General features: G+C 70.5%; 98 protein-coding genes, 5 tRNA genes and 1 pseudogene (1 of these 104 only partly in view). 27 read left to right on the top strand and 77 right to left on the bottom strand.

Annotated features, from left to right (window positions below; genetic code table 11):
* Positions 1–25: the beginning of a signal recognition particle-docking protein FtsY gene (gene ftsY, locus OG446_RS27960; RefSeq protein WP_328896602.1), read on the bottom strand. It extends 1,172 nt beyond the left edge of the window; the window shows 25 of its 1,197 coding nt (coding positions 1–25); it begins with the start codon at positions 23–25; its stop codon lies off the left edge, out of view.
* A gap of 207 nt (positions 26–232) precedes the next feature.
* Here ftsY and OG446_RS27955 point away from each other — a divergent pair, with 207 nt between their 5' ends.
* Positions 233–1,624, top strand: coding sequence for a purine-cytosine permease family protein (locus OG446_RS27955; protein WP_328896601.1), 1,392 nt, complete (start codon positions 233–235; stop codon positions 1,622–1,624).
* A 63-nt stretch (positions 1,625–1,687) separates the two neighbouring features.
* Positions 1,688–2,653, top strand: coding sequence for an LLM class flavin-dependent oxidoreductase (locus tag OG446_RS27950; RefSeq protein WP_328896600.1), 966 nt, complete (start codon positions 1,688–1,690; stop codon positions 2,651–2,653).
* Positions 2,654–2,725: 72 nt separating this feature from the next.
* On the opposite strand, the gene OG446_RS27945 is transcribed toward OG446_RS27950, so the two are convergent.
* From OG446_RS27945 to OG446_RS27930, 4 genes are all read right to left on the bottom strand, one after another.
* Positions 2,726–4,144 (bottom strand): sugar porter family MFS transporter, encoded by a 1,419-nt coding sequence (locus OG446_RS27945; RefSeq protein ID WP_328896599.1) that lies wholly within the window; start codon positions 4,142–4,144, stop codon positions 2,726–2,728.
* 209 nt (positions 4,145–4,353) lie between these two features.
* A complete protein-coding gene (locus OG446_RS27940; protein ID WP_328896598.1) occupies positions 4,354–8,139 on the bottom strand; it encodes an AAA family ATPase in 3,786 nt (1,261 codons plus the stop codon).
* Between the two features lie 360 nt (positions 8,140–8,499).
* The gene (locus OG446_RS27935) at positions 8,500–8,712 is read right to left on the bottom strand and encodes a hypothetical protein (RefSeq protein WP_018551753.1); all 213 of its coding nucleotides are present in this window, start codon (positions 8,710–8,712) and stop codon (positions 8,500–8,502) included.
* A 439-nt stretch (positions 8,713–9,151) separates the two neighbouring features.
* Positions 9,152–9,433 carry an acylphosphatase gene (locus OG446_RS27930; RefSeq protein ID WP_026242487.1) on the bottom strand — a complete coding sequence of 94 codons (282 nt, stop codon included), beginning with the start codon at positions 9,431–9,433 and terminating at the stop codon, positions 9,152–9,154.
* A 144-nt stretch (positions 9,434–9,577) separates the two neighbouring features.
* On the opposite strand from OG446_RS27930, the gene OG446_RS27925 reads away from it, so the two are divergent.
* Positions 9,578–10,540 (top strand): CAP domain-containing protein, encoded by a 963-nt coding sequence (locus OG446_RS27925; RefSeq protein ID WP_328896597.1) that lies wholly within the window; start codon positions 9,578–9,580, stop codon positions 10,538–10,540.
* Positions 10,541–10,668: 128 nt separating this feature from the next.
* A complete protein-coding gene (locus OG446_RS27920; protein ID WP_328896596.1) occupies positions 10,669–11,094 on the top strand; it encodes a winged helix-turn-helix transcriptional regulator in 426 nt (141 codons plus the stop codon).
* A 5-nt stretch (positions 11,095–11,099) separates the two neighbouring features.
* Here OG446_RS27920 and mutM read toward each other — a convergent pair whose 3' ends face one another.
* The 9 genes from mutM to OG446_RS27875 form a co-directional block, all read right to left on the bottom strand.
* Entirely contained in the window at positions 11,100–11,954 is an 855-nt protein-coding gene (gene mutM / locus OG446_RS27915) for a bifunctional DNA-formamidopyrimidine glycosylase/DNA-(apurinic or apyrimidinic site) lyase (protein WP_328896595.1), read from the bottom strand.
* A gap of 83 nt (positions 11,955–12,037) precedes the next feature.
* Positions 12,038–12,859 carry a ribonuclease III gene (gene rnc / locus OG446_RS27910; RefSeq protein WP_148021055.1) on the bottom strand — a complete coding sequence of 274 codons (822 nt, stop codon included), beginning with the start codon at positions 12,857–12,859 and terminating at the stop codon, positions 12,038–12,040.
* Positions 12,860–12,878: 19 nt separating this feature from the next.
* Positions 12,879–13,052 (bottom strand): 50S ribosomal protein L32, encoded by a 174-nt coding sequence (gene rpmF / locus OG446_RS27905; protein ID WP_003965982.1) that lies wholly within the window; start codon positions 13,050–13,052, stop codon positions 12,879–12,881.
* 2 nt (positions 13,053–13,054) lie between these two features.
* Positions 13,055–13,663, bottom strand: coding sequence for a YceD family protein (locus OG446_RS27900; RefSeq protein WP_326666283.1), 609 nt, complete (start codon positions 13,661–13,663; stop codon positions 13,055–13,057).
* Between the two features lie 215 nt (positions 13,664–13,878).
* Positions 13,879–14,991: an ATP synthase F0 subunit B gene (locus OG446_RS27895; RefSeq protein ID WP_328896594.1), complete on the bottom strand. Its 1,113-nt coding sequence runs from the start codon at positions 14,989–14,991 to the stop codon at positions 13,879–13,881.
* Positions 14,992–15,089: 98 nt separating this feature from the next.
* Entirely contained in the window at positions 15,090–15,569 is a 480-nt protein-coding gene (coaD, locus tag OG446_RS27890; protein WP_328898434.1) for a pantetheine-phosphate adenylyltransferase, read from the bottom strand.
* A gap of 26 nt (positions 15,570–15,595) precedes the next feature.
* Positions 15,596–16,180 (bottom strand): 16S rRNA (guanine(966)-N(2))-methyltransferase RsmD, encoded by a 585-nt coding sequence (gene rsmD, locus OG446_RS27885; RefSeq protein ID WP_326657639.1) that lies wholly within the window; start codon positions 16,178–16,180, stop codon positions 15,596–15,598.
* 115 nt (positions 16,181–16,295) lie between these two features.
* Positions 16,296–18,536: an ATP-dependent DNA helicase RecG gene (recG, locus tag OG446_RS27880; RefSeq protein WP_328896593.1), complete on the bottom strand. Its 2,241-nt coding sequence runs from the start codon at positions 18,534–18,536 to the stop codon at positions 16,296–16,298.
* A gap of 110 nt (positions 18,537–18,646) precedes the next feature.
* Positions 18,647–20,281, bottom strand: a complete 1,635-nt coding sequence (locus OG446_RS27875) for a DAK2 domain-containing protein (protein ID WP_328896592.1) — start codon at positions 20,279–20,281, stop codon at positions 18,647–18,649.
* A 257-nt stretch (positions 20,282–20,538) separates the two neighbouring features.
* Between OG446_RS27875 and rpmB the strand changes: the two genes are divergently transcribed.
* Positions 20,539–20,724 (top strand): 50S ribosomal protein L28, encoded by a 186-nt coding sequence (gene rpmB / locus OG446_RS27870; RefSeq protein ID WP_003965989.1) that lies wholly within the window; start codon positions 20,539–20,541, stop codon positions 20,722–20,724.
* 92 nt (positions 20,725–20,816) lie between these two features.
* Here rpmB and thiD read toward each other — a convergent pair whose 3' ends face one another.
* Together thiD and OG446_RS27860 are read right to left on the bottom strand one after the other, a co-directional pair.
* On the bottom strand, positions 20,817–21,626 hold the full coding sequence (gene thiD / locus OG446_RS27865; protein ID WP_328896591.1) for a bifunctional hydroxymethylpyrimidine kinase/phosphomethylpyrimidine kinase: 810 nt from the start codon (positions 21,624–21,626) through the stop codon (positions 20,817–20,819).
* A gap of 10 nt (positions 21,627–21,636) precedes the next feature.
* Positions 21,637–22,608 (bottom strand): thiamine-phosphate kinase, encoded by a 972-nt coding sequence (locus OG446_RS27860; RefSeq protein WP_328896590.1) that lies wholly within the window; start codon positions 22,606–22,608, stop codon positions 21,637–21,639.
* 308 nt (positions 22,609–22,916) lie between these two features.
* On the opposite strand from OG446_RS27860, the gene OG446_RS27855 reads away from it, so the two are divergent.
* Together OG446_RS27855 and OG446_RS27850 are read left to right on the top strand one after the other, a co-directional pair.
* Positions 22,917–23,150: an Lrp/AsnC family transcriptional regulator gene (locus OG446_RS27855; protein WP_064070330.1), complete on the top strand. Its 234-nt coding sequence runs from the start codon at positions 22,917–22,919 to the stop codon at positions 23,148–23,150.
* A gap of 20 nt (positions 23,151–23,170) precedes the next feature.
* The gene (locus OG446_RS27850) at positions 23,171–23,662 is read left to right on the top strand and encodes a DUF3515 domain-containing protein (RefSeq protein WP_328896589.1); all 492 of its coding nucleotides are present in this window, start codon (positions 23,171–23,173) and stop codon (positions 23,660–23,662) included.
* Positions 23,663–23,720: 58 nt separating this feature from the next.
* On the opposite strand, the gene OG446_RS27845 is transcribed toward OG446_RS27850, so the two are convergent.
* From OG446_RS27845 to OG446_RS27835, 3 genes are all read right to left on the bottom strand, one after another.
* Positions 23,721–24,878 (bottom strand): D-alanine--D-alanine ligase family protein, encoded by a 1,158-nt coding sequence (locus OG446_RS27845; protein WP_328896588.1) that lies wholly within the window; start codon positions 24,876–24,878, stop codon positions 23,721–23,723.
* A gap of 69 nt (positions 24,879–24,947) precedes the next feature.
* Positions 24,948–25,958 (bottom strand): NAD(P)H-dependent glycerol-3-phosphate dehydrogenase, encoded by a 1,011-nt coding sequence (locus OG446_RS27840; protein WP_328896587.1) that lies wholly within the window; start codon positions 25,956–25,958, stop codon positions 24,948–24,950.
* The gene (locus OG446_RS27835) at positions 25,955–26,707 is read right to left on the bottom strand and encodes a lysophospholipid acyltransferase family protein (RefSeq protein ID WP_328896586.1); all 753 of its coding nucleotides are present in this window, start codon (positions 26,705–26,707) and stop codon (positions 25,955–25,957) included. Before OG446_RS27835 ends, OG446_RS27840 begins: the two co-directional genes overlap by 4 nt.
* A gap of 160 nt (positions 26,708–26,867) precedes the next feature.
* On the opposite strand from OG446_RS27835, the gene cofC reads away from it, so the two are divergent.
* A complete protein-coding gene (gene cofC / locus OG446_RS27830; RefSeq protein WP_328896585.1) occupies positions 26,868–27,551 on the top strand; it encodes a 2-phospho-L-lactate guanylyltransferase in 684 nt (227 codons plus the stop codon).
* Between the two features lie 10 nt (positions 27,552–27,561).
* On the top strand, positions 27,562–27,765 hold the full coding sequence (locus tag OG446_RS27825; protein WP_219571306.1) for a hypothetical protein: 204 nt from the start codon (positions 27,562–27,564) through the stop codon (positions 27,763–27,765).
* An 83-nt stretch (positions 27,766–27,848) separates the two neighbouring features.
* Here the strand turns inward: OG446_RS27825 and OG446_RS27820 are convergent, their stop codons facing one another.
* The 4 genes from OG446_RS27820 to leuC all read right to left on the bottom strand — a co-directional run bounded on the left by OG446_RS27820 (position 27,849) and on the right by leuC (position 31,019).
* The gene (locus OG446_RS27820) at positions 27,849–28,520 is read right to left on the bottom strand and encodes an HU family DNA-binding protein (protein ID WP_328896584.1); all 672 of its coding nucleotides are present in this window, start codon (positions 28,518–28,520) and stop codon (positions 27,849–27,851) included.
* A gap of 143 nt (positions 28,521–28,663) precedes the next feature.
* Positions 28,664–28,891: a hypothetical protein gene (locus OG446_RS27815; protein ID WP_136330716.1), complete on the bottom strand. Its 228-nt coding sequence runs from the start codon at positions 28,889–28,891 to the stop codon at positions 28,664–28,666.
* A 104-nt stretch (positions 28,892–28,995) separates the two neighbouring features.
* Positions 28,996–29,589, bottom strand: coding sequence for a 3-isopropylmalate dehydratase small subunit (gene leuD / locus OG446_RS27810; protein ID WP_328896583.1), 594 nt, complete (start codon positions 29,587–29,589; stop codon positions 28,996–28,998).
* Between the two features lie 5 nt (positions 29,590–29,594).
* Complete coding sequence (gene leuC / locus OG446_RS27805; RefSeq protein WP_328896582.1) at positions 29,595–31,019, bottom strand: 3-isopropylmalate dehydratase large subunit; 1,425 nt, start codon at positions 31,017–31,019, stop codon at positions 29,595–29,597.
* 174 nt (positions 31,020–31,193) lie between these two features.
* On the opposite strand from leuC, the gene ndgR reads away from it, so the two are divergent.
* Positions 31,194–31,910 (top strand): IclR family transcriptional regulator NdgR, encoded by a 717-nt coding sequence (gene ndgR, locus OG446_RS27800; protein WP_003966003.1) that lies wholly within the window; start codon positions 31,194–31,196, stop codon positions 31,908–31,910.
* Between the two features lie 62 nt (positions 31,911–31,972).
* Here the strand turns inward: ndgR and OG446_RS27795 are convergent.
* The 10 genes and pseudogenes from OG446_RS27795 to OG446_RS27750 form a co-directional block, all read right to left on the bottom strand.
* Positions 31,973–32,392: pseudogene (locus OG446_RS27795) on the bottom strand (DUF4188 domain-containing protein); the annotation flags it as partial.
* Between the two features lie 143 nt (positions 32,393–32,535).
* Positions 32,536–32,608 (bottom strand) — tRNA-Glu (locus OG446_RS27790).
* 28 nt (positions 32,609–32,636) lie between these two features.
* Positions 32,637–32,708, bottom strand: a tRNA-Gln gene (locus OG446_RS27785).
* A 12-nt stretch (positions 32,709–32,720) separates the two neighbouring features.
* Positions 32,721–32,793, bottom strand: a tRNA-Glu gene (locus OG446_RS27780).
* A 60-nt stretch (positions 32,794–32,853) separates the two neighbouring features.
* Positions 32,854–32,926 (bottom strand) — tRNA-Glu (locus OG446_RS27775).
* Between the two features lie 35 nt (positions 32,927–32,961).
* Positions 32,962–33,033: transfer RNA gene (locus OG446_RS27770), tRNA-Gln, on the bottom strand.
* An 85-nt stretch (positions 33,034–33,118) separates the two neighbouring features.
* Positions 33,119–33,838: an HAD family hydrolase gene (locus OG446_RS27765; RefSeq protein WP_328896580.1), complete on the bottom strand. Its 720-nt coding sequence runs from the start codon at positions 33,836–33,838 to the stop codon at positions 33,119–33,121.
* A 93-nt stretch (positions 33,839–33,931) separates the two neighbouring features.
* The gene (gene gltX, locus OG446_RS27760) at positions 33,932–35,404 is read right to left on the bottom strand and encodes a glutamate--tRNA ligase (protein ID WP_328896579.1); all 1,473 of its coding nucleotides are present in this window, start codon (positions 35,402–35,404) and stop codon (positions 33,932–33,934) included.
* Positions 35,397–36,173, bottom strand: coding sequence for a fumarylacetoacetate hydrolase family protein (locus tag OG446_RS27755; protein ID WP_328896578.1), 777 nt, complete (start codon positions 36,171–36,173; stop codon positions 35,397–35,399). Before OG446_RS27755 ends, gltX begins: the two co-directional genes overlap by 8 nt.
* An 84-nt stretch (positions 36,174–36,257) precedes the next feature.
* Positions 36,258–36,449: a hypothetical protein gene (locus OG446_RS27750; protein ID WP_328896577.1), complete on the bottom strand. Its 192-nt coding sequence runs from the start codon at positions 36,447–36,449 to the stop codon at positions 36,258–36,260.
* A gap of 578 nt (positions 36,450–37,027) precedes the next feature.
* Here OG446_RS27750 and OG446_RS27745 point away from each other — a divergent pair.
* The 8 genes from OG446_RS27745 to OG446_RS27710 all read left to right on the top strand — a co-directional run bounded on the left by OG446_RS27745 (position 37,028) and on the right by OG446_RS27710 (position 47,510).
* Entirely contained in the window at positions 37,028–40,711 is a 3,684-nt protein-coding gene (locus OG446_RS27745) for a nitrate- and nitrite sensing domain-containing protein (RefSeq protein WP_328896576.1), read from the top strand.
* A gap of 9 nt (positions 40,712–40,720) precedes the next feature.
* Positions 40,721–41,134, top strand: a complete 414-nt coding sequence (locus OG446_RS27740; RefSeq protein ID WP_006127850.1) for a roadblock/LC7 domain-containing protein — start codon at positions 40,721–40,723, stop codon at positions 41,132–41,134.
* A gap of 133 nt (positions 41,135–41,267) precedes the next feature.
* Positions 41,268–41,675: a DUF742 domain-containing protein gene (locus OG446_RS27735; RefSeq protein ID WP_148021032.1), complete on the top strand. Its 408-nt coding sequence runs from the start codon at positions 41,268–41,270 to the stop codon at positions 41,673–41,675.
* Positions 41,656–42,237 carry a GTP-binding protein gene (locus OG446_RS27730; RefSeq protein WP_073738725.1) on the top strand — a complete coding sequence of 194 codons (582 nt, stop codon included), beginning with the start codon at positions 41,656–41,658 and terminating at the stop codon, positions 42,235–42,237. The genes OG446_RS27735 and OG446_RS27730 overlap by 20 nt, the downstream gene beginning before the upstream one ends.
* Positions 42,238–42,583: 346 nt before the next feature.
* Positions 42,584–45,802 (top strand): nitrate- and nitrite sensing domain-containing protein, encoded by a 3,219-nt coding sequence (locus OG446_RS27725; RefSeq protein WP_328896575.1) that lies wholly within the window; start codon positions 42,584–42,586, stop codon positions 45,800–45,802.
* 10 nt (positions 45,803–45,812) lie between these two features.
* Positions 45,813–46,226 (top strand): roadblock/LC7 domain-containing protein, encoded by a 414-nt coding sequence (locus tag OG446_RS27720; protein WP_018551717.1) that lies wholly within the window; start codon positions 45,813–45,815, stop codon positions 46,224–46,226.
* Positions 46,227–46,315: 89 nt separating this feature from the next.
* Positions 46,316–46,948 (top strand): DUF742 domain-containing protein, encoded by a 633-nt coding sequence (locus OG446_RS27715; protein WP_328896574.1) that lies wholly within the window; start codon positions 46,316–46,318, stop codon positions 46,946–46,948.
* Positions 46,929–47,510, top strand: coding sequence for a GTP-binding protein (locus tag OG446_RS27710; RefSeq protein WP_014048542.1), 582 nt, complete (start codon positions 46,929–46,931; stop codon positions 47,508–47,510). Before OG446_RS27715 ends, OG446_RS27710 begins: the two co-directional genes overlap by 20 nt.
* A gap of 202 nt (positions 47,511–47,712) precedes the next feature.
* Here OG446_RS27710 and OG446_RS27705 read toward each other — a convergent pair whose 3' ends face one another.
* From OG446_RS27705 to OG446_RS27665, 9 genes are all read right to left on the bottom strand, one after another.
* The gene (locus OG446_RS27705) at positions 47,713–47,916 is read right to left on the bottom strand and encodes an acyl-CoA carboxylase subunit epsilon (protein WP_328896573.1); all 204 of its coding nucleotides are present in this window, start codon (positions 47,914–47,916) and stop codon (positions 47,713–47,715) included.
* Between the two features lie 66 nt (positions 47,917–47,982).
* Positions 47,983–49,566 carry an acyl-CoA carboxylase subunit beta gene (locus OG446_RS27700; RefSeq protein WP_328896572.1) on the bottom strand — a complete coding sequence of 528 codons (1,584 nt, stop codon included), beginning with the start codon at positions 49,564–49,566 and terminating at the stop codon, positions 47,983–47,985.
* A 153-nt stretch (positions 49,567–49,719) separates the two neighbouring features.
* A complete protein-coding gene (locus tag OG446_RS27695; protein WP_328896571.1) occupies positions 49,720–50,958 on the bottom strand; it encodes an ABC transporter substrate-binding protein in 1,239 nt (412 codons plus the stop codon).
* On the bottom strand, positions 50,955–51,974 hold the full coding sequence (locus tag OG446_RS27690; RefSeq protein WP_328896570.1) for a hypothetical protein: 1,020 nt from the start codon (positions 51,972–51,974) through the stop codon (positions 50,955–50,957). Before OG446_RS27690 ends, OG446_RS27695 begins: the two co-directional genes overlap by 4 nt.
* A complete protein-coding gene (locus OG446_RS27685; protein ID WP_328896569.1) occupies positions 51,974–53,398 on the bottom strand; it encodes a zinc ribbon domain-containing protein in 1,425 nt (474 codons plus the stop codon). Before OG446_RS27685 ends, OG446_RS27690 begins: the two co-directional genes overlap by 1 nt.
* Before the next feature lie 65 nt (positions 53,399–53,463).
* A complete protein-coding gene (locus OG446_RS27680) occupies positions 53,464–55,761 on the bottom strand; it encodes a tetratricopeptide repeat protein (RefSeq protein WP_328896568.1) in 2,298 nt (765 codons plus the stop codon).
* Complete coding sequence (locus OG446_RS27675; RefSeq protein WP_328896567.1) at positions 55,758–57,167, bottom strand: serine protease; 1,410 nt, start codon at positions 57,165–57,167, stop codon at positions 55,758–55,760. Before OG446_RS27675 ends, OG446_RS27680 begins: the two co-directional genes overlap by 4 nt.
* 67 nt (positions 57,168–57,234) lie before the next feature.
* Positions 57,235–59,559: a polysaccharide lyase 8 family protein gene (locus OG446_RS27670; protein ID WP_389258370.1), complete on the bottom strand. Its 2,325-nt coding sequence runs from the start codon at positions 59,557–59,559 to the stop codon at positions 57,235–57,237.
* A 128-nt stretch (positions 59,560–59,687) separates the two neighbouring features.
* Positions 59,688–63,560: an endo-alpha-N-acetylgalactosaminidase family protein gene (locus OG446_RS27665; RefSeq protein ID WP_328896566.1), complete on the bottom strand. Its 3,873-nt coding sequence runs from the start codon at positions 63,558–63,560 to the stop codon at positions 59,688–59,690.
* A 348-nt stretch (positions 63,561–63,908) separates the two neighbouring features.
* Between OG446_RS27665 and OG446_RS27660 the strand changes: the two genes are divergently transcribed.
* Positions 63,909–65,138 carry a glycoside hydrolase family 64 protein gene (locus OG446_RS27660; protein ID WP_328896565.1) on the top strand — a complete coding sequence of 410 codons (1,230 nt, stop codon included), beginning with the start codon at positions 63,909–63,911 and terminating at the stop codon, positions 65,136–65,138.
* 85 nt (positions 65,139–65,223) lie between these two features.
* Here OG446_RS27660 and OG446_RS27655 read toward each other — a convergent pair whose 3' ends face one another.
* Positions 65,224–66,210 (bottom strand): alpha/beta hydrolase, encoded by a 987-nt coding sequence (locus tag OG446_RS27655; RefSeq protein WP_328896564.1) that lies wholly within the window; start codon positions 66,208–66,210, stop codon positions 65,224–65,226.
* A 144-nt stretch (positions 66,211–66,354) separates the two neighbouring features.
* Between OG446_RS27655 and OG446_RS27650 the strand changes: the two genes are divergently transcribed.
* Complete coding sequence (locus OG446_RS27650) at positions 66,355–66,975, top strand: helix-turn-helix domain-containing protein (RefSeq protein ID WP_328896563.1); 621 nt, start codon at positions 66,355–66,357, stop codon at positions 66,973–66,975.
* Positions 66,976–67,017: 42 nt separating this feature from the next.
* On the opposite strand, the gene OG446_RS27645 is transcribed toward OG446_RS27650, so the two are convergent.
* Positions 67,018–67,539, bottom strand: a complete 522-nt coding sequence (locus OG446_RS27645) for a hypothetical protein (RefSeq protein ID WP_328896562.1) — start codon at positions 67,537–67,539, stop codon at positions 67,018–67,020.
* Between the two features lie 248 nt (positions 67,540–67,787).
* Here OG446_RS27645 and OG446_RS27640 point away from each other — a divergent pair, with 248 nt between their 5' ends.
* Positions 67,788–68,402 (top strand): YceI family protein, encoded by a 615-nt coding sequence (locus OG446_RS27640; RefSeq protein WP_328896561.1) that lies wholly within the window; start codon positions 67,788–67,790, stop codon positions 68,400–68,402.
* 550 nt (positions 68,403–68,952) lie between these two features.
* Here OG446_RS27640 and OG446_RS27635 read toward each other — a convergent pair.
* The 6 genes from OG446_RS27635 to OG446_RS27610 all read right to left on the bottom strand — a co-directional run bounded on the left by OG446_RS27635 (position 68,953) and on the right by OG446_RS27610 (position 74,136).
* Positions 68,953–69,450 carry a diadenosine tetraphosphate hydrolase gene (locus tag OG446_RS27635; RefSeq protein ID WP_328896560.1) on the bottom strand — a complete coding sequence of 166 codons (498 nt, stop codon included), beginning with the start codon at positions 69,448–69,450 and terminating at the stop codon, positions 68,953–68,955.
* Between the two features lie 323 nt (positions 69,451–69,773).
* Entirely contained in the window at positions 69,774–70,331 is a 558-nt protein-coding gene (locus OG446_RS27630) for a DinB family protein (protein ID WP_328896559.1), read from the bottom strand.
* A gap of 178 nt (positions 70,332–70,509) precedes the next feature.
* Positions 70,510–71,835 carry a M20 metallopeptidase family protein gene (locus OG446_RS27625; RefSeq protein WP_328896558.1) on the bottom strand — a complete coding sequence of 442 codons (1,326 nt, stop codon included), beginning with the start codon at positions 71,833–71,835 and terminating at the stop codon, positions 70,510–70,512.
* A 127-nt stretch (positions 71,836–71,962) separates the two neighbouring features.
* Positions 71,963–72,619 carry an SAM-dependent methyltransferase gene (locus OG446_RS27620; protein ID WP_328896557.1) on the bottom strand — a complete coding sequence of 219 codons (657 nt, stop codon included), beginning with the start codon at positions 72,617–72,619 and terminating at the stop codon, positions 71,963–71,965.
* Entirely contained in the window at positions 72,616–73,662 is a 1,047-nt protein-coding gene (locus tag OG446_RS27615) for an NAD(P)/FAD-dependent oxidoreductase (protein WP_328896556.1), read from the bottom strand. Before OG446_RS27615 ends, OG446_RS27620 begins: the two co-directional genes overlap by 4 nt.
* A gap of 15 nt (positions 73,663–73,677) precedes the next feature.
* The gene (locus OG446_RS27610) at positions 73,678–74,136 is read right to left on the bottom strand and encodes an ATP-binding protein (protein ID WP_328896555.1); all 459 of its coding nucleotides are present in this window, start codon (positions 74,134–74,136) and stop codon (positions 73,678–73,680) included.
* A gap of 111 nt (positions 74,137–74,247) precedes the next feature.
* Between OG446_RS27610 and OG446_RS27605 the strand changes: the two genes are divergently transcribed.
* From OG446_RS27605 to OG446_RS27595, 3 genes are all read left to right on the top strand, one after another.
* Positions 74,248–75,069, top strand: a complete 822-nt coding sequence (locus tag OG446_RS27605; protein ID WP_328896554.1) for a helix-turn-helix domain-containing protein — start codon at positions 74,248–74,250, stop codon at positions 75,067–75,069.
* Positions 75,066–75,317: a DUF397 domain-containing protein gene (locus OG446_RS27600; RefSeq protein ID WP_328896553.1), complete on the top strand. Its 252-nt coding sequence runs from the start codon at positions 75,066–75,068 to the stop codon at positions 75,315–75,317. The genes OG446_RS27605 and OG446_RS27600 overlap by 4 nt, the downstream gene beginning before the upstream one ends.
* A 118-nt stretch (positions 75,318–75,435) precedes the next feature.
* Positions 75,436–76,365, top strand: a complete 930-nt coding sequence (locus OG446_RS27595; RefSeq protein ID WP_328896552.1) for a hypothetical protein — start codon at positions 75,436–75,438, stop codon at positions 76,363–76,365.
* Between the two features lie 16 nt (positions 76,366–76,381).
* On the opposite strand, the gene OG446_RS27590 is transcribed toward OG446_RS27595, so the two are convergent.
* The 6 genes from OG446_RS27590 to OG446_RS27565 form a co-directional block, all read right to left on the bottom strand.
* On the bottom strand, positions 76,382–77,518 hold the full coding sequence (locus OG446_RS27590; RefSeq protein WP_328896551.1) for a glycoside hydrolase family 3 N-terminal domain-containing protein: 1,137 nt from the start codon (positions 77,516–77,518) through the stop codon (positions 76,382–76,384).
* A gap of 150 nt (positions 77,519–77,668) precedes the next feature.
* Complete coding sequence (locus tag OG446_RS27585; protein ID WP_328896550.1) at positions 77,669–78,550, bottom strand: GH25 family lysozyme; 882 nt, start codon at positions 78,548–78,550, stop codon at positions 77,669–77,671.
* Between the two features lie 216 nt (positions 78,551–78,766).
* Entirely contained in the window at positions 78,767–79,435 is a 669-nt protein-coding gene (locus tag OG446_RS27580) for a class I SAM-dependent methyltransferase (protein ID WP_328896549.1), read from the bottom strand.
* 104 nt (positions 79,436–79,539) lie between these two features.
* A complete protein-coding gene (locus OG446_RS27575; RefSeq protein ID WP_328896548.1) occupies positions 79,540–80,565 on the bottom strand; it encodes an ABC transporter permease in 1,026 nt (341 codons plus the stop codon).
* Entirely contained in the window at positions 80,562–81,449 is an 888-nt protein-coding gene (locus tag OG446_RS27570) for an ABC transporter ATP-binding protein (protein ID WP_328896547.1), read from the bottom strand. Before OG446_RS27570 ends, OG446_RS27575 begins: the two co-directional genes overlap by 4 nt.
* Positions 81,446–81,835 (bottom strand): GntR family transcriptional regulator, encoded by a 390-nt coding sequence (locus tag OG446_RS27565; protein ID WP_326657688.1) that lies wholly within the window; start codon positions 81,833–81,835, stop codon positions 81,446–81,448. Before OG446_RS27565 ends, OG446_RS27570 begins: the two co-directional genes overlap by 4 nt.
* A 175-nt stretch (positions 81,836–82,010) precedes the next feature.
* On the opposite strand from OG446_RS27565, the gene OG446_RS27560 reads away from it, so the two are divergent.
* The gene (locus tag OG446_RS27560; protein ID WP_328896546.1) at positions 82,011–83,624 is read left to right on the top strand and encodes an adenosine deaminase family protein; all 1,614 of its coding nucleotides are present in this window, start codon (positions 82,011–82,013) and stop codon (positions 83,622–83,624) included.
* Between the two features lie 51 nt (positions 83,625–83,675).
* On the opposite strand, the gene OG446_RS27555 is transcribed toward OG446_RS27560, so the two are convergent.
* The 11 genes from OG446_RS27555 to OG446_RS27505 all read right to left on the bottom strand — a co-directional run bounded on the left by OG446_RS27555 (position 83,676) and on the right by OG446_RS27505 (position 99,372).
* Positions 83,676–84,272, bottom strand: coding sequence for a dihydrofolate reductase family protein (locus OG446_RS27555; RefSeq protein WP_328896545.1), 597 nt, complete (start codon positions 84,270–84,272; stop codon positions 83,676–83,678).
* A 140-nt stretch (positions 84,273–84,412) separates the two neighbouring features.
* The gene (locus OG446_RS27550; protein ID WP_328896544.1) at positions 84,413–85,825 is read right to left on the bottom strand and encodes a hypothetical protein; all 1,413 of its coding nucleotides are present in this window, start codon (positions 85,823–85,825) and stop codon (positions 84,413–84,415) included.
* A gap of 69 nt (positions 85,826–85,894) precedes the next feature.
* Entirely contained in the window at positions 85,895–88,975 is a 3,081-nt protein-coding gene (locus OG446_RS27545) for a glycoside hydrolase family 3 protein (RefSeq protein ID WP_328896543.1), read from the bottom strand.
* A 112-nt stretch (positions 88,976–89,087) separates the two neighbouring features.
* Positions 89,088–90,962, bottom strand: a complete 1,875-nt coding sequence (locus OG446_RS27540) for a discoidin domain-containing protein (protein WP_328896542.1) — start codon at positions 90,960–90,962, stop codon at positions 89,088–89,090.
* Between the two features lie 55 nt (positions 90,963–91,017).
* Positions 91,018–92,436 carry a GH1 family beta-glucosidase gene (locus OG446_RS27535; protein ID WP_328896541.1) on the bottom strand — a complete coding sequence of 473 codons (1,419 nt, stop codon included), beginning with the start codon at positions 92,434–92,436 and terminating at the stop codon, positions 91,018–91,020.
* Positions 92,437–92,468: 32 nt separating this feature from the next.
* Positions 92,469–93,479: an ABC transporter ATP-binding protein gene (locus OG446_RS27530; RefSeq protein WP_328896540.1), complete on the bottom strand. Its 1,011-nt coding sequence runs from the start codon at positions 93,477–93,479 to the stop codon at positions 92,469–92,471.
* Positions 93,476–94,531 carry an ABC transporter permease gene (locus tag OG446_RS27525; RefSeq protein WP_328896539.1) on the bottom strand — a complete coding sequence of 352 codons (1,056 nt, stop codon included), beginning with the start codon at positions 94,529–94,531 and terminating at the stop codon, positions 93,476–93,478. The genes OG446_RS27530 and OG446_RS27525 overlap by 4 nt, the downstream gene beginning before the upstream one ends.
* Before the next feature lie 4 nt (positions 94,532–94,535).
* A complete protein-coding gene (locus OG446_RS27520; protein ID WP_328896538.1) occupies positions 94,536–95,516 on the bottom strand; it encodes an ABC transporter permease in 981 nt (326 codons plus the stop codon).
* Positions 95,513–96,559 (bottom strand): ABC transporter ATP-binding protein, encoded by a 1,047-nt coding sequence (locus OG446_RS27515; RefSeq protein ID WP_328896537.1) that lies wholly within the window; start codon positions 96,557–96,559, stop codon positions 95,513–95,515. Before OG446_RS27515 ends, OG446_RS27520 begins: the two co-directional genes overlap by 4 nt.
* A gap of 37 nt (positions 96,560–96,596) precedes the next feature.
* Entirely contained in the window at positions 96,597–98,273 is a 1,677-nt protein-coding gene (locus OG446_RS27510) for an ABC transporter substrate-binding protein (RefSeq protein WP_328896536.1), read from the bottom strand.
* Positions 98,274–98,397: 124 nt separating this feature from the next.
* The gene (locus tag OG446_RS27505) at positions 98,398–99,372 is read right to left on the bottom strand and encodes a LacI family DNA-binding transcriptional regulator (protein WP_326657700.1); all 975 of its coding nucleotides are present in this window, start codon (positions 99,370–99,372) and stop codon (positions 98,398–98,400) included.
* A gap of 290 nt (positions 99,373–99,662) precedes the next feature.
* Here OG446_RS27505 and OG446_RS27500 point away from each other — a divergent pair, with 290 nt between their 5' ends.
* Positions 99,663–101,534, top strand: coding sequence for a ricin-type beta-trefoil lectin domain protein (locus OG446_RS27500; protein WP_328896535.1), 1,872 nt, complete (start codon positions 99,663–99,665; stop codon positions 101,532–101,534).
* 58 nt (positions 101,535–101,592) lie between these two features.
* On the opposite strand, the gene cimA is transcribed toward OG446_RS27500, so the two are convergent.
* From cimA to OG446_RS27460, 8 genes are all read right to left on the bottom strand, one after another.
* Complete coding sequence (gene cimA / locus OG446_RS27495) at positions 101,593–103,200, bottom strand: citramalate synthase (RefSeq protein WP_326657702.1); 1,608 nt, start codon at positions 103,198–103,200, stop codon at positions 101,593–101,595.
* A 276-nt stretch (positions 103,201–103,476) separates the two neighbouring features.
* Complete coding sequence (locus OG446_RS27490) at positions 103,477–104,808, bottom strand: MFS transporter (protein ID WP_328896534.1); 1,332 nt, start codon at positions 104,806–104,808, stop codon at positions 103,477–103,479.
* 97 nt (positions 104,809–104,905) lie between these two features.
* A complete protein-coding gene (locus OG446_RS27485; protein ID WP_328896533.1) occupies positions 104,906–105,514 on the bottom strand; it encodes a TetR/AcrR family transcriptional regulator in 609 nt (202 codons plus the stop codon).
* A gap of 3 nt (positions 105,515–105,517) precedes the next feature.
* Complete coding sequence (locus OG446_RS27480; protein WP_328898432.1) at positions 105,518–106,519, bottom strand: agmatine deiminase family protein; 1,002 nt, start codon at positions 106,517–106,519, stop codon at positions 105,518–105,520.
* A 26-nt stretch (positions 106,520–106,545) separates the two neighbouring features.
* Positions 106,546–108,234 carry an urease subunit alpha gene (locus tag OG446_RS27475; protein WP_328896532.1) on the bottom strand — a complete coding sequence of 563 codons (1,689 nt, stop codon included), beginning with the start codon at positions 108,232–108,234 and terminating at the stop codon, positions 106,546–106,548.
* Positions 108,231–108,911, bottom strand: a complete 681-nt coding sequence (gene ureA / locus OG446_RS27470; protein ID WP_328896531.1) for an urease subunit gamma — start codon at positions 108,909–108,911, stop codon at positions 108,231–108,233. Before ureA ends, OG446_RS27475 begins: the two co-directional genes overlap by 4 nt.
* A gap of 165 nt (positions 108,912–109,076) precedes the next feature.
* Positions 109,077–110,165: a branched-chain amino acid aminotransferase gene (locus OG446_RS27465; RefSeq protein WP_328896530.1), complete on the bottom strand. Its 1,089-nt coding sequence runs from the start codon at positions 110,163–110,165 to the stop codon at positions 109,077–109,079.
* 242 nt (positions 110,166–110,407) lie between these two features.
* On the bottom strand, positions 110,408–111,448 hold the full coding sequence (locus tag OG446_RS27460) for a 3-isopropylmalate dehydrogenase (protein ID WP_328896529.1): 1,041 nt from the start codon (positions 111,446–111,448) through the stop codon (positions 110,408–110,410).
* A gap of 130 nt (positions 111,449–111,578) precedes the next feature.
* On the opposite strand from OG446_RS27460, the gene OG446_RS27455 reads away from it, so the two are divergent.
* On the top strand, positions 111,579–113,150 hold the full coding sequence (locus OG446_RS27455) for a purple acid phosphatase family protein (RefSeq protein WP_328896528.1): 1,572 nt from the start codon (positions 111,579–111,581) through the stop codon (positions 113,148–113,150).
* Between the two features lie 223 nt (positions 113,151–113,373).
* Here OG446_RS27455 and OG446_RS27450 read toward each other — a convergent pair whose 3' ends face one another.
* The gene (locus OG446_RS27450; RefSeq protein ID WP_261991728.1) at positions 113,374–113,505 is read right to left on the bottom strand and encodes a hypothetical protein; all 132 of its coding nucleotides are present in this window, start codon (positions 113,503–113,505) and stop codon (positions 113,374–113,376) included.
* Positions 113,506–113,764: 259 nt separating this feature from the next.
* Positions 113,765–114,649 (bottom strand): LysR family transcriptional regulator, encoded by an 885-nt coding sequence (locus tag OG446_RS27445; RefSeq protein WP_328896527.1) that lies wholly within the window; start codon positions 114,647–114,649, stop codon positions 113,765–113,767.
* Between the last annotated feature and the right edge of the window lie 97 nt (positions 114,650–114,746).

The raw sequence follows: 114,746 nt of genomic DNA, 5'->3' as shown, positions 1-114,746 counted from the left end.
CTACAGCAAGGATGACGAATTCCATAACCCACCCAGTATCGGTCACGTGCGACGGCATGCGAGGGATGCGGGGTCCGGCAGGCGGCCGCGTGCGTGTGACGACCCCCTGAGCAGCGACGCCGCCACACCCCGCCGGGCACGGCCTCTGCCGGGTACCGGGCCGAGCACCCGCGATACCCCCGCATGCGCGAGGCATGATGCACGGTATGCCGGAAAAGGTACGATCCTGGCCGTGGAGACCCGTGGGCTTGACCCCGTGCCCGACGGCGAGCGCACCGGCCGGGTCCGGTCCCTCTTCCCGACCTGGGTCGCGGCGAACATGACCGTGCTGCTGCTGACGATCGGCGCGGGGCTCGTCGTCTTCGACGGCCTGAGCCTCTGGCAGGTGCTGGTCGTCGCGGCCGTGGCACCGGCTGTCTCGTTCGGCCTGGTCGGACTGATCTCGGTCGCGGGACGCAGCGGCGGCGCCCCCGGCATGGCACTCTCCCGGGCCGTCTTCGGCCAGCGGGGCAACCTGGCGCCCGGCGCACTGATCTGGGTGGCCCGCTGGGGGTGGGAGACGCTGAACGCCGTCACCGGCGCGTACGCGCTGCTGGCCGTGCTCGGTCTGCTCTTCGGCATCCGGAGCACCTCGACGCTGATCATGGTGACGCTGATCGCCTTCGTCGCGAGCAGCTTCCTCCTGTCGGGGCTCGGCATGCGGGCGCTGCGACTGTGCTGCACCTGGTCCGCGTACCTCTTCGGAGGGTTCAGCGTGCTGGTCCTGGTGCACCTGGCCGGGGCGACGGCCTGGCCCGCGGTGCTCGACCGGCCGGCCGGTCCGACGTCGGCGATGATCGCGGGGATCGGCACCCTGGCGGCCGGCGGTATCAGCTGGGCTCCCACCGGGCCGGATTTCACCCGTTACCTTCCGCACACCGCGTCCGGGCGGGCGATGGTCGCGGCGACGGTGGGCGGTGCGGGAATCGTGTTTCTGCCGATGGTGCTGATGGGGGCGGTGATGGCGGTCGGTACGCCGGACCTCGCCGTCACCCGTGATCCGGTCGCGTTCATCGGAGTGCTGCTGCCCGACTGGATCTCTGTTCCGTATCTGGCCGTCGCCGTGCTCGGCATGGTGCTGATCAACGCCATGTCGATGTATTCAGCCGGATTCACCGCACAGACCCTGGGATTCATGATCCCGCGCGCCTGGGCCGTCGGTGTGAATGCCGCGATCAGCCTGTTCCTGGGGTCGCTGCTGATGCTCGTGGCGAGCAGTTTCGTCGATTCGTTCGTCTCCTTCCTGAATCTGCTCGCGGTGACGTTCTCGGCCTGGATCGGCGTCTTCGGCGTGGATCAACTGCGGGGGCGCACCTACGACCCGGAGGCGCTCATGGACACCACGTCCACCAGCGCCTACTGGTACACGGGCGGCTTCGCGTGGACCGCGGTGGCTGCCTGGGCGGTGGGCCTGGTGGTGGGGCTGCTGTTCACCGGCGTGGAGTGGTTCACCGGTCCGCTCGCGACGACCTGGACGGGGCGCAGCGGGCTCGGCTGGGCGGTCACGATCCTCGTCTCCGGCGGTCTGTACGCGGCACTGCCGCGGCCCGCCGCACGCCGGGCGGCCACCCCCCTACACTTCTGACGCTACGTCAGCTAAGGTCCGGCCTCGCCCAGCCCGCCCGGCAGGACCCAGGGGGACAGCGTCATGGCCTTCACCGTCGTCCGGTTCAACCTCGTCGATCCGGCAGCCACACCGGATTCCCTCTCGGCCCGCTACCGCGCGGCGCTGGACATGGCCGCGTACGCGGACGAGCACGGCGTCGACACCGTACAGACCGAGGAGCACCACGGCGCCGCCAACTCCTGGCTGCCGTCACCCTTCACCTTCGCCGGGGCCGTCTTCGGGACGACCCGCCGGATCGCGGTCACGGTCTCCGCGGTCATCGGTCCGCTGCACGATCCGTTGCGGCTCGCCGAGGACATCGCGGTGCTCGATCTGCTCAGCGCGGGCCGGCTGGTGACGGTCGCGGGGATCGGCTACCGGCCCGAGGAGTACGAACGGGCGGGCGTCGAATGGGGCAGGCGGGGCCGGCTCCAGGACGAGGTGCTGGAGACCCTGTTGAAGGCGTGGACGGGCGAGCCGTTCGAGTTCCGCGGCCGTACGGTCACGGTCACCCCGCGTCCGTACACCCGCCCGCATCCGCTGCTGCTGGTGGGCGGCAGCTCGCGGGCGGCGGCGCGGCGGGCGGCCCGGCTGGGGCTGCCGCTGTTCCCGAGCGCGCATCTGCCGGAGCTGGAGGCGTACTACCACGAGCAGCGCGCGGAGCACGGTACGGAGGGCTTCTGCATGATGCCCTCGGCCGAGACACCTCTGCTGCACGTGTCCGAGGACCCGGACCGGACCTGGGCCGCGTACGGGGAGCACTTCCTGCACGAGGCGCGCACGTACGCCTCCTGGCAGTCCAAGGACATCCGTTCGGCCGTCCGCTCGGCGGCGACGACCGTGGCGGAGCTCCGGGCCGAGGGCGTCTACCGGATCGTCACACCGGAGGCCTGCGCGGCTCTCGCCGGGGAGCTGGACAGCCTGGTGCTGCACCCGCTGTGCGGCGGCATGCCGGTCGAGGAGGGGTGGCGCAGCCTGCGGTTGTTCTGCGGGGCGATCGGAGGGTGAGGCGCGTACGGCCCCGGTTCGCGGATGCGAGCCGGGGCCGTACGTTTTTCGAGGAGAGAGGGGCAGCGGGGGTTAGCCCATCTCCTCCAGCGCCTTGCCCTTGGTCTCCTTCACGAACTTGATGACGAAGGGGATCGAGAGCGTGGCGAAGCAGGCGTAGATGATGTACGTGCCCGACAGGTTCCAGTCGGCGAGGCTCGGGAAGCTCGCGGTGATCGCCCAGTTGGCGATCCACTGCGCGGAGGCGGCGACGCCGAGTGCGGCGGCGCGGATCCGGTTCGGGAACATCTCGCCGAGGAAGACCCAGACCACGACGCCCCACGAAAGGGCGAAGAACAGCACGAAGACGTGGGCGGCGATCAGCGCCACCAGGCCCTGGGTGTCCGGCAGTTTGCCGTCGACGAGGTCGGCGGAGAAGGCCCAGGCCTCGAAGGCGAGGGCGATGGCCATGCCGCAGGAGCCGACGAGGGCCAGGGGGCGGCGGCCCACCCGGTCCACCAGGACCATCGCGATCACCGTACCGATGATGTTGATGATCGAGGTCGTGAACGAGTAGAAGAACGAGTCGGTCGGGTCGATGCCGACCGACTGCCACAGCGTCGCCGAGTAGTAGAACGCCACGTTGATGCCGACGAGCTGCTGGAACACCGACAGACCGATACCGACCCAGACGATGGGCAGGAAGCCGAAGCGGCTGCCGAGCAGGTCCCTGAAGCTCGACTTGTGCTCGCGGCGCATAGCCGTCTCGATCTCGGTGACCCGGGCGTCGAGGTCGATGTTCTTGCCCTCGACCTCTTCGAGGATCTTGCGGGCCCGGTCCTTCTTGCCGACGGAGATCAGGAAGCGGGGCGACTCCGGGATGGCGAACGACAGCAGCCCGTAGAGCACCGCGGGCACGACCATCACGCCGAGCATCCACTGCCAGGCTTCCAGGCCGCCGATCTTGCCGCGCTGGTCACCGTCGGCGATCTGCAGGATGCCGTAGTTGACCAGCTGGGAGATGGCGATGCCGATGACGATCGCCGCCTGCTGGAAGGAGCCGAGCCGGCCGCGGTAGGCGGGCGGCGAGACCTCGGCGATGTACGCCGGGCCGATCACCGACGCCATGCCGATGGCGAAGCCGCCGATGATGCGCCACATCGCCAGGTCCCAGAGCGCGAACGGGAGCGCGGAGCCCACGGCGCTGATGGTGAAGAGCACCGAGGCGATCTGCATACAGCGGATGCGCCCGATGCGGTCGGCGATCCGGCCCGCCGTGGCGGCGCCGATCGCACAGCCGATCAGGGCGATGGCGATGACCTGGGCGAGCGTGCCGGAGCCGATGTCGTACCGGTCCCGGATCGCCTCGACGGCGCCGTTGATGACGGAACTGTCGTAGCCGAAGAGGAAGCCACCCATCGCAGCGGCAGCCGTGATGAAGATGACATGGCCGATGTGTTCCGGATGGGCCGCCCGGGCTCCGGACTCTGGTCCCTGCGATGTGCTGGTCACGTGAACTCCTGGGGCCTGGCCGCAACGTCAGGCGTGGGGGGTGAGCTCTTCTTAGTGGCGCACAACTTCAGACCTGCCACCACTTGAAGGTAAAAACGACGTTGCAGAGACTATTCGTTCAAGTTTTGAAGTCAATCTCGCGGACTGACCAGACATCCACCCAGGAGCGCCCAAAAGGTACGTTGAAGTCTTGAAGATTAGGTAAAGACTCAGCGCAGCCGCTGACTGATCACCTTGGACACGCCGTCACCCTGCATCGAGACGCCGTACAGCGCGTCGGCGACCTCCATCGTCCGCTTCTGGTGCGTGATCACGATGAGCTGCGAGCTCTCCTGGAGCTCCTCCATGATCCGGATCAGCCGCTGGAGGTTGGTGTCGTCGAGCGCCGCCTCGACCTCGTCCATCACATAGAACGGGCTCGGCCTGGCCTTGAAGATCGAGACCAGCAACGCCACGGCCGTCAACGACCTTTCGCCGCCCGACAGCAGGGAGAGCCGCTTGACCTTCTTGCCCGGAGGCCTGGCCTCGACGTCCACGCCGGTCGCCAGCATGTTGTCCGGATCGGTCAGGACGAGCCGCCCCTCACCCCCCGGGAAGAGGCGCGAGAAGACGCCCTCGAACTCCCTGGCGGTGTCCTGGTACGCCTCGGTGAAGACCTGCTCGACCCGCTCGTCGACCTCCTTGATGACCTGCATCAGATCGGCCCGGGTCTTCTTCAGGTCCTCCAGCTGCTCGGAGAGGAACTTGTGCCGCTCCTCCAGCGCCGAGAACTCCTCCAGAGCGAGCGGATTCACCTTCCCGAGTTGCTGATACGCCCGTTCGGCCGACTTCAGCCGCTTCTCCTGCTCGGCCCGGACGAACGGCTTCGGCTGGTTCCGCGGGTGCTCCGGATCCTCCGGCAGCTCCTCGCCCTCGGCCGCCGGGGACGGCGGTACGAGCTGGTCCGGTCCGTACTCCGCCGCCAGACCGGCGGGCTCCACACCCAGCTCCTCCAGGGCCTTCGCCTCCAGCTGCTCTATCCGCAGCCGCTTCTCGGCGCCGAGCACCTCTCCCCGGTGGACCGAGTCCGTCAGCTTGTCGAGCTCGCCCTTGAGCTCGCGGCCCCGGTGGCGTTCGGCCGCCAGCTCCCGCTCCCGCTCGGCCTTCGACGCCTCTGCGGCGGCCCGCTCCTCCTGTGCTCGTACGACGGACACCTCGACGTGGGCGAGCAGCTGACGGGCGCCGGACGCGACGGCCGACGCCACCGCGGCCTCGTGGCGCAGCCGGGCCCGGCGCTGCTCGACGCGGGCGCGTGCCTCACGTTCGGCGCGGGCCCCCCGGTCGAGGGAGTCGGCGCGGCCTGCGAGGGCCTTGACCCGTTCCTCGTGGGTACGGACCTGGAGCCGGGCCTCCATCTCGGTCTGGCGGGCGTTCGCACCGTCGGCGGCGAGCCGGTCGCGCACGGCGGTGTCCGGTTCCTCGTCCGCACCGTCCTGCGCCGCCTCCTCGGCGACCAGCAGCCGCTCGGCCAGTTCCTCGGCCTCCTGGGTCGCCCGCTCCAGGGACTCCTGGGCGCGGGCGGCGGACGCGGTCATCCGCTCGGCCTCCCCGGCGGCGCCGCGAGCCTGTCCGGCCAGCCGGCCGAGCTGCTGGGCCACCCCGGACTTCTCCCGCTCCGCGGCCCTGCGGCGCTCCCCCAGCTCCTCGACGAGCGCCGCGCAGTCAGCGCGCCGCTGTGCCGCGTTCCGCTGCGTCCCGGCCAGCTCCGCGCACCGCACGGCGAGTTCGGCGAGCTCCGCCGCGGCCTCGTCCACGGACGCCCGGACCTCCAGGAGGCTGGGCGCCCCCGCCGAGCCGCCGTGCGCGAAGTGGGCGGAGAGCACGTCTCCCTCGCCGGTCACCGCCGTCAGTTCCGGGTGGGCGGCGACCAGGTCCTCGGCGTCCTCCAGCGTCCCGACGACCACCATGTCCCGCACCATCCTGCGGACCGCGGCCATCAGTTCGACGGGACCGCTGACGAGGTCGGCGACGGCGGGGGCGGACAGGCCGGTGAGGGCCACGGCGACCGGACGCCCGGCTCCCTCGGCCGTACGCCCGGCTTCCTCCGCCTCGGCCGAACGTCCTGCCCCCTCGGCTTCGACCGCTCCGCGAGGGGCGGGGGGCGCGGTGACCTCCGGGGGGCGCGGTGCGGGTTCCGCGCTCTGCCCGGGGACATGGGCGGCGCCGGGCCCCTGACCGGGCACCTGCCCCACGGCTTCGGAGCCGCCGCGGCCTGCGGCTGCCGGGCGCGCGTCGCCCCCGCTGCCGAGCAGAAGGGACGCGCGTCCCGCGTCCTGCTTGCGGAGCAGCCGGATCGCCTCCGCCGCCGTGGCCGCGTCCGTCACCGCGACCGCGTCCGCCGCCGCGCCCAGCGCCGCGGCCACCGCGACCTCGTGGCCCGGGGCCACGGTGAGCAGTTCCGCCGCCGGTCCGAGCAGCCCGGTGAGCCGGTCCCTGGCGCCGAGCAGCACCCCCGTGCCGTCCTTGCGGCGCAGCCCGAGGGCCAGGGCGTCATGGCGGGCCGCGACCGCCGCGCGCTCGCGTTCGGCGGTGGTGAGGTCGTCCCGAGCCGCGGAGAGAGCCCCCTCCGCCTCCTTCAGTTCGCGCCGGGCGGCCTCGTGTCGCTCGCCGAGCTCCGTGTCCCCTGCGTCCAGGCCGTCCACCTCGGCCTTCAGCTGCTCGTACTCCTCCTGGGCCCGGGCCGCCCGCTCCTGCGCCTCGTCGCGCGAGGCTGCCAGCCGGTCGATCTCCGACTGCGCCGAACCGGCGCGGCTGCGGGCCGCGTTGACCTGACCGTTCAGCCGGGCGAGCCCTTCGCGGCGATCGGCGAGCGCGCGGGCCGCGTCCTTGAGCCTGCGTTCCTCGGCCGCCAGTTCCCGTTCCAGTTCGGCCCGGTGGGACGCGGTGTCCTCCAGCGCGTGCTCCGCCGCCTCCAGCGCCGCGGTCAGCTCCGCCTCCTGCTCACGGATCCGGGCCGCCTCGCGCTCCATGTCCTCGGGGTCGCGTCCGCGTCGCTCCTCCTCGGGCGGCGCGGTGGCGCTCTTCACCCGGGCGTCGGCGAGCGAGACGGTGCCTCGTACGCGTTCGGCCAGCTGCGACAGCTCGTACCAGGTCTGCTGGGCCCGCTGGAGCCGGGGCGTCAGCCGCCGTACCTCGCCCTCCAGTTCGGCCTCACGTCCGAGAGCCGCCTTCAGTTCCGCCTCGGCCGCCTCGCGGCGCTGTTTCAGCGCCGCCTCGTCGGCGATCTCACTGCGCAGGGCGGTGTGCAGACGCACCAGGTCGTCGGCGAGGAGGCGCAGCCGGGCGTCGCGCAGATCGGCCTGGATGACGGCGGCCCGGCGAGCCACCGCGGCCTGCCGGCCGAGCGGTTTCAGCTGCCGCCGCAGTTCGTCGGTGAGGTCCTGCACGCGCGCCAGGTTCGCCCCCATCGCGTCCAGCTTCCGCAGCGCCTTCTCCTTGCGCTTGCGGTGCTTGAGGACACCGGCGGCCTCCTCGATGAAGGCGCGGCGCCCCATCGGGTCCGCGTGGAGCACGGAGTCCAGCTGCCCCTGGCCGACGATGACGTGCATCTCCCGGCCGATACCGGAGTCGGAGAGGAGTTCCTGGATGTCCAGCAGCCGGCAGGTGTCGCCATTGATCTGGTATTCGCTGCCGCCGTTGCGGAACATGATCCGAGTGATCGTCACTTCGGCGTACTCGATGGGCAGTGCGCCGTCGGAATTGTCAATGGTCAGCGATACTTCGGCCCGGCCGAGCGGCGGCCGCCCGGTGGTACCGGCGAAGATCACGTCTTCCATCTTGCCGCCGCGCAGGGATTTGGCGCCCTGCTCCCCCATGACCCAGGAGAGCGCGTCCACCACATTGGACTTGCCCGACCCGTTGGGGCCGACCACACAGGTGATCCCGGGTTCGAACCGCAGGGTTGTGGCGGAGGCGAACGATTTGAAACCACGCAGGGTCAGGGCCTTGAGATGCACGCCGCCGGACTCTACCTTTCGCTCTCGGTTTCGCTGATGAAGGTGCAGGGCACATCAGACGGTAAGGGAAGGGGTGTACGTCCGGGGCGGGACGGGCGCGGTTCGGAGGGGAAAAGAAAGAAGGGACGCCGAAGCGTCCCCTGCAAATCTTGTGCAATGCTACTGCTGGATCTCATGCAGTGTCGTATCGACGGATCCGCCGCCTCCATGAAGGTGCGGAAGGCGCGCGTGCCCGGATCAGTGACGAGGCCCATGAAGAAGCAGATCAAAAGCGATTGATCTTCAATGATCCGGTGACGATCCGGCGATGATCCCGTGCGGCTGACGCGTGCAGCCCGACCGGCCCCTGGGGGCCATCGGTCAGGTCAGCGCCGGCTCCGCCTGAGGTACGTCGATGTCGATGCTGTCGAGCAGCGACTCTTGGTGCTGGGCGGCGGCGTTGAGCGCGTCGTTCTCGTCCTGAATCCGTACGAGCTCGGACTCAAGATCCTGGACGCGCTGCTGAAGCCGTCGCATCTCGGCGAGGAGTCGCGGATCGGAACCGCCGACGTAACCGAGAAGCGCCTTTGCCATGATGGATGGTCCTCCACACTGAGTGACCGACCGATGCGGTGTGGGTCGTGAGGGAATCGCACCCGCGGTGCTCGGCAGTGCTCTGTGTTCACTGCTGTTCTGCTGCCAAACAGCTCTGCCGAACAGTTAAGGTGCGCGGGGATTTCAGCGTCTCACCAAAAAGTTTGACGGTCAACACGATCACACCCTGTAGAGGCGGGCGTCCCGGGGGCGCGCGGCTTGACGATCATGCGGCGCGACTCTCCAGCGGGGCCCTCAGGGGCACGGAGATCATCCTTACTGCCGCAGCCTGGCACGGCAACCGAATCTTGGCAACCACCGGGTCATTCCGCAGGTCATTTCATGTGTACGCATGACCGCACCCTTCACAGTCACCCCCCGCCGCGCCTCGAACACGGCCCGAACACGAGCCGTGTTCCTCCCCCGTCCGGAGACCGGATCAGCGGATCGCGAATCCCTCGTATCCACCCCGCGGCGTGTCCCAGATCTCAGTGACTCCGTCAACGCGGCCGGGTGTGTCGTCCGAGCGGAGCCAATCCAGCAGCCGGTGGCAATTCTCACGCCGCCCTTCGGCCACCACCTGCACTCTGCCGTCGTCGAGATTGAGCGCGAATCCGGTGAGGCCGCCGATCTCCAAAGCGTTTGCCCTGGTGAACCAGCGGAACCCTACTTGCTGTACTCGGCCGCGTACCCAGGCGGTGAGCCGTACATCTTCGTTCATGCCCGAACGCTAACCGGCCAATTGCTCTCGGAGCACTTCTCGCCGAAACGCGATGGCGTACAGTCCCCTCGCAATAGCTTCACTCGATCGGGTGAGCCAGGGTGCGCCGACAACGGCGTCCAGATCGTCAGAAGGGCACAGCAGATGGGACGTCATCGACGCTCCGCCGCAGCTCCCGCCGCCGAACAAGCCGCGGAGGGAACCGCAGGCCGGAACCGGGGGGCGCGCCGCAGGAAGCGGTCCGGCCTGCCGGTACGTACGGGACTGATCGGCGTCTCCGCGGCCATGGCCGTCGGAGCGGTGGCGGTGGCCTCCGGACTCGTGCCCGGCGGCGACACCTACAACGTGGGTGGCGGCCCGGCCGCCGACCAGGTGCGCTCCGAGGGGGCCCCGGACCTTCTGACACAGGGCGGCTCCACGACCGCTCCCGCCGACCGCGGTTCCGCCTCGACCCCGGCCAGCCGGGGCACCGAGCGCCCCGAGGCGCCCACGAAGTCGGCCTCCTCCAAGGCCGGCACGCCGTCCGCGTCCCCCTCGAAGACGTCCGAGCCGACGAAGACGAAGGAGGCGGCCACCGCCACGGAGCAGGCGCGGCGCTCCGCCTCGAAGACCACCTCCGCCGGAACCACGAAGAGTTCGGCGCCGGCTTCCGCGTCGAGTCCGGCCAAGCCGACGGCCAAGCCCTCGACCTCCGCGCCGGCCGCCCGTAAGACGACCGCACCGGCCGCCGCCACCTCGGCCCAGGCCGCCGTCCTCGCCCTGGTCAACCAGGAGCGTTCCAAGGTGGGCTGCAGCCCGGTGACCGCGAGTTCCTCGCTGGCCTCGCTCGCCCAGAGCTTCAGCGACGACATGGCCGCCCGCGGGTTCTTCGACCACACCGACCCGGACGGACAGTCCCCGTGGGACCGTGCCGCGAAGGCCGGCGTCACGGGTCTCGGAGGCGAGAACATCGCCCGCGGCCAGGCCGACGCCGAGGCCGTGATGGAGGCCTGGATGAACAGCGAAGGCCACCGCGCAAACATTCTCAACTGCGACTACAAGACGCTCGGCGTCGGTGTCCACTTCGGTTCCGGCGGCCCCTGGTGGACGCAGGACTTCGGCTTCTGAGGTTCCCGGGGCGGCCCCTGAGTGCCGCCCCTCCCGGGCCACCACCCACTCCGGCCCCGTACGCCCCACTGCTTTCCACGGGATTGCGCAATCCCGTGGAAAGCGCTGTGCGGGCGTACGCTGGTTTCATGGACGCGACAGACCTCGGCGGCAGCACCCCGGACGTGGACGGCCCGAACAGCAGCCTTCCGTTCGACGTCTTCTCCAAGCAGTGCCCTTCGCGCGGCACCCTGGAGCATGTCACCGGCCGCTGGGGCAGTCTGACGCTCGGCGCGCTGTACGAGAGCAGCCTCCGGTTCAACGCGCTGCGCCGCCGGATCGACGGGGTGAGCGAGAAGATGCTCTCCCAGACACTGCACGCGCTGGAGCGCGACGGTCTGGTGCACCGCGAGGCCCAGCCGACCAATCCGCCGCGCGTCGACTACGAGCTCACGCCCCTGGGCCGGCAGGTCGCCGAACAGCTTCGTGGACTGATCCAGCTCGTCCAGGGCCGGATGTCCGAGGTCCTGGTGGCCAGAGAGCGTTACGACGAGGCCCACGCAAGCCGGCCCTGAAGCCCCTACGCGCGCGGCGGGCGCTGGCAGCGCGGGCAGAAGTAGCTCGACCGGTTCATCCAGGCGCGGCGCCGGATCGGCGTACCGCAGCGGTGGCACGGCTCGTCCTCGCGGCCGTAGGCGTCGAGCGAGCGGTCGAAGTAGCCGGACTCGCCGTTCACGTTCACGTAGAGGCTGTCGAAGCTCGTGCCGCCCTGTGCCAGCGCCGCGTTCATCACGTCGCGGACGTGGCCGAGCAGCTCGGCCGACTTGGGGCGGGTCAGGGTGGCGGTCGGCCGGTCGTAGTGCAGCCTGGCGCGCCAGAGCGCCTCGTCCGCGTAGATGTTGCCGACCCCGCTGATCAGCGACTGGTCGAGCAGGGCGCGCTTGACCGTCGTACGGCGCAGACGCAGCGCGGTGTGGAACGCGTCGTCGTCGAAGGCCGGGTCCAGCGGGTCGCGGGCGATGTGCGCGATGGTGTCGGGCAGTCCCTCGGCGGTGTTCTCGTGGAGGGAGAGGCCGCCGAAGGTGCGCTGGTCGACGAAGCGCAGCTCGGTGCCGACGGCGTCGTCGAAGCAGATCCTGATCCGCAGATGCTTCTCGTCGGGTGCGCCCCCGGGCTGTACGAGCAGTTGGCCGCTCATGCCCAGGTGACCGAGGAGCGAGGTGGCCGCGTCGTCGAGCGGCACCCACAGATACTTGCCGCGGCGCATCGCCGTCCCGAGACGGACACCACCCAGCCTGGCCGCGAAATCCGCACCGCCCGCGAGATGCCGGCGGACCGCACGGGGATGCAGGACCTCGACCTCGGAGACCGTGCGCCCGGCGACCCATCGCTCAAGCCCTCGCCGGACGACTTCCACCTCGGGCAGCTCGGGCACGGTTTCGCTCCTGGATCAGTGGTCGAGTCGGGTGCGGACAGAGAGAACCCCCCGGTGCGCTGGGCATCGGGGGGTTCTCGGGATCAGGCAGGAGCAACGTCCGTGGACGCCGGGTCGGCAGGGGTGTCGGCGGCCCCTCCGTCGGCAGCGGACTTCTCCGCGGCCTCCCGTGCTTCCGCGGCGGCGCTGATCTCGCGCCAGGCGGATTCTGCCGCCTGCTGCTCCGCTTCCTTCTTGCTACGGCCGGTGCCGGTGCCGTACGAGACACCACCGACGCGAGCAGCAGCAGTAAAGGTCTTCTCGTGGTCCGGGCCGGTCTCCGTGACGAGGTACTCGGGGACTCCGAGGCTCTCGCTCGCGGTGAGCTCCTGGAGACTGGTCTTCCAGTCCAGGCCGGCACCGAGGTTCGAGGACCTGTCGATCAACGGGTCGAAGAGCCGGTGAACCAGCTCCGAGGCCACGTCGAGGCCCTGATCGAGATAGACCGCACCGATCACCGCTTCAAGGGTGTCGGCGAGGATGGACGCCTTGTCCCGGCCACCCGTGCCCTCTTCACCGCGGCCGAGCCGGATGAAGGAGCCGAGTTCGAGGCCGCGGCCCACTTCCGCAAGCGCACGCGAGTTGACCACCGCGGCCCGCAATTTGGCCAGCTGGCCTTCAGGCAGGTCGGGGTGAGTGCGGTACAGCGTGTCCGTGACCACCAGGCCGAGCACCGAATCCCCGAGGAATTCGAGCCGCTCGTTGGTGGGCAGACCGCCGTTCTCGTACGCGTACGAACGATGGGTCAGCGCACGCACCAGAAGGGCGGACTCGAGGTGGTACCCGAGCCGCCCTTCCAGAAGCGTGTGGGACGAGGCTGTGTTGACGTTGTCTGCCTGCTTCTTGGCGTGGGACAACTCAGACATCGGGCCTCTCACCAGCCGCTCAGACCTCGAGGACCTGGCGCTTGTTGTACGTGCCGCAGCTGGGGCACGCGATGTGCTGCAGCTTCGGCTCCTGGCAACGCTCGCACGAAACCAGGGTGGGGACCGCAGCCTTCCACTGCGACCGGCGGTGGCGCGTGTTGCTGCGCGACATCTTCCGCTTCGGAACAGCCACGGCTACTTCTCCTGCTTCTCGTCGACGCCGGGATCGGCGCCGCCCATGTTGTCCTTCTCGCCGTCCTGAACGGTCTCGGCGAGTCCTTGCAATGCCGCCCATCGAGCATCGACGACATCGTGGTGGTGGCCCGGATTCTCGTCCAGCCTGATTCCGCATTCGGAACACAGGCCGGCACAGGTCTCCGTGCACACCGGCTGCATCGGCAGTGCGAGCACCACCGCATCACGCAGCACTGACTCGAGGTCGAACAAGCCGTCCTCGAGGAAGAACCTGTCCTCGTCGTCCTCGGCGTCGTCGACCGGGTCCGCGGTCTTGCTGCGGTTCCGGTCATCGGCGTCAGGGTACGAGAACATTTCCTGGAAGTCCGCCTCCACCTGAAGGCTCAGCGGCTCCAGACACCTTACGCACTCCCCCTCGGCCGATGCACGGGCGGTGCCTGTGACAAGCACACCTTCCATGACCGATTCGAGGCGGACGTCCAGCTCCACCGGTGCGCCTTCCGGTACACCGATGACCCCGTCGATACCGAGATCCTTGGGGGCGTCCGCCGAGCGGGTCAGCCGCTTGAGGGCACCGGGACGCCGACCCAGCTCGTGCGTATCGAACACGAGAGGGTTTCGGTGGTCGAGGTGGCCGTTCAGGGCTTTTCCTGCTTTCGAATCATGCGCATCACGCGTGGTGGGGGTGGGCCGACCGGTTCGGAATCGAAGCGGGCAGCCGGGATCGCGGACATACGCGCGACCGAAGAGCCAGGATACTGGACACACCGCCCAGCTCCCAATCCGCCCCTGATCCGGAGCCGGGACCCGGGCCCCGGGAGCGCTCAGCGCTCCTGTTCGTACCGTCGGAGCTGTTCCAGGTCGATCATGCTGGTGTCGAACAGGCTGGTCTCGTCCAGTGCGCCCTCACCGTGCTGCTGGAGGGGCTGCTGCTGGGCCTGTACCGGCTGCTGCCAGGCGTCGTAGCCCTGCGCCGGCATGGGGACCTGGACCTGGTTCGGGTCGTAGCCCTGCAGCTGGTACCCCGCGTACGGGTCGGGCTGCTGCTGATATCCGGCGTACGGGTCGGGCTGCTGGGCCTGGCCCTGGTACGCGTCCTGCGGCTGCTCCTGGTACCCGTACGTCTGCGCGTACTGCGGCTCCGGCTGCGCCGGGTACTGCGGCTCACTGTGCTGCTGGGGCACCGGAAGCGGTTCCGGGGTGGCGATCTCGGCGAGACCGGCCCAGTGGTCCTCGTCGCTGGTGTGGCCCTGGGTGCCCGCGGCGTCCTGCGCGGCCATGTGGGCGCCGAGGTCGTCGGTGGCGACCCGGCCGTGCAGCTTCTGCCGGCCACGGCCGACGGCCTCCAGGGTCTTGGCGAGCACCGCCTCGAAGGCGCCGAGCTTGGTGTCCACGTACTCGTCGGCCCGGCGCTGGAGCGTGGCCGGGTCGGCGCTGCGCTCGGGGGCCTCGGCGAAGTCCGGGTCCTCGTAGCCCTGCTCGTCGAAGCCCTGGCCGCGGCCGAGGAGCTTCTCGCGGCCCCGGTCGACCGAGCCGATCGTCTTGGTGAGGACGACCTCGAAGTTGGCGAGCTTGCTGTCGACGTACTCGTCGGCCTCGGCCCGTACCTCCTCGGCGTCCTTGCGGGCCTCACCGAGGATCCGGTCGGCCTCGGCCTGGGACTGCCGGGCGATCTCCGTGCCGGAGATGAGCGATCCGCGCTCGGCGTGGGCGTTCTCGATGATCCGCCCCGCCTCCTGGCGGGCCTGCTCGACGAGCTGCTCGTGACCGCCGATGACCTGCGCGGCCTGTGCCAGCGAGCCGGGCAGGGCCTCGCGCACCTCTTCGAGCATCGAGAGCAGTTCGGCGCGGTTGACCACGCAGGACGCCGACATGGGCATGGACCGGGCGTTCCCGACCGCTTCGACGATCTCGTCGAGCTTCTTCTGCACGTCCACCGTGTGCTCGCCACTCTCTACTGCCGATTGGAGACGGACGGGACGACTGTACGGCCAGTCGGCCCCCGCCCGACACCTGGTGACGGACTGTCAGCGTCTCACTGCTGGGCGAGGCGCTCGGTGAGTGCCTCGTGGACCAGCGGAGGCAGCAGGTGCGAGACGTCTCCGCCCCACGTCGCCACCTCCTTGACCAGGGAGGACGACAGGAAACTGTAGGTCGGGTTGGTCGGCACGAAGAGCGTTTCGACGCCCGAGAGCCCGTTGTTCATCTGGGCCATCTGGAGTTCGTAGTCGAAGTCGCTGACGGCCCGCAGGCCCTTCACGATCGCCGGGATGTCGCGCTGCTTGCAGAAGTCGACCAGCAGCCCGTGGAAGGCCTCGACCTGGACGTTGCCGAAGTCCGAGGTGACCTGGCGGATCAGCTCGATCCGCTCGTCGACCGTGAACAGGCCCTTCTTGGACTGGTTGATCATCACCGCGACATGTACGACGTCGTACAGCTTCGAGGCGCGGCCGATGATGTCGAGATGTCCGTTGGTGATGGGGTCGAACGACCCCGGGCAGACGGCGCGGCGCAACTTGATTCCCTCGCTCTCCGGTCCGGTCATCGTGCGTCTTCGCACGTAGCGGCGGCGCGACCGTACCAAAGCGTTCCCTCGCCGTAGCGACGGGCCCGCAATGGCTCGAATCCCTTGGGCCAGCTGAATTCTCCGCCTCTGGTGCTGCGTTCTACCGTGACGAGCGCATCGCCTGTGAGCCACCCCTGGGCACGGAGTGTGAGCAGGATCTCGCCAAGATCGTCGTCGGTGACGGCGTAGGGCGGGTCGAGGAAGACCACGTCGTACGGGTCCGCGGGCGCCGGTCCTGTCACGATCTGTTCCGCTTTGCCGGCGCGGACCTCGGCGCCGGGCAGGCCCAGGGTGCGGACGTTGTCGCGGACGGTGCGGACGGCCTTGGCGTCGGCCTCGACGAGCAGGGCGTGGACCGCTCCGCGGGAGAGCGCTTCGAGGCCGACGGCTCCCGAGCCCGCGTAGAGGTCGGCGATCCGGATGCCGTCGAGGGTGCCGAGGAGTGCCTGCCAGGTGGAGAACAGGCCCTCGCGCGCCCGGTCCGAGGTGGGGCGGGTGCCGGTGCCGGGCGGGACGGCCAGGCGGCGTCCGCCGGCCACGCCTGCGATCACGCGGGTCATGGGTGTCTGTTCCTCGGGTCGGGGGCGGCGCGCAGGGTGCTGCGGGCGCCGTGCCACCCACGATATGGCGTCGGGCCGGACGGAGCTCCCCCGGGCGCCCGCCCTCCCTCGCACGTCACCCCTTGTCGAGGTACTCCTCACGGTCCTTGTCGAGCAGGGCGTCGAGCGCGATACGCAGTTCGGGCAGGTGCTCCAGGTCCGGGTCGGCGGCCACGACCGTGACGGCCTCCTGCCGGGCGGCGGCGATGACCTCCTCGTCGTCGATGACGCTCAGGACCCGGAGCGAGGAGCGGACCCCGGACTGGGCCTGGCCGAGGACGTCACCCTCGCGCCGCTGTTCGAGGTCGATCCGGGAGAGCTCGAAGCCGTCGAGGGTGGCAGCCACGGCGGAGAGACGGGCGCGGGCGGGGCTCGCCTCGTGGGCCTCGCTGACCAGCAGGCAGAGGCCGGGAGCCGATCCTCGGCCGACCCGGCCGCGCAGCTGGTGGAGCTGGGAGACGCCGAACCGGTCGGCGTCCATGATCACCATCGCGGTGGCGTTGGGGACGTTGACCCCGACCTCGATGACGGTGGTGGCCACCAGGACGTCCACCTGGGCCGCGGCGAAGCGCCGCATCACGTCGTCCTTGTCGTCGGGGTGCATCCTGCCGTGCAGCACCTCGATGCGCAGACCCGCCAGCGGGCCCTTGGCCAGCTGCTCGGCGATCTCCAGGACGGCGAGCGGAGGGCGCTTGTCCCCCTCCTGCCCTGCCTTCTCCTCGTCGGCCTTCTTCTTCCCCTTCTTCTTGGCGGCGTCGTCCTCGTCGTCGCCGATGCGGGGGCAGACCACGTAGGCCTGGTGGCCGTTCTCCACCTCTTCGCGGACCCGCTCCCAGGCCCTGCTGAGGAAGTGGGGTTTGTCCTTGGCGGGGACGACATGGCTGGCGATCGGCGAGCGGCCGGCGGGCAGCTGGTCCAGGACGGAGGTCTCCAGATCGCCGAACACGGTCATCGCGACGGTCCGGGGAATGGGGGTGGCGGTCATGACGAGCAGATGCGGCGACCTCCTTTCCCCCTGGGAGTGCGCCTTGGACCGAAGGGCGTCGCGCTGTTCCACCCCGAAGCGGTGCTGCTCGTCGACGACGACCAGTCCCAGGTCGTGGAACCGCACCTTGTCCTCGATCAGGGCATGCGTCCCGATGACGATCCCGGCCTCACCGGTGACCAGGTCGAGAAGCGCCTGCCGGCGGGCGGCCATCCCCATCGACCCGGTGAGCAGGACGACCTTGGTGCCCTGGTCGGACCCGCCCAGCATGCCGCCTTCGGCGAGCTCCCCCATCATCTCGGTGATCGACCGGTGGTGCTGCTGCGCGAGGACCTCCGTGGGCGCGAGCATGGCGGCCTGTCCGCCGGCGTCGACGGTGCCCAGCATGGCGCGCAGGGCGACCATCGTCTTGCCCGAGCCGACCTCGCCCTGGAGCAGCCGGTGCATCGGGTGCTCGGTCGCCAGCCCGTCGAAGATCTCCTTGGAGACCTTGACCTGGCCGTCGGTGAGGGTGAACGGCAGTTTGGCGTCGAAGGCGTCGAGGAGTCCCCCGGGGACCGGTTTGCGGGCGACGGCGGGCAGCTGGGTGTCCGCGTACCGGCGGCGGGCCAGGGCGACCTGGAGGACGAAGGCCTCGTCCCATTTCAGCCGGTCCCTGGCCGCGGCGACGTCGGCCTTGGTCTGCGGCCGGTGGATCTTCAGGAGGGCCTCGGGCAGCGGGGTGAAGCCGCGGCCCTCGCGCAGCGTGGCGGGGAGCGGGTCCACGGCCTCCTGGGCGCTGGGCAGTACGGCGTCGACCGCCTTGGCGATGCGCCAGGAGTCGAGCTGTTTGCAGGCGGGGTAGATCGGGAGCAGCTTGCCGGCGAAGGCGTCGACGGCCTCGGTCGCCCCGGCCTCGTCGGCCGGGTCCGCGTCGAGCAGCTGGTACGTGGGGTGGGCCAGCTGCATCTTGCGGTTGAAGACGGAGACCTTGCCGGCGAACATGGCGCGCCGGCCCGGGAGCAGCTCCTTGTGCGGCTTGTGGACGCCGTGGCCGAAGAAGACCAGCTGGAGCCGGCCGTGGCCGTCGGTGAGAGTGACTTCGAGGCGCTTGCCCCGGCCGCCGTTGAACATCATCACGCGGGCGTCCTGGACCTGGGCGACGACCGTCACGTGCTCCTCCAGCGGGAGGTCGGTGAGCGCCGTGAGCCGGCCGCGCTCCTCGTACCGCCGCGGGTAGTGATGCAGGAGATCACCGACCGTGTGCAGGTCGAGGTGCTCGGCCATCACCTTCGCGGTGGCGCCACCGAGCAGCTTCTTGAGGGGTTCGTCGAACGCAGACACGCGGTCCATTGCACACCAAGCCACTGACAGTTGTCCGTCGGGCAGCGCCGGAACCCCGGAATCCCGTGGGCGGCGGCGCTGCTCCGCGCCGGATCCCGCGGCCCTCGGCGGCGCCGGCGCTACTCCACGCCGATCAGCAGCGGAGCGCACTGGTGGCCGCCGCGGTAGACCACCGTGTCCACCGCCAGGTAGCCCTCGCGGACATGCTCCTCCAGCATGTCGGCCAGGGTGTCGGGGACGTCCTCCCCGAGGACCAGGGTGACGAGTTCGCCGCCCGCCGCCAGCATCCGGTCCAGCACCTTCCGGGCCGTCCCGGGGACGTCCTCGCCGATGACGGCCACATCGCCGTCGATCAGGCCCAGGATGTCGCCGGCCTGGCAGATGCCCGCCATGGTCCAGGACTGCCGTTCGGCGACGGCCAGTTCGGCGTAGCGGGTGGCGCCGGCCGCCGCGGTCATGGCGACGACGTCCTCGTCGAAGCTGCGGTCCGGTTCGTGGACGGCCAGGGCCGCGATGCCCTGGACCGCGGCCCGGGTGGGGATGAGGGCGACCCGGATGCCCTGGGCCCGGGCCTGCTCGGCGGCGGCCGCCGCGGTGTGGCGCAGGTCCCCGTCGTTGGGCAGGAGCACCACCTCGCGGGCGTGCGCGCGGCGGATGGCGTCCACGAGTTCGCCGCTGGCCGGGGGCTCCCCGGGCCGCGCGAGCACCGTCGTCGCCCCGGCCTCCGCGCACAGGCCGCCGAGGCCGTCGCCCGGGACGACCACGACGACGGCACGCTGGGCGGGCTCGGGGCGGGCGTGCAGCCGGTCCGCGGCGAAGTGGGTGATCCGGATGCGGTACGGCCGCCCGGCCTCGACACCGGCCTCCACCGCCGCTCCCGCGTCGTCGACGTGCACATGGACGTTCCACAGCCCGTCACCGCCGACCACCACGAGGGAGTCGCCCAGCGCATCGAGCCGGGCGCGCAGCCGCTCCACCGCCTGGTCCCCCGCCTCCAGCAGGTAGATGACCTCGAAGGCCGGGCCGTCCTGCGGACCGTCGCCCGCGGAGCAGTCCCCGGCGACCGCGGCGGCCGGAGCCGGAGCGGCGGGAGGCTGGTACGCCGGCTCCGGGGCCCGGCCCGAGACCGCCTCGACCAGTGCGCCGAGCACCGCCACCAGCCCTCGTCCGCCGGCGTCGACGACCCCGGCCCTGCCGAGGACGGCGAGCTGTCCCGGGGTCGCTTCCAGGGCCGTCCGCGCCCCTTCGTACGCCGCCCGTACCACCGCGGGCGCTCCGGCGCCGTCCGCCACCCGCTCCGCGGCGGCGGCTGCTGCGGCGGCCACGGTCAGGACGGTGCCTTCGACGGGGTGCGCGACCGCTTCGCGGGCCGAGGCGGCGGCTCCGGTCAGCGCGAGGCACAGCCGGCCGGCGCCCGCTCCCTCGGCCAGGACCTCGGCCATGCCGCGCAGCAGCTGCGCCAGGATCGTGCCGGAGTTCCCGCGGGCCCCGATCAGCGCCCCGTGCGCCATGGCGCGTACCGCGTCGGCGGTGGAGGGGACCGAGGTGCCGGTCTCGTGGGCGGCGAAGACGGCCTCGACGGCCGCCGCCGCGGATTCCACGGTCAGGTAGAGATTGGTGCCGGTGTCGCCGTCGGCGACGGGATACACGTTGATCGCGTCGATGGCCTCGCGTTCCCGGCCCAGTGCGTCCAGCGCCAGTGAGCACCAGGTACGCACCGCGACGGCGTCCAGGTCGTCGGCGGTCTGCGGCACCTGATGGTCCTCCTCGAAACGCGTACCGGGACGGCGGGCTGCACCGCAGACTAGTGCGCGGCGCCGGCTCCGGCCGACGGCCGGGGCGGGACGGGCGGCTGTGCACCCATGGTAGTTTCGTATCTCCGACGCAGCCGTTGTATGCTGCTTCGGTTGCCCGGCGAGAGTCGGGAACATCCCCCGGTACCGCCACTTCAGTCAATGAATCCGGCGTGCCGGAATTCACTGTAAGTGCATCTGAAGTTTTGGAGTGACCCGTGGCTGCCAACTGCGACGTTTGCGGCAAGGGGCCGAGCTTCGGCAACAGCATTTCGCACTCGCACCGCCGTACGTCCCGTCGCTGGAATCCCAACATCCAGCGCGTGCGTGCCGTGGTCGGGCGGACGCCGAAGCGGCTCAACGTCTGCACCTCGTGCATCAAGGCCGGCAAGGTCGCGCGCTGACGTTCCCGTCGTAGCGCAGCCCTACCGGTTGCCCAAAAAGCCGGTCCACCTCGGTGGACCGGCTTTTTGCTGTGCTGCCGCGCAGGAGCGGGTCAGCGGGCGTCCCGCAGCCGCCACCCGTGGTCGACCGGGCCGATCCCCGATCCCAGCGGGAAGCCGGCCATGATCGCGCCCGTGACATAGGTCTTCGCGGCCCGCACCGCCGTGGGCACGTCCTGGCCCAGGGCCAGTCCGCAGGCGATGGCGGAGGCGAGCGTGCAGCCCGTGCCGTGGGTGTGCCGGTTGTCGTGACGGGGGGCGCGCAGCCAGTGCTCCTCGGCGCCGTCGGTGAGCAGGTCGACGGGTTCGCCCGGCAGATGACCGCCCTTCACGACGACCCAGCGGGGCCCGTATCCGAGCAGGGCGGCCGCGGCCTGCCGCATTCCGGCCTCGTCGGTGACCGTGATGCCGGTGAGCTGTGCCACTTCGTCGAGGTTCGGGGTCGCCACGGTCGCGACGGGCAGCAGTTTCGTACGGACCGAGTCGAGCGCCTCGGCGGCCAGCAGCGGGTCCCCGTGCTTGGAGACACCGACCGGGTCGACGACCACGGGGGCGTCGGTACCGGCGAGGAGTGCGGCCACGGTCTCGACGAGCAGCGCCGACGCCAGCATGCCGGTCTTGACCGCGCTCACCCCTATGTCGTCCACGACGCTGCGGTACTGGGCGCGCACGGCTTCGGCGGGCAGTTCCCAGGCGCCCTGCACACCCTGCGAGTTCTGTGCGGTGACGGCGGTCAGCACGCTCATGCCGTGGGTCCCGAACGCCAGCATCGTCTTCAGATCGGCCTGGATGCCCGCACCGCCGCCGGAATCGGATCCGGCGACGGTGAGCACACGGGGCGGTACGGCGGAAGGTATCGGCATACGCGGCAATCTACTGGGCGTCCTCGATGTCACCGAAGTGGTCCCAGCCGTTCTTGCTCGTCCAGGGCGCCCCGTCGACCGTCACCTGCGGCAGTGCGGAGGGGTTGAGGACCTCTCCGATCACCTTCCAGCGGGCCGGCAGCTTCACGTCCGACGGGAACGTCGCGACGATCGCGTGGTCCTCTCCGCCGGTGAGCACCCACTGGAGCGGGTCCACGCCGACGGCCTGCCCGATGTCGGACATCTGGGACGGGATGTCGATCAGCCCGGAACGCAGGTCGATGCGGACCTTGCTGGCCTCGGCGATGTGGCCGAGGTCGGCGACGAGTCCGTCGCTGACATCCGTCATCGCGGTGGCACCGAGTCCGGCCGCCGCGGGACCCGCGTGGTACGGCGGTTCGGGGCGCCGGTGCGCCTCCACGAAGGCGCGGGGCGAGCGGAATCCGCGCGAGAGCACGGCGTACCCCGCGGCGGACCAGCCGAGCCAGCCCGTGACGGCGACGACGTCGCCGGGCTGGGCCCCCGCCCTGGTGACGGGTTCGTGGTTGCGCAGATCTCCGAGCGCGGTGATCGCGACGGTGATGGTGTCGCCGCGCACGACGTCGCCGCCGACCACGGCCGCCCCGGCGACCTGGCACTCGTCGCGGATGCCGTCCATCAGCTCCCCGGCCCAGGTGACCGGGAGTTCGGCGGGGACGACGAGGCCGAGGAGCAGTGCGGTGGGCACGGCGCCCATGGCGGCGATGTCGGCGAGGTTCTGTGCGGCGGCCTTGCGGCCGACGTCGTACGCCGTCGACCAGTCACGCCGGAAGTGCCGTCCCTCCAGCAGGATGTCCGTGCTGGCCACGACCCTGCGGTCGGGGGCGGTGATGACCGCGGCGTCGTCGCCGGGGCCCAGTCGTACCGCCGGAGTGGTGGTGAGCCGGGAGGTCAGTTCCCTGATGAGCCCGAACTCCCCCAACTCGCCCACGGTTCCCTTCACCGAGTCTCACCTCTCATCTATGGGGCCGGACGCGCGTCCGGCCGGCTTCGGCGGCCGGGCGTCCGGACCGTGCACCGCCCTGGTGGTCACGGGCACACCAGTCCCGCCTGTCCCCCGTCCGCGCCGCCGAGCTTGCGGTCGCGGGCCTTCACTGCTGTCGGTACTGTCAAGAGATACGTCAACTTGTGTGTTGTGTACGCCACGCTGTGGGCGTCATCCGGCCCGCAGGTCTCCCCGCGGCCCACGGCAACGCGATAACGTGGCGTCCCTTTCCCCCACATGATCCTCGTGGCCGCCCTGGAGGTTCCGTGGTACAGGCGTACATCCTTATCCAGACCGAGGTGGGCAAGGCGTCGACAGTCGCCGAGACCATCGCCAAGATTCCGGGAGTGATCCAGGCAGAGGACGTCACCGGCCCCTACGACGTGATCGTGCGGGCCCAGGCCGACACGGTCGATGAACTCGGACGCATGGTGGTCGCCAAGGTCCAGCAGGTGGACGGCATCACCCGAACCCTGACCTGTCCGGTCGTTCACCTGTAGCCCCCGTCTACGCTGGGCCGGTGACATCTTCCTGCCGCCGGCTCCTCCACCCCGTGCTCCTCGGTCCGTCCGTCGCCCTGGTGCTCCTGGCCGCCGCGGTGGGCTGCACTTCCACGGATCCGTCGGCATCGGTCACGGTGCCCACGCCCTCCTCGGAAGCCGCAGCCTACTGCCGCGCCCTGCACAAGGAGCTGCCGCGTTCCGTTGCCGGTCTGGAGCGCACTGATCCCGCGCCCCGTTCGGATCTGACCGCCGGGTGGGGGGACGGGGCGATCGTACTGCGCTGCGGTGTCGCGCGCCCCGCGAAGATGAACGACCCACAGTCGAAGGCCGCCGAGGCCGACGGCGTCAACTGGCTGCTGGAGCAACGGGAGGACGACGGACCCCGGTTCACGACCACCCTGCGCAAGGCGTACGTCGAGGTCACCTTCTCCGCGGCGTACGCGCACGACGCGACCCCGCTGGCCGCCTTCGCCGCACCGGTCAAGAAGACGGTTCCCAGCGGTCTGTAAGGGCTGCGAGGGGGTGCGCTCCGCCCGGAGCGCACCCCCTCGGCCGTCCTGGTGCCCCTCAGCGCAGGCCGGTCGGCCGGTCCAGCGCCGCCTGGATGAGCCGGTCCACCAGCTGCTGGTAACTGACGCCGCTCTCCTGCCACATCCGCGGGTACATGGAGATCGGGGTGAAGCCCGGCAGGGTGTTGATCTCGTTGATGACGAAGCCGCCGTCCTCGGTGAGGAAGAAGTCGGCACGCACCAGCCCCTCGCAGGAGGCTGCCTCGAAGGCCTCGACGGCGAGCCGCTGGACCTCGGCGGTCTCCTCCTCGGTGAGCGGGGCGGGCACGATGCCGGACGCCGCGTCGATGTACTTGGCCTCGAAGTCGTAGAAGTCGTGCGAGGTGACCGGCGGGATCTCGGCCGGCACGCTGGCGCGCGGACCGTCCTCGAACTCCAGCACCCCGCACTCGATCTCGCGGCCCCGCAGCAGCGACTCCACCAGGAACTTGGGGTCGTGGCGGCGGGCCTCCTCGATCGCCTCGTCGAGGCCGGAGACGTCGTCGACCTTGGTGATGCCGATGGAAGAGCCGGCCCGGGCGGGCTTGATGAAGAGCGGCCAGCCGTGCTCGTCGGCGAAGTCCGTGATGCGCTCGCGGGCGCCCTGGGGGTCGTTGTCCCACTCGCGGGGGCGCACGACCACGTACGGCCCGACGGGGAGCCCGAAGGAGGTGAAGACGCGCTTCATGTACTCCTTGTCCTGGCCGACCGCCGAGGCGAGGACACCGGCGCCGACGTACGGCACACCGGAGAGCTCCAGGAGGCCCTGGAGCGTGCCGTCCTCACCGTAGGGACCGTGCAGGACGGGGAAGACGACGTCGACCTCGCCGAGCGCCTTGGGGACCGATCCGGGCTCGCTGTAGACCACTTCACGGCTGCCGGGATCGACGGAGAGCACCACGCCGCCCTCGTCGGACTCGGCCAGTTGTGCCACGTCGGGCATCTTCCGGTCCGTGATGGCCATGCGTTCGGGTTCGTCGGCGGTGAGCGCCCAGCGGCCGTCCGTCGTGATGCCGATCGGCAGGACGTCGTACTTCGTCCGGTCGATCGCGTTCAGGACCGCACCGGCCGTGACCACCGAAATGCCGTGCTCGGAGCTGCGGCCGCCGAACACGACGGCCACACGCGGCTTGCGGAGCTGCTGCTCCGTACTCTGGGGGAGGTTCTCGCTGCTCATATCGCGATGAGCGTACCTGCTGGTACGGGTCGCGTCAGCGCGGCCGGGGCCGTCCGGGGCCGAACGGGGTCAGTGCCGTTCGGCCTTGGCGCTGCGTGCCATCAGTTCCTTGAGCGCGACCAGCGGCGGCTTGCCCTCGTGGACGATGCTGACGACCGTCTCGGTGAGGGGCATCTCGACTCCGTGCCGTCGGGCCAGGTCAAGCACCGACTCGCACGACTTGACGCCCTCGGCGGTCTGCTTGGTGACGGCGATGGTCTCCTGGAGCGTCATGCCGCGGCCGAGGTTGGTGCCGAAGGTGTGGTTGCGCGAGAGCGGCGACGAGCAGGTCGCCACCAGGTCCCCGAGGCCCGCGAGTCCGGAGAAGGTCAGCGGATCGGCGCCCATGGCCACGCCGAGGCGGATGGTCTCGGCGAGGCCGCGGGTGATGAGCGAGCCCTTGGTGTTGTCGCCGAGCCCCATGCCGTCGGCGATGCCGACGGCCAGCCCGATGACGTTCTTGACGGCGCCCCCGAGTTCGCAGCCGACCACGTCGGTGCTGGTGTACGGGCGGAAGTACGGGGTGTGGCAGGCGGCCTGGAGGCGGCGTGCGACGGACTCGTCCTGACAGGCGACGACGGCCGCGGCGGGGCGGCGTTCGGCGATCTCCTTGGCGAGGTTGGGTCCGGTGACGACGGCGATGCGGTCGGCGGAGACCTTCGTGACGTCCTCGATGACCTCGCTCATCCGCTTCGCGGTGCCGAGTTCGACGCCCTTCATCAGCGAGACCAGGACCGTCTGCGGCTCCAGGTGCGGGGCCCAGTCGGCGAGGTTGGCGCGCAGCGTCTGGGACGGCACGACGAGGACCGCGAAGTCGGCCCCGCGCAGCGCTTCGGCGGCGTCCGTGGTGGCCCGGACCGATGCGGGAAGTTCGATGCCCGGCAGGTAGTCGGGGTTGGTACGGGTCGTGTTGACGGCCTCGGCGACCTCGGCCCGGCGCCCCCAGAGCGTGACGTCGCAGCCCGCGTCGGCGAGGACCATGGCGAAGGCCGTACCCCATGAGCCGGTTCCGAAGACGGCTGCCTTTACGGGGTGCGTCACTTGGGTCCCTCTCCTTCGGCCTTGCGCCGTTGTTGTGCTCGGGCCTTGCGGTGGTCGTAGGGCTCGGCGGGAGCCTTCTCGCCGCGCACCTCCTCCAGCTGCGCGGTGACCGCGCTCATGATGACCTCGGTCGCCTCGCGCAGCACGTCGGGCGTGGGCTCCCGGTCGTAGAACCGGGAGAGGTCGACGGGCGGTCCCGCCTGGACCTGGAGGGTCTTGCGGGGGAAGAGGCGGACCTTCTTCTCCGTGGCGTACGGCGGCACAGCCAGGTTGGCGCCCCACTGCGCGACGGGGATGACCGGGGCCCGGGTCATCAACGCGACGCGGGCGGCGCCGGTCTTGCCGGCCATGGGCCACATGTCGGGGTCACGGGTGAGGGTGCCCTCGGGGTAGAAGGCGACGCACTCGCCGCGCTCGATCGCGTCGACGGCGGCCCGGAAGGCGTCCAGCGCGTTCGTCGTCTCGCGGTACACGGGGATCTGGCCGGTGCCGCGCAGCATCATGCCGACGAAGGGGGTCTTGAAGAGGCCCGCCTTGGCCAGGAGCCGCGGCACCCGCCCGGTGTTGTACTGGAAATGCCCGTACGAAAGCGGGTCCAGGTACGAGTTGTGATTGACCGCGGTGATGAATCCGCCGTCGGCCGGAATGTGTTCCATTCCCCGCCAGTCGCGCTTGAACAGAATCACCAGCGGCGGTTTCGCGATGACCGCTGCCAGGCGGTACCAGAAGCCGATTCTGCGGCGGGACACTCGGACACCTTCCTCTATGGCCTGACTGTGGAGCTGACTGCCGGCCGACTACCGACGGTCAAGTCTGGCCCCAGGCCCCTGCTCTGTCGAGAACACCGTACGCCTCACCTTCGGGACCGACCCTCCGGGTTGTCGCACCGGCAGGCGAGAATAGGCGGCCATGCGCATCGAGGGGGAGACCGCCACGAACACCGACCCGACCGGCCCCTGGTCACTGGTCGTCCCGTTGAAGCCCCTGGCGCGGGCGAAGAGCAGGCTGACGCCCGCTTCCGGGGCCCTGTTGCGGCCTCGGCTCGCCCTGGCGTTCGCCCGGGACACCGTGTCCGCCGCGCTGTCCTGCCCGGGGGTCGCCGATGTGGTGGTCGTCACGGACGACACGACGGCCGGGGCGGCGCTGGCGGCGCTCGGGGCCAGGATCGTGGCCGACACCCCGGCCGCCGGGCTCAACGCCGCGCTCGCACACGGTGAACGCGCGGTGCGCACGAGCCGGCCGCGGGCGGCCCTCGCCGTACTCAACGCCGATCTGCCCGCACTCCGGCCGGCGGAATTGTCCCGCGTACTCGAATTCTCTGCCGCTTTTCCCCGGGCTTTCGTGTGCGATGCCGCAGGAATCGGAACGACATTTCTTGCCGCTGGGCCGGGCGTGGAATTGCGCCCGTCTTTCGGCGGCCTCTCCAGGGCCCGGCATCTCGCGTCGGGGGCCGTGGAGATCACACTGTCCGGCATCGATTCGGTCCGCCGGGACGTGGACACGGGCGACGATCTGCGGGCGGCGCTGGAGCTGGGGGTCGGTCCGTACACGGCGGGCCGCTGGGCCGCGGGGGTCCGGGCGGCGGACCGATAGGCTGCCGCCCATGCAGGCGACCTCGTACACGTACGACCCCGAGACCCGCACCGGCAGCGTGCTGCTCGACGACGGCACCCCGGTGGACTTCGACGCCCCGGCCTTCGACGCCGGCGGCCTGCGGCTGCTGCGTCCGGGGCAACGGGTGCGGATCGAGGGGCAGGGCGAGGGTGCCGCGCTGCGGATCACCCTGGTCACGCTGCAGACGTTCTGAGCGTCCCGGAACAGCCCGCGGGCCGGGCTCCCCGAGGGGAGCCCGGCCCGGCGCGTGTGTGAGGAACCCTGAGGTTCCGGTCCTCACTTCTTGCGTGCAGTGGCCTTCTTGGCCGTGGTCTTGCGCGCGGTGGTCTTCTTCGCGGGCGCCTTCTTCGCCGTGGTCTTCTTGGCGGGCGCGGTCTTGGCGGCGACGGCCTTCTTGGCGGTCGTCGTCTTCTTCGCCGCTGCCGGGGTCGCCTTCTTGGCGGCCGCCGTGGTCTTCTTCGCCGCCGCGGACGTCTTCTTCGCGGTGGTCTTCTTGGCCGCGGCCGTCGTCTTCGACGCTGCCACGGTCTTCTTGGCGGTGGCCTTCTTCGCCACGGCCTTCTTGGCGGTCGCCTTCTTCGCGGCGGCCTTGGCCGTCGTACGGGTGGAAGAACCGCCCGAGAGGCTGCCCTTGGGGGCCTTCTTCACGGCCACGTCGTTCTTGGGGAGCTTCTTCGAGCCGCTCACCAGGTCCTTGAAGCCCTGTCCCGCACGGAAACGGGGCACCGAGGTCTTCTTGACCCGTACGCGCTCACCCGTCTGCGGGTTGCGGGCGTAACGGGCGGGGCGGTCGACCTTCTCGAACGAGCCGAAGCCGGTGACCGAAACCCGGTCACCTGCGACAACCGCACGAACGATCGCGTCGAGCACCGCATCGACGGCGTCCGCGGCCTGCTGACGGCCGCCGACCTTGTCGGCAATCGCTTCTACGAGCTGCGCCTTGTTCACGTCTTCCCCTTCGGAGACATCGCCCGAACGAAACTGTTCAGGCTTTTTCGCACGTTAGGCAGATATATACCGCAAATCAAACACGAAACGGGCTAATCACCCTAGTGCCGCAACGAAGTCGACCGCTGCGCAGTTCCGCAGAGTCAGTCACCTTCGGGGAATCGGCCCTCATCGAGGTCCTTCATCAACCGGTCCAGACGCCTTGCCGCATCCGGTAGATCGTGCTTTGCCGCGGCCGTGACGACCAACAGCTTCCGGTTCAGCGCCATCCGTACGCCCTCCGGGACTTGCAGTGCACGCACTCGTGAGTGCGCTTCCTTCAATTGGTCGGCGACTTGGCCGTAAAGCTTGAGTTGGCTGTCGCGTTCCATGCACCGATTGTGCCATCTGGGGCGAGTTGTCGCCCGACGGGGTCTCAACAAGCGACTGCGCCCCCTACCAGATGGCAGGGGGCGCAGTACGGGAAACGCGCTGCTCAGGCGTTAATTGTACGGGGCTTGTGGGCCGGCCTGGCCGCTTCGTAGGCCGCGATGTCCGCTTCGTTCTGAAGGGTGAGGCTGATGTCGTCCAGCCCGTTCAGCAACCGCCAGCGGGCGTTCTCGTCGAGCTCGAAGTCGGCGGTGATGCCCTCCGCGAGGACCTGTCGCTTCTCCAGGTCGACGGTGATCTCGGCCGTCGGGTCGGCCTCGGCCAGGTCCCAGAGGGCGTCGACGACCTGCTGGTCCAGGACCACGGTCAACAGCCCGTTCTTCAGCGAGTTACCGCGGAAGATGTCGGCGAACCGGGAGGAGATGACGGTCTTGAAGCCGTAGTTCTGGAGCGCCCAGACGGCGTGCTCGCGCGACGAGCCGGTGCCGAAGTCGGGGCCGGCCACCAGGACCGACGCGCCTTGGCGCTCCGGGCGGTTGAGGACGAAGTTCTCGTCCTTGCGCCAGGCCTCGAAGAGCCCGTCCTCGAAGCCGTCCCGGGTGACCTTCTTCAGCCAGTGGGCGGGGATGATCTGGTCGGTGTCGACGTTGCTGCGGCGCAGCGGGACGGCCCGGCCGGTGTGTGCGGTGAAAGCTTCCATGATTCTCAGACTCCGGCGGGCGTACGGACGTCGGACAGGTCGGCCGGCGAGGCCAGATGGCCCAGCACGGCGGTGGCGGCGGCGACCTGCGGGGAGACCAGGTGCGTACGGCCGCCCTTGCCCTGCCGGCCCTCGAAGTTGCGGTTCGAGGTCGAGGCGGAGCGCTCGCCGGGGGCCAGCTGGTCGGGGTTCATACCCAGGCACATCGAGCAACCCGCGTGCCGCCATTCGGCGCCGGCGGCGGTGAAGACCTTGTCCAGGCCCTCCGCCACGGCCTGCAGGGCGACCCGGACGGAACCGGGGACGACCAGCATCCGTACGCCGTCGGCGACTTTGCGGCCGTCCAGGATCGCGGCCGCGTTCCGCAGGTCCTCGATCCGGCCGTTGGTGCAGGAGCCTACGAAGACGGTGTCGACGTTGATCTCGCGCAGCGGCTGGCCGGCGGTCAACCCCATGTACTCCAGGGCCTTTTCGGCGGCGTTGCGCTCCGATGCGTCCTCGTACGAAGCAGGATCGGGGACGTTGGCCGACAGCGGCGCGCCCTGGCCGGGGTTGGTGCCCCAGGTGACGAACGGCGCCAGTTCGGCGGCCTCGATGACCACCTCGGCGTCGAAGACCGCGTCGTCGTCCGTGCGCAGGGTCTTCCAGTACGCGACGGCCGCGTCCCAGTCCTCGCCCTGCGGGGCGTGGTCCCGGCCCTGCAGATAGTCGAAGGTGGTCTGGTCGGGGGCGATCATGCCCGCCCGCGCACCGGCCTCGATCGACATGTTGCAGATGGTCATCCGGGCCTCCATCGAGAGCTTCTCGATGGCGGAGCCGCGGTATTCGAGGATGTAGCCCTGGCCGCCGCCGGTACCGATCCGCGTGATGATCGCGAGGATCAGGTCCTTGGCGGTGACACTGTCGGGCAGTTCGCCGTCGATGGTGATCGCCATCGTCTTCGGGCGGGCCAGCGGCAGCGTCTGGGTGGCGAGCACGTGCTCGACCTGGCTGGTGCCGATACCGAACGCGAGGGCGCCGAACGCACCGTGGGTGGAGGTGTGGGAGTCGCCACAGACGACCGTGGTGCCGGGCTGGGTCAGGCCCAGCTGCGGGCCGACCACGTGCACGACGCCCTGCTCGATGTCGCCCAGCGGGTGCAGCCGGACGCCGAACTCCGCGCAGTTCTTGCGCAGGGTCTCCAGCTGGGCGCGGGAGACCGGGTCGGCGATCGGCTTGTCGATGTCGAGGGTCGGGGTGTTGTGGTCCTCGGTGGCGATGGTGAGGTCGAGGCGCCGCACCGGGCGTCCGGCCTGCCGCAGACCGTCGAAGGCCTGCGGGCTGGTCACCTCGTGCAGCAGGTGCAGATCGATGTAGAGGAGGTCGGGCTCACCTTCGGCGCGCCGGACGACATGGTCGTCCCAAACCTTCTCCGCGAGTGTCCTACCCATCGCTTTCCCTCCGGCCGGCGTCGTCGCCGGCCCAACTAGAGATTCGGTGCGCCCCCGTCCGGACCCCCGTGCGGGGCGGTGGCTACGGGCCGTTGTGGGGCCGCCCGTACAGGTTCGCAACTTCCCCGGAAAATTGAACTTGCGTTTCACAGAGTGAGACGCGAGTATCGTCGTATGGACAACTCTAGCGGCGTCGGCGTTCTCGACAAGGCAGCTCTGGTATTGAGCGCCCTGGAGTCCGGACCGGCCACCCTCGCCGGGCTGGTAGCGGCGACCGGGCTCGCACGACCCACGGCTCATCGGCTGGCCGTGGCACTGGAACACCACCGCATGGTGGCAAGGGACATGCAGGGCCGTTTCATTCTCGGCCCCCGCCTCTCCGAGCTCGCCGCCGCGGCGGGCGAGGACCGGCTGCTCGCCACGGCGGGGCCGGTGCTCACCCACCTCCGCGACATCACCGGCGAGAGCGCGCAGCTCTATCGCCGGCAGGGCGACATGCGCATCTGCGTGGCGGCGGCGGAGCGGCTGTCCGGTCTGCGGGACACCGTGCCGGTCGGCTCCACACTCACCATGAAGGCGGGATCCTCCGCCCAGATCCTGATGGCCTGGGAGGAGCCGGAGCGCCTCCACCGCGGGCTCCAGGGTGCCCGCTTCACCGCGACGGCACTCTCCGGCGTACGGCGCCGGGGCTGGGCCCAGTCGATCGGCGAGCGCGAACCGGGCGTGGCCTCGGTCTCCGCTCCCGTGCGCGGCCCCTCGAACCGTGTGGTCGCCGCGGTCTCGGTCTCCGGACCGATCGAACGGCTGACCCGCCACCCCGGCCGGATGCACGCCCAGGCCGTCATCGACTCGGCCGCCCGGCTGAGCGAGGCGCTGCGCCGCACGGGCTGAGTCCGCACCCCTCTCCCTTCACCGCAGGCCGCCCCAGTGTCGTGGCGGCCCCCTTCACCACCTCACTTCGCGCCTGAACGATGTGCGAGCCGGTCCGACCCACGGCGGCCCCGCTTCTCGATCGGCAGCGACCCGGTCGCCGCGGCCAGTCCGTACGCCGGCATGTCCGCGTAGATCGACTCGTAGCCGCCCTCGGGTACGACATAGGTCTCGTGCCACAGCCCCACGTGCTGCCGGGACTTCTTCTCCTTGCGGTTGATCATCGCCCACGCCTTGCGGTGCAGCATGTCCGGCGCCGCGGCGTACGCGTAGAGCTTTTCCTTCGACTCCCAGTACTGGACGACGCAGTACGTCCTGGGCGAGCCGGTCATCAGGTGGTACCCGAGCAGCCCTCGGCCCTTGTTCCGGCTCGATTCCCTGAGCCGGCGGGGCATCGCGAGGAGGACCGGGAGCCAGTGATGCACTCCCCGGAAGTGGTTGATCGGGCCGGACGATCCGGCTGGGGCGGTACGGGCTCTGAGCACGGCGCCGTACGGATGCCGGACCCGTGGCAGCCCGAACGCCCCCCGTGGACAAACAGAAGGCCCCTCACCGGAGTGAAGGGCCTTCGCCTGCTGCTCTGTTGTACCCCCGACCGGATTTGAACCGGCGCTACTGCCGTGAGAGGGCAGCGTGCTAGGCCGCTACACAACGGGGGCTTGGATACTGCGACTTGCTTGTCTTGCGCTGGGCTACCAGGACTCGAACCTAGAATGACGGTACCAGAAACCGTAGTGTTGCCAATTACACCATAGCCCATGGTGTTACAAGTACCCCCGACCGGATTCGAACCGGCGCTACTGCCGTGAGAGGGCAGCGTGCTAGGCCGCTACACAACGGGGGCCCTAGCGATCCTGCATCAAGAACGTGGGTGCGACCCAGATGTTCTCGCGGGAAGGATCTGTACCCCCGACCGGATTCGAACCGGCGCTACTGCCGTGAGAGGGCAGCGTGCTAGGCCGCTACACAACGGGGGCTTGTTCCTGCAACTTGCTGGTCTTGCTGTCTTGCGCTGGGCTACCAGGACTCGAACCTAGAATGACGGTACCAGAAACCGTAGTGTTGCCAATTACACCATAGCCCACTGAAACACAACCCCTGAGGGTGTTGTCTCTGTCTGCGCTGCCCGTTCGGATCTTTCGTTCCGCTTGGGCGGCGCAGGAAGAACATTACCCGAAGGTGTCCGGCGCTCCAAAACGGGTATTGCCTGCCAGCAGGCCGGGCAGCTGGTCGAGGGCCGTGATCCGGACGAGTTCGGGCCGTCCGCCCCGTCCGTACCGGTCCAGCCAGATGCCCGCGAGACCGGCGTCCACCGCACCGCGGGCGTCGATGTCGGGTTCGTCCCCCACGTAGACGACCTCCGCCGGCGGCAGGTCCAGCGCCGCGCAGGCGGCGAGGAACGCCTCGGGAGCGGGCTTGGAGATGCCCAGCTCCGCCGCGCACAGGACGGTCTCGAAGCGGTCGCGCACCCCGAGCACGGTCAGCTTGTGGTGCTGCTGCTCCAGGGCGGAGTTCGACAGCACGGCGTGCCGGTAGACCCCGGTCAGCGCGTCGAGTGCGGGAACGGCGTCCGGGAAGAGTGCCCAGGCGGCCTCGTAGTGGGCGATGTGACGCTCGAACCAGGCGTCGGCCGCCGAGTCGTCCAGCGGGCGCGAGAGGAAGTCCCTGGCCCGGTCGCGGCGCTGGCCCTGCCAGTCGGTCTTCCCGTCGGAGAACCGCTGCCAGTGGATCCGGGTGAGCCGCCCCCAGGCTTCGAGTGCCTCGTCGGCGGTGGCGTAGCCCTCGGGCAGCCCCTCGGCGGCGAGGTGCCGGGACATGCCGGTGGCGGCGGCCGTCGTGTAGTCGAAGAGGGTGTCGTCCACGTCCCAGAGGACAGCTCTGATCGGCATGATCCGACTCTACGCGCGCCGGAACGGACGGACGGGCCCGGCGGCCGCTGTGCGCGGCTGCCGGGCCCGTCCGTGTCCTGTGCGTCTCCGTCGTTACGCGGTCAGCTTCGCCAGCGCCGCGTCGATCCGGGCGATGGTGCGCTCGCGGCCCAGGATCTCCAGGGACTCGAAGAGCGGCAGGCCGACCGTGCGGCCGGTGACGGCGACGCGGACCGGGGCCTGCGCCTTGCCGAGCTTCAGGCCGTGCTCCTCGCCGGCGGCGAGGATGGCGGCCTTCAGGGCCTCCGCGTTCCACTCGGCGGCGATCAGCTTGGCGCGGGCCGTGACGAGCAGGGCGTCGGAGCCCTCCTTCATCGCCTTGGCCCAGGACGCCTCGTCGGTCGCGGGCTCGTCGAGGAAGAGGAAGTCGACGTTGGCCGTGATCTCGGAGAGCACCGTGACCCGGGTCTGGGCGTGCGGGGCGATCTCCGCGAACACGTCCGCGTCGAAGGCCTCCGGGGCCCAGGGGGCGAAGGGGGCCTGCAGCCAGGGGCCGCACGCCTCGGTGAACGTCTTCACATCCAGCTTGCGGATGTGCTCGGCGTTGACGTGCTCGCACTTCTTGAGGTCGAAGCGCGCCGGGTTGGCGTTGACGTCCTTGATGTCGAACGCGGCGACCATCTCGTCGATGTCGAAGATGTCCCGGTCCTCGGCGATCGACCAGCCGAGCAGCGAGAGGTAGTTGAGCAGTCCCTCGCGCAGGAAGCCGCGCTCGCGGTAGAGGTTGAGCGAGGCCTGCGGGTCGCGCTTGGAGAGCTTCTTGTTGCCCTCCCCCATGACGTACGGCAGGTGGCCGAACTCCGGGGTGTACTTGGCGATGCCCAGCTCGGTGAGCGCCGCGTACAGGGCGATCTGGCGCGGGGTGGAGGAGAGCAGGTCCTCGCCGCGCAGGACGTGGGTGATCTCCATCAGCGCGTCGTCGACCGGGTTGACGAGCGTGTAGAGCGGGGCGCCGTTGGCGCGGACGATGCCGTAGTCCGGCACGTTCTCCGGCTGGACGGTGATGTCGCCGCGGACCAGGTCGGTGAAGGTGATGGCCTCGTCGGGCATCCGGAAGCGGACGATGGAGGTGCGGCCCTCGGCCTCGTACGCGGCCTTCCGCTCGTCGCTCAGGTCACGGCAGTGGCCGTCGTAGCCGGACGGCTTGCCGGCGGCGCGGGCGGCGTCGCGGCGGGCGTCGAGCTCCTCGGTGGTGCAGTAGCAGTGGTACGCGTGGCCGGCGGCGAGGAGCTTCTCGGCGACGTCCTTGTAGATGTCCATGCGCTGCGACTGGCGGTACGGGGCGTGCGGGCCGCCGACCTCGGGGCCCTCGTCCCAGTCGAGGCCGAGCCAGCGCATCGCGTCGAGGAGCTGCTGGTACGACTCCTCGGAGTCGCGCGCCGCGTCGGTGTCCTCGATGCGGAAGACCAGGGTGCCCTGGTGGTGCCGGGCGAAGGCCCAGTTGAAGAGAGCTGTCCGGACCAGGCCCACGTGGGGGTTGCCGGTCGGGGAGGGACAGAAACGTACGCGGACTGGTGCGTTAACCACGCTTGATCACCTTGTTGGTGAGAGTGCCGATGCCTTCGATGGTGACGGCGACCTCGTCGCCGACATGGAGGGGTCCGACCCCTGCGGGAGTCCCGGTGAGGATCACATCGCCCGGAAGCAGCGTCATGGCTTCCGTGATGTGGACGACCAGGTCCTCGATGCTCCGGATCATTTCGCTCGTCCGGCCGAGCTGGCGTTGCTCGCCGTTGACGGTGGCCTGGATGGCGAGGTCGCCGGGGTCGAGGTCGGTCTCCACCCAGGGGCCGAGCGGGCAGGAGGTGTCGAAGCCCTTGGCCCTGGCCCACTGCTTCTCGCGCTTCTGGGCGTCGCGCGCGGTGACGTCGTTGGCGCAGGTGTAGCCGAAGATGACGTCCTTGACCCGCTCCCGGGGCACCTCACGGCACATCCGGCCGATGACCACGGCCAGCTCGGCCTCGTGGTGCAGCTCCTCGGAGAAGGAGGGGTACTCGATGGCGTCGCCGGAGCCGATCACCGAGGTGGTGGGCTTGAAGAAGGCCACGGGGACGTCGGGGACCTCGTTGCCGAGTTCCGCGGCGTGCTCCGCGTAGTTGCGGCCGATGCCCACGACCTTGTTGGGGAGCACGGGCGGCAGCAGCCGGACCTTGCTCAGCGGGACCTTGGTCCCGGAGAGTTCGAAGTCGGCGTACGGGATGCCCTTGATGATGTCGAGGACGAGACCATCGGGCCCGTCGCCCTCGACCGCGCCGAAGGCGACATTGCCGTCGATGGAGAACCTGGCGATGCGCACGGGTTGCTGTCGCCCCTCACTTGCTGGGTAGCTGAAGACTGACGCTCCAGGCTAGCGCGGGTGAGGGGGGACTCCCGCGCGCCGTTACTCCGCGGCGGCGGTGACGGCCGCGGGGGCGGTCATCAGGATCGTGCGGCGCGGGTTGGCCGTCTGCGTCGGCAGGTCGACTGCGTGCTCCGGCTGCTCCGGCGTCTGCAGCGCTTCGGCGTCCTTGAGGTGCGCCAGCGTGGTGCGCCGGGGGTTGGCAATGTTGCGGAACATCATCGTCGTCTTCATCTGCCGTACGGACCCTGTCGGTAGGGGCGCACCCGTGAGGGGCGCCGGTTGTCGGTTTCGCCATCCCTGTAAAGCGTCAGGCTAAACATCCGATTCCCTCCGGAGACCCGGATGAGACGGCGATCATCCTGTGAGTTTGCTCACGAAGTGCCCGACAATTCCGCCAATTCGGACGGCTGGCACGCCAGGAAGAAACGGACATTGCATCACTGAATCAACCATTCCGCTCCTGATCATGTCGACTGGGACACCAGTCCGACCGCCCTGATCCACCCGTAATCGTCCGTTATGACCGTGAACGGTCTGCACGTCTTGTTACGCCGCCATCACAACGTGTCACGCAGGTCACAGCCCGGTACCTGGCCCTTGTTGGAGATCCGGCACTGTGCTGGAATTCCACGCACCGCCGCGGGTTTCAAGCCGGCGCGCAGGGGCGCTACTCAGCGCCGAGTGGCGGCGGGAAGGGGAAGTGCGCCGGTCACTCACGACCACCATGGGGCGGTACAACGCCCCACGACGCCGACACCGTTACTTCCGTCCATGACGGGAGAACGCCTGGTCCAGAGGTTGCGACGCTAGTGCAGGGACGTTTCAAGAGGGATGGCAGCGCTGCGGCGGAACAGGAGCCGCGCGGCGGGACCGACCGCGGTTCCTCGCCCCAGCACGCCCAGAACCCCGGACCGGCCGCGGCCGGCGACAACAGCGAGCGCGACCGGCGCCCCGGCTCCTCGGCGGGCGGTGGGTCCGATCCGGTCTCCGCGCTCAAGTCGCGGGGCCCGGTCAACACGGGATCACGCGTAGCTCTTCGTAACTGGCGCATCAGCACGCGCCTGGTCTCCCTGCTCGCCCTCCCCGTGGTCGCCGCGACCACGCTGGGTGGTCTCCGTATCAACGACTCCATGAACGACATCCAGCAGCTGGAGCACATGCAGCTGCTCACCCGGATGACGAAGCAGGCGACCTCGCTGGCCCAGGCGCTCCAGGAGGAGCGCGACCGGTCGGCGGGCCCGCTGTCCAACGGGGTGCCGGCGGACGACTTCAAGGTCACGGAGCCGCGGAAGAAGACCGACCGTGCGAAGAAGGCGTTCTTCACCGCGACGAACGACATCGGTGACACCCAGGGCGACGAGGCCCTGGAGAGCATCCACTCCAGCGTCCAGCAGATCGCCGCGCAGCTCGGCTCCATCCGTGACATCCGCAAGCAGGCGTATGCCAAGGACAGTCCGAGCCTCCAGACCGTCGACGCCTACAGCCAGCTGATCGCCTCGCTGCTGAGCCTCTCCCAGGACATGGCGCAGGCGACCAGCAACCCCGAGATGATCAAGCGGACCCGTGCTCTGGCGGCCTTCTCCTCCGCCAAGGAGTACGCGTCGGTCCAGCGCGCGATCATCGCCGCCGCGCTGCCGGGCGGCAACGACAAGCAGCCCCACCTCGACCGCAACGACCAGCAGTTCGGTGAGGCCGCCCTGAACAAGGAGGAGGCGGCCCGCCGCTCCTTCGAGGCGATCTACACCACGACGGGCCAGAACGCCGACGAGCTGACCTCCACACTCGACGAGGGCCAGCCCGAGATCAAGGCGGCGGACACCTACGCCAAGAAGGTCCTCACCAACACGAACGGCATCAGCAGCCCCGGCGCCCGCCGTTCGTACATGGACTGGTACGACCAGGACTCCACCAAGATCCAGGCCATGAAGCAGATCGAGGAGACGCTCCTCAGCGACATGGAGGGCAAGGCGCGAGAGCTGCGCGACGAGTCCCAGCGCAGCGCGATCATCAGTGGTGCGCTCATCCTGCTGGTGCTCGGTGTCTCGCTGGTCGGCGCCTTCGTCGTCGCCCGGTCCATGATCCGCTCGCTGCGACGGCTGCAGGACACCGCCACGCGCGTCGCCCAGGAGCGGCTGCCCGAGCTCGTCAAGCAGCTCTCGGAGACCGACCCGCAGGACGTCGACACCTCGGTCGAGTCGGTGGGTGTGCACTCCCGCGACGAGATCGGCAAGGTGGCCGCGGCCTTCGACGACGTGCACCGCGAGGCTGTCCGTCTGGCCGCCGAGCAGGCTCTCCTCCGGGGCAACGTCAACGCGATGTTCACCAACCTCTCGCGCCGTTCGCAGGGCCTCATCCAGCGTCAGCTCTCGCTCATCTCCGAGCTGGAGTCGCGCGAGGCCGACCCGGACCAGCTGTCCTCGCTCTTCAAGCTCGACCACCTCGCGACCCGTATGCGCCGTAACGGTGAGAACCTCCTCGTCCTCGCGGGCGAGGAGCCGGGCCGCCGGTGGACCCGTCCGGTGCCGCTGGTCGACGTGCTCCGTGCCGCCGCCTCCGAGGTGGAGCAGTACGAGCGCATCGAACTGGCCGCGGTGCCCGCCACCGAGGTCGCCGGCCGGGTCGTCAACGACCTCGTGCACCTCCTCGCCGAGCTGCTGGAGAACGCCACGTCGTTCTCCTCGCCGCAGACGAAGGTCCGGGTCACCGGTCACGCGCTGCCCGACGGCCGGGTGCTCGTCGAGATCCACGACACGGGCATCGGCCTCTCCCCCGAGGACCTCGCGGCGATCAACGAGCGGCTCGCTTCGCCGCCCACCGTGGACGTCTCGGTCTCCCGCCGCATGGGTCTGTTCGTGGTCGGCCGGCTGTCGCTGCGTCACGGCATCCGCATCCAGCTGCGCCCGTCCGACTCCGGTGGTACGACCGCGCTGGTCATGCTCCCGGTCGATGTCGCGCACGGCGGCAAGCAGCCCGCTCCGAAGCAGGCGCCGGGCCAGCAGTCCCCCGCCCCCGGCGGCCTTCTCGCCGGCGGCAACGCGCCCCGTACCGGTCTCGAGAGCAACCCGTCGGCCCCGGGCGGGCGGCTCGCCGCCGGTCCCGGTGCCACGCGCGGCCAGGTCGGCGCGGGCTCCGGTCCGCGTGCGGCCCTGCCTGCCCGTGACGGCGGCTCGAACCAGCCGGGCCAGCCCGGTCAGCCCGGCGGCCAGCAGAACCAGGGCTTCCAGAGCGCCGGCACCGGTCCGCAGGGCCGACAGCCGGACGCCTCGCGCCCGGAGCCGCCGCGCCAGGGTGGCGGGCTCTCCGGTGCCTTCGGCGGCGGTGCCCGGCTCGGTGCACGCGGCCAGGGCGACGGCGCCCGTACGGACTCGGGCCAGCCCAGCCTCTTCGACCAGAAGCGTCCGGAGCAGAACGGTCCCGGCCGGCACGCGCCTCAGCCGCAGCAGGCCCGGCAGGACGGCCGGGGCGGCGGTTTCCAGCAGCCCGGCGGTCCCGGTCAGAACGACCGTCAGTTGCCGCCGGTCGGCGGTCCGCGTGCGGAGCTGCCGGGTGGCAACCCCCAGCCGCAGCGCCCGCAGACCACCAGCTGGGGCAGCAACGAGGAGCCGTCCGCACCGCGGCGCTCCCCGCTCGACGCGCCCCGCGGTCATGAGGAGCCCGAGTCCACCGGCCAGTTCCAGCGGCCGCTGAACCCGCCGCCGCTCAGCCCGCGTCCGCCGATGGACAGCCGTCAGGGACCCGGCGCCACCGCCGAGTTCGCCCGCCCGGACTTCTCGGCACCGGCCCCGCAGCAGCGGCCCGCGCCGCAGGCACCGGACCCGGCGAGCACCGCGCAGTTCGCCCGCCCGGACTTCGGGCAGCCCGCACAGGCCCAGGGCCAGCCCGCGCCGCGCCAGCGTGACCGCGACAACGGGGACTTCGGTGCCCCGCGTCCGCCCGTCGCGCCGGCTCCGGGCGCGGACTACCGGCCGGTCCTGCCGCAGCAGCCTCAGCACGAGGCGCTGCCGCCGGCCGGTCCCGGCGACGGCCGTACCCCGCTGTACGACACGCTGGAGACCAACTGGTTCCACGGTCCGCAGCAGGGTGGCCAGCAGCCGCCCGCCGCGCCGCAGGCTCCCGGTTTCCCCCAGCAGCCCGCCGAGGAGCGTCCCGCTCCCGCCGCACCGCGTCGTGATGCCGGTGAGACGGGCCCCACAAGCTCCTGGCGTGCCTCGCCGAACGACGAACTCGTCCGGCAGGCGGAGCGGGTGAAGAAGCCCGCAGCAGGCGGAATTACTACATCCGGTCTGCCTCGCCGGGTCCCGCGTGCCAATCTGGTGCCGGGTACCGCCCAGCAGCAGAACCATCAGTCCGGTCCCCAGGTGTCGCGTGCGCCCGATGATGTGCGCGGGCGGCTGACCAATCTCCGCCGGGGCATCCAGCAGGGACGTCAGGCCAACAACGGCCCGTCGACCGGCAGTTTCCCACTCGGCCCCACTCACCAGCAGGAGCGTTAGTTGAGCCCGATGAGTCAGGCCGCGCAGAATCTGAACTGGTTGATCACCAACTTCGTGGACAACACCCCCGGGGTGTCGCACACGGTGGTGGTCTCCGCAGACGGCCTGCTGCTGGCGATGTCCGAAGGTTTCCCGCGCGACCGCGCCGACCAGCTGGCGGCTGTCGCCTCCGGTCTGACCTCGCTGACCGCGGGTGCCTCCCGGATCTTCGAGGGCGGCGCCGTCAGCCAGACCGTGGTGGAGATGGAACGCGGGTTCCTCTTCCTGATGTCCATCTCGGACGGCTCCTCACTGGCCGTGCTGGCCCATCCGGACGCCGACATCGGTCTGGTCGGCTACGAAATGGCTCTGCTGGTGGACCGGGCGGGCACTGTCCTGACTCCGGACCTCCGTGCCGAGCTGCAGGGCAGCCTGCTCCACTAGGCGGCCGTGAATCGGTGACACAGACGATTAGCCCAGGTACCGCACTTATCACTCGCCCGTCCGGCCGCTTACAGCCCCCCACCGGCCCCTTCAGACGGCAAGCCGACACCCTGCTGTCACGCCCGGAGGATTCATGACCCCGCCACCCGCCTCACCCGATCCGTACGGCGCGTTGAACCGCGCGTCGTACGAAGGTGAAGGCGACCAGCCGCTGGTCCGTCCGTACGCCATGACCGGCGGACGGACCCGACCGCGCTACCAGCTAGCGATAGAGGCGCTGGTCAGCACCACGGCCGACCCGGCGCATCTGGGGACGCTGCTCCCCGAGCACCAGCGGATCTGCCACCTGTGCCGCGAGGTCAAGTCGGTCGCCGAGGTGTCGGCCCTGCTGTCGATGCCGCTCGGTGTGGCCCGGATCCTCGTCGCGGACCTGGCGGAAGCCGGCATGGTGGCCATCCACCAGCCGGGCAACGGAGAGGCCGGCGGCGCGCCGGATGTGACACTGCTCGAAAGGGTGCTCAGTGGACTTCGCAAGCTCTAGTGGCGGTGCAGCCCGGGCCACCACCTCGGCGAAGATCGTGGTGGCGGGTGGATTCGGCGTGGGCAAGACCACGTTCGTCGGTGCCGTTTCGGAGATCAATCCGCTGCGCACCGAAGCCGTGATGACGTCCGCCTCGGCGGGCATCGACGACTTGACCCACACCGGCGGCAAGACCACCACGACGGTGGCCATGGACTTCGGCCGCATCACCCTGGACCAGGACCTGATCCTGTACCTCTTCGGTACCCCCGGACAGGACCGCTTCTGGTTCATGTGGGACGACCTGGTACGCGGCGCCATCGGCGCCGTCGTCCTCGTCGACACCCGCCGCCTCGCCGACTGCTTCCCCGCGGTCGACTACTTCGAGAACAGCGGGCTGCCGTTCGTCATCGCCCTCAACGGCTTCGACGGACACCAGCCCTACACCCCCGACGAGGTCCGCGAAGCACTTCAGATCGGACCCGACACCCCGATCATCACGACCGACGCGCGGCACCGCGGTGACGCAAAGAGCGGTCTGATCACGCTGGTGGAGCACGCTTTGATGGCGCGGCTCAAGTAGGCACAAGTCGGTATTGCCGTACGACAATTGCCGTAGTCACACGGGGGTGGGCTGTGTCCTTTGACACGATCCGCCCCCGTGTTCATAACGTTTCGAAAGAGAATTACCCCACGGTCAGTACCCGATGCGCACGAGCGGTATCGCTGTGCTCACATGAGCCCCGCCTTTTGGCGGGGCTCGTTCTTTATGCCCGTTTTATCTGAGGCGTGGGCCACTCGGAATCGCACATTCCGACTGTTTGGAACGCGGCCGGTAGCCGTGCTGCAATTCGACGAACTCCCGAGTAGTACGGCCCTGAACGAACACGGCACAACGTAGGTGCCGACGCCGAGAGGTTGTTGGTCGAGTGAGGCGTAACAACGAGGGCGCAATGGCGCAGGCTGAGCGGGGCAACTTCACCCCGCCGTCGCGCAGCGTGGCGCCGTCCGCCGATGTGTCCGAAGGGATACCGGCCGGTGGCAGCACCAGTCGGCTGTCCCCGCGCAACTGGCGGGTGCCCACCCGGCTGAACGCGATCCTCCTGATCCCGGTCCTGGTCGGCCTGATCATGGGCGGCTTCCAGGTGAAGGGTTCGCTCGACACCTGGCAGGAGGCCCAGGACGCCGAGAAGACCGCGCTGATCGTGCGCGCATCCGCCGAGTACGGGCAGGCACTGCTCAACGAGCGTGACCTCACCGCTCAGCCGCTGCTGTCCAACAAGCGCGACTCGGAGGTCGTCACCCAGGCCCGGGCCACCACCGACGCAGCCGCTCAGAAGTTCGACGCGGCCGTGGAGAACATGCCCGGGAAGCAGGGTCTGGAGCGCCGCCTCAAGCTGTTCAAGCTGGAGGAGCCCAAGCTCCCGGAGCTGCGCAAGGCCGCCTACACCGCCGCCATGGACCCGGTGAAGACCGAAGAGGGTTACACCCAGGTCCAGCACTCCCTGATGGAGTTCTGCAACGAGCTGGGCCTCGGCACCGGAAACATCACCAGTTACGGCCGTACCGTCTACGCGATCGAGCTGGCCAAGGCTGCAGAATCGCTTCAGCGCTCCATCGGCATGCACCTTCTGGTGCGGCCCAGCCGGGAGAGCGGCAAGTTCAACGACCAGGTCAAGGCATTCGGCTCGTACAACTACCTGGAGCAGATCGCCCTCGGCGAATTCGTCTCCGGTGGTACGGAGGCCGACGCCGCCCGGCTGAAGACTGTGATGGCCGGCAAGGCCGCCGAGGGCGCCGCCAAGCTCAAGACCGCGAAGGAGCAGGCCGACGCGGCAGGTGTCCCGTTCGTGGCGCCGCCCACCATCGACGGCTCCGTCTACGACGGCATGGCCCAGGAGATCGGGCAGGGCAGGGACCCCAAGGACCTCAAGGCGAAGGGGATCACCCCCGAGACCTGGATGGCCGCCGCCACCGCAAAGTTCGACGGCTACACCACGGTCGAGGACGAGCTCGTCGACAAGGCGGTGACCGAGGCCGCGGAGATCTCCTCCAGCGCCCGGACCGACGCCATCGTCAACGCCGCGATCGTGATCATCGCCCTGCTGGCGGCCTTCCTCCTGGCCGGGCTCATGGCCCGCCAGATGAGCCGCTCGATGCGCCGGCTGCGTACGGCCGCCTTCTCCATCGCCGAGCAGCGGCTGCCCTCGCTCGTCGACCAGCTCTCCCGCACCGACCCGGGCCGGGTGGACACCCGTGTCCAGCCGATCCCGATCAACACCCAGGACGAGATCGGCGAGGTCGCCCGCGCCTTCGACCAGGTGCACCGCGAGGCGGTCCGTCTCGCGGCCGAGCAGGCCATGCTGCGGGGCAACGTCAACGCGATCTTCACCAACCTCTCGCGCCGCAACCAGTCGCTCATCGAGGGCCAGCTGACCCTCATCACCGACCTGGAGAACAACGAGGCCGACCCGGACCAGCTGGAGAGCCTCTTCCGGCTGGACCACCTGGCGACCCGTATGCGCCGCAACGGCGAGAACCTCCTGGTCCTCGCCGGCGAGGAGCCCGGCCGCCGCTGGAACCAGCCGGTTCCGCTGGTGGACGTCCTGCGGGCCGCCTCCTCCGAGGTGGAGTCCTACGAGCGCATCGAGCTCTCCGGGGTGCCGGAGACCGAGATCCACGGCCAGTCCGTCACCGACCTCGTGCACCTGCTGGCCGAGCTGCTGGAGAACGCCACCACGTTCTCCTCGCCGCAGACCAAGGTGCGGGTCACCGCGACCCGGCTGCCCGACAGCCGCGTGATGATCGAGATCCACGACAAGGGCATCGGCCTCACCGCCGAGGACTTCGCCGACATCAACCACAAGCTGGCCAACCCGCCGACGGTGGACGCCGCGGTCTCGCAGCGCATGGGCCTGTTCGTGGTCGGCCGCCTCGCCGACCGGCACGGCATCCGGGTCCAGCTGCGCCCGTCGGGCGAGCAGGCCGGGACCACCTCGCTGGTCATGCTGCCGGACGCGATCACCCACGGTGGTGGCGGCGACGGAGCCCCCGCGCAGGACGACTTCACCGTCTCCTCGATCATTCCGCAGCAGCAGGCGTTCGACGCGGCCCCGCTGCAGCCCCAGATGCGTACGGCGGCCGAGCTCGGCTTCGACGACTCGCGCTACGAGGAGCCGTCCGCGGACTCCCCCCAGCTCGACCCGGTGGGCCGCTCGCTGATGCGTGAGGAGCGCCGGGCGGCGCTGGAGGCGCAGACCGGCGGTGAGCGCCCGCCGTTCCCGCAGCAGGAGGAGCCGCAGCAGCAGTACGCCGAGGCCCCGTACGGCGAGGCCGCCTACGCCCCGGACCCGTACGCACAGGAGCCGCAGGCCGGCGGACAGCAGGAGCAGCAGCAGTACGAGCAGCCCTCGTACGAAGGCGGCTACGACCCGTACCGGGGTGACACCGGCTATGCCGAGCAGCCCGGATACGGCGGCGGCCAGGACGGCTACCAGGAGACGCAGTACGCGGCCCCCCAGGCACCCGCGCAGGCCTATGACGGGCAGTACGCCGCTCAGCCCCAGCAGGAAGAGTGGGCTGATCAGAGCACGTACCAGGGCGCGTTCGCGCCGGTGACGCAGGACGGGCCCGAGTCTCGTCCGATCACTCCCGCGCCTTCGCAGGAACGCGTAGGCTTCGACCGTTCGGGCCCCGTCCCGAACGTCGGCCACGAGCTGACCGATGCCGGTCTGCCGCGCCGCGGCGGCCAGCAGCACTGGCAGCCCAGCGGCCGTGGCAACGAGCAGCCCGTCGCCGAGCAGCAGTCGGCGCAGCAGCAGCAGGAACTGCCGCAGCGGCAGCCGTCGCCCGCGCAAGCGGACGAGACCGGTCCCGAGGACTGGCGCTCGGCGAACGACGAGCGCTGGGAGCGGGCCGAGAAGCTCAAGGAGCCGAAGGCGGGCGGGGTCACCCCCTCCGGTCTTCCCCGGCGCGTACCCAAGGCCAACCTGGTCGAGGGCACGGCCGAACAGACCCAGCAGGGCGGCCCCCAGGTCTCCCGCGCCCCGGAGGACGTGCGTGGCAGGTTGAGCAACCTGCGACGTGGCGTGCTGCGGGGACGTAACGCGGGTTCGGACACCAGTAATACCTACAACCAGGAGCGTTAGTGTGAGCCCGATGAGCCAGGCGGCGCAGAATCTGAACTGGTTGATCACCAACTTCGTGGACAACACCCCCGGGGTGTCCCACACGGTGGTGGTCTCCGCCGACGGACTCCTGCTGGCGATGTCCGAGGGATTCCCGCGCGACCGTGCGGACCAGTTGGCGGCTGTCGCCTCCGGTCTGACCTCGCTGACCGCAGGTGCCTCCCGGATCTTCGAGGGCGGCGCCGTGAATCAGACAGTTGTGGAGATGGAGCGAGGATTCCTCTTCATCATGTCCGTTTCCGATGGATCTTCGTTGGCCGTACTCGCACACCCGGACGCCGATATCGGTCTGGTTGGGTACGAAATGGCCCTTCTTGTCGACCGCGCGGGCAGTGTCCTCACTCCGGACCTCCGTGCCGAGCTTCAGGGAAGTCTTCTTAACTAATAGACAGACAGTGCGTTTCGCGTCACCGCGCCATAGGGTGCGGTGGCGCGGACCCACTGGGATCGGGACCGGCAGGCGGAGGAGGAATCGTGGGTACACCCCCAGGCGGGCACCAGTTCAACGGTGGTCAGCGAACTCCGGGTGAGCACGGGGACAATGGTTTCGACTTCCCCTCCACACCCGGCAGACAGGGCGCGCAGCAGCCTTATCAGCCATACCGGCAGCCGCAGCAGCCCCAGCACGTCCAGGGCTCGGACTGGCCGCAGCAGCCGCAGCAGCCCCACCGGCCGCAGCGCCCGCACCGGTACGACTCCCCGCAACAGCCCCGTATTCAGCCGGTGCAGCCGCGGCGGGCCCCCGAGCCGGCGGCGCCCGCGGCGCACAATCCGCTCGTTCGTCCGTACGCCATGACAGGTGGACGGACCCGACCGCGCTACCAACTCGCCATTGAGGCGTTGGTCAGTACGACGGCTGATCCGTCCCGGCTGCAAGGGCAATTGCCCGAGCACCAGCGGATCTGCCGGCTGTGCGTCGAGATCAAGTCGGTGGCCGAGATCTCGGCCTTGCTCTCGATCCCCCTCGGCGTTGCCCGGATCCTCGTAGCCGACCTGGCTGAGGCCGGACTCGTCGCTATCCACCAGCCCGGCGGCGACGAGTCCGCCGGCGGCCAGCCAGATGTGACACTGCTCGAAAGGGTGCTCAGTGGACTTCGCAAGCTCTAGCGGCGGAGCGGCCCGCTCCACTACCTCGGCGAAAATCGTGGTGGCAGGGGGCTTCGGCGTGGGTAAGACCACGTTTGTCGGTGCCGTTTCGGAGATCAATCCGCTGCGCACCGAAGCCGTGATGACGTCCGCCTCGGCGGGCATCGACGACTTGACCCACACCGGGGACAAGACCACCACGACGGTGGCCATGGACTTCGGCCGCATCACCCTGGACCAGGACCTGATCCTGTACCTCTTCGGTACCCCCGGACAGGACCGCTTCTGGTTCATGTGGGACGACCTCGTACGCGGCGCCATCGGCGCGGTCGTGCTGGTCGACACCCGCCGCCTCGCCGACTGCTTCCCCGCGGTCGACTACTTCGAGAACAGCGGGCTGCCGTTCGTCATCGCCCTCAACGGCTTCGACGGACACCAGCCCTACACCCCCGACGAGGTCCGCGAAGCACTTCAGATCGGACCCGACACCCCGATTCTCACGACGGATGCGCGGCATCGCGCCGATGCCAAGAGTGCGCTGATCACTCTGGTGGAGCATGCGCTGATGGCGCGCCTGCGGTAGGCCCTCGAGCCCTTTCGGGCCCGGAATTACGTGAGCCCCGTGCTCCCTGAGTGGGAGTGCGGGGCCTTTCGTGTGGTGCGCCTCGACGGGCTTGACGGGGCCCGGCCGGGGGCGATGCGGCGGCACGGGCTTGATGGGGCCGGGAACGGCTGATGCGGCCGCACCGGGTCGGTGTGGCCGCATCAGGATGGTGCTCGAAGTGTCAGCCCTGCCAGCTGTGCGGGGCGCGGAAGCCCGGGGTGCGCTCCAGGCGGCGCCAGCCCGCGGTGTTGCGGCCGAGGAGGGCGGGGGCGTCGGCGGGCTGGGAGGCGGCGCGGGCGAGCAGGACCGCCGTTATGGCGGCCAGCTCCTCGGGGTCGGCCAGACCCTTCTCGACGCGCAGCACGGACTCGGTGGCTGTGCTCATGTGTGTCTCTCCGTCTGTTCGGCAGGTCTTCGCGGGGGCCTTGCAGGGTTGCTGCCGGGCCGCGGACTACTGCGGGGGGTTGCCGTGCTTGCGGGACGGCAGGTCGGCGTGCTTGGAGCGGAGCATCGCCAGCGAGGCGATCAGGACCTCGCGGGTCTCGGCAGGGTCGATGACGTCGTCGACCAGGCCGCGCTCGGCGGCGTAGTACGGGTGCATCAGTTCGGCCTTGTACTCCTTGACCATGCGGGTCCGCATGGCCTCCGGGTCCTCGGCGTCGGCGATCTGCCTGCGGAAGATGACGTTGGCGGCACCTTCGGCGCCCATCACCGCGATCTCGTTGGTCGGCCAGGCGTAGGTGAGGTCCGCACCGATGGACTGGCTGTCCATGACGATGTACGCACCGCCGTAGGCCTTGCGCAGGATCAGCGAGATCCTCGGCACCGTCGCGTTGCAGTAGGCGTACAGCAGCTTCGCGCCGTGCCGGATGATTCCACCGTGCTCCTGATCGACGCCGGGCAGGAAGCCGGGTACGTCCAGAAGAGTGACGATGGGGATGTTGAAAGCATCGCACATCTGGACGAAGCGGGCGGCCTTCTCGCTCGCCTCGATGTCCAGGACACCGGCCAGGGCCTGCGGCTGGTTGGCGACGATGCCGACGACGGAGCCGTCCAGACGGGCCAGCGCACAGATGATGTTGCGGGCCCAGCGCTCGTGGATCTCCAGGTAGTCGCCGTCGTCGACGAGCTCCTCGATGACCTTGTGCATGTCGTACGGGCGGTTGCCGTCGGCCGGGACCAGGTCCAGCAGGACGTCGCCGCGCCGGTCCGCCGGGTCGTCGCTCGCCACGGTGGGCGGGTTCTCCCGGTTGTTCGAGGGCAGCATCCCGATCAGGTAGCGGACCTCGGCGATGCAGGTCTCCTCGTCGTCGTACGCGAAGTGCGCGACGCCCGAGGTCTCGGCGTGCACATCGGCGCCTCCGAGGCCGTTCTGCGTGATCTCCTCGCCGGTGACCGCCTTGACGACGTCCGGTCCGGTGATGAACATCTGCGAGGTCTCACGGACCATGAAGACGAAGTCCGTGAGGGCGGGGCTGTAGGCCGCGCCGCCCGCGCACGGGCCGAGCATCACGCTGATCTGCGGGATGACCCCGGAGGCCCGGGTGTTGCGCTGGAAGATGCCGCCGTAACCGGCGAGGGCGGAGACGCCCTCCTGGATACGGGCGCCGGCGCCGTCGTTGAGCGAGACCAGCGGGGCACCGGCCGAGATGGCCATGTCCATGATCTTGTGGATCTTCGTGGCGTGGGCCTCGCCCAGCGCGCCGCCGAAGATCCGGAAGTCGTGTGCGTAGACGAAGACCGTGCGGCCGTCGACCGTGCCCCAGCCGGTGATGACCCCGTCGGTGTAGGGCTTCTTCTCCTCCAGGCCGAAACCGGTCGCCCGGTGCCGGCGCAGCTGCTCGACCTCCTTGAACGAACCCGGGTCCACGAGCAGCTCGATGCGCTCGCGCGCGGTCAGCTTGCCCTTGGCGTGCTGTGCCTCGGTCGCCCGGTCACTCGGTCCGCGCCGGGCCTGCTCGCGCAGTGCCAGCAGTTCCGCCACACGGCCACGGGTATCGCTCGGCTCGCCCTGGGTTTCGTCCACAACGGTCATGTACCGACCCTACGAACCCGAGCCGGAAAACCCTGCCGTCGACTCCGTACAGTCTCCTGCCCGGTTTCCTGGTGGAGCCTGACAGAAGCCTTGGGCCATGCAGGCGAAGTACCAGCCCGTACCCGTCCTCGTTTGTGGATGTTCCACAAAGGTTCACTGTGGTCTGCCGCACACCCCGGTCAGCCGGGGGGTGTCCGGGGGCTGGGCGTCCTGGACCTTCTGGATGTCCGCCAGCCTCGACCGTACCGGTTCCGCGGGGTGCGCCATCGTGAGCAGCACGGCCTCGTAGAACGCGTCCCGCACCGCCGCCGGCATGACGTCCGACGCGTCCAGGCAGAGCGGCACCCGCTGGTCCGTGAAGCGCCGGCTCACCTGCCGGTCGACCGTACCCGTCTTGGGCGGGACCGCGGCGTTGGCCGAGAACACCCCGCCCGTGCGGCCCCACTCCTCCTGGGCCTCCCGGGAGGCGAGCCGCCGGATCATCTCGCGGGCCCGGCCGCTCCGGCCGAAGAGCGCCGCGAAGTCGGCCGACACCTCATGGGCCTTCACCGTATACGGGCCGCCGGGCAGCAGCGGCGCCGAGTCCCCGAAGGCCGCGCGGCCGCCGCGGTCCCCGTAGAAGGCGCGGGCGAAGGAGCCCTGGTGCTCCAGTTCGCAGCCGCCACCGAAGAGGAGTCCGTGGCTCCCGGCCCGTCCGCGGTGGTCGGCCAGCAGCATGTCGCCGGCCCGGTCCGGGTCCTGGGCGAGCATCCCGGCCCAGGTGGTCCAGGCGGCGACCACACGGTCGTCGGTCCAGTCCAGGTCCCCGGTGGCCCAGCGCGCGTAGAGGACCGGGCCCGCGCGCTGGAGGATGAGGTCCTCGATCCAGTCGCTGCCGGGCCAGCCGGACGCGCCGTCGTCGCCCATGCCGATGCACCACGAGGCCAGCGGTGCCGGGCTGCGGCCCGGGGCCGCGCCGTCGCGGTACCAGACGATGGACTTGAGGTCGGCCTTGAGCGGTACCCACAGATCGCCGTCGACGCCCTGCGCCTCGGGCCGCCACGGGTTGCCGTACTCCTCGGGGTCGTACAGCCCTTCCAGGGAGCGCAGCCGGCGCTCGTGCGCGTATTCGACGAGTTCTCCGACGCCCGGCAGGATCGCGATGTCGGGCGGGTCACCGGCCTGGACCTCGGCGAGCAGGACCTCGCGGGTCGCGGCGGTGCCCTGGTAGGTGTACGGGATGTCGAACCCGTCCAGGACGTCCTTGAACCGCTGCTCCTGATCGTCGGTCCACGGGCCGAGGATCGTCACCTTCGGTTCCTCGTCGCTGCCGCCGGGTGCGGCGAGTCCGCAGCCGGCCGCGGTCATGAACAGGGCCAGGACGAGCAGGAGCGCGCGGGTGTGCCGGCTCATTCGGCCCTCCAGTAGTCGGCGTTGAGACGCCGGCAGATGCCTGCCGCCGGCAGCAGGACGATCAGCGCGGCACCGCCCAGCGCCCCGTAGTACGTCCAGCTCTGCCAGCTCCGGGCGGCGAGCCGGCCGCGCAGGGCGGTGGAGTGGTCGGTGACGTACGTCTGGGAGGCGGCCAGATCCGTGTGGTCGTGGGCCCGTTGCTCGATCGCGACCAGCCGGTGGCGGGCGGTGTCCAGCCGTTCCTGGGTGCGGACGGTGGCCCACAGCGGGACGACGGCGAGCGTGACGGTCACCAGCAGTGCCGCGAGCAGCCAGGGGTCCTGGCTGCGGCCGCATCGGGTACGCAGCACCCACAGGGCGCCGACGCAGGTCAGGGCGAGGACCAGCAGGCCGAGCTCGGCGACCGCCCAGCCGGTCTGCTGGAGGGTGCCCAGGGAGCTGACCCGGTCCATGCGCCGCATCTGGTGGTCCTGGAGGACATCGAGTCGTGGCACGATCCCGGTGCCCGGCCGGTCGAGGACCGTTCTGGCCTCCCCGAACTTCTGCCGTTGCATCAGGTCGTCGTGCACGTACTTGACGGCGCCGGGCGTGATGGAGCTGCTGTACGAGGTCAGCACGCCGTTGACCGTGTCGAGCACGCCGCGGCCGCGTTCCCCGTCGATCTGTACGTCGGAGAGCCGGGACAGACCCTGATCGGCGGCCGCCAGCTGGTTCTCGTACCGCGCTCCGGCGCCGACCACCTCGTCGATCCCGTTCTCGCGCGAGCTCTCCGCCTCCTGGTGGGCGCGCAGCAGGGCGAGCTGGGTGGCTGCGACGCCCTGGACGGCGGGGGCGCCGCGGGTGCGCATCTCGCCGGCGGAGTTCTGCACCTCCCAGTAGGAGACGAGCAGGGCGATGCCCGAGACGAGCGCGGTCACCACCATCACGGCCAGGTACCGCTCCAGCAGGCGCCTGGTGCGCGACCGGGTGCGGCGGCGGGTCCGGAAGGCGCGTGTCCACCGGGTCGGCGAGGGCATCACAGGCTCCTTCCGCAGGCGATGCAGAACCGGGCGCGGGGTCCGGCGAGATGACGGCAGTGCGGGCACTTCACCGGCTTGCCCGTGGTGCGGCCGGGCAGTTCCAGCCCGTGGCCCGAGGCGACGTGCAGTTGTCCCCGGCGAACGGTGCGGCGGTCGACGGTCGGACCGACCCGGACCACTCCGCGCGGGCCGTCGAGGATGTCGGCCACCTGGCGCACGTCCTGGAGGACCCAGTCGGCGCCGATCTCGGTGGCGAGCCGGACCGCGAGGCCGAACTGCTGCTCCGCCTCGTCGCGGCTCAACGCCTCGAGAGCGGCGTATCCGTGGTTGAGGGCGGTCCGCATCTGGGTGGCGGCGTTCATCGCCTGGAGCGTGCCGCCCCCGGCGCCGGTGGCCCCCGCGCCCACGGCGACTCCGGGCGGCAGCCAGCGGACCAGCAGCGGGGCGGTGGCGTCCCCGACGGAGACGGTGGCCAGTTGCAGCAGCACGCCGAGCGGGTCGGTGCTCGCGTCGGCGTGCACGGTGAGGAGGTAGTCGCGGGTGCCGGGCTCCCACTGGTGGGTGGGGAAGCGGACCCGGTGCGGCTCCTCCTGCCCCGTGGCGGGTGTGAGGCGTTGCTGGCGGGGGGCCGTCTCGGTCAGTTCGACCGCGTGCACCGCCGGGCGCGCGGTCACGACGACGGGCAGTTCCGGGCTGCGGACCCGGCGCAGCCGTCGCAGCGCCCCGGTGGCCGCGGAGCCGAACCGGTCGGGGGCGTGCTCGGCGGTGCCGTGCAGGCGCTCGACGACGGCGAGCAGCGGCGCGGGGTCCCAGTCGCCGCCGACCGCCAGCACGTCCGCGGTGAACGCACCGTCGCAGGAGGCGAGTTCGTTCCGGAGCGCGCCCCCGTCCCCGTCCGGCCCGGCCTCGTCCGCCGGGTCCCGGCCGCTGCCGTCGGTGATCAGCAGCAGGTGGCGCAGTGGCAGCGGGCGTTCGGAGAACAGTGCGCGGACGGCGGCGAGCCAGGCCGGGTAGCCGGGCGGCGGCCGGTCGGCCGCCGCCGGGACGATCCGGCCCGCGCTGAACGCGGCGCGGCGCTTCTCCATCGTGTCGGCCAGCGCCCACCGGCCGCGCAGCGGGTAGCAGCGGGACGGCTCGCCGCGCTCGTCGGCGCCTCCCAGGACGGCGAAGGAGACCCCGTCGGGCAGGGCGCGCAGCGTGGCGGCGAGGGCGGCCGCCGCGGACTCCCGGCGCCCGGCGGCGACGTCCAGCGCGATGACGACGGCGAGTTCGACGGCGGGCACCTGGTCGCGGGGACCGATGCCGGCGGCCTTGACCCGCAGATGGGCGTCGATCCGCGAGTCGTGGTGCGGCTGCTGGTCGCGCCGGACGTCCAGGGACACCTTGAACTCCAGCCCGGACGAGGGGGCGTCAGCGCCCATGGGACTGCCTCCAGGAGTTACGGGACGAAGGTGCGGCGGTCATGAGCGGTCCACGGGAAACGGGGTCAGAAGCGGGTCTGCGGCCGGACCGCGTGCGAAAGGTCGATCAGCCGCTCGTACTCGGCCGGTGCCTGCCGCTGCCGGGCCAGCCAGCGGTAGCACTGCTCCAGGTCCTCCCGCACCGCCCGCTCCCCGGGCACGGCCGGGGGCGGCAGCCCGATCCGCAGCAGGCCGCCCCTGGGGCGCGGGGCCCGGCCCGCGGCGCGGACGGCGTCGAGCTTCCACTCGTACAGCTCGGTCCGCAGCAGCCAGGCCGCCTCGTCGCCCGTGACCACCGGGGACGGCGTGCCCGGTTCCGGCGCGAGGGCGGCCAGGCAGGCGTCGATCTCCGCCTCCCCGGGCAGCGGCCGGTCCCCCGTCGCGAGCCGGGCCGCCCTGATGCGGAGAGCGGCGATCCGGGCGACGGCGTGGTCCCGCGACTCGTCCGGCACCAGGTCCAGGACCTCGGTCGCCGCGGCCCGGTCGCCGCGCGCCAGAGCGATCCTGGCCAGGCCCAGGGCCGCGCCGACGTGCGAGGGGTTGCGGGCGTGCACGGCCCGGAAGAGTTCGTACGCCGAGGGACCCGCCCCGGCCGGCCGGCCCTCGCCGAGCTGTTCCGCGCTGTATGCCAGCGCCAGCTTGGCCGCGTACTCGCCCGGCAGGGCCCGGTGCACGGCGGAGAAGTGCTCCAGGGCCGCTTCGAGCATGGACTGCCGGTCGTCCAGCACATCGGCGCTGCGCAGCGCGACGAGGCCCCAGTGCCAGCTGAGCCGCCACTGGCGGACGGGCCCCGGGCCCGGTATCGCGGCGGCGGCCTGGACCTGCTCGCGGGCCGCGACCAGCGCCTCGTCGCCGTCCTGGCCGAGCAGCAGCCGGGCGTTGTGCAGGCAGATCTCCACCGACCGCTCCCCCTGTTCCGGCTGGGGCAGCGGCTGTCCCGGGTCGTAGCTGCTGACCCCGAACCGGGCGGCCTGCGGGTCCCGCGGATAGGGCCGGGGCACGGGCAGCCTGCGGGCGATCTCGGTCGGGGTGGGCAGCCCGGAGTCGAGCACGGGCGCCCGGGGTGTCTCCCGGCGGTCGTACAGCGGGCGGCGGAGCCAGTGCGCGTAGTCGGGTACCGAGCCCAGGCGCGAACCGAGAAGTTCGGTGGACGGGGTGAAGTACGCGGAGGGCTCGGGCTGGTCGCGCTTGCCGCGCAGGGCCCGGATCTCGCGCAGCACCCCGCGCAGCTGGCCCGCCATGTCCTCGGCGGAGCCGAACCTGCGCTCGGGGTCGTGGGCCGTGGCCCGTTCCACGGCCAGCCGGAACGAGCTGATGCCGAGCCCCGGCACGTCGTCGCCGACGGCCCAGCTCGCCAGTTCGGCCAGGGTGACCCCGACCGTGTGCACGTCGTGGGCGACGGTGAGGGGGCCCGTGCCGTCCGTCTCGGGTGCGGCGAACCACGGGGTGATGACGGGCGGCGGGTCGACGGCCCCCGCCTTGCGGACGCCGCCGAGGTCGATGACCTTGATCCCGTCGAGGTGGTGGATGACGTTGGACGGTTTCATGTCCCCGTACAGGAAGCCCATGCCGTGCAGATGGGCGAGCGCCTCCAGGATCTGGCAGCCGTAGGTGATGACGTGCTCGATGTCGAGGACGAAGGCGCCCTGACGGGTCGACTCGACGACGGCCGTCAGGGTCCGGTCGCCGACGTCCTCCATCACGATGTAACCGCCCGACACGGTGCCGTCCGCGTTGCGGGTGCTGACGAAGTCACGGATCTGGACGATGCGTTCGTGCCGGATGGCGACCAGGCTGCGGCGCTCCTCACCAGCCTGGGCGGCGCCGCGTTCCGCGTACCGGTTGAGGAGGCCCTTGACCGCGACGAAGTCCTCCAGGTGGGTGTCCTCCGCCAGATAGACCCAGCCCTGGCCGCCGTGCGCGATGGGGCCGCGGATGCGGTACTGGTCCTGGAGCGGTGGCCCGTCCTTCGTCAGCTCGGGACGGTAGGAGTACGGGGCGCCGCACTGCGGGCAGTACCCCTCGTCCGGTGGCGGGGCCGCCGTGTGCGGCGGGACGAGCGGGGTACGGCAGGCCTCGGCCGAGCACGTCATCACGATGCGGACCGGCTGTTCGGCGGCGGCGAGACGCTCGGTGGGGCTGCCGGGGTCCAGCAGCGGGAGTTCGAGCAGTCCGGCGGGGCCGTGCCGCTCGGGGGCGCTGGGCAGCGGCGGCAGTCCGGGGGCGCTCTCCTCGCGGCCGCAGGTGTCGCAGTAGCCGGTCGACCGGACCGCCCCGCCGCAGGGCGCACCGGTGAAGCGGCGGTGCGGGCACGGAATCCTCATCGGCGCTCCGCCGGTCCGCGTCCGGGCCGTTGGCCGGGCAGACCGGGCCGCGCGGGTTGATCCGGCTGCCCGGGTCCGTGCGACCGGTCGAGGTCGTCACGTAACTCCCGTAACAGCTGCTTCAGTTCCGTGAGCCGGTCCTGCGGATCGGCCAGCAGCCCCAGTTCCCGCAGCCGGTGGCGGCGGGTCGCCGCGTCGACCGCGGGGCGCGGTACCAGGGAGGCCGATTCCACCATGCCCCGCAGCGCGGCCCACTCCCGCTCGATGTGCTCGACCCGGCGCACGAGCACTTCGGCACGCTCCTCCAGGGCGGGCAGCAGCAATTGCTCCGCCACTTCGGCCAGTCCGGCACCGTCGGAGCGGCGGAAGATGACGAGCAGGCGGAATCCGAGCGTCCTGACGCGTACGAGGAGTGACACGAGCGCGACCGGGTCGGGGTCCTCGTCCAGCCCGATCACGGCGAGCACGGGCCCCGATCCGGCGGGCCGGCCGCCGTCCGAGCGGTCCGGGGCCCTGCCGCCCTCCAACAGCCAGTCGCGGTAGGCGTTGCGCTGGTGGCGGGGCGGTCGCAGTTGCGCGACCAGGGTCTCGGCGAGTTGCTCGCGCCGGGTGGCGCCGCCCCGGCAGACGAGGTGGGCCCGGTGGAGCTGGTGCTGGAGGGCGCGGTCGCGGCCGGTACCGCGTGCGACGACCCCGAACCGCACCGCGGGCTCCTCGCCGCCCGCGAACCAGTGCCGCAGCCGCCGCTCAAGCCCGCGGTCCCAGCCGTCCGGACCGCTCAGTTCGGCCACCAGCGGCACGAGCGCGGCGACGCGGTCGACGGGGATCATGTACAAGAACGCCAGGTCGTTCCCGACGGGCGGCACCAGATCCGGATCGCCTCGCCGGCTGACGACCAGGCCGACGACCTCCTCCGTCCCCGGCCGCTCGCCCCGGGTCTGGACGGCGGCCCCGCTGAACCCGGGGCGCACGACCTCCGCGTCGGTCCCGGCGTCGAGCTGCACCCAGTCGCCGTGCAGTCCGCCGATCCGGCCGCTCAGCCACATCCCGTCGTCGAAGGCCTGCGCGTAGCCGCCGATCCACACCTCCCGGCCGCGCTCCAGCCGCCTGCCGAGCGGTGCGGGCGCCGCCTGCGGGCGCGGGCTGTCCAGGGCGAGCACGGCGATGTCCTCGCGGTCGGCCCCGTCGAGTCCGGGCAGCCAGCCGTCCGGGGCGACCCGGGCGCCGACCGGCGGAATGCCGGGGCTCTCGGCGAACTCCACCCACATCCGGGCATCCGGTTCACCGACGACGTGGGCGCAGGTCAGCATCCGGTCCTGGGTGAGGAGCACGCCGGCCCCGCACACCGGACCGTCCGCTCCACCGCGGCGCAACCGGAGCCGCCAGTCCGCTCTCAACTCCCCCATACCGCCCGAGAGTACGCGTGCAACGGCCACCCTTCCCAGACTCCGCGCACACTCGGGCCCCAATGGGTTACCGGACGTCGCACCGCAGGGTGGCTCCCGCCGTCCCCGGGTCCACGCCCAGCACGAGCCGCCGGCCGGTGGCGCGGACCTCGATGCCCGGATCCGCCGAGACGACCTCGCGCACCGGCCGGTCCCAGACCACGTCGAACGGGGCGCCGCTCCGGTCGGGCCCGCTGACGCGGACGGCCGTGGTGCTCCGGCCCTCGCGTACGAGGACACTGGCCGGCCCGGTCGAGGAGAGCCGTCCGGCGGTTCCCGGCTGCCAGAAGTTGGCGGCGGTCAGCCCGAGGGAGCGCACGGCGACGCCCTGCACGGCGGCCGTGTTGGCGAGCACGGTCAGCCAGTGCCGGTCGGCGGCGCGGGCGGCGACGGTGCGCCTGGAGGCGCCGGGCATCAGGAGGTAGAGGTACGTGGCGTCGGCGGGGTCGGTTCCGTGGTCGAGCCAGAGGGTCTGCCAGTGGCGGGTCTGCTGCTCGGTGGAGCTGGTGGTGTTGATGTCGGACCAGGCACCGGTCCTGGCCTCGCGCAGGGTGCGCAGGGCGGCGCCGCCGGGCAGCACCCAGCCGCCGTGGCCCTCCAGATGGGCCCAGCGTGGGCGTGCGCGGTCGTCGACCGTGAGGGCCTGGCCGCCGTCGGGGCCCAGGTTGCGGTTGTCGACGACCGTCTCGACGGGGACCCCGTCGGCGGCGGTGATGCCGGCGCCGAGGCAGATGACCGCGTCCGCCGCGCAGAACCAGGACTTGCGGGCCTCCAGGGTGGAGCCGAGGCCCTTCACATGCTGTCCGACCGCGGCGAACTCGCCGTCGTGCGCGCCGCCGACCCACTGCACGGCCGGGCGCGGTTCGCCCCATTCGCCGCCGGCCCGGTCGGCGAGGCGCTTGGTGGAGACGGTGGTGCCGGGCAGCCGGTACCAGTCGACGGTGGGCCAGAACCAGTCGGTGTACTGGCCGCCGCCGTCCTGTCCCTGCCACCAGTAGAGCATTCCGGCCCCGGTGTGCCAGCCGCGCGGGTTCTCGCCGTTGCCGCATTCGTACGCGCTGATCCGCTCCGATGACATGGAGAGGTTGGCGACCCAGCCGGGGCGGCGGTGGACGGCCCGGTCCATCGCGGCGAACAGGGTGTGCCCGACGGGTTCGGGCGCGGCCGGCACGGGGGCGTCGGCCGCCGCCTGCAACCGGGACAGGTCGGCGACGCCGAACTGCGGGGCGGCGAGGACCGGGCTGACGGTGTCCCGTTCGATCCAGCCCTTCACCATGCCGTTCCACCGGTCGCGTTCGGCGGCGGAGGCGCCGCCCGCGAGCAGCGCGACGGCGGCGATCAGCCCCTGGCCGTGGAAGTGGTCGCTGCGCATGATGCGGCGTTCGTCGCTCTTGAGGAGACCGCGGCTGATGGCACGGCCGTTGACGCTGTCCATCATCAGACCGTCGTGGATGAGCGGGGCGTAGGCGTGCTCGACGCTGTCGAGGATGATCTGCCGGCCGGGGTCGGTGACCGCCCAGGTGGATCCGGCCAGCAGGGCGAAGAGCCGGCCGAGACCGTCGAGCATGACCTGGCCGTACGTGCCCGAGTAGGCGACCCAGGTGTGCTGGACGAACGAGCCGTCGGCGTAGAGGCCGTCGCCCTTCGTCACGTACGGGAAGACGGGCGACAGGGCGTCGCGCGCGAGCGCGGTCTTCGTCGCGTCCCGGCCGAGGATGCCGCGCAGGGCGACGGAGCGGCACAGGTCGACGCGGTTGGCGCCGGTCGAGGTGCCGCTGTAGTCGGTGAGCATGGTGTCGGGGATGAAGTGGTCGACGGCGGCGCAGGCGGCCGCGACGCGCTCCTCGCCGAGGTGGGGGCGGAGGACGGCGACGATGTCCATGAGCAGGCGGGGGCTGCCGATCTGCCACTCCCACCAGTTCCCGTAGCGGGCCGTGGACGGGTTGTAGACCGTCGTGGAGAGGTGGTCGAGGCCGCGGAGGACGTCGGCGAGGAGGCCCTCGTCGCCGGTGTGGCCGGTGCCCTGCTGCGCGTACGCCTGGGTCATCGTCCACAGCCGGCTGTAGCTCCAGGTGATGCCGGACGGCGGGTCGAAGGTGTGCCCGGCCCAGAGGGAGTCGGCGACCGGGGCCATCGTCGAGCGGAAGTCCGCGGCGAGCGCGCCGGTCTCGGCCAGCTTGGAGGCGTAGGGCTCGGTGGCGGGGTCGTAGCCGGTGCCGAGCGAGAGGTCGTTCCAGCGCAGCCGGAGCGTCTCGAACTCGTCCTGCGCAGCGCGGGCCGTCGGGGCGAGCGCCAGGCCGAGTGCGGTGGCGCTGCCGGTGGCGAGGAAGGTTCGGCGGGACCAGGCGGGCAGGAGTGACACGGGGCTACCTCCGGTGGGCAAGTGGTTTAGACCGGTCGGTGGTTGGTCTAGCACGCGCTTACTACGACGGGGAAGGGGGCGGACCATGGCGGTCCGCCCCCTTCCCCTCATGGAGCCGTTCAGCTGCCGCAGTGGAAGCGGGCGCTGCCCCAGTCGGCGTGGTCGTTGCCGTTGCCGTCGCCGCCGTCACCGGCGATCAGCTCGACGTACTTCGCGCCGGTGACATCCGCCGTGAGCGACCAGGCGCTGTCGGCCGCCCTGAGGACCGGCGACTTCACCTTCTCGGTGCCGTCGGCCGTCACCGAGAACTGCACGCTCCCCGCACTCTTCTGCACGTCGTCCACGCCCACCTCTGCGGTGAACGAGGTGCACTTGCCGCCCAGGTAGTAGCGGACCTTCGCCGGTGCGTGGCTCCCGATCCCCTTCTCGTACACCGTGCCGCCGATGGTCAGCGCGGTGCCGTCGCCCGCGCCGGTCTCGCCGTTGGAGAGGTCGCGCTCGACGGGTCCCCAGCCGTTCTCGGAGGCCGTCCAGTCGAGGTCACTGGCCCAGCTGTCCGTGGTGGGCGGCGGCGGCAGGGTCCGTACGGACGTCTGCGCGCCGAGCGTCCGCCGCGCACCGCCGACCGTGTACGCCGCCTCGGAACTCAATGCGTACGTCTGGTACTCGGCGTCCACCGGCGGGGTGACCTGCCAGCTCGCGGTGGCCTTCGCACCGGCCGCGACGGAGTCGAAGGTGACGGCTCCGGCGGGCTCGGCCTTCCAGCCCTCGGGGAGGGTGAGGCCGACGGAGACACCGGTGGCCGCGGTGGCCTCGTAGTTGGTGAAGCTCGCCTTCACGGTGTTGGCCGTGCCCGGCTCCAGGGTCTCGGCGGCCGGGTCGAGGCTGAGCGTGCCGCAGGCGGCCTGCTCTCCGGCGGGGGCCGCGCCGAGGTCGGTCACGGTGAAGGAGTCGAGGACGAAGTCGGCGCCCTCGGGGGCGTCGCCGCGCTTGCGCAGCCCGGTCCAGGTGTCGCCGCATCCCGCCGTGACGGTCTCGGTGAAGTGAGCGGTGGTGTGCTGGGCGCCGATCGCCGTGGTCCGGGTCTCGACCGAGTCGGGTGCGCCGTCCGCGGTGATCCGGTCGTAGCCGTCGACCCATTCGTAGGCACCGGCGTGGCTGGACTGGTAGTCGTACTCGACCTTGTAGCGGCGGCCGTCCGTCATCGGGACGGTCCAGGGCGCGGTCCGGTAGACGAGTCCGGTGTTCTCCTCATGGGCCTTGAGGGACTCCTTGCCGCCGAGCACGTCGTCGATGAGCTTCCCGTTCCAGCCGGCCTGGGTGTACGGGGCGTGCAGCTGGGAGATGCTGGTGCGGGGGTCGGTGGAGCCGCCCGCGTCACCCTTGAGGAAGGGACCCCAGCCCTGGTCGACGTCCTCGAAGTCCTCGTGGACGACGGTGTTCGCCTTGGTGGCGGGCGCGTTCGCGACGATGCGTACGTCGTCGGCGCGGACGGTCGCGGCGCTGCCGCCGGCGGCCTCGATGCGCAGGGTGGTGCGCCCGTTGGCCGGGGCGGTGAAGTTCACCTTCGCGCGCTGGAAGTACGTGCCGTGCCAGTCGGAGGCGGCGACGTAGTCCTTCGCGGTGGAGCGGTCCACGGCGACGGACTTCCCGCCGGCCGACAGGGTGGTGTGCCGGGTCTTCCCGGGCTGGACCTCGATGAGGGCGGAGGCGGTGTAGCGGGTGCCGGGCTTCAGTCCGCCGATGGTCTGGGTGAGCGCGGCCGGGCCGGTGCCGGAGAGCTTCGCGCTGTTGCGGCCCCGGTCGTCCGTGTCGCGGGCGGCGGTGCCGGTCTTCGACCAGGCGGACAGCTGGCTGTCGTTGAAGCCGGGGTCGTCGACGAGGGTGCCCTCGCCCCACTTCGCGTCGGCGGCCTTCGGCGCCTTGTCCGGGTAGAGGACGTACGGCTGTCCGGCCTCGGCCGTCAGCGTGATCTTCCCGTCGACGGGACGGACGGTGCCGGTCTTGACCCGGCCGTTGTCGGTGAGCTCGTAGACCGTGTAGGCGCCCGTGGAGGGAACGGTCCAGGTGCTCGTACCGCCGGACTTGCTGTAGTGGTACAGCTTCTTGCCGCCGTCCCACGGGAGCAGGTAGTCGGTGCCGCTGAGCACCTTGCGGCCGTGGTCGTAGAAGGTCCGCTTCCCGTCCTCGACCGTGCCGCTCACCCCGCCGGTGAAGGTGATGTCGTTGCCGTCCCAGCGGGTGATCTTCTGCTGCTGGAGGTACTTGGCGGGCAGGTTGCGCTGCCAGATGTTGTCGTAGAAGGCATTCCAGTCGGTCTCGCCCGTCCAGCCCTCGAACTCGTCGATGGCGCTCTGGCCGAGCACCGGGTCGTTGTTCCAGACGTCCTTCTCGCCGTTGCGGATGAACCGGATGATCTGCGAGTTGAGACCCTTGTTGGTCGCGCCGCCGTAGTTGAGGTCATTGGCCCAGTGCGACCAGAGCGAGGCGCGCTCGAATTTGTCGGCCCATTCGCTGGAGACGTTCCAGCCCTGCTTCCTGAGGTACTGGAGGGTCTTGTCGGCGATCCAGCCGTGCGTGTAGTAGACGTCGATGTACAGCATGCTGAGGTTGCTGTTCGTCTCGTCGCGCAGCTGCTGGAAGCGCTTGGCCAGGTCACCGCTGTTGATGTCGCGGCGCTGGTCGATGTAGTAGCTCTGGTTGAGCCAGTTCCAGCCCGGCTTCGTCTTGTCGACGAGGTCCTCGTCGAAGGCCTTCGCCTCCGGGTAGGACTCGGTGGCATTGACGTGGACGCCGAAGGTGGCGCCCCACTTCTTGCCGTCCTTCAGAAGTTCGTTGAGGTCCTTCAGCCCGCCGGCGCGCTCGTTGTAGTTGCCGCCGTAGTCGGGGTGGGCCGAGTCGTGACCCTCGGCGCCGTAGCCCTTGAGCAGCGCGAGCTGGCCGAGGCCGTCCGTGGCGAGGGAGATCCGCTTGACGTCGTCGAGCGTGCGCAGGAAGGGGTGGGTGGCCTGGCTGGCGAAGTTGAACGGGATGTGGGTGATGACCCGGTCCGCGGTGTCCTTGCCACCTGGCGCGACCACGCCGATGGAACGGAAGGCGACGGCGCCGTCCTGCCAGTCGACGGTCTTGTCGCCGTTGGCGTCGGGCGTGACGACGACCTTCGCCCAGGGCAGGTTCTCCCCGCTCTCCGGCTCCGGCGCACCGTCGCCGCGGTAGGTCCACTGCCCGGACCAGACGCCGACCCGGGTGGAACCGTCGTCGGCCTTGCGGGCCTGGTGCCAGAAGCGGGCGTCGTCGCCGCCGGTGGCGCCGGACGGCTTGTCGTACGAAGAGTTGGACTCGACGGCGGCCGCGAGCGAACCGGTGTTCAGAAGCGCGTAGGTGCCACCCACGGGTGCCGCGTCGGCCTTGGTGGCCTCGGTGACCTTCGCGAAGACGTCGGCGGTCCTCGTCGAGTCGGGGTCGAGCTTGGTGAAGGCAGTCGCTGCTCCGGTGTCGGTGCTCGCGACGGAGACGAGGTCGTGGCCGGGGATGTCGATCGTGCCGACCCGGAACGCCTCGGTGTCGCGGACGGCGGTCACCTTGAAGGTGGTGGCGCGTCCGGAGACGGAGAGCGAGGCGTCGATCTCCACGCCGGGCAGACCGGCGAAGACGAGCGTGTAGCGGGCGGCCGACGCGGTGATCACGGGGGCGCCCTTGAGCTGCACCGGATGGGCGGTGCCGTTGAGTGTGACGGCGCCGACCGGGCGGGTGCTGCCGGACAGCTGAGCGCCGGTGGCCCGGTCGGTGTACGTGAGGACGCGCGGGAAGTCGTCGGCGACGGCGACGGCGAGCTGCGCCGATCCGATGACGCTTGCGTCCGCCGACGCGGCGGATTCGGCCGCGGCGGAGGCGGGGGCGGCGGCTGAGGCGGGCAGGGCGGTCCCCACCAGAGCCAGGACGGCTGCTGAGGCGGCGGCTGCGGCGCCCACCGAAGTAAATCTTGGCGACATGTGCTCTGCGTAGTCGCCGTGTCGTGACACCGTCAACGACGTACGGCCCCGAGGGCCTCTCCAGTCCAACAACCGCGCCGCGTAAGTCCAAGTCCATGTCCGCAGGTCGTCGCGCCCTTCGTGTTCAGTTCCTGATCACCACAACGTGACTGGATCACTGCCGCCCCGCCAAATACCGGCCACCTGCGTCGAGTTGTGAAGACTTCTTTCTTTTGAGAGCGCTCTCAGTCGCAAGTCTTGACGCCTGTCCCGGCCGTCGCGAGAGTGGTGCGCACCGCGGACGCCTCCGTTCCACCTCCCCCGCACGACCACCCCGTCCGCGGCCCCCCACACACCCGGAGTCGCCCCATGATTTCGCGCAGAATGTTCCTCTCCGGCGGCGTCGCCGCCTCCGCCACCGCGCTCACCTACCCCCTCTGGGGCAGCGCGCTGAGCCCGGACGCGTCCGCGTCCGCCGCGACCTGCGAACTGGCCCTGGAGAACCGCTCGCTGCCCGGCCGGGTGAACGCCTACGTCACCGGTCACGAGCAGGGCACCGACCGCTGGGTGCTGCTGCGGCCCGACGGCAGCGTCTACCGCCCCGACTCCCCCGCCGCGCCGCAGACCCCGCTCCCGGTCGACTGCGCCATCCCGCTGAACGCGGCGGGCGGTGCCCCGGTCGTCCTGACGCTTCCGCAGATGTACGGCGCCCGGGTCTACTTCGTCCGCGACGACACCCTGGACTTCTACCTCAACCCGGGCCCCGCCCTGGTCGAGCCGGCCTTCGCCACGTCCACGGACGCGAACTACGGGCGCACCTGGTCGTTCTGCGAGTTCACGTTCAACCCGCAGCAGCTGTACGCGAACATCAGCTACGTCGACCTGGTGACGGCGCTGCCCATCGGCCTGACGCTGGAGGGCGACGCCACCCACACGGTGGCCCCGCTTCCCGACGGTGCCGTACAGAAGATCGCCGACGGCCTCACCGCGCAGGCCGCCGCAGACGGTCAGCCGTGGGACCAGCTGGTGACGCGCGGCTCGGACGGCAGCGTGCTGCGGGTCATCTCGCCGCAGAACCTGATGGCCCCGTTCTTCGACCGGCCGGACCAGATGCCGTTCCGCGACCTGTTCACCGCGCAGATCGACGAGGTCTGGGAGAAGTACCGCTCGACCGATCTGCGGATCGGCCTCCAGGGCGGACGCGGTGTCTTCACCGGGCGGGTCAGCGGCGACACCCTGACCTTCAACGGCGGCCACACCTTCACCAAGCCCGTGTCCAAGGACATCTTCACCTGCAACCACGGGCCGTTCACCAACAACCCGGCGGACTCCGACGACAAGAAGGGCCTGCTGGCCCGGCTGGCGGCGGGCTTCAACCGCTCGATCATGCTCAGCCACCCCGACCAGCCCAACGGGACCACGGTGGCCGACTACTACCAGGGCGCGGTGACCAACCACTGGTCGCGCATCGTCCACGCCAACAGCCCGATCGGCTACGCCTTCCCGTACGACGACGTGCGCCCCGACGGCGAGCCCGACGTCTCGGGCGCCGCCAACGACGGCAACCCGAGGCGCTTCACGGTGACCGTGGGGTCCTGAGCCCTCCCCCATGTCCGTGGCCCCCGTCCCGGCGGACGGGGGCCACAGGCCTGGACACGGCGCTCCCCCGTCCCGGCCCGGCCGGTCACGCGAGCTGCCCGAGCCAGCCGGTCAGCAGACGGTTGACCTCGTCGGGGCGCTCCTGCTGGATCCAATGGCCGCAGCCGTCCAGCAGGTGGGAGGCGGTCAGGGCCGGGAGGGTCGCGGGAAAGGCGTCGATGGCATCGGCCATCCACGTCGTGGAGGCATCCGCCGCACCACCGATGAAGAGGGACGGCTGCCTGATCGGGGCCCCCTCGTACCGGGCGAGGTCCTCCCAGTCGCGGTCCATGTTGCGGTAGCGGTTGAGGGCCCCGGTCATCCCGGTGCGCTCGAACTCCCCTGCGTAGACGTCGAGATCGTCCTCGGTCAGCCATGCGGGCAGCACGCCGGCCGGGAAGCGGTCGCGAAGACGGCCGCCTTCGCGGGCCACGAAGTGCGGATCGGGCTCGCCCGCAGCGGGCATGGTGTCGGCGGACAGGGCCGCGTAGAAGCCCGCGAGCCAGCCGCGGACGTCGGGTTCCATCTCCGCCTCCGCGCGCCCGGGCTCCTGGAAGTAGGAGACGTAGAACTCCTGCCCGGGGCCGCCGATGCGACCGAAGACATCGGTGGGGCGGGGGCCGCCGGGCGGCGCGTAGGGGACGCTCAGCAGGGCGACGGCGCGGAAGACCTCCGGGTGGAGCAGGGCGGAGGTGGCCGCGATGTTGGAGCCCCAGTCGTGGCCGACGACCACGGCGCTCTCCTCCCCGAGGGCGCGCACGACGGCGACGTTGTCCTCCACCAGGTCGAGCATCCGGTAGGCGTCGGCCGCGGCCGGCCTGGAGGAGCGGCCGTAGCCACGCACATCGAGCGCCACCGCCCGGTACCCGGCTGCGGCGAGCGCCGGGAGCTGGCGCCGCCAGGAGTACCAGGACTCGGGGAAGCCGTGGACGAGGAGGACCAGCGGGCCGGTCCCCTGCTCGACCAGGTGGAGGCGCCCGGCCGGCGCTTCGACGGTGCGGTGGCGAAGGCCTGCGGACAGCTCGGGCTGCATGGGGTTCTCCTCGGTTCACGGGCGGACGCGGCTACCCGTCGATCATGCGACGCCGCGGCCACCGGATGCGAGAAGCCTTGCCAGGCTGGCAAACTTGCAGCAGGGAGCGGTGGACGTGGCGCGACCGGAAGGAGCGGGGCGGGTATGACGGACGGCGGGTCGACGGACGACGGGACAGCCGCCGCGACAGCGGCCATGGGCCCCCGGCTGCGGGCCGCGCGCGAACACCGCGGCGCCACGCTCACCGGCGTCAGCCGCGCGACCGGCATCTCCCTCAGCACGCTGTCGCGCGTCGAGACGGGCCGGCGCAGGCCGACGCTGGAGGTGCTTCTGCGGCTGGCGAAGGAGTACGGCGTCCCGCTGGACGAACTGGCCGGCAACGCCCCGGAGTCCGGGCCCCGCATCTCCACCTCGCAGCGCTTCGGCGACGACAAGGCGGTGCTGCCGCTGACCCCGTACGTAGGGGGCCTGCACGCGCACAAGCACGTCCTGCCGCCCGTCGAGGAGCCGCCCGGGCGGCCGCGGCAGATCACCCACGACGGCTACGAGTGGCTGTGCGTCCTGTACGGGCGGCTCTGGCTGGCACTCGGCGAGCAGGACCTGATCCTGGCCGCCGGGGACGTCGCCGAGTTCGACACCCGTACCGCCCACGGGGTCGCGAACGCCGGACCCGGCGGGCCGGTCGAGTACCTGGTCATGTTCGGGCCGCAGGGCGAGCGCCTGCGGCAACGCACCCCGTCGGCCCCCGGCCGCGGGTCCCGGTAGCCCGGCGGCCGGGCCCGCGGGGCTCCGGGCAGGTGGCGCGGGTCAGCAGCCGCCGCAGTTGTAGTACGTGACGTCCCAGTGGTTGCCCTCGTCCGCGTAGATGTTGCCGGAGCCGGACTTGTACTGGGGCGCGCCGTCACCGCGCACGCCTATGTAACTGAACACGCCGTGCACGTAGTTGGTGAGACAGGTGGTCTTGCCGAAGTCGAGCTTGTAGCCGTTCCAGTGCGAGTACGTGCCACTGGCGTGCCCGGTCTCGGTGCCGCCGGTGATGTTGAGCGCGCATCCCGTGGCGCTCTTGAGGGTCTGAGCGCCCTGGGCGGTCGCCAGGTTGAGCTGGTCGAACGAGGTGCAGGTGGAGACGTTGCGGTTGGAGCAGCCGCCGGAGGACGACCACGTGATGCCGGACGAGCTGAACCGGGCGGTCGCCTGGCTGTGGGTGAGCTTGGTGACGGCGTAGGCGTCCGTCGTACCGGCGACGACACCGATTCCGGGGGCGAAGAGGACGCCGAGCACGAGGGCGAGGGCGGTCAGGACGGGGCGCAGCGTCATACGGGACACCATGAGGAACTCCTCCTGTGCATGACAATGAGACAGGGAGGATACTGCCCGAGTTCTACGCGCGTCCGCCAGAGGGCCTGCGGTGACGTTCACGTGAAATCGCGCCCGCCCCGAACCCCTCGCCGCACCTCCTCACGTAACAGTCGGCGCCGTAGATGTTGAACTTTGAACAAGATAGGTCTACAGTGAATCTCGTTGAAGGTTAAACAACCACTTCGAGCCCCGCTCGATCACGTCCCCGAGGAGGAGCCATGGCTCTGTTCAACCGCAAGAACAACGACGCCCCCGCCGCCACCACCGCCGTCGACCCGGCCCTGGCCGCCCTCACCGGCGACTACGCGATCGACCCGGCCCACAGCAGCATCGGCTTCACCGTCCGTCACGCGATGGTCACCAACGTGCGCGGCTCCTTCGGCGAGCACGAGGGCAGTCTGAAGCTGGACGGCAGTGACCCGGCCAACTCCACCGCCTCGATCGACGTCAAGATCGCCAGCGTGGACACCGGCATCGCCGACCGCGACGGCCACCTGGTCAGCGGCGACTTCTTCGACGCCGAGAAGTTCCCCCTCATGACGTTCCGCTCGACCGCTGCCGAGCAGCTGGGCGGCGACAAGTACCGCGTCACCGGCGACCTCACCATCAAGGACGTCACCCGCCCGCTCGCCATCGACCTGGAGTTCAACGGCTCCGCGACGGACGTCTACGGCAACGAGCGCGTCGGCTTCGAGGGCAGCGCGGACATCCTGCGCTCCGACTGGGGCCTCACGTGGAACGCCGCGCTGGAGACCGGTGGCGTCATGGTCAGCGACAAGGTCAAGCTGAACTTCGACATCTCCGCGATCAAGGCCGCCGCTCCGCAGGCCTGATCCCCCGGGGACACCCGCACCGAGCGCGCCCGCCTTCCGCCCCTCCCGGGGAGGACGGCGGGCGCTCGGCGTTCCCGCCCGTCACGGCCGCTGCGCCCTGCTCGCCCCTTCACGAATCCCGAGTCGAGAGTGATGTGGGCGCTCCTGTCGCCACGAGGCCGCCCCGGCCGCATCCGCCGCACGCACATCGCTCTCAACTCGCCTGCAGACTTCGCTCGGGCAGCGTGCGCTCGTCCGAAGCGGTGACAGGACGTGGGGCAGGGCGCTCAACGTCATACCGACGCTCCAACCCGGTCGCGCCAGGGGCATGAGGACGGTCAGCGGACAGGTGACCAGTGTCGCGAGCCGGACGACCCGGCCCTGCCACACCTGCCTGGAGACCGTGGTCGCCCATCGCGCACGTCGGCCACCGCGAGGTACGGAGCCTCTCGGGGCATGGCCGGATCCTCCGGGTGTCCTGCGCTGCGGCAGCTGGTCGTTCGCATGGGTGCACCCACGTTGCTGCGGAAAGCTACTGCACCGGGGGAAAGCTGCTGAAGCAGAACCACGCTCAGCGCTCGGGCGCCCACGGGGGCACATCGGACAGGCGGTCGAGTTCGCCGGCGATCGCTTCCCTCAGCACGTCATGCTGCGGACCGAGTCTGAACTGCTCGTCACTCCAACGATCACGCGGATACAGCCACACCGGAGACCTCACCGCATGGGCCGGCTCCCACTCGAACCGCGGCCACACATGCGCATGCAGGAACGGGTCCGTGTTACCCAGGATCTCCAGGTTCACCCGTCGGAATGCAGGATCCAGCCGTCGGCAGGCCTGCTCAACCGCTTCACCGAGCTGCTCCATGTCGGTCAGGAACGACAACCGCTTCGCCTTCGGCAGGTCGGACAGCCGCTGTACATCCGGTTGGTCCACGAGAAGAACCGAATACCCCGGCAGAAACTGAACGTCCCCGATCACCGCAAACCCTGACGTCAACCGACGCAGGACGGTGGGGTTCTCACCCCTCAGAGCAGCCCCAATCCGGTCCGTCCGCCATTCCTCAGTCATGGCCGGAACCTACATGCCGGTGGTCAAGGGCCGGGCAAGCGGCGAGAGGAGCCGTCCCGGCCGTTCTCAAACGCCGTCACTCTTCAGTACTCCCGTGAACTGAGCGGCACCACCATCCTGACCAACAGCGCGTTCCCGGCTATGTGGCCACCGGCGCCAAGGCGTTCAGCGGTGCGCAACCCCCTGAACAGGGCGCCGCGATCACCATCCGGACCGCGGCTCTGCCCCACGACGGCCCCACGGGGCAGCTGTCCGACGACCACGGCGTCGTGCCGTGGTCGTCTTCTGGGGTGTTCCCGCCCGACATGACCTGGGGCCGGCGTTCAGCCCATGCTCTTGGCGCCGTCGATCGCCTCCCGGATGATGTCGGCGTGGCCGGCGTGCTGAGCGGTCTCGGTCATGATGTGCATCAGCACCCGGCGGGCCGACCAGTGCGCGTCGCCCTCGAACCACGGGGCCTTGGGCAGCGGCTGGGTGGCGTTCAGGTCAGGGAGGTTGGCGATCAGGTCGTCGGTACGGCGGGCCGCCTCCGCGTAGTCGGCCAGCACGCCGGCCAGCGTCTCGCCGGGCAGCATGCGGAAATCGTCGGCCCGGCTCGCCCAGTCGGCCTCGGTCATCGCGGTGAAGTCCGGCATGGCCGACGGGCCGTCCACGATGAAGTTCGCCCAACTCCGCTCGCCTGCGGTGACGTGCTTGATGAGCCCGCCCAGACACAGCTCGCTCACCGTGGTGCGCAGTCCGGCCTGCTCGTCGGTGAGGTCCCGGGTCGTGAAGCGGAGGAAGTGCCGGTGCTTGTCCAGCATCTCCAGCAGGTCGGAGCGCTCGGCGCTGAGGGCCGGGGCCGGGGCCGTGTCGGGGGTTTTCGTCGCGCTGGTGGTCATGATCACTGCCTTCTGTCGCCGTTCCCGTTTCGCCGTCAAGGAACACGTTAGAAGCCGTATAGGTCAGTTCCCGACCTGAATGCGCCGCGCTCCGGGCGGAGTTGCCGGCCCGGCGGGTGGTGCCGGTGACCGGGCCGGGGCTCTCAGCCGGAGATCCCGCCGGGGACAGGCCACCGCCTCAGCCGGAGATCTTCCCGGACAGGTGATCGACCGCGATGTTCGCGTGGAGCCGGACCCCCGTGACCAGGACCGAGTCATCCGCGTAGAACGCCGGGTTGTGGTTGAACACCGCCCCGCGCCCGCCCGGCACCGGCCGGGGCTGCCCGTCGACGAACTCCAGGTCCTGGCAGCCCAGCACCACGTACAGGCCGCCGTACTTGTTCACGAACACCGATACGTCGTCGTAGCCCAGCGTGGCCGGGGTTTTCATGGTCATGTCCGGACCCGCCACCCGCTCGATCGTCGGCAGCGCCGCCTCGACCCAGGCGGGGTCGTTGTGGACAGCGGGCACGTCCTGGAGGAACTCCGCCGTCGCGGTACAGCCGTACGCCTGGGCCAGGTGCTCGGCGGTGCGCCGCACAAGCCCCTGCACCCGTTCCATGTCGGACTCGGCCGCACAGCGGATCGTGCCGAGCAGGGTCACCCGCTCCCCGATGATGTTGAACCGGCCGACGTCCTGGACGTGTCCGATGCTGACGGTGATCGGATCGAAGGCGCTGATCTGCCGGTACAGCTGCCCGGTCGCGGTGATGATCTCCGCCGCGGGCGGCATCGGGTCCACCCCCTCCCAGGGGGTCGAACCGTGGACCTGCTTGCCCGAGACCACGATCTTGATCACACAGGAGGCGCCGAACGGATTGCCCGTCCGGTAGCCGACGCAGTTTGTCGGCAGCGGCGCCACGTGCATGCCGTAGACCATGGTCGGCCGGGGGTCCGCCAAGGCCCCCTCGTCGTCCATCTGCTGGGCGCCGCCCTTCTCCACCGTGCCGTCGGAGCCGACCGGCGGCCCCTCCTCGGCGGGCTGGAACACCAGCAGGACCGTTCCCGCGAGCCGGTCGCGCAGCTGCGCCAGGACGGAGGCGGCGCCCAGCAGCATCGCGGTGTGGCAGTCGTGGCCGCACGCGTGCGCAACGGGGAACGGCCCGCCCGGGTAGTCCTCGTCCACCACGGTGGAGGCGAAGTCGACCCCCGAGGTCTCCTTGACCGGGAGGGCGTCGAAGTCCGCCCGCAGCGCGATCACCCGGTCACCTGGGAGACCGCCCCTGAGGACCCCCACCACCCCGTGCCCGGCGATCCCGGTCCGCACCTCGTCCAGTCCCAGGGCCCCGAGGCGGTCGATGATGAACCGGGCGGTGTTCTCCTCCCGGTTGGACAGCTCCGGGTGCTGGTGCAGGTGATGGCGCCAGCCGATCACGTCCTGCTCGACGCCCGCGGCCAGTTCGTCGATCCTGCCGTACAAGCCGTCCGCGTCGACGCCGCCGTGCTGCTGGGCTGTTCCGCTCATCACGCATCCCTCCGACCGCTTCCATCAGTCGGAAAGACCTCCCCGGTGCGCGACGACAGCTACCGTCACGCACCGGAGAACGACCCGAATGGTTGCCGCGCCCGGGACCGGCCGGCTCACCCCCGCATCAACGCCGACGCACCTTCAACGCGTTGTCCGTACGCGTGGTCGGGTTCCCGTCCGGGTCGTTCTGGATGCGCTCGTGCTCCACGCTGACCAGCACCTCCCACTCCCCGTCGGGGAGTTCGAGGGAGGCGAGCACCTCGTCCGTGGTCGGGAGCTCCATGTCGGCGTGGTTGTGCTCCCAGGACGGGAAGCCGGCGTGCCCGACGATCAGGAGCACGCCGCCGGGGGCGACCGCCGCCGCTGCCCGGCGCAGGATCTGCTCGCGCGGCAGGTCGCCCATGGAGTGCAGGAACTGGGCGGACACCAGGTCGTACTCCCCCTCGGGGAAGGAGACCCCGAGGTCGTGGAACTGCCAGTCGATACGGTCCGCGACCCCCGCCTCTGCCGCGTGCTCGGCGGCCCGGCCCAGGGCGACGCGCGAGATGTCGGTGGCGGTGACCTGCCAGCCCCAGCGGGCGAGCCACACCGCGTCGGCCCCTTCGCCGCACCCGAGGTCCAGGGCGCGGCCCGGGGTCAGGCCCTCCACCTCCCGGACGAGGGCGGTGTTGGGGTTGCCGCTCCAGATCCGGTTGCTCTCGCGGTAGCGCTCGTCCCAGAGTTCCGCGTCGGAGGTGTCCGGGGCGCCCGAGGTGCCCGAGGCGGTGCTGTCGGTGGTCATCGTGTCGTCTCCTGCAGTCCGTGCCGGCGGTTTCCGAGGGTCTTCTCGCAGACCTGGCGCTCGGCCTCCGCCGAGAAGGGGGCGCGGCGGGTCTCGACCGCGCGGCGGGTGTCGTCGGCGACGAGGTCGGCGTTGATGGCGGCGCCTGCCTTCAGCCCGGCCGCAGCGGCAGCGATGACCTGGTCCATCAGACTGGCGACGTTACCGGCCACCCACACACCGGGCACCTCCGTCGCCCCGGTCGGGTCGGCCGCGATGTACGTGCCGAGGGTGTGCCCGGCCATCTCCAGCGGTGTGGTGCGCAGCCCGAGCCCGTCGAGCACCCCGGAGCGCGCCGTGAACCGCGGCTGGACCACGACGGCCCCGCGCGGAACGACCCGGCCGCCGGCCAGCCGTACCCCGGTGAGGCGGTCGTCGCTCACCTCAAGACCGGTCACCTCTCCGTCCACCACGGAGACGCCCCGCGCGGCCAGCTGCTCGTACTCCTCGTCGCTCGGCTCGGGCCCGTTGTGCAGGAAGAGGGTGACGTCGGCGCTCCACTGCCTCCAGAGCAGCGCCTGGTGCACGGCCATCGGCGTCAGCGCCACGATGCCGATCGCCGCGTCCCGGACCTCCCAGCCGTGGCAGTACGGGCAGTGCAGGACGTCCTGCCCCCAGCGCTCGGCGAGGCCGGGGATCGGCGGCAGCTCGTCGACGAGCCCGGTGGTGACGAGGAGGCGACGCGTGGTGACGGCGGTTCCGTCCCCCCGCACGACGCGGAACCCGGCCCCGCCCGGCAGCTGCTCCGCCGCCGTGACCTCACCCTCGACGATCTCCGCCCCGTACTGGGCCGCTTCCTTACGGCCGATGGCCACCAGCTCCGAGGGCGGGGTGCCCTCGCGGCCGAGGTAGTTGTGCACGTGGGACGCGGGTGCGTTGCGCGGGCTGCCCGCGTCGATCACCAGCACCGAACGCCGGGCCCGGGACAGGGCCAGCGCCCCGCTCAGGCCGGCGGCCCCACCGCCGATGACCACCACGTCGTACGTCTGCGTCATGTCGCTCATGCGAAACACCTCCATCTACGGAAGATGGTGCGCGCCCGGCTCCGATCCGGCAAACATCCTTGCCGAAGCGGCAAACTCGCACCAGACGACCTTGCCGGGACTCCGCTCCCCCACGCCCCACGCGTCGGCGAGCGCCGAGACGAGCAGCAGCCCTCGCCCGCCTTCGGCGTCGGGCCCGGGGCGATGCGCGGCGGGGACCTCGCCGTCGCCGCTGTCGTGCATCTCGACACGGAGCCTGCCGCCTCCACCTCGCTCCCAGTAGAGATGGATACGGAACCCACGCCCCGGCGGTACCCCGTGCACGAGGGCGTTGGTGGCGAGCTCGCTCACGCAGAGCAGCACGTCGCCGGCATCCACCCCGCACGCCCAGTCGACCAGCGCCTCGCGCGCGAACCTGCGTACGAGCGGGATCGACCTGCGCTCACGACGGTAGAAGGCCTCGCGGAAGTAAGGGAGTTGAGTCGTCTCATTCATGAAGCGAAGGTCACACACGGTCACTGACATTGATCAGTGCGTCAGGTCGCACAGCGGGGCTGTACGGCTCCTGACGGGTCATCCGGTGACCGTGACGGGGAGAGGCACATCATGCAGTCGGCCAAGAGGAACAAGCGCCTCACGTCCTGGCACGTGATCGGCGCCCAGCTCGCCACCTTCCGCAAGGCAGCCGGCCTGACCCAGGCCGCGCTCGCGGAGCGGTGCTGCGTGGGCGAGGACTCGATCGCGTCGATCGAGCAGGAGCGGCGGCCTCTTCAGGCGGACTTCGCGCGCCGGCTGGATGAGTCGCTGGACACGAAGGGGGTGCTGGAGGTCGCGGTGGCGAAGGTGCCGCAGAAGGAGAGGTTCCCGGCGTTCGTGCAGGACTTCGTGGAGTACGAGCAGGAGGCGGTGACGCTGCTCTCGTACCAGAACCAGGTGGTGCCAGGGCTGCTCCAGACGGAGGCGTACGCGCGGTTCGTCTTCTCCTGCCTCTACCCGCCGATCGAGGAGGACGAGCAGGAGGAGTGGGTTGCCGCGCGCCTGGACCGGCAACGGCTCCTTACGCGTAGGCCACGCGCCATGCTCCACTTCGTGCTGGAGGAGAGCATTCTGCGCAGCGAGATCGGGGACCCCGACGTCTTGCGCGAGCAGATCAGGCATCTACGCGAGTGCGCGGAACTACCCTTCATCGGCTTTCAGATCATGCCGATGAAGCTTCCCAAGCACGCAGGGCTCGCAGGCCCGATGGTGTTGTTGGAGACCCCGGATCACGACCATCTCGGGTACGTCGAAGGGCAGTTGACCAATATCCTTCACGATGATCCGGACGACGTCAGTGTGCTCCAACTGAAATATGGGATGCTGCGTTCGCAGGCGCTTTCCGTCGAAAGAAGCGTGCGCCTGCTGGACGACCTGCTTGGAGAGACATGACGCGCGCACCACATCGCACCGGCCTCAGCTGGTTCAAGTCCAGCTACAGCAGCGACCAGGGCGGCGACTGCCTCGAAGTCGCCTACGACTGGCACAAGTCGAGCCACAGCGCCAGCGAGGGCGGTAACTGCGTAGAGGTCGCGGCCCACCCCGCCGCCGTGCACATCCGCGACTCCAACGTCACCGACGGTCCCGTCCTCACCGTCCCCCCGCACGCCTGGTCCGCGTTCCTCGACGCGACGGTCTAGGGGCGCGGCGGCGGGGCCCGCAGGGTGCTTGACCCTCACACCGCGTCAAGGTCTGCACTGGTCACCGGGCGTTCGCCAACAGCCCGGCCCGCTTCCTGACCGAGAAGACTGGACACCAGTGACGCACTACATCGGCTCCGGCCCCTACTGCTACGCCAACTCCCTCGCCATGGTTCTCGGCGCGTCAGCGCCGTCCCCGGCCGTCATCGAAGTGCTGACCGGTTCGCCGTTCGGCTTCGAGTTGCTCGGTGGCACGTTGCCGCTGTTCGACCCCTACGGCTGGGACCCGGATCACGGTCTGGACGCGGCCATCGCCCTGCTCGGCGCGCGCTGTACACGTACCGCGGGTGGTACGGCCGAGGAGGCCGGGGAGCGGCTCCATGAGGCCGTCGCCCGAGGGCCCGTGCTCGTCGGCCCCGTCGACATGGGGCTGCTGCTCCACCAGCCGGGGACACCCACCGACAACGGTGGCGACCACTTCGTGGCCGTTCTGGAGGTCGACGGCGGCACGGTGGTCTTCCACGATCCGCACGGCCATCCCTACTCGACGCTGCCGCTCGCGGACTTCGTCACCGCGTGGGAGGCGAAGGCGGTCGGCTATGTCGATGCCCCGTACGTGATGCGGGCGGGCTTCGTCCAGGAACGGAAGGTCCCGGCCGAGGACGCCCTGCGGGCGTCGCTGCCCGCCGCCGAGCGGTGGCTGGCGGGCCGGCAGGACCGGACAGTGCCGCCGGGCACGCTCGGGGGCGCCGACGGGGTGGAGGCACTGGCCGCCCTCGTGGAGGGAGGGCTCGACGCGGGGATGCGCGGCTTCCTGGCGCACTTCGCGATCCGGGTCGGTGCCCGCAGGCTCTCCGATGCCGCGCACTGCCTGGACGGGCTGGGGCTCCCCGAAGCGGGCTCCATCGCGGCCGGGCAGGCCCGCCTGGTCGGCAGCCTCCAGCACCCTGTGGTCACGGGCGACGACCAGGCAGCGGCGGACACACTGCGGCGCCTCGCTCCGACCTACGAGCGGTTGCGGACCGCGCTGGCGTCCCGCCTCGGCTGAGCCGGACGGCCCCTCGTCACAGCCCGGCGCGGAGAGCGGCGACGCGCGCGGCGGCGGCGTCGAAGGCCGCACCGTCGAGCCCGCCGGACGTCAGGGCGTCGCTCAGGGCGGACACCGCCTCGTCCCCCTGGGAGACGTTGCGCGACGAGCAGAGCAACAGGTCCATGCCCGCGGACGCGGCCGTGACGGCGCGCTGCGACGTGCTGCCGAAGGACTGGAGAGCACCGGCCTCCAGGGCGTCGGTGATCGTGACGCCGGTGTAGCCGAGGCGGTTGCGCAGTTCGCCGACGACGGTCGGGGACAGACCGGCGGGGCGGGTGGAATCCAGGGCGGTGTAGGTCGCCCAGGACAGCATGACGAGCTTGGTTCCGGCCGCGATGGCGTCCCGGTACGGCGCCTCGTCCACGCTGCGCAGGGTGGCCGCTGACGTGGTGATGGTGACGGGGCGCAGGTCCGTGTTCTGGCTCGCGGTCGCGGGGCCGAGGCCGGGGAAGTGCTTGGCGGTGGCGGCGACCCCGACGCCCTGCTGGGCGGTGATGAAGGTCGAACCACAACTGGCCACGGCTGCCGCGGACTTGCTGTACGAGCGCTCGTACTGGTCGGTGAAGTCGCCGTCCCGGCGGTAGACGTCGAGAACAGGGGCGAGGTTGACGTTCATGCCGATGCCCGCGAGGTTCATGCCCGCGCCGCTGCCGGTGAAGTCGGCCCACTGGTGCGGGTCGGCGGAGGCGCCGACGTCCTTGGCCGACATGACGGGCTCACCGGGCAGCCGGCGGACCATGCCGCCTTCCTGGTCGGTCATCAGGAGCAGCGGGGCCTGCACGGGGGACGAGGCGTGCGCCGCGTTCATCGACTGGATGACGCCCTCGATCTGGGTCAGGTTCTGGATGTTCTCCCCGAAGAAGATCACACCGGCCGTGCGGCCTTCCCTGATGGCGCTCATCAGGGACGAGGGGGGCGTGAGGCCGGGGTAGGAGTGGATGACGCACTGCCCGGCGCGCTGCTGGGGGGACAGCGCGGCGACGCGGGAGCGTGAGCTCCCGGGCCTCCGTACGGCCGCTTCGGAAGCGGTCGCCGGTCCCAGCCCCGCGGCCAGGGCGGCGGTTCCGGCGATCAGCGCGGCGCGCCTGCTGAGGGGTGGGGTCGAGCGCATGACGTACTCCTTCGCGAACGGTCGTGGAGCCGGGCTGAATCCCGGGGCACGGGTGCGTGGGGGCCGGAGCAGGCGGGGAGGGCCGCTCCGGCCCCCGTGCTCACCCCGAGGTCACGCCCGGGACGGGGCAACGTGTTCCGGCGTCCACCGTCACGGTGTGTTGTTGGCCAGGGCCAGCAGGCGGGAGCGGTCACCGCCGAAGCGGTCGCGGTCGACGTTGCCGGAGACTCCGCTCACCGAGCCGGTGGAGGAGTACTGCCAGACCGTCCAGTACGGGAAGCCCGACGGAATGCTGGGGCTGCCGGCGGAGGTCCAGTGGGCGACCCACAGCGGGCTGAGGGCGGACATGCCGCTCCAGCCGCCGGTGCATGTGTTCCACCAGCTCGGGCTGGTGTAGATCACGACGTCGCGGCCCGTACGGGCCTTGTACTTGTTGTAGAAGTCGAGGACCCACTGACGCATGCCGGCCTGGGAGTAGCCGTAGCAGGTGCCCTCGATGTCCAGCACGCCGGGCAGCGTGAGGTTGTCGCGGGACCAGGCTCCGCCGTTGCTCGCGAAGAAGTCCGCCTGGGCGGCGCCGCCGGAGACGTCGGGCCGCGCGTAGTGGTACGCGCCCCGGATCACGCCCGCGTTGTAGGCGTTGACGTAGTTGGCACTGAACGTCGCGTCCTTGTACGTCAGGCCCTCGGTCGCCTTCATCCAGGAGAACTCGATGCCCGCGCCCCGGACCGAGCTCCAGTTGATGCCGCCCTGCCATTTGGAGACGTCGATGCCCTCCGGGTTCGCCTTGAGGTTGGCGTCAGCCGGGGCCCCGAGGTGCAGTTGCCGGGTGTCGGGCTTGAAGGCCTCGCCATCCTGGAGATAGCCGACGCCCATGTATCCCTGGCCCAACGGCACGGGGTTGTCCGGCACGGGGGTTGCCGACGCGGTGCCGGACATCAGGCCTAACAGCAGCGCGGCGCTCGTGCCGATGACACCGGCCACGGTGAGTCTCTTCTCGGTGGACCGGGGGGAAGCGGTGCGGGGGAACATGGCGGCCTCCTGCTTGTGGGGGAATGCGCGATCGGCGATGTTCTACGCGCGTCATCTTGTCGCGAACACGTCATAGTCAGCCACAGGGATGGGCCTTGGGTAAATAGTTTTCCTCCTCGTTAGTGGTCTACACCACTCGCCGCTCTGTTGAGCTGTACAAACGGCCTGGGCGGGACGGAAGTTTCCCGGACTGACGGGTCCGCCGGGAGGCCCTCCTCAGCGCCCACGCGTGGCGGCGAGGTAGATCCGGCGGGCCGGGATCTCGTCGTCGTACGCCTCGCGGACCGTACAGTCGTCGATACGGAAGCCCGCCTCCCCGGCCGCCGCGCGGAGCTCGTACTCCGCGAACTCGGCCCAGTACACCCGCAGATCACTGCCGAGCGGATCGTCGATGACGCCGTCGCACGTCCCCTCCTTGGCCACGATCAGCAACTGACCGCCGGGGCGGAGCGCCGCCGCCCATGAGGCGAGGGTCGCGGCCAGTTCCCCCTTCGACTGGTCGTGGAGGGAGTAGTACGAGACCAGCCCGTCCAGCCGCTCTCCCGCGATGTCCCGCTGGTCCATGACCGCGAACCGGCAACCGGGCCGCTCCCGACTCGCGAGTGCGACGCAGCGCGGCGCCAGGTCGATGCCGAGCACATCGAGGCCGTGGGTGGCCAGGAGTTCCGTGACGTGGCCGCAGGGGCCGCAGCCGACGTCGTACACCCGGCCGCCCTCGGTGACTCGCCCGGCGAACGCGTCGAGAACCTCGCGGTCGAAGGGCTTGCCGTCCAACTCATCGCGGAAGAGGCGGAGATAGTGGTCGGCGCGGGCGTCCCAGGTGCGTACGACATCGGCGGCGGAAGGGAGAACGGGCGCGGGAGAAGGTATCGGCGTGTCCGGCATGGCCCCCAACGTAGGGCGTGAGCGGGGCCGGAGGAAAAGGGGCGCGAATGGCCCCGCACGGAACCGGGAGGCTCGTGGGGCCGGGCCCGCCCCTCGACGGCCGCTCAGTCCAGACGCCGGCGCAGCCACCAGGCGCTGAACCCGGCAAGGATGCCCGCGAGCGCGACGAAGATCCCCGTTTCGGCCCACTGGAAGGTCCAGTAGCGGTCCCCGGGCTGATATTCCACCGCCACATGGAAGTCCGACGTCGCGAAGCAGCGCATCGGATCGGTCTCCCGCGCGGCGCAGCCTGCGCTGCCGCGCATCTCCTCGCCTGCGGAGTTCAGTACGGGTCCCAGGCCGGACAGGACCCAGGCCCCGGGCCTGGACAGGCCCACCTTCACCTGGGCGTTCTCCCCGTCGCCCGACAGCAGGATGTCGGTGGCGCTCCACGCGACGCCCTCCGCCGGCCTGCCCTCCTGCGCCGCCATGCCGAGGCCGGCGAGTGCCACCTCCGCCCGCACCGGCTCCATGAGCAGCGGCCGGATGGCGTACGGCATGAGGATCTGGACCGCGACGAAGAGGCCGAGGGTGACCGCCATCGCGGGAACCGTCCGGCGGATCAGCAGGCCGGCGCAGACTCCGACGGTGAAGGCGAAGGCGGCGTAGCCGAGTGGTGCGATGCCCCGGCCGTCGAACAGCAGCGGATCGAAACGGTTGCTGGTGATCTCGTCGAGCGGGCGGGCCCACCAGGTCACCATGAGGCTGAGCAGACCGGTGACGGCGACGGACGACAGGCCCACGGCCGTGAGTTTCACGGCGAGCCAGCGGCTGCGGCTGATGCTCTGGTTCCAGATCAGCCGGTGGGTGCCCGTCTCCAGCTCCCGGGCGATGAGCGGGGCACCCCAGAAGATCCCTATGACACCCGGCACGGCGATGAGCAGTCCCGTGACGAGGGCGGCCAGCGTCTCGTACTCGTGGACGAACGCGTTCTTGGCCGCTTCGCAGGTGGTGGAGCAGCCGGCCACATCACCGTTGTACGAGGTCCGCATCTGCGCCCCCGTGATCACGAGGGCGATCCCGACAGCGGCCAGCGCCGCCAGGGCCACGAGGGTCTGGACGCGGTACTGGCGCCAGGTCAGCCAGATCATCGCTGTGCCTCCGGGGTCTTCGTAGCGGCGGTTCTGCCTTCGGCCATGTAAGTGAGGACCAGGTCCTCCAGATCGAGGGGTTCCAGCACCCAGGCGGGGTCGTGGAGGGCGGTCTCGGCTCGCACCAGGAAGGTGCTCTGGCGCTCGGTGTGGGTGGCCTGGAGCACCCGCATCTCCTTCGGGAGGCTCTCCACGTCACGGCGGGCCGTGGTCAGCCGGAAGTGGGTGGAGACCAGGTCGTCCACGTCTCCGGCGAGCTGGACCCGGGAGGCGACCAGGGAGATCAGATGGTCGCAGACCCGCTCCAGGTCGGAGACCAGGTGCGAGGAGAGGATGACGGTGGTGCCGTGCTCGGCGACGTGCTCCATGAGCCCCTGGAGGAACTCGCGGCGGGCCAGCGGGTCGAGGGCGGCAACGGGTTCGTCGAGAATCAGCAGTTCCGGGCGCTTGGCGACGGCGAGCGTCAGGGCGACCTGGGCCCGCTGACCTCCGGAGAGCCTGCCGACCCGCTGGGCGGGGTCGAGACCGAGGTCCCGGATCCTGCCCTCCGCCAGACCCTTGTCCCAGGTGGGGTTGAGGCGGGCGCCCAGGTGCAGATGGTCGGCGATGGACAGCCCGGTGTACGTGGGGGTGTCCTGGGCGACGAAGCCGACCTTGGCCAGTTGGGCCGCGTCGGCGGCGGGGCGTCCGCCGACGACTTCGATGGTGCCCGAGGTCGGGGTGATCAGCCCGCAGGCGAGTTGCAGGAGCGTCGACTTCCCTGCCCCGTTGGGCCCGACCAGGCCGACCACCCGGCCGGCGGGCACGCTGAGCGTGCAGTCCGAGAGTGCCTGGCGGCGGCCGTATCGCTTGCCCAGGCCGATGGCTTCCAGAATGGCGGTCATTGCTCCTCTTCGGTGGCCGTACGGAACGTGCTCAGGAACAGGGCCTCGATGCTTTCCTCGTCCAGTCCGGCGGCCCGGGCCCGCGTCAGCCATCCGCGCAACTCCTGCCGCAGGGGCTCGTGCTGGGACAGCGAGGCGTCGCTGAGGGTGCTCGACACGAAGGTGCCGACGCCGGGCTTCTTGGTCACCAGGCCCTCGTACTCGAGTTCCCGGTACGCCTTGAGGACGGTGTTCGGGTTGATCGCCACCTTCGCCGCGACGTCCTTGACCGTGGGCAGGCGATCCCCCTCGAACAACAGCCCCAGGCGCATGGCCTGTCGGACCTGGTGAACCAGTTGCAGGTACGGCGCGACGCCGGACCGGGCATCGAGGTGGAACTCGATCACCGTCGCCTCTATTCATCTAGGGTTCTAGCACTATAGGACTCTGGCGGTATGTCACGTCAAGGGCCGCCGCAGGGCAGGCGAACACGATGCGGTCTCCCACTCGATCGAGTGGACGTGTCCGGCCCCGGCCGCGATTCAGGCGATATCCCTCTGAACCAGAGGCGATCATGCGGCGGTGACCTCAACCATCCGGACGGCACGCCGTCCCAAGTACCCGTTCCTGGCCGGGCTCGGCTCACTCGCCGTACTGACGCTGCTCCCGGCGCTTCCCGCCGAGGCCACACCGGCGGACGACGCGTCGCCCTCGGCCGCCGGGTTCGCCTCGCCCCGTGAGGTGACGGCGGCCGAGCGCAGGACCGCCGCGTACCTCGACGCGTCGCAGGGCAGGCCCGAGCGGCTGAAGGCATTCTTCGAAGCGCTGCCCAAGGGCGGCGATCTGCACAACCACCTGTCCGGTGCGGCGACCACCGAGTACCTGATCAAGCTCGCGATCGACAAGGGGCTGTGCATCGACGCGACGATGACGGCTGTCGCCCCGCCCTGCGGGCCGGGCACCCGGCCCGCCGCCGACGCGAGGACGGACGCGGCGTTCCGGCAGCAGATCATCCGCGCCTGGTCGATGCAGGACTTCCCCGCCGACCAGTCCGGCCACGACCACTTCTTCGACACGTTCGGCAAGTTCGGCCTGGCCACGTGGGACCGCGGCAAGCTGCTGGCGAACGTGGCCAACACCGTGGTCGAGCAGAACCAGTTCTACCTGGAGACCATGGTCACCCCGGCCTCGGACAGCGCGAAGGCGCTCGCCGAGAAGGTGGGCTACGACGCGGACCTGTCGGCGTTCCACCGCAAGCTGCTGGCCGGCGGCCTCAACCGGGTCGTCGACGAGGCGGTCAAGGAGGCCGACGACGGCGACGCCGACTTCCGCAGGACCGCCCACTGCGACACCGCGCACCCCGACCCCGGCTGCCGGCTGCCCGTGCGCTGGATCTCCCAGGTCTCCCGGGGCAGTTCACCGGCCCGGGTGTTCACACAGATGGCGGTCGGCATGCGGCTGGCCGAGCGCGATCCGAGGTTCGTCGCGGTCAACCTCGTGCAGCCCGAGGACTGGGACAGCTCACTGGCCAACTACAGCCTCCAGATGCGGATGCTGCAGTACCTGCGCGGCCAGTACCCGGACGCCCATCTCACCCTGCACGCCGGTGAGCTGGCCCCCGGCCTGGTCAAGCCCGAGGACCTGACCTTCCACATCAACGAGGCGGTGCGCGTCGCCGGCGCCGAACGCATCGGGCACGGTGTGGACCTGGTCCACGAGAACGACTGGCGCGCCCTCGCCCGCACCATGGCCCGACGCAACGTGGCCGTCGAGGTGCCGTTCTCCAGCAACAAGCAGATCCTCGGCATCGCGGGCGACGACCACCCGTTCAACGCCTACCGCCGCTACGGCGTCCCCGTGGTCCTGTCGACGGACGACCCGGGCGTCTCACGGATCAACATCAGCCACGAGTACCAGTACGCCTCGAAGACGTACGGCCTCGGCTACACGGAGCTGAAGGACCTGGCCCGCGCCTCGCTGGAGTACGCCTTCCGCGACGGCCGCAGCCTGTGGGCCGCCGGCTCCGCGCCCTCCGGCTACCGCGCCGTCCCCGCCTGCGCCGACAGCCGGCCCGGCGACGTCCACCCGGGCGCGCGCTGTGTCCGCTACCTCGCCGACAACCCGAAGGCCGCGACCCAGTGGCGCCAGGAGACGGCCTTCGCCGCCTTCGAGCGCGCGCACGCCGGTCGCCGCTGATCCGGGGCCCGCAGCCGCTGAGGGGTGCGGGGCCGCGGCCCCGCACCCCGTTCAGCCCTTCGCCACCGTCCGGTACGTGCACACCTGCACGCCCGCGTCACTGGTGGCGTGCGCGACCAGCTCCAGGGTGCGCAGTCCTCCGTCCGCCGGGAAGATCGACTTCCCGCCGCCGAGCAGTACCGGCATGATCACGAGCCGGAGTTCGTCGACGAGCCCCTCGCCGAGCAGGCCGCGTACGAGCGTGGGGCTGCCCATGACCAGCAGGTTCCCGCCGTCCTTCTCGCGCAGTTCCTGAATCCGCCCGGCGAACTGCTTGCCCGGGATGCGCTCGGTGTTGTTCCACGTCAGGTCGTCGTCTCCGAGGGTGTCGGTCACGACGTATTTCTCGATCCCGTTCATCCGGTCCGCGAACGGGTCACCGGCCCGCTCCGGCCACGCGCCCGCCATCGTCTGCCAGGTACGGCGGCCGAAGAGCAGTGCCTCGGCCGAGCTCATCGCGTTGTCGAAGGCGCCGCCCACCACCTCCGGGTCGAAGAACGGGTGCGACCAGCCGCCGTGGGCGAAGCCGCCGTCCGTGTCCTCCTCGGCACCGCCCGGCGCCTGTACGACGCCGTCCAGGCTGATGAACTCACTGATGACGATGCGCATATGACCCGCTCCTCGAATACCGTTCAGGTGTACGGGAGGAGAGACTGCCACGCGGTCCGAAACTCATCGCCACCGACGCGACGGGGCCCCACGGCGTGTTTCGATTCCCGCCTGCTCGGCGACGCCCGGCACGCGCGCTTCTAGAAGCTTCCGCCCCCGAAGTCGCCGCCCCCGCCGAAACCGCCGCCGTCACCGAAGCCGCCGCCTCCCCCGTCTCCGAATCCCCCGCCGAAGCTGGACGAGTCGAAGTCGGAGCCGGAGAAGTCGCCGCCCGAGTAGTCGCCCCCGCCGAAGTCGCCGCCGCCGTACTCCGCCGCGTACGCCGGCGTGGAGAGCATCGAGCCGAGCATCGTGCCGACCAGCAGGCCCGGGAGCAGGCCGCCGCCGAAGTAGCCGCCCGCCCAGGGGCCGTAGGCCGGTCCGGCCTCCCAGTACGGGCGCCGGCTCCCGTCGCCCATGTCGACGGTGCGGCTCATCGGGTCCTCACCGTTGCGCAGCCGTACCTCGTCGGCGCCGCAGACCGGGACCTCGCGGGCCGTGCCGCCCGACGGGGTCCACTGCACATCGGCGACCGAGGGGCCGTGGCGCGGGTCGAAGAAGCAGGGCGGGCGACGGGCGGGAAGTTCTCCGCCGGTGCGGCGGGCGTCCAGGACGGCGAGCGAGTAGCGGCCGTCCTCCAGGGCCTGGGTCACCCCGCGCACGTCGGACGGGTGCCGGGCCTGCGCCATCCGGGACTTCGCGCTCTCGTAGGAGTCGAGGGCGCGTTCGTAGTCGGCGCGCATCGTGTCGTCGGCGCCCGGCTCCGCGGGGTGGAAGTCGAGCCGGTCCAGGGTCTCGCCGTACGCCGTGATGTCCTCGTCCACGACGACCCGGAGCTTGTCCAGCGCGGCCCGCTCCTCGGCCTCCTTGCGCTTCCGGTTGCGGCGCACGATCGTGTAGGCGCCCGCACCGGCGGCGACCACTACCGCGCCCAGGACGATCAGCCCGGCTCCTGCCGAACCCGAACCGCTGTCGGACGAGGAGCCGCCCCAGGAACTGGGGGCGCTGCCCCGGGCCTGCTCGACGGCCCGGTCGACGAAGGCGTTCAGCTGGGTTGCGGCGGAGGTGTCCGCGCCGGGGGTCTTCACGGCCGCGGTGAGGTTCCGCACCGCCTGCTGCGACATCACCTGAGGGTCGGCGCCCGCGTTGAATCCGTCACCGAGGCGGATCGCGTAGACGCCGGTGATGCCGGTGTCGGTGCGCAGAGTGCGGAGCACGCTGTCCTCGGGGAAGGCGGAGCTCTGCGGCAGCACGGCCACGAAGACCGGCTTGTCCGCGTCCTTGATCTTCTTCGTCAGGGCGTCGGCCTGGCCCCGGGAGAGCTGGCCGGCCGCTGCCGGATCGACGTACACCGGGCTCTTGCGCAGGGCCTGGGCGACCTCGTCGACGGTGGAGGCAGTGGTCGCGGCGGGTGCGGCGGGGGCCAGGAGCAGGGCGGCCGCCGACAGCAGGAGGAGGAGGAGTCCCGCGAGGAACGCCGGGACCGGGAAAGGGGGGAACGGCCTGTTCCGCATAGTTCAAAGCTAACCCAGACGGGTGAGAAGCGCGGGCGGGCGGCTGACCTCGCCGCCCGCCCGCTCGTCTCAGGCGGCCCGGTACGCCGCCCTCAGCTTCGCCACCGCACCGGTCAGGTCACCGGTGAGCAGCAGGTGGTCGGCGTCGGCGAACGGCTTGGACACCGCTTCCGTCACCTTCCCGCCGGTCTTCTGCTGGACCAGCAGCCGGGCCTGGCCGACGATGGTCCGGCCCACGTCCGTCCGGCCGAGGCCGGTCTTCTCCGCGACCTGGGCGGCCAGCGCGAGCGCGCCGAGCGTGAGCTCGCCGCCGGCCGGGGGCTTCTTCAGGGTGGTCAGGCCCCAGCCGTAGGGGAACTGCGGGTCGTATGCCGCGTCGCCCACGTTGATCGGCAGCTGCGACTCGGACTTCGGCCAGCTCACCGGCAGCTGGCCGGTGAAGGCCCGCTTGCCGAAGAGCACGTCGGCCACGCCGTCGCCCTCGGTGCCCGGCAGCCAGGAGGCCACCAGCGCGTCGATGCCGTCGAGGCGGTCGCCGATGAGCTGCGGGCGGCCCGAGACGATCAGGACGGCGCACTTCATCGCGGCGCAGACCTTGTCGACCGCGGCCTTGTCGGCGGCGGAGAGCTCCAGGTCGTGGCCGTTGCCGACGTCGCCGATGCCCTCCGCGTACGGGGTCTCGCCGACGACCACGACACCGACGTCGTAACCGTCCGTGGCGGCCGACGCGTCCTTGGAGTACGTGACCGAGGCGGCGTCCTTCTTCATGGCCGACAGGATCGTGGTGCCCGGGGTGATGTTGCCGGACGAGCCCTGCCAGCTGACGGTCCAGCCGCCGGCCTGGTTGCCGATGTCGTCGGCGTTGGAGCCGGCGACGTACACCTTCTGCGTGGACTTCAGCGGCAGCACGCCGCCGTCGTTCTTCAGCAGTACCTGGGACTTGGCGGCGGCCTCGCGGGCCACCGCGCGGTGCTCGGCCGAGCCGACCTTGTCCAGGTTGGACGTGTCGGCGTACGGCTTCTCGAACAGCCCCAGCCTGAACTTCTGCGTCAGGATGCGGGAGACCGCGTCATCGATCCGGGCCTGGGTGATGCGGCCGGCGGTGACCTCGTCCTGGAGCGTCTTCGTGAAGTCCTTGTACGCCGTGGGCACCATGATCATGTCGAGTCCGGCGTTGACGGACGTACGGACGTCGCTCGCGTAGTCGCCGGGGATCTGGTCGATCGCCTGCCAGTCGCTGATGACGAAGCCCTCGAAGCCCATCCGGTCCTTCAGCACACCGTTGATCATCTCGGCGTTGGCGTGCATCTTCACCGGGCCCTCGTCGTCCCCGAGGATGTCGAGCGAGGAGTACGACGGCATGACCGTGCCGACCCCGCGCTTGACGGCGTCGTCGAACGGGGCGAGGTGGACGGCTTCGAGCTCCTGCCGGGTGACCTTGGTGATGCCCTGGTCGATGGGGTACGAACCGGTGGTCGAGGAGCCGTACTCCGTACCGCCGTCACCGACGTAGTGCTTGGCGGTGGCCAGCACCTTGTCGTTGCGGTCGAGGTCCTTGCCGGACGGGGCGCCCTGCATGCCCTGGATCACGGTCTCCAGGGACTCGACGAGTGCCGGGTCCTCGCCGTACGCCTCGTAGGCACGGCCCCAGCGGTCGTCGCGCGAGACGCAGAGGCAGGGGGCGAAGTCCCACGGGATGCCGGTGGCGCGCACCTCGTTCGCGGTGACGGCGCCGGTCTTCTCGACGGTCTTCGGGTCGCGGGTCGCGCCGAGGCCGACGTTGTGCGGCATGATCGTCGAGCCGATCACGTTGTTGTGGCCGTGCACCGCGTCCACGCCGTAGATCAGCGGGATCTGGAAGCGGGTCGCCTGGGCGCGCAGTTGGTAGCCGTCGACCATCTTCGCCCAGGCCGCGGCCGTGTTGGGCGTGGGGACGGATCCGCCGCCGGAGAGCAGCGAGCCGAGGTCGTACGTGGCGATGTCGCCCTGCGAGGAGAGCGCGTTGCGCTCCGCCTGCGTCATCTGGCCGGCCTTCTCGGCGGGCGACATCCGGGCGAGCAGGTCGGCGACCCGCTTCTTCACCGGCAGCTTCGGGTTCTGGTAGGGCAGCCCGTGGGCGTCGATGACGACCTGCGGGTTCTCCTTCGGCGGCTTGGCGCCGGTGACGGTGAGTTCGAGCGGGACCGTCTTGGCGGAGGCGGCTCCGGTGATCTTCTTCGTGGTGACGGAGACCCGGTGCGTGGTGCCGGAGGCGGTGCCCGCGGGGAAGGTGTACGTGCCGCTGACCGGCGTGTAGTCGGTGCCGGAGGCCCCGGTGCCGCCCTTGGTCTCGTACGCGACGGTGACGGGCTCCTCCAGCGGGAGGGAGCCGGTGGTGGCGACGGAGAGGTCGATGTCGGCGGTCTCGCCCTGCTTGACGGGGTGCACGGCCGCGTCGGTGACGACGCTCGCCTTCAGGGCGGCGTCGGCCTTCCCGTACAGCTCCATGCCGTCGATGGCGAACGTGCCGGGGGCGCCGGGCGGCAGGGTGAGGGCGTAGCCCCACATCTCGTCGAGGCCGAGGACCTGGTCGATGCCGCCGACGGGCTGGTAGTCGCCGCGGTAGGTGAAGTCGGCGAACGGGATCTCGACCTGGTGCCAGCCCTCCCAGTCGTCGGTGAAGGAGGTGGTCCAGAGCTCGGAGGCCTCGCCGTGGGCGCCGCCGTCCTTGATCTCGAAGCTGATCTTCTTGCCCGAACCGGGCGGCAGGGGTGCGGTGTTCTGGCCGTACCACCAGAAGCGGATGCCCTTGTGGGCGGACCAGTCGTGGGCAGGCTGGTCGGCGGCGTAGTCGTGGCTGAGGCCGCCGTAGCCGCTGATGTCGTAGGTGCCTTCGAGGACCTTCGCACCCTCGGGCGCGTCCGCGCGTTCCTTCAGCGCCAGGGTGGGCGGGTCGTCGGCGTCGCCGCCCCAGGTGAAGATGCCCTCGGCGGGCTGGTTGGCGAAGGGGACCTCGCCCTCGAACCGGTCGATGGCGACGGGCGCCGGTTCGTCGGCCGCGACGGGCGCCGCGGCGCTGGGGACGGCGCCTGCGAGCAGGCCGGCCAGGACGGTGGCGGCGGCCAGTGCGGCGGTCGCGGGTCTCGCCCGGTGACGGTTGCGGGGTGGCATGTGCGGCTCCTCGGTGCGGTGGGCGCGCGGCACGGCGGGGTGCGGTGCCGTGCCGCGCGCGGGTGCGGTTGTGACCTGGAGGTGCGGGGGGTGGTGGTCTGTCGTTCTTCCGCTATTTCTTCTGCTCGACGCGCACCCAGTCGATCTCCGCCTTGACGCCGCCCTGCGCGATGCGGTCGACGCTGGACTGCGGAAGGCCCCAGTAGGGCGTGGTGACCTTGTTCCAGCCGGCGGGATACGCCCCGCCGAGAGCCAGGTTGAGGATCACGTACTGGTTGTGGTCGAAGACCCACTGGCCGCGGGTGGACTCGAGCTTCTGGCGGGAGGTCGTCTGGACGACCCGGTCGTCGACGGTGAACGTCATGCCTTCGGGCGTCCACTCGACGCCGTAGGTGTGCCACGCGTCGGCCCGGCCGCCGTTGGGGTAGGTCTGCTGCTTGCCGATGTTGCCGTCGGCCGAGTAGCCGGGGCCGTGCAGGGCGGAGCTGGTCCAGTCGCCGTAGCCGATGTTCTCCATGATGTCCGTCTCGCCCGAGCCGGGCCACGAGACGGACGGGTCGTCCACGTTGCTGCCGAGCATCCAGAAGGCGGGCCAGAAGCCGTCGCCGACCGGCAGCTTCATACGGGCGCTGACCTTGCCGTAGGTGAAGTCGAACCTGGTGTTGGTGTCGACCCGGCCGGAGGTGAAGTCGAAGGTTCCGTTGGGCGTGGGGGTGCACGCCTTGCAGTACTTCGACTCCAGAACGAGGGCGCCGTTCTCGGTGCGGATGTTGTCCGTCGAGTCGACGTAGGCCTGCGACTCCCCGTTGACGGGGCCCATCTCCGTGCCGGTGCGCACCACCCGCCACTTGGAGCGGTCCAGGCCCGAGCCGGTGAAGTCGTCGAAGAAGGTGGTGCTGTACGCGCCGCCGGGGTCCTTGGGCAGGGCCGGGTAGGCGGCGTCCGCGCTCCCTCCGGTGCCCAAGACCTGGAACTCGTAGAGGGAGTAGCCGAACTGGGCCGTGGCGGGTGCGGGGTTGTAGAAGGAGCGGCGCTCGATGCCGAGCATCCGGACGTAACGGCCCCTCGCCGGGGTGGACAGGGTCACGGTGTCGTGGCGCCCGGCGGCCTCGCCCGGCGCCTTGACATCGGCGCGGCGGGCGGCGACGTCGGCGGCGGAGGGTTGGTAGACGGTGCGCCAGGTACGGTTGTCGTCGGAGACCTGGATCCGGTAGTCGACGGCGTAGGCCGCCTCCCAGTACAGGTCGACCGTGTCGATCGTGGAGGTGGCTCCGAGGTCGACGCCGACCCAGCGGTCCGCGTTCCAGTCGCTGGACCAGCGCGACTGGTCGGCCTTGAGGTCGGCCGGCCACCCGCCGTCGGTGACGAAGGCCGGTGAATTGCCCGCGTGCTGGTAGAGGTTGCCGTACGCGGGGTGGTTCAGGGCGAGGTTGCTCCGGGTCGTGGACGCGGAGGCCTGCTCCCCTCCGTACACCTTGAAGGAGTACAGCGAGTAGCCCCAGGCGGTGGCGCGCTGGACGCCGCGCATCCGGACGTAGCGGCCGGTGACCTCCTGCGGGTAGGTGTGTGCGGTGACGCTGCCGCCGGTGCCGTCGTCCTCGGTGTAGAAGGTGGTCCAGTCGGTGCCGTTCTTCGACGCCTCCAGGACGTACTTCCTGCCGTAGGCGGCCTCCCAGTCGAGGGTGACCCGGCTGATCCGGATGACGGAGCCGAGGTCGACCCGGATCCAGGCGTTGTCGGCGAAGTCGCTGGACCAGCGGGTGGTGCCGTCGCCGTCGGCTGCGGCTCCCGGTCCGGTGGCGCCGTTCTCGCTGCCCGACGCAGTGACGGAGCCGGGGTCGGCGGCGTGGGCGGCGGCCGCCCGGTCGGTGTCCCAGGCCGCGGCCTGCGCCGCCGGCCGGGGCGCGGCCGGGGCGGCGAAGGCCATGGGGGCGGCGAGGGCGATCAGTGCGGCGGTGGTGGCTGCCAGAGTCGTACGAGAGGGCACGGTGGGGCTCCCGTTCGTATCCATGGGGGTCGCGCGGCCACGCGCGCGGGCGCGGCTACGCGTTGCGGGTGAGGTGGATGGTGTCGCGGTACCACTTGGCGCTGTCCTTGAGCGTCCGCACCTGCGTGTCGTAGTCGACGCGGACGATGCCGAATCGCTTGTCGTAGCCGTAGGACCACTCGAAGTTGTCCATCAGCGACCAGGCGAAGTACCCCCGGACGTCGGCCCCTTGAACGCGGGCCTCGGCGACTGCGGCGATGTGGTCGGCCAGATAGGTGGTGCGGTCGGCGTCGTGGACCTCGCCGTCCGCGGAGACGGTGTCGTCGAAGGCGGCACCGTTCTCGGTGATGACCGTCGGGAGGCCGTAGTCCTTCTCCAGACGGACGAGCAGGTCGGTGAGGGCGGTGGGGGTGATCTCCCAGTCCATGGCGGTACGGGGCAGGTCGCGCTCGACGACCCGGGTGACGGGCAGGCCGTCGGCGTCGGTCGTCGCGCCGTCCTCGGTCACGCCGGAGAAGAGCGAGCCGCGGTAGAAGTTGACACCGAGGACGTCCAGCGGGGTGGAGACGGCCGCCAGGTCGCCGTCCCGGACCGGGAGTTCGATGCCCTGGGCGGCGAGGTCGGCGACGATGTCCTCGGGGTAGGCGCCCTTGACGACCGGGTCCAGGTAGAGGCGGGCGCCGAGGCCGTCGGCGCGGCGGCAGGCCTCGGCGTCCTCGTGGCTGTCGGTCTCGGGCGTCGCGGTGCCCAGGTTGAGGGTGATGCCGAGTTCGAGGTCGTTGCCTCGGGCGGCGGCCTGCTCCCGCATGTACTGCGAGGCGAGACCGTGGCCGAGCAGCAGGTGGTGGACGGCGTGGATCGCCTCGCCGAAGTCCTTGCGGCCGGGTGCCTGGTTGCCGTACGCGTAACCGAGCATCGCCGAGCACCACGGCTCGTTCAGCGTGGTCCAGTGCTGCACCCGGTCTCCCAGGGCGTCGTAGGCGAGGGCGGCGTACTCCGCGAAGCGGAACGCGGTGTCACGGGCGGGCCAGCCGCCCGCGTCCTCCAGCTCCTGCGGCAGGTCCCAGTGGTAGAGGGTGATCCACGGAGTGACGCCCTTGGCGTCCAGCTCGTCGACCAGGCGCTTGTAGAAGTCCAGGCCCTTCGCGTTGGCGGGCCCGCGCCCACCGGGCTGGATGCGGGGCCAGGCCAGCGAGAAGCGGTACGTGTCGACACCCAGGTCGGCGATCAGCGAGACGTCCTCGGGCATCCGGTGATAGTGGTCGCAGGCCACATCGCCGTTCTCGCCGCGGACGACCATGCCCGGCACCCTGCAGTACGTGTCCCAGATCGACGGCGTTCTGCCGTCCTCGGCCGCCGCTCCCTCGATCTGGTACGCGGCTGTGGCCACGCCCCAGCGGAAGTCGGCGGGCAGACCGGGTACGGCCCGGGCGGCGAGCTCGCGGGCGTAGGCCTGAGGGGTGACGAGGTTCATGGTTCTCCTGGAGGTGTGCGTGGCGAAGTGCGCTACGACCGGACGGCGGCCGGCGCTTCCCGGTGGAGCCAGCAGGCCACCGAGCGCGAGCCGTCGCTCCCGTCCGGTGAGGCCAGCACCGGAACGTGGGTGTCGCAGGCCTCGACCTTCCTGGCGCAGCGGGGGTGGAAGGCACAGCCGGCCGGCATCGCGGACAGGTGCGGGGGCGAGCCCGGGATGCCGCTGAGCTCGCGGCGGGGGCCGTGCAGCGCGGGGAAGGAGTGCAGCAGTCCGTCGCTGTACGGGTGGCGGGGGTCGCGGTAGATGTCGGCCGCGCCGGCCTCCTCGACGATCCGGCCGCCGTACATGATCGCGATCCGGTCGGAGAACTCGATGAGGAGGGAGATGTCGTGCGTGATGAAGACGACGGAGAAGCCGAGTTCCTCGCGGAGCCTGACCAGCTGGCGCAGGATCTGGCGCTGCATGACGACGTCGAGGGCCGTCGTGGGCTCGTCCATGATGACGATCTCGGGTTCCAGGGCGAGGGCCATCGCGATCATCACGCGCTGGCGCATGCCGCCGGAGAGCTGGTGCGGGTAGGCGCCGAGCCGGTCGGCGGAGATCCCGACGAGACGCAGCAGTTCCTCGGCGCGTGCGGTCCGTTCGCTCTTCCTCATCTCCGGCCGGTGCGCCTGGAGTACGTCGGTGAGCTGGCTGTGGACCGTGTGCACCGGGTTGAGGGAGTTCATCGCGCCCTGGAAGACGATCGACAGCTCCTGCCAGCGGAAGGCGCGCAGTTCGGGCGCCGACAGGGTCAGCAGGTCGAGTGCCCTGCCGTCGCGCTGGTGGTAGTGGACCTCGCCGCCGGTGATCACGCCGGGCGGGGAGAGCAGCCGGGTGACGGCGTAGGCCAGGGTGGACTTGCCGGAGCCCGACTCGCCCGCGAGGCCGAGGACTTCGCCGCGGTGCAGGGTGAGGTCGATGTCGCGCAGCGCGTGCACGGCGTCGGTTCCGGTCCCGTAGTCCACGTTGAGGCCGCTGATGGTGAGGACGGGCTCGCTCATGGGCGGGGCTCCTTCTTGGACGTGCCGGTACGGGCCACGGGCGTGAAGCCGGCCTCCGGTGTGCTCGTACGGGCCACGGGCGTGAAGCCGGCCTCCGGTGTGCTCGTACGGGCCACGGGCGTGAAGCCGACGCGCATGCGGACCTTGCGGGAGCCGCCGGTCTCGGTGCGCAGGCGCGGGTTGACGAACTCGTCGATGCCGAAGTTGATGAGGGCGAGCGACATGCCGAGCAGCGCGATGCAGAGTCCGGCCGGGACGAACCACCACCAGGCGCCCTGGGCGAGGGCCTGGTTGGACTGCGCCCAGAACAGGACGGTCCCCCAGTTCCAGTTGGAGATGTCGGCGACGCCGATGAAGGCGAGCGTGATCTCGGAGAGGATCGCGAAGATGACCGTGCCGACGAAGCCGGAGGCGATGACGGCGGCCAGGTTGGGGAGCACCTCGAAGAAGATGATCCGCCAGGTCGACTCACCGGTGGCACGGGCCGCTTCGACGTAGTCGCGGCGGCGCAGCGACAGCGTCTGGGCGCGCAGCACCCGGGCGCCCCAGGCCCAGGAGGTCAGGGCGATGACGGCGGCGATCAGGAGGTCGCCCGTGTCGGAGACGAAGCTGGCGATGATGATGATCAGCGGCAGTCCGGGGATGACCAGGAAGACGTTGGAGAGCAGCGAGAGGACTTCGTCGGCGGTGCCGCCGAGGAAGCCGGCGCTGACGCCGATCAGCACGGAGAGGATGGTGGCGATGATGCCGGCGACGAATCCGACGACGAGGACGCCGCGGGTGCCGACGAGGATCTGCGAGAGCACGTCCTGACCGGTCTGCGTGGTACCGAACCAGTGGGAACCGGAAGGCGGCTGGAGCAGTTCCTTGCTCATCATGTCGGGGTCGTACGGGGCGATCCACGGGCCGATGACGGCGAGCAGCACGAAGAACAGCAGGATGCAGAGTCCGACGACGGTCTTGCGGCCGCGCAGGAAGCGGAACCTGCGCTTACTGGGCGCCGGGGTCTCGGCCGCGTCGAGTACGGCGGCCTCGGTTGCGATGACGGCCATGTCCCTACGCCTCCCTTCGGGTACGGGGGTCGAGGACCATGTAGAGGACGTCGGCGAGGAGGTTCGCCGCGAGCACGGAGAGCGTGATGATCAGGAAGACGCCCTGCATGAGGGGGTAGTCCTTGGCGCCCACGCCCTGGAGGAGCTGGAAGCCGATGCCCGGGTAGTTGAAGACCATCTCCACCAGGAGCGTGCCGCCGACGATGAAGCCGAGCGAGAGGGCGAAGCCGGAGATGTTGGGAAGGATCGCGTTGCGGGCGGCGTAGCCGAACATCACCCGGCGCTCGGAGAGCCCCTTGGCCTGGGCGACCATGACGTAGTCCTCGCTCGACACCGTCACCATCATGTTGCGCATGCCGAGGACCCAGCCGGCCACGGCGCTGAGCACGATCGTGAGGCCGGGCAGCACTCCGTGGTAGAGCGCGCTGGAGATGAACGGCCAGTCGAAGGCGGGCACCAGCCCGTTGTCGTATCCGCCGCCGGCCGGGAAGAGCGGCCACTTCATGGCGAACAGCGAGATGGCGACGAGACCGAGCCAGAAGTACGGGATGGCCGAGATGAACGTGGTGACGGGCAGCAGGTTGTCCATCCAGGAGCCGCGCCGCCAGCCGGTGTAGACCCCGATGCCGGTGCCGAGCACGAAGCTGATCAGCGTGGTGATGCCGACGAGCGCGAGCGTCCACGGCAGCGCCTGGCCGATGACCTCGCTGACCGGGGTCGGGAAGAAGGTGAAGGACATGCCGAGGTCGCCGTCGAGCAGATGGCTCCAGTAGTCGGTGTACTGCTGCCAGAGCGACTGGTGCTTGTCCAGGCCGAACAGGGCCTGGAGCGAGGCGATGGCGCTGGTGTCCAGCTGTCCCTGGAAGCGGGCCATGAGGGACTGCACCGGGTCGCCGGGCATCATCCGCGGGATGAGGAAGTTGATGGTGATCGCGGCCCACGCGGTGACCAGGTAGAAGGCGAGCCGTTGGAGCAGGAACTTCACTTCGCAGCCTCCTTCGCCGCAGCGCCTTCGGAGCCGTACAGCCAGCAGGCGGCCCACTGGCCGTCGGCCAGGTCGAAGCGCGGCGGCAGTTCGGTGCGGCAGCGCTCCATCGCCTTGGGGCAGCGGGGGTGGAACCGGCAGCCGGCCGGCGGATCGATGAGCGAGGGCGGCTCGCCGCTGCCGGTCTCCTCCTGCTCCTCCTCGGCGGCGACCCGGTCCGGGTCGGGTGCCGAGGCGATCAGCAGCTGGGTGTAGGGGTGGGCGGGGCGCTGGGTGACGGTCTCGCTGTCGCCGCCCTCGACGATCCGGCCCGCGTACATGACGAGCGTGGAGTCCGCGAAGTAGCGGGCCGACGCGATGTCGTGGGTGATATAGAGGATCGCGAGGTGCATGCGGTCCTTGAGGTCCTTGAGCAGGTTGAGCACCCCGAGCCGGATGGAGACGTCCAGCATCGAGACGGGCTCGTCGGCGAGGAGGACCTGGGGGTCGGCGCCGAGCGCGCGGGCGATGGCCACGCGCTGGCGCTGACCTCCTGACAGCTCGTGCGGGAACTTGTCCAGATACTGATGAGGAGGAGTCAGCTGGACACGGTTCAGCAGAGCGGTCAGGTTCTGTTCCAGTTCCTCCTCGCCGCTGCCCGCCCTGCCGTGGATCTTCAGGGCGCGGGTGAGGTGGTAGCGCACGGTGTGCACCGGGTTCAGCGAGGCGAAGGGGTCCTGGAAGATGAGCTGGACCCGGCGTACGTAACTGCGGAAGGACCGGCCACGTCCGGCTTTCACCGCCTGACCGCCCAGGTGGATCTCGCCCCCGGTGAGCGGATACAGCTGGGCGAGCAGCCTGGCGACGGTCGATTTCCCGGAGCCCGACTCCCCCACCAGTGCCGTGACGGTGCCGCGCCGCAGTTGCAGCGAGACGTCGTCGACGGCGTGGACGGTGCGGCGCCTGCCCGCGACGAGATCGCGGCTGGTGCGCCGTACGGCGAAGTGTTTGGTGACTCCGCGTGCTTCGAGCACGACGTGGTTCTTCTCTGTCTGTTCAGACATGGCCGGTACCTGGATCCCTGGGTTCTAGAGCGGCCGGCTACTTCGACGGCTTGAGCTTCAGCACGACCTCCAGCGCGGAGCGCTGGGTGTGCTGCGGGTCGGCGTACGGGTCGGCCTCGGTGGGCCAGCCCACCCAGTTCTTGGTGGAGTACTCGGCCCCGATGGGCGCGGCCGCGGTGGGGATCATCGGCGCCTGCTCGACCATGATCTTCTGCAGGGCGTTCATCGCCGAGGTGCGAGCGGTGTCGGTCGTCGCACCGGCGAAGTCCTTGAGCGCCTCGGTCGCCTCGGTGCTCTTGAAGCGGCCGAAGTTGCCTTGCTGGGAAGGCTTGCCGATGGGCTGGAGCAGCGCGCCGTCCATGATGTTCTGGTACATGTCGTACGGGGTCGCGCCGCTGTTGGTCCAGTGCAGGGTGGCGTCGAAGTTGCCGTTGGCCACGTCGGCGGTCCAGGCGTCGGCGGTCTGCGTCTTGACCTTGGCGTCGATGCCTATCTTCTTGATGTTGTCCTTGATGATGGCGAGGCCGGTGATGTAGTCGTTCCAGCCGGCCGGGTCGGTGAGGGTGAGCTTCACGGCCTTGCCGCCCGGGTCCTTCAGCACGCCGCCGCTGAGCGTGAAGCCGGCCTTCTCCAGGACCTTCTTGGCGCCCTCGACATCGGGCTTCGTGGTCGCGCTCTTGTACTCGGGCGCGATGAAGGACTCACCGGCGGGCAGCGGGATGCCGGTCGGGTTGGTGATCTCCGGGTAGAGCGTCGCCTCGGCCTGGGTGTAGATCGCGTTGCGGTCGACGACCATCGCCATGGCCTTGCGCAGCGCCGGGTTGTCGAACGGCTTGCGGGCGGTGTTGAACCACAGGCCGTGGATGCCGAGCCCGGAGGGGAACCACAGCTTGTGGTTCTTGGGGTCCTTGGAGATGAACAGCTGCTTGTAGTTCGGCATGAAGACGAACGACCACTCCAGCTTGCCGCTGGCCAGCGCGGTGGTGGCGGCGCTGTTGTCGTTGTAGGTGCTGTAGCGCAGCTCCTTGACCTTCGTCGTGCCCTTCCAGTAGCTGGGCGTGGCGGTCAGGGTGGTGGTCTGCGGGGTGAACGTCTTCAGCTTGTACGGGCCCGAGCCGACGGGCGTGCGGTTGGGCCAGGTCTCCGGGTTCTTGACGCTTTCCCAGATGTGCTTGGGCACGATGTACTGCTGGATGATCTTGTTCTGGTTGACGTACTGCGAGTCGTCGAAGGTCAGGACGACCTTCTTGCCGTGCGCCTCGACCCCGCCCCACGCGATGCCGTCGGCGTTGAGCGCCGGGTGCTTCTTCAGCAGGTTGAAGGTGAACGCGACGTCCTCGGCGGTCAGCGGCTTGCCGTCCGCCCACTTGGCCTTGTCGTTCAGGGTGAAGGTGACCTTGGTGTAGTTGAGCTCCCACTTCCAGTCCGTCGCCAGCCACGGGTCGGCCTTGGCGGTGGGCCGGATCTGGCTCACCATCGCCAGCGGCTCGTAGATCATGAAGCGGTAACCGAGGGTGGCGCCCGCCGAAGTGGCCAGGAACGGGTTGCTGTTGTTCGTCTGCGGCCCGTCCGGCTTGCCGATGTTCAGGACGCCCGTGGCGCCGCTGCCGCTCTTGTTGCGGTTCGAGTTGGCTGACGAGCATCCGGCGGCGAGCGCGACCACCGCGGTGGCGAGCGCGACCGCTCTGAGCGTGTGGTGACGGCGTGCGGACATGGCGACTCCAGGAGGGACTGGCGGGTCTGGGAGACCGGAAACGGGCAGCGCTCGGCGCGCCGGGTACGGGCGGTGCGGGTGCGGTGCGGGTTCTGCGGGTGCGGCGCGGGCGGGGCCCGCGGCGCTAGGGCGCCGAGTGGCGCACGACCAGTTCGGTGGGCAGCACGAGCGGTGCGTCGGGTACGGGTGTGCCGCCGAGGTGGGAGAGGAGCATCCGTGCGGCCGTCTCACCCATCTGCCGGGTGGGCTGGCGCACGGTGGTCAGGGGCGGTTCGGTGTGTTCGGCCATCGGGATGTCGTCGAATCCGACCACCGCGATATCGCCGGGCACGGTCCGCCCCGCGGCGCGCAGCGCCCGCAGCACGCCTGCCGCGGTAATGTCGTTGTGCGCGAAGACCGAGTCGAACTCCGTTCCGGAGGCGAGGAGTTCCTCCACGGCCAGCCGGCCGCAGCGCTCGGTGAAGTCTCCGCGGACGACGAGATCGGTGGGCAGGACGGAGACGAATCCCTCCAGCCGGTCGCGTACGCAGCCGAAGTCCTGGGGGCCCGTGATGACGACGGGCCTGGTGCGGCCGGCGTCCCGCAGATGACGGGCGGCCGACGCGCCTCCTTCGTGGTTGGTGGTCACGACGGAGGGGAACTCGGGGTGGTGGCCGCGATCATCGATCAGCACGATCGGCAGGCCGGCGCGGTGCAGTGCGGTGAGGTGGTCGAGGGTGTTCTCGGGTTCGACCACGACCAGTCCGTCGAAGGCGCGCGCCGACACCTGGCTGGTGAAGCGCTCCACGGACTCGGCCCCGCGGTTGCAGGTGAAGAGCAACAGCCCGTAGTCGGCGGCCTCGACGGTGTCGACGACACCCTGAAGCACCTCGCCCATCCACGGCCAGGTCAGCGAGGGCACCAGCATGCCGACCGTACGGCTGCTGCCGCGGGCCAGACCGACGGCGCCCGAACTGGGTACGTAGCCGAGCTGTGCGATCACTTCACGAACACGGGCGGCCGTCGAACCGTCCACTTCGCCCTTGGTGTTGATGACCCGGGACACGGTCGTCTTGCTGACGCCGGCCTCACGGGCGACATCAGCGATGGTGACACGCATCGGGGACCTCCAGGACACAGCAGACAGAGCGGCCGGACCGGCAACGGAACCGGTACCGCAACCGGTTCCGGAACCGGTACCGGCGTTGGTGGCGTGAGTTAACCCCGCCGGAACACGACCGTCAATACTTCACGTCGAGATTGGTCCGGACCCATCTCAGGGGTGGCCTGGAACACGCTTGCGTTCAAGTCCTGAACGCACATCCCCTTGACGTGGGCACGTAAGAGCAGTTCACTCCCGTCTCGTCCGACGGCACGTCCCCCACGCTCCCGCCGAGGAAGGCATCAGCCATGATCCGAACAGGAAGAGCGGCCAGGGCGCTGCTCGCCGCAGTGCTCGCTACCGCCGGCCTCACCGGACTCTCGTCCGGCACCGCGCAGGCCGCCGGCGAGACGGTGAACATCGCCCTGACCACCACCGACGACTCGGGCGGCCGGCATGTCACCAGGGGCCTGGAGGCCCAGACCCCGGTCGCGTTCGGGGCCGGGAACGGGGGCGGCGGCACGAACATCACCGTCGACGAGAACACCCGGTACCAGACCTTCACCGGCGGCGGTGCCTCGTTCACCGACACCGCGGCGTACCTGATGAAGAGCAGCGGGGCGCTGAGCCAGGCGACCCGCGACGCCACGATGAAGAAGCTGTTCTCCCCCACGGAGGGCATCGGGCTGTCGTTCGTACGCAATCCGATGGGCGGTTCGGACCTGGCGCGGTACGGCTACACGTACGACGACCTGCCCGCCGGGCAGACCGACCCTGCCCTGTCGAAATTCTCGATCGCACACGATCTGGAGGACGTGCTGCCGCTGACGAAACAGGCCAGGCAGCTCAACCCCGCACTGACGACGGTGGCGTCGCCGTGGACCGCTCCGGCGTGGATGAAGGACAGCGGGCAGCTCAACGGCGGCTGGCTGAAGGCGGAGAACTACGGCGCGTACGCCGACTACTTCGTGAAGTACCTCCAGGCCTACCGGGACCAGGGCGTGCCGGTCGACTACGTCACCGCGCAGAACGAACCGACGTGCTGCGGCGGCTATCCCTCGATGAGCTGGAACGGCTCCGGACTGGCCTACTTCACCAAGAGCGAGCTGCTGCCCAAGCTGGCATCGGCGGGTCTGGCCACCAAGGTGCTCGCGCACGACTGGAACTGGGACACCTACGACGCGTACGCGGCGGCCACCGTGGACGACGCGGCGGTGCGCAACCACCCGAACTTCGGCGGGGTGGCCTGGCACGGTTACGGCGGTGACATCGCCAAGCAGACGACGGTGCACAACCAGTACCCGTCGATGGACGCGTTCCAGACGGAGCACTCGGGCGGCACCTGGATCGCCGACCAGCAGCGCGAAGACATGATGAACATCATCGATTACACCCGCAACTGGGCGAAGTCGGTGACCAAGTGGTCCCTGGCGGTGGACCAGAACCGCGGCCCGCACAACGGCGGCTGCGGCACCTGCGACGGGCTGATCACCGTGCACAACGGGGACAGCAGGAGCGGGCAGGTCGACTACACCATCGAGTACTACACGATGGGCCACCTGACCAAGTTCGTCCGCCCGGGGGCCTCCCGGATCTCCTCCACCGCCAGCTCCACCGTGCCCAATGTGGCCTGGCGCAACCCGGACGGCTCGAAGGCGCTCATCGCGTACAACGGCGGCGGATCGGCCCAGCAGGTGACGGTCAACTGGGGCGGCAGCAGGTTCACTTACTCACTCCCCGCCCGTACCTCGGCGACCTTCACCTGGTCGGGGACGCAGTCCGGGGCGGATGCCTCGTCGGGCGCCCTGTCCGGCCCGGGCGGCAAGTGCCTCGACGCCACGGGCAACACCGGCGCCGACGGCACCCCCGTCCAGCTCTGGGACTGCACGGGCGCGGCCAACCAGCGCTGGACGGTGCAGAGCGACGGCTCCATCCGTACGCTCGGCGCCTGCCTGGACGTGACCTCGGGCTCGACGGCGAACGGGGCGAAGGTCCAGCTGTACACCTGCAACGGCACAGGGGCGCAGCGCTGGACGTACAACGCTGCGACGGGTGACGTCGTCAACACGGCCGCGGACAAGTGTCTGGACGTGACGGACCAGTCGACGGCCAACGGCGCCCGCACCCAGATCTGGACGTGCACGGGGGCGGCCAACCAGAAGTGGCACCTCGGGCAGTAGCCCACGCGTGCACGGCGGCGGTGGACCGGGCCGGGTCCACCGCCGCCGTGCGCCCGCCCTACTCCGTCGGCTCGACGCCCGCGCGCAGCAGCCCGAAGGTGTACGCGTCCTCCAGGGCCTGCCAGGACGCCGCGATGATGTTCTCGGCGACGCCCACGGTCGACCAGTCGGCGGTGCCGTCCCCGGTGGTGATCAGGACGCGGGTGGTGGAGTCGGTGCCGGTGCGGCCCTCCAGGATGCGGACCTTGTAGTCCATCAGCTCCAGCTTGGCGAGCTGCGGGTAGATCCGCTCCAGGGCGACGCGCAGGGCCCGGTCGAGCGCGTTGACCGGGCCGTTGCCCTCGGCGGTCGCGACGATGCGCTCGCCCTTGGCCCACAGCTTCACGGTCGCCTCGTTGGCGTGGGTGCCGTCGGGGCGGTCCTCGACGATCGCGCGCCAGGACTCGATGCGGAAGTACCGGCGTACCCGGCCCTCGGCCTCGGCGCGCAGCAGCAGCTCGAAGGAGGCGTCGGCCGCCTCGTAGGTGTAGCCCCGGAGCTCGCGCTCCTTGACCCGCTCGACGACTCGGCCGATGAGCTCGCGGTCGCCGCCGAGGTCGATGCCGAGCTCCACGCTCTTGAGCTCGATGGAGGCGCGGCCCGCCATGTCGGAGACGAGCATCCGCATGGTGTTGCCGACCAGCGCGGGGTCGATGTGCTGGTACAGGTCCGGGTCGACCTTGATCGCGGAGGCGTGCAGCCCGGCCTTGTGCGCGAAGGCCGAGACGCCGACGTAGGGCTGGTGGGTGGAGGGCGTGAGGTTGACGACCTCGGCGATGGCGTGCGAGACGCGGGTCATGTCGGCGAGCGCGCCCTCGGGCAGGACCTTCTTGCCGTACTTGAGCTCCAGCGCGGCGACGACGGGGAAGAGGTTGGCATTGCCGACCCGCTCGCCGTAGCCGTTGGCGGTGCACTGGACGTGGGTGGCGCCCGCGTCGACGGCGGCCAGGGTGTTGGCGACGGCGCAGCCGGTGTCGTCCTGGGCGTGGATGCCGAGGCGGGCACCGGTGTCGGCCAGGACGGTGGCGACGACGGCCTGGATCTGGGCCGGGAGCATCCCGCCGTTGGTGTCGCAGAGGATGACGACGTCGGCGCCGGCCTCGGACGCGGCCCGGACGACGGCCTTGGCGTACTCGGCGTTGGCGCGGTACCCGTCGAAGAAGTGCTCGCAGTCGACGAAGACCCTGCGCCCCTGGGCGACCAGGTGGGAGACGGTGTCGCGCACCATCTCCAGGTTCTCCTCCAGCGTGGTGCGCAGGGCCAGCTCCACATGGCGGTCGTGCGACTTGGCGACCAGCGTGATGACCGGGGCGCCCGACTCCAGCAGCGCCTTGACCTGCGGGTCCTCGGCGGCCTTGCCGCCGGCCCTGCGGGTCGCACCGAAGGCGACCAGCTCGGCGTTCCTGAACTCGATCTCCTGGCGGGCGCGGGCGAAGAACTCGGTGTCGCGGGGGTTGGCGCCCGGCCAGCCGCCCTCGATGAAACCGACGCCGAAATCGTCCAGGTGCCGGGCGATGGTCAGCTTGTCCGCGACCGTCAGGTTGATGCCTTCACGCTGGGCACCGTCGCGCAGCGTGGTGTCGAAGACATGGAAACTGTCGTCGGTGGGCTTGGCCTTGGTGGTCATGCTGGTCTGACTCCTGTCGGATGAGTGGATCCGGACGATCTGACTCCACTTGCCCCCATCATCCCGCGCGCCTCGTCCCGGCCGGTGGTGGGGCCGGAAAACAAAAAACCCCTCGCGGGTGCGAGAGGTCTGCGCGCGGGTCTGGGGCACGGTGGCCGTGCCGTACGTGGTGGTACGGGACGATCACTGCGGACCGGCGCGCCTGTTGCCAATAATCATGACGAACGAGGACACGGAAGCAGTCTGACACAGGACCGCCTCCGTGCCCGGCCCGTCTCAGGATGCGGGCGTGACGCTCGTCGCTCCGGCGGGCGACGTCTTCTCCCCGGCCCGCACGGCGGCGACCCGGTTGAGATCGATGTCGCGGGTCTCCCGCATGGTCAGGTAGACGATGAGCGAGACTGCGGCGCAGCCCGCGACGTACCAGTAGAAGCCGGACTCGGCGCCGGCGTTCTTGAACCACAGCGCCACGTACTCGGCGGTGCCTCCGAACAGGGCGTTGGCGACGGCGTACGAGAGACCGACGCCCAGGGCGCGGATACCGGTCGGGAAGAGCTCGGCCTTCACGCAGGCGTTGATGGAGGTGTAGCCGGTGATCACGAGCAGCGCGAGGAGCGCAAGGCCGAGCGCGGGCCAGAAGGTGTCCGCGTGCTTCAGCATCGTCATGATCGGCACGGTCAGGAAGGTCGAGCCGATCGCGAAGGTGATCAGCAGCGGACGGCGGCCGATCCGGTCGGACAGCATCCCGGCCAGCGGCTGGATGCACATGAACACGAACAGCGCGCAGAAGCTGACGAGCGAGGCGGTGGACTTCTCCATGCCGGCGCTCTTGGAGAGGAACTTCGTGAGGTAGGTCGTGTACGTGTAGTAGGCGACGGTGCCGCCCATGGTGAGCGCCATCACGAGGAAGGCCTCGCGCCGGTGCTGCCACAGCACCTTCAGCGTGCCGCGGTCCTGCTGCTCGGCGGCGCCGGACTCCGCGTACACCTCGGTCTCCAGCATGGAGCGGCGCAGATAGAAGACGATGCCCGCGCCGAGCGCGCCGACGACGAACGGGATGCGCCAGCCCCAGCTGTGCAGCGCCGCCTCGGACATGTTGCGCTGCAGGAGGATCTGGAGGCCGAGGCCGACGAGCTGTCCGGCGGTCATGGACACGTACTGGAAGCTGGAGGCGAAGCCGCGCTTCTCGGGTGCGGATGCCTCGGTGAGGTAGGTGGCGCTGGCCGCGTACTCGCCGCCGACGGACAGCCCCTGGAGCAGCCGGGCCACCATCAGCACGGCGACGCCGCCGTACCCGGCGACGTCGTAGGTCGGCGCGATCGCGATGAGGACCGCGGAGGCCGACATGAGGGTGACGGTCAGGGTGAGCGCGGCCTTGCGGCCCCTGCGGTCACCGATCCTGCCGAGCAGCCAGCCGCCGACCGGCCGCATGAAGAAGCCGACGGCGAAAATGCCCATGGTGTTCATGAGGTTGGCGGTCTCGTTGCCTTCGGGGAAGAACGAGTCCGCGAAGTACACCGCGAAGGTCGCGTACACGAACCAGTCGAACCACTCGACCATGTTGCCGGCCGAGCCGACCCAGATTTTCTTCCACTGCTCTCGTCCCATGGTTGGCCACCGTGCCCGAACCGCCGGGAACCCAACAAGGGTGCAGGGCGCAACGATCACGCGTACTTACGTACGTTGTGTTCACGAGTGGGTGACGTCAGCCGTTCGCGGCCAGGGTCTCCTCGATGAACTCGGCCACGCCTTCGAGCACTTGGTCGCGTCCGGTCCCGGGAAGGCCGACCGCCACATGGACGCTGAAGCCGTCCAGCAGCGCGCGCAGCCGGGTCGCGTAGCGCTCGGCGTCGACCCGGCGGAACTCGCCGCGCGAGCCGCCCTCGGCGAGCAGCGCCACCAGGTCGCGGTGCCAGGCACCCTCGATCGCGGCCTGCCGGGCGCGGGCGGTGTCGTCGGCGTCGCGCGAGCGGTTCCAGACCTCCAGCCAGAGCGTCCAGTGCGGGTCGCGGTGGCCGGCGGGGAGGTAGAGGGCGATGTACGCGTCGAGGCGTTCGCGAACCGTGCCGGGCCGCGACAGCAGGCTGCGCCGCTCGGCCCCGAGCCGGTTCTCGCTCCATTCGAGGGTCTGGAGCAGCAGCTCGTCCTTGGTGCGGAAGTAGTAGAGGAGGTGGCCGCTGCTCATGCCGACCTCGCGGCCGAGCCCGGCCATCGTGAGGCCGTCGAGGCCGCGTGCGGCGACGGTGGCCATGACGGCGGCGAGCACGTCCTCGCGGGGCGGGGCGGTGTTGCGGCTGCGCGGGGTGGGGGGCACGGTTCAGACCTTGGGCTGTTGCTGGGTGATGCAGTGGATGCCGCCGCCCCCGGCGAAGATCGCGCGGGCGTCGACGAGTGTCACCGTACGGGTGGGGAAGAGGCGGCGGAAGATCCCGGCGGCGAGCTCGTCGCGCGGGTCGCCGAAGGCGCACAGGACGACGCCGCCGTTGCAGAGGTAGTGGTTGATGTAGGAGTAGTCGACCCACTCCCCGCCGGCCCGCAGCACGGTGGGCGCCAGGACTTCCACGACCTCCAGCGCCCGTCCCTTCGCGTCGGTGGCGGCGCGCAGGACGCGGACGGTCTCGCGGGTGATCTCGTGGTCGGGGTGGGCCGGGTCCGGCTGGACGTGGGCGACGACGGTGCCGGGGCGGACGAAGGCGGCCACGATGTCGACGTGGCCGAGCGTGCCGTACGTGCCGTAGTCGCCGGACAGTCCGCGGGGCAGCCAGATCGCCTTTTCGGTGCCCAGGCGCGCGTGGACCTCGGCCTCGACCTGCTCGCGGCTCCAGTCGGGGTTGCGTTCCCTGCCGAGCTGAACGGTCTCGGTGAGCAGGACGGTGCCCTCGCCGTCGACGTGGATCGCGCCGCCCTCGTTGACGAGCGGTGAGCCGTGCACGGGGACGCCGGCGAGCTCGGCGACGGAACGGGCGATGTGCCGGTCGCGCTCCCAGCGGGCCCAGCCCTGGGCGCCCCAGCCGTTGAAGGTCCAGTCGACGGCCGCCAGTTCAGGGCCGTCGGTGACGAAGGTGGGGCCGATGTCGCGCATCCAGGCATCGTCGAGCGGGCGCACCGCGAGCTCGATGTCCGGGCCGAGCAGGGCGCGGGCACTCTCCTCCTGGCCGGGGCCGACGACCATCGTGACGGGTTCGAAGCGGCGGACGGCGTGGGCGACGGCGGCCCAGGCGCCGCGGGCCTCGTCGAGTTCGGCGGCGGAGGCGAAGGTGGGGTTGGGGCCGGGCCAGGCCATCCAGGTGCGTTCGTGCGGGGCCCATTCGGGCGGCATGCGGAAGGTCACGGGAGCACGGGTCCTTACAGGAAGTAGAGCCGGTTGAGGGAGACCGAGTCGGCGGGTTCGGAGCTGAGCGGGTCGCCGTCCAGGGTGACGAGACCGCTGCGCCCGTCCACGTCGACCGTTCCGGTACGGGAGTTGAGGCGCAGGTCGGCGGGGCCGATTCCGCGGGTGCCCCGGACGCCGACGCGCCGTCTGCGGGTCGGCATGGCGTCCGCGCCCAGCTGGGTGGCGGCCTGCGAGACGAAGGCGACCGAGAGATCGGCGGCGGTCGCCCCGTACGCGCCGAACTGCGGCCCGAGGACGAGGGGTTCACAGGTGTCGGTGGCGGCGTTGGGGTCGCCGGTGACGCCGTAGGCGGGGAAGCCGGATTTCAGGACGAGTTGCGGCTTCGCGCCGAAGAACTCGGGCCGCCACAGCACGATGTCGGCGAGCTTCCCGGTCTCGATGGAGCCGATCTCGTGCGCGAGGCCGTGGGCGATGGCCGGGTTGATGGTGAGCTTGGCGATGTAGCGCAGCACCCGGGCGTTGTCGTCGCCCGGCCCGTCGCCCTCCATCGGGCCGAGTTCGGCCTTCATCTTCCCGGCCATGGCGAAGGTGCGGCGGACGGTCTCACCGGCCCGGCCCATGCCCTGGGCGTCGGACGAGGTGATCCCGATGGCCCCGAGGTCGTGCAGCACGTCCTCGGCGCCCATCGTGCCGGCCCGGATCCGGTCCCGGGCCATGGCCGCGTCGCCGGGCAGGTCCGTCTTCAGGTCGTGGACGGAGACGATCATCCCGTAGTGCTCGGCGACCGCGTCCCGGCCGAAGGGGAGCGTGGGGTTGGTCGAGGAGCCGATGACGTTCGGCACACCGGCCATCTTCAGGACGTTGGGGACGTGGCCGCCGCCACAGCCCTCGATGTGGAAGGCGTGGATGGTGCGGCCCTCCAGGACGCGCAGGGTGTCCTCGACGGACAGGCACTCGTTCAGCCCGTCGCTGTGCAGGGCCACCTGGACGTCGTACTCCTCGGCGACGCGCAGCGCGGTGTCCAGGGCGCGGGTGTGGGCGCCCATGTCCTCGTGGACCTTGAAGCCGCAGGCCCCGCCCTCGGCGAGCGCCTCGACGAGCGGCGCCTCGTGGGAGGAGGAACCGCGGCCCAGGAAGCCGATGTTGACCGGCCAGGCGTCGAAGGCGTTGAACGCGTGGCGCAGGGCCCACGGCGAGTTGACGCCGACGCCCCAGACCGGGCCGAACTCCTGGCCGATGACCGTGGTCACGCCGGAGGCGAGCGAGGCCTCCATGATCCGCGGCGAGAGCAGGTGGACATGGGTGTCGACGGCGCCGGCCGTGGCGATCATGCCCTCACCGGACACGATGGACGTGCCCGTGCCGACGACGACGTCCACGCCGTCGAGGGTGTCCGGGTTCCCGGCCCTGCCGATCGCGGAGATCCGGCCCTCACGGATGCCGATCGACACCTTCCGGATGCCCTGCACGGCGTCGATGACCAGCACGTTGCTGATCACCACGTCGCAGGTCTCCCGGACGGCGGCGGCCTTGAGGTGGAGGCCGTCGCGGGCGGTCTTGCCGAATCCGGCGAGGAACTCGTCGCCCGGCTTCTGGGCGTCGGACTCGACCCGGACGGTCAGCCCGCAGTCGCCGAGCCTGACCCGGTCACCGGCGCGCGGACCGTGCACGGCGGCGTACTCGTACGGGTCGATGCTCATCGCGCGGCCCCCAGGTATCCGCAGGCGGCCGCGCGGTGCAGGGCCTCCTCGCGCGCGCCGGGCGCGTCGAGCGGGCCGTCGACCAGTCCGGCGAACCCGATCGCGACGCGGTCGCCGCCGATCGGCACCAGGCCCACCTCGACGGATTCGCCGGGTCCGAAACGGACGGAGGATCCCGCGGGCACGGACAGCCGCATCCCGTACGCCGTCGCCCGGTCGAAGTCGAGCCGTGGGTTGGCCTCGAAGAAGTGGAAGTGCGAGGTCACGGAGACGGGGACGCTCGCGGTGTTGCGGACGGTGAGGCGTACGGAGGGCTCGGGCTGCGCGGTCGCGGGCCCTGGCACGACGGCGCCGGGGGCTTCGTCGCCGAGGCCGGTGCCCAGGGGCCGGGAGACCACGGCGAGCCGCGATCCGTCGTCGAAGACGGCCTCCACATGGACTTCGGTGACGACGTCGGCGACCCCGGGCAGCACGTCGTCCGGGCCCAGCACGCCGCGGGCGGCCTCGATCGCCTCGGCGAGCCGGCGCCCGTCGCGGGCGGCCTCGCAGACGGTGTCCGCGATCAGCGCGGTGGCCTCGGGGACGTTCAGCTTCAGACCGCGGGCCCGGCGGGCGCGGGCCAGCTCGGCGGCGCCGAACAGCAGCAGCCGGTCGCGCTCGGTCGGGGTCAGTCGCATGGTGGGGCACCTCTTGGTCGAGCAGTGTTTGAGCAGCACTCTAACGAGCGGACAAGGGGACAGGAACCCTTTTCGATGGTCAAGTTTGAGTGGTGCTCTAAAGGTGACACACGAAAAGGGCCGCGCCCGGCGGACGCGGCCCTTCTGCGCAGAGCGACTGTGCGACTAGCCGAGCGGGTGCATCCAGCCGTGGGTGTCCTCGGCGGTACCGCGCTGGATGTCCAGCAGGCGCTCGCGCAGCCGCATGGTGACCGGGCCCGGCGTGCCGTCGCCCTGGGTCCACTCGCCGCCCGCGCTCTTCACGACGCCGACCGGGGTGATGACGGCGGCGGTGCCGCAGGCGAAGACCTCGGTGAGGGTGCCGTTCGCGGTGTCGTCGCGCCACTGGTCGATGGAGACGCGGCTCTCCTCGGGCTCGTAGCCGAGGTCCGCGGCGAGCTTGAGCAGCGAGTCACGCGTGATGCCCGCGAGCAGGGAGCCGGTGAGGGCCGGGGTGACGATCTTGTTCCCGTACACGAAGTACAGGTTCATCCCGCCGAGCTCCTCGACCCACTTGTGCTCGACGGCGTCGAGGTAGGCCACCTGGTCGCAGCCCTTGGCGGCGGCCTCGGCCTGGGCGAGGAGGGACGCGGCGTAGTTGCCGCCGGTCTTGGCGTCACCCATGCCACCGGGGACGGCGCGCACCCGGTCCTCGGACAGCCAGATCGAGACGGGCTTCACACCGCCGGGGAAGTAGGCGCCGGCCGGCGAGGCGATGACGAGGAAGAGGTACTCGTTGGACGGGCGGACCCCGAGCCCGACCTCCGTCGCGATCATGAAGGGTCGCAGGTACAGGGACTCCTCGCCGCCATGGGCCGGGACCCAGGCCGCGTCCTGCTGGACGAGCGCGTCGCAGGCCGCGACGAACGTCTCCACGGGCAGCTCCGGCATGGCCAGCCGGTTCGCGGAGCGCTGGAAGCGCTCCGCGTTGGCCTCGGGGCGGAAGGTGGCGACCGTGCCGTCGGGCTGGCGGTAGGCCTTGAGACCCTCGAAGATCTCCTGGCCGTAGTGCAGCGTCATGTTGGCGGGGTCGATCGACAGCGGCGCGTACGGGACGAGCTGGGCGTCGTGCCAGCCGCGGCCTTCGGTCCACTTGATCGTCACCATGTGGTCGGTGAAGTAGCGGCCGAATCCGGGCTTGACCAGGATCGCCTCGCGCTCCGCGTCGGACAGCGGGTTCGAGGAGGGCTTGAGCTCGATCGTGGGCGTCGTCATGAGTGCGTGTCCTTCACCGGTTTTGTGTGTGTAGGACCACGCCCACGCCAGCTCCTGCCGGACAGGTGCCAGGACGTCCGAGCTTCGCGGCAAGCCACGGTCCCGTTCGATTATCTCTCGCGGGAGGCCGTGCACGAAATGACGTGTATGCGGTCCAGGGTTCGATGGTGACACCCGGGGCCGCACAGGAGAAGCCGCCGGGTGCGTGTGCGACCCGGCGGCTTCGTAAGGGAGTCGTCGGATCAGCCCGCTACGCGTACCGCGAGCGCGTCGCCGATCTCGTCGGTCGTACGGGCATTCCCGTCGCGCTCCGCGAGGTCGGCGGAGACGGCTTCCTCGATGCGCACGGCCTGGGCCTCGTAGCCGAGGTGGCGCAGCAGGAGGGCGACGGAGAGGATCGTGGCGGTCGGGTCGGCCTTGCCCTGGCCCGCGATGTCGGGGGCAGAGCCGTGGACCGGCTCGAACATCGACGGGAAGGCGCCCGTCGGGTTGATGTTGCCGGAGGCGGCCAGGCCGATGCCGCCGGAGACGGCCGCGGCGAGGTCGGTGAGGATGTCACCGAAGAGGTTGTCGGTGACGATGACGTCGAAGCGCTCCGGCTGGGTGACGAAGAAGATCGTCGCGGCGTCGACGTGCAGGTAGTCGGTGGTGACCTGGGGGTACTCGGCCGCGACCTTGTCGAAGGTGTTCTTCCACAGGTGGCCCGCGTAGACGAGGACGTTGTTCTTGTGGACCAGCGTCAGCTTCTTGCGCGGCCGGGCGGCGGCACGCTCGAAGGCGTCACGGACGACGCGCTCGACACCGAAGGCGGTGTTGAGGCTGACCTCGGTGGCGACCTCGTGCTCCGTACCGGTGCGCAGCGAACCGCCGTTGCCGGTGTACGGGCCCTCGGTGCCCTCGCGGACGACGACGAAGTCGATGTCCGGACGGCCGGCCAGCGGGGTGTCGGTGTTCGGGAACAGCTTCGACGGCCGCAGGTTGATGTAGTGGTCGAAGGCGAAGCGCAGCTTCAGCAGCAGCCCGCGCTCCAGAACGCCGGAGGGCACGGACGGGTCACCGATCGCACCGAGCAGGATGGCGTCGTGGCCCTTGAGGGCCTCCAGCTCCGCGTCCGGGAGGGTTTCACCGGTGCGGTGCCAGCGCTGGGCGCCGAGGTCGTACTGCTTGGTCTCCAGCTTCACATCCTGCGGGAGGACAGCGTTGAGGACCTTGAGTCCCTGGGCCACGACCTCCTGGCCGATGCCGTCACCGGGGATCACTGCGAGATTGATGCTGGGTGCCATGTCCGGCACGATACTGCGCGTCCCACCCCATGACATGTCACGTCCACCATACGGACACATGGGCAGCTGTACGTGTACCGTTCACCTACTCGACGGAATGCCGTCAGGGAGCGGGTGGAGGTTGGCGCCCATGGACCTCCCCCGCTTCGGTATCCCCGACAAGCTCGCCGACCGCATGAGCATGGCCGAGCAGCACGACTACCTCCGCACCCGGCTGACGCGACGCGGTGTGCTGCGTACGGGTGTGGCGACCGCGGCCGTGGCCGGTACGGGCCTCGGCGCCTCGCTCGCCTCGTCCCCCGCCTACGCGGCACCGTCGGTGATCACCTCGCACAGCTCCACCCGGGTGGACGGTTCGCTGGTCGCACCGTTCGGCCGGCACCTGGCCTACGGCGCCGACCCGAAGACGCGGATGACGGTCTCCTGGCAGGTCCCGTTCGCCGTGCGCCGCCCGTACATCCGGATCGGCCTCAAGCCGTGGGCGCTGAGCCGGAAGATCGACGCCGAGGTGCGCCACCTGACGACGCCGCTGCTGAACGACGGCAAGATCGCGGCCGCCGAGCAGTTCTACGTACACGCGGCCCTGGAGCGGCTGAAGCCCGGCACGACCTACTACTACGGCGTCGGCCACGACGGCTTCGACCCTGCCGACCCCCGCAACCTGGGCACGCTCGGCACCTTCACCACCGCTCCCTCGCGCGCCGCGAAGTTCACCTTCACCGCCTTCGGCGACCAGGGCGTCAGCTACCACGCGCTCGGCAACGACCAGCTGATCCTGGGCCAGAACCCGGCCTTCCACCTGCACGCGGGCGACATCTGCTACGCCGACCCGTCCGGCTCCGGCCGGACGAGCGACACGTACGACGCGCGCACCTGGGACCAGTTCCTGGCGCAGACCGAGACGGTCTCCAAGACGGTGCCGTGGATGGTGACGACCGGCAACCACGACATGGAGGCCTGGTACTCACCGGACGGCTACGGCGGCCAGAACGCCCGCTGGACCCTGCCGGACAACGGCCCGGACCCGGTGAACCAGCCCGGCGCGTACTCCTTCGTGCACGGCAACGTGGGCGTGATCGCGCTCGACGCCAACGACGTCTCGTACGAGATCCCCGCCAACTTCGGCATCAGCGACGGCAAGCAGACCCGCTGGCTGGACCGGCGCCTGGGCGAACTGCGGGCCCGCCACGACATCGACTTCCTGGTGGTCTTCTTCCACCACTGCGCCTTCTCCACGACGAACGCGCACGCCTCGGACGGCGGGGTGCGGGACGCCTGGGTGCCGCTCTTCGAGAAGCACCAGGTGGACCTGGTCATCAACGGGCACAACCACGTCTACGAGCGCACCGACGCGATCATGCGGAACGAGGTCCGGCGCAAGGTGCCGATCGGCGAGCGCACCGACCCGACGCGGGACGGCATCGTGTACGTCACCGCGGGTGGTGCGGGCAAGGCGCTGTACGACTTCCCCGTGCCGGACAGCTATGAGGGCCATGTCGCGGACCGGGACAGCGTGGACACGTACCACGTGGTCAAGGGCGGCGGGAAGGCCGTCGAGACCGTGGAGTGGTCGCGGGTGCGCTACACCGGCTTCTCGTTCCTCGCGGTGGAGGTGGAGGCCGGACGCGACGCACGGATGAAGGTCACCGCGCTCGCCGAGTCGGGCGAGCGCATCGACCACTTCGAGATCAGCCGCGGTTGACAGGCCTGCACGTTCGAGGGCCGGTCTCGGCTGAGAGGCAGGCACGTTCGAGGCCGGTCGCGGATGACGGTCAGCGTCTCCGAGGCCGGTCGCGGATGACGGTCGACGCCTCCGGGATCGGTCGCGGATGACGGTCAGCGCCTCCGAGGCCGGTCGCGGATGACGGTCGACGCCTCCGGGATCGGTCGCGGATGAGCGCCGCCCGCCGGCGAACGGCCCCGGTTCAGTGACCGGTGGAGCCGCCGTTGTCCCTGCGGTCCAGCGCCCGCTGCAGGGCGGCGGCGGCATTCTGCCGCTCCGACTCGGTCGGGCGGTGGGTGTGACGGACGCGGCGGCGGACAGTGGTCTCGGCCATGGTGGATCGACTCCTTGAGATCGCGAGGATTTCGAGATCGAAAAATCGTGAACGTGATGTCGAGATCAGGGATTTCGAGGTGCCGGAAGGGGCGGGGAGCAGGCGCCGCAGGGGTTGCCTGCTTCGGGGCGCGCGCTCACGACCGCCAGTCGCTTGATCTAGCGAGACGTTCGGCTTCTACAAAGCTAAGGCAGCCCTGCCGGTCTGTCTCCACAATTACTCGGACTTCCTACTATCTGAGACGGAGGTTTACGCCGGCTCACCCCCCGCTCACTCTCAGCTCCCTGATGAGTGCCCGGACAACGAGCGATCGTCCCAGCTCAGGGGTGGTGACGTAGCCCACTGAACGCGTCGGCCGCTCCGGACCGAGCGCGGTGATCGCGACCGTGTCCGGTGCTCCTTCCAGGGACAGTTCGGGCATGATCGCCATCCCGAGACCACGGGCCACCATCGAGAGCACCGCTCCGTCGTCCTCCGCCTCCATCGTCGCCGGGGGAATCCAGTCCTGGGCCGCCCACCACTCACGGGTGTACGAGGTGCAGCTCTCCGCCCAGTCGAGCAGCGGGAGCGTCCGCGGCGCCGGATGACCGGCCGGGTGCACCAGGGCGTACGCCTCCTCCCGCAGCACTCCCCCGACCAGTTCCCTCGGTACGGGGGAACTGGCGCCGATCGTCGCGATCCCCAGGTCCGCACGGCCGTCCAGAACCTCGCCGGCGGTCCCCCGTCCCACTTCCCGGACCACCCGCACCCTTGGCTCGATCCCCGGGTGGCGGGCCCTGAGCCGTTCCAGGGCGGGCGGCAGCAGATGGAGGGCGGCGCTGCGGAAGGCCGCGATCCGCAGCGGCCCGGCCGGCACGCCCTCTCCCCCGGCTACGGCCGCCGCCGCTCGCGCCTCGGAGCCCATGACCTCCAGCAGCCGCAGCACGCGCCGGGCGTGTGCGACGGTGCTCGCACCCGCGGCGGTGGGCCGGGCGCCCTTCCGGCCGCGGTCGAAGAGGACCGCCCCGATCCTTCCCTCACTGGTCCGGATCGCGTGGGAGACGGCCGACTGGGTCATGTCCAGCGCGGCCGCGGCACCGGAGAAACTGCCCGCGCTCTCGACCGCGACGATGATCCGCAGCTCGTGCGGGCTCAGATCGGTCATGGTGTGGATCCCCCCTCGTTCCCCGTTCCCGTTTCCATGAACGGCGTTCATGGAAACGGTCTTTCCATCGACGCAACCCTCTGCCGGGCGGTTCGAT

Origin of the sequence: Streptomyces sp. NBC_00236 (genome assembly GCF_036195045.1) — a bacterium.
Taxonomy (GTDB): domain Bacteria; phylum Actinomycetota; class Actinomycetes; order Streptomycetales; family Streptomycetaceae; genus Streptomyces.
This window is presented reverse-complemented; position numbering and strand designations above follow the sequence as displayed.

What these genes read in the sequence shown, in the direction of transcription:
- OG446_RS27950 (WP_328896600.1), top strand. Translation starts at nt 1,688, where the DNA reads ATGGCCTTCACCGTCGTCCGGTTCAACCTCGTCGATCCGGCAGCCACA.
- OG446_RS27935 (WP_018551753.1), bottom strand. Translation starts at nt 8,712, where the DNA reads ATGGCAAAGGCGCTTCTCGGTTACGTCGGCGGTTCCGATCCGCGACTC.
- OG446_RS27930 (WP_026242487.1), bottom strand. Translation starts at nt 9,433, where the DNA reads ATGAACGAAGATGTACGGCTCACCGCCTGGGTACGCGGCCGAGTACAG.
- OG446_RS27925 (WP_328896597.1), top strand. Translation starts at nt 9,578, where the DNA reads ATGGGACGTCATCGACGCTCCGCCGCAGCTCCCGCCGCCGAACAAGCC.
- OG446_RS27920 (WP_328896596.1), top strand. Translation starts at nt 10,669, where the DNA reads ATGGACGCGACAGACCTCGGCGGCAGCACCCCGGACGTGGACGGCCCG.
- rnc (WP_148021055.1), bottom strand. Translation starts at nt 12,859, where the DNA reads ATGTCTGAGTTGTCCCACGCCAAGAAGCAGGCAGACAACGTCAACACA.
- rsmD (WP_326657639.1), bottom strand. Translation starts at nt 16,180, where the DNA reads ATGACCCGCGTGATCGCAGGCGTGGCCGGCGGACGCCGCCTGGCCGTC.
- recG (WP_328896593.1), bottom strand. Translation starts at nt 18,536, where the DNA reads ATGGACCGCGTGTCTGCGTTCGACGAACCCCTCAAGAAGCTGCTCGGT.
- thiD (WP_328896591.1), bottom strand. Translation starts at nt 21,626, where the DNA reads ATGCCGATACCTTCCGCCGTACCGCCCCGTGTGCTCACCGTCGCCGGA.
- OG446_RS27845 (WP_328896588.1), bottom strand. Translation starts at nt 24,878, where the DNA reads ATGAGCAGCGAGAACCTCCCCCAGAGTACGGAGCAGCAGCTCCGCAAG.
- cofC (WP_328896585.1), top strand. Translation starts at nt 26,868, where the DNA reads ATGCGCATCGAGGGGGAGACCGCCACGAACACCGACCCGACCGGCCCC.
- OG446_RS27825 (WP_219571306.1), top strand. Translation starts at nt 27,562, where the DNA reads ATGCAGGCGACCTCGTACACGTACGACCCCGAGACCCGCACCGGCAGC.
- OG446_RS27815 (WP_136330716.1), bottom strand. Translation starts at nt 28,891, where the DNA reads ATGGAACGCGACAGCCAACTCAAGCTTTACGGCCAAGTCGCCGACCAA.
- leuD (WP_328896583.1), bottom strand. Translation starts at nt 29,589, where the DNA reads ATGGAAGCTTTCACCGCACACACCGGCCGGGCCGTCCCGCTGCGCCGC.
- leuC (WP_328896582.1), bottom strand. Translation starts at nt 31,019, where the DNA reads ATGGGTAGGACACTCGCGGAGAAGGTTTGGGACGACCATGTCGTCCGG.
- ndgR (WP_003966003.1), top strand. Translation starts at nt 31,194, where the DNA reads ATGGACAACTCTAGCGGCGTCGGCGTTCTCGACAAGGCAGCTCTGGTA.
- OG446_RS27765 (WP_328896580.1), bottom strand. Translation starts at nt 33,838, where the DNA reads ATGCCGATCAGAGCTGTCCTCTGGGACGTGGACGACACCCTCTTCGAC.
- OG446_RS27750 (WP_328896577.1), bottom strand. Translation starts at nt 36,449, where the DNA reads ATGAAGACGACGATGATGTTCCGCAACATTGCCAACCCCCGGCGCACC.
- OG446_RS27740 (WP_006127850.1), top strand. Translation starts at nt 40,721, where the DNA reads ATGAGTCAGGCCGCGCAGAATCTGAACTGGTTGATCACCAACTTCGTG.
- OG446_RS27735 (WP_148021032.1), top strand. Translation starts at nt 41,268, where the DNA reads ATGACCCCGCCACCCGCCTCACCCGATCCGTACGGCGCGTTGAACCGC.
- OG446_RS27720 (WP_018551717.1), top strand. Translation starts at nt 45,813, where the DNA reads ATGAGCCAGGCGGCGCAGAATCTGAACTGGTTGATCACCAACTTCGTG.
- OG446_RS27705 (WP_328896573.1), bottom strand. Translation starts at nt 47,916, where the DNA reads ATGAGCACAGCCACCGAGTCCGTGCTGCGCGTCGAGAAGGGTCTGGCC.
- OG446_RS27700 (WP_328896572.1), bottom strand. Translation starts at nt 49,566, where the DNA reads ATGACCGTTGTGGACGAAACCCAGGGCGAGCCGAGCGATACCCGTGGC.
- OG446_RS27695 (WP_328896571.1), bottom strand. Translation starts at nt 50,958, where the DNA reads ATGAGCCGGCACACCCGCGCGCTCCTGCTCGTCCTGGCCCTGTTCATG.
- OG446_RS27690 (WP_328896570.1), bottom strand. Translation starts at nt 51,974, where the DNA reads ATGCCCTCGCCGACCCGGTGGACACGCGCCTTCCGGACCCGCCGCCGC.
- OG446_RS27685 (WP_328896569.1), bottom strand. Translation starts at nt 53,398, where the DNA reads ATGGGCGCTGACGCCCCCTCGTCCGGGCTGGAGTTCAAGGTGTCCCTG.
- OG446_RS27680 (WP_328896568.1), bottom strand. Translation starts at nt 55,761, where the DNA reads ATGAGGATTCCGTGCCCGCACCGCCGCTTCACCGGTGCGCCCTGCGGC.
- OG446_RS27675 (WP_328896567.1), bottom strand. Translation starts at nt 57,167, where the DNA reads ATGGGGGAGTTGAGAGCGGACTGGCGGCTCCGGTTGCGCCGCGGTGGA.
- OG446_RS27665 (WP_328896566.1), bottom strand. Translation starts at nt 63,560, where the DNA reads ATGTCGCCAAGATTTACTTCGGTGGGCGCCGCAGCCGCCGCCTCAGCA.
- OG446_RS27660 (WP_328896565.1), top strand. Translation starts at nt 63,909, where the DNA reads ATGATTTCGCGCAGAATGTTCCTCTCCGGCGGCGTCGCCGCCTCCGCC.
- OG446_RS27655 (WP_328896564.1), bottom strand. Translation starts at nt 66,210, where the DNA reads ATGCAGCCCGAGCTGTCCGCAGGCCTTCGCCACCGCACCGTCGAAGCG.
- OG446_RS27650 (WP_328896563.1), top strand. Translation starts at nt 66,355, where the DNA reads ATGACGGACGGCGGGTCGACGGACGACGGGACAGCCGCCGCGACAGCG.
- OG446_RS27645 (WP_328896562.1), bottom strand. Translation starts at nt 67,539, where the DNA reads ATGGTGTCCCGTATGACGCTGCGCCCCGTCCTGACCGCCCTCGCCCTC.
- OG446_RS27640 (WP_328896561.1), top strand. Translation starts at nt 67,788, where the DNA reads ATGGCTCTGTTCAACCGCAAGAACAACGACGCCCCCGCCGCCACCACC.
- OG446_RS27635 (WP_328896560.1), bottom strand. Translation starts at nt 69,450, where the DNA reads ATGACTGAGGAATGGCGGACGGACCGGATTGGGGCTGCTCTGAGGGGT.
- OG446_RS27630 (WP_328896559.1), bottom strand. Translation starts at nt 70,331, where the DNA reads ATGACCACCAGCGCGACGAAAACCCCCGACACGGCCCCGGCCCCGGCC.
- OG446_RS27625 (WP_328896558.1), bottom strand. Translation starts at nt 71,835, where the DNA reads ATGAGCGGAACAGCCCAGCAGCACGGCGGCGTCGACGCGGACGGCTTG.
- OG446_RS27620 (WP_328896557.1), bottom strand. Translation starts at nt 72,619, where the DNA reads ATGACCACCGACAGCACCGCCTCGGGCACCTCGGGCGCCCCGGACACC.
- OG446_RS27615 (WP_328896556.1), bottom strand. Translation starts at nt 73,662, where the DNA reads ATGAGCGACATGACGCAGACGTACGACGTGGTGGTCATCGGCGGTGGG.
- OG446_RS27610 (WP_328896555.1), bottom strand. Translation starts at nt 74,136, where the DNA reads ATGAATGAGACGACTCAACTCCCTTACTTCCGCGAGGCCTTCTACCGT.
- OG446_RS27605 (WP_328896554.1), top strand. Translation starts at nt 74,248, where the DNA reads ATGCAGTCGGCCAAGAGGAACAAGCGCCTCACGTCCTGGCACGTGATC.
- OG446_RS27600 (WP_328896553.1), top strand. Translation starts at nt 75,066, where the DNA reads ATGACGCGCGCACCACATCGCACCGGCCTCAGCTGGTTCAAGTCCAGC.
- OG446_RS27590 (WP_328896551.1), bottom strand. Translation starts at nt 77,518, where the DNA reads ATGCGCTCGACCCCACCCCTCAGCAGGCGCGCCGCGCTGATCGCCGGA.
- OG446_RS27585 (WP_328896550.1), bottom strand. Translation starts at nt 78,550, where the DNA reads ATGTTCCCCCGCACCGCTTCCCCCCGGTCCACCGAGAAGAGACTCACC.
- OG446_RS27580 (WP_328896549.1), bottom strand. Translation starts at nt 79,435, where the DNA reads ATGCCGGACACGCCGATACCTTCTCCCGCGCCCGTTCTCCCTTCCGCC.
- OG446_RS27575 (WP_328896548.1), bottom strand. Translation starts at nt 80,565, where the DNA reads ATGATCTGGCTGACCTGGCGCCAGTACCGCGTCCAGACCCTCGTGGCC.
- OG446_RS27570 (WP_328896547.1), bottom strand. Translation starts at nt 81,449, where the DNA reads ATGACCGCCATTCTGGAAGCCATCGGCCTGGGCAAGCGATACGGCCGC.
- OG446_RS27555 (WP_328896545.1), bottom strand. Translation starts at nt 84,272, where the DNA reads ATGCGCATCGTCATCAGTGAGTTCATCAGCCTGGACGGCGTCGTACAG.
- OG446_RS27550 (WP_328896544.1), bottom strand. Translation starts at nt 85,825, where the DNA reads ATGCGGAACAGGCCGTTCCCCCCTTTCCCGGTCCCGGCGTTCCTCGCG.
- OG446_RS27545 (WP_328896543.1), bottom strand. Translation starts at nt 88,975, where the DNA reads ATGCCACCCCGCAACCGTCACCGGGCGAGACCCGCGACCGCCGCACTG.
- OG446_RS27535 (WP_328896541.1), bottom strand. Translation starts at nt 92,436, where the DNA reads ATGAACCTCGTCACCCCTCAGGCCTACGCCCGCGAGCTCGCCGCCCGG.
- OG446_RS27530 (WP_328896540.1), bottom strand. Translation starts at nt 93,479, where the DNA reads ATGAGCGAGCCCGTCCTCACCATCAGCGGCCTCAACGTGGACTACGGG.
- OG446_RS27525 (WP_328896539.1), bottom strand. Translation starts at nt 94,531, where the DNA reads ATGGCCGTCATCGCAACCGAGGCCGCCGTACTCGACGCGGCCGAGACC.
- OG446_RS27515 (WP_328896537.1), bottom strand. Translation starts at nt 96,559, where the DNA reads ATGTCTGAACAGACAGAGAAGAACCACGTCGTGCTCGAAGCACGCGGA.
- OG446_RS27510 (WP_328896536.1), bottom strand. Translation starts at nt 98,273, where the DNA reads ATGTCCGCACGCCGTCACCACACGCTCAGAGCGGTCGCGCTCGCCACC.
- OG446_RS27505 (WP_326657700.1), bottom strand. Translation starts at nt 99,372, where the DNA reads ATGCGTGTCACCATCGCTGATGTCGCCCGTGAGGCCGGCGTCAGCAAG.
- OG446_RS27500 (WP_328896535.1), top strand. Translation starts at nt 99,663, where the DNA reads ATGATCCGAACAGGAAGAGCGGCCAGGGCGCTGCTCGCCGCAGTGCTC.
- cimA (WP_326657702.1), bottom strand. Translation starts at nt 103,200, where the DNA reads ATGACCACCAAGGCCAAGCCCACCGACGACAGTTTCCATGTCTTCGAC.
- OG446_RS27490 (WP_328896534.1), bottom strand. Translation starts at nt 104,808, where the DNA reads ATGGGACGAGAGCAGTGGAAGAAAATCTGGGTCGGCTCGGCCGGCAAC.
- OG446_RS27480 (WP_328898432.1), bottom strand. Translation starts at nt 106,519, where the DNA reads ATGCCGCCCGAATGGGCCCCGCACGAACGCACCTGGATGGCCTGGCCC.
- OG446_RS27475 (WP_328896532.1), bottom strand. Translation starts at nt 108,234, where the DNA reads ATGAGCATCGACCCGTACGAGTACGCCGCCGTGCACGGTCCGCGCGCC.
- ureA (WP_328896531.1), bottom strand. Translation starts at nt 108,911, where the DNA reads ATGCGACTGACCCCGACCGAGCGCGACCGGCTGCTGCTGTTCGGCGCC.
- OG446_RS27465 (WP_328896530.1), bottom strand. Translation starts at nt 110,165, where the DNA reads ATGACGACGCCCACGATCGAGCTCAAGCCCTCCTCGAACCCGCTGTCC.
- OG446_RS27460 (WP_328896529.1), bottom strand. Translation starts at nt 111,448, where the DNA reads ATGGCACCCAGCATCAATCTCGCAGTGATCCCCGGTGACGGCATCGGC.
- OG446_RS27455 (WP_328896528.1), top strand. Translation starts at nt 111,579, where the DNA reads ATGGACCTCCCCCGCTTCGGTATCCCCGACAAGCTCGCCGACCGCATG.
- OG446_RS27450 (WP_261991728.1), bottom strand. Translation starts at nt 113,505, where the DNA reads ATGGCCGAGACCACTGTCCGCCGCCGCGTCCGTCACACCCACCGCCCG.
- OG446_RS27445 (WP_328896527.1), bottom strand. Translation starts at nt 114,649, where the DNA reads ATGACCGATCTGAGCCCGCACGAGCTGCGGATCATCGTCGCGGTCGAG.